Origin of the sequence: Bradyrhizobium sp. AZCC 2262 (assembly GCF_036924535.1) — a bacterium.
In the GTDB taxonomy this organism is placed as follows: Bacteria; Pseudomonadota; Alphaproteobacteria; order Rhizobiales; family Xanthobacteraceae; genus Bradyrhizobium.
This window is the reverse complement of record NZ_JAZHRT010000001.1, coordinates 511,555-626,897: the sequence shown is the minus strand read 5'-3', so window position 1 is coordinate 626,897 and position 115,343 is coordinate 511,555. Positions and strand designations below refer to the sequence as shown.

Below are 115,343 nucleotides of genomic sequence, written 5' to 3'. Positions count from 1 at the left end.
CAGCGGCGCGCTGCTGGCAGTCTGAACATGCTCGTTCATGGTGACCTCAACTGGTTGCGGGCTGTGGACAGTACAGCGGGTTTCCCCGGGCCGATCGATCGAAACTCGATACATTATTGTATTGAGTTGCATTCTCGCCTAAACTGGCCGGATGTCAAGAGTGCGAACGAGACCCACAAGGGACGATACCCGCGACAAGCTGTTCGAGGCGGCGGCGCGCGTGTTCGAGGAACAGGGTATAGGCGGCGCCAGCATCGAGGCGATCGCGGCGGCGGCCGGCTTTACGCGCGGGGCGTTCTATTCGAATTTCAAGAGCAAGGACGAGCTGATCATCGCCATGCTCGAGGATCACGTCGAGCAATCCATCGGGCGCATCCGCGATCTGCTCGAGCGGCACAAGAACCTTGCGGATTTCATCGATGCGCTGAAGACCATGAGCCGCAGCCAGCAGGATCCGCTCGGCCGCTCTCCCCTGCTGCATATGGAAATGATCTTGTTCGTGGCGCGCGCCGAAAAGCGCCGGCCCGAGCTCGCCAAGCGGCTGCGCGCCCGGCGAAAACTGGTTACCGACATCATCGAGACCACGGCCAGGAACAGCGGCAGGACGACCATTCTCAATCCGGTATGGGCCGGCGCGCTGGTGCTGGCGCTGGAGGACGGTTTTCGTCTGCACCGCCTGATCGATCCCGAGACCACGTCACCCGACAGCTTTTTTCGCGCCATCGGCGACCTGCAGAGGACGATGGGGATTTCATCGGCCTGAGCCGAAAATATCCGCCTCACGCAGGTCATTATAAATCGCCAGCATGAGCAAATGCCTGCGAATGCCGACACCGGAAATTCGACCTATTCCGCGCCCCGACGCCTGCGTCGTTTCAATGCACTCGGCAGTGCGCGCCTGAAATGCCTGGCCTTGATTTTGCTGTGCCTTGGCGCCCCGATCGACGCCAAGGCCGAGGAAGTCATTTCGCTCGCGCTGCCGATCAAGTGCCGACCCAGCCTGACCTGCTTCTTTCAGAACTATGTCGATCACGACGCCTCGGACAAGGTCCGCGACTATCGCTGCGGCGCGCGCAGCTATAACGGTCACGACGGCACCGATATCAGGATTCGCAATCAGGAAATCCAGAGACAGGGCGTGGAGGTTCTCGCCGCGGCGCCGGGACGCGTGATCGGCGGGCGAAACGACATGGAAGACGTTTCGATCAGGACCGCGGGAAAAGCCGCGATCGCCGGCAAGGAATGCGGCAACGGCGTGCTCATCGAACACGAGGGCGGCTGGCGCACCCAATATTGCCACATGGCCAAGGGCAGCGTCCGGGTCAAGCCTGGCGATCAACTGACGACGGGGCAGCCGATCGGAGTGGTCGGCTTGTCCGGCGATACCGAATTCTTTCATCTACACTTCACGGTGCGGCGCGGCGGAAAGATCGTAGACCCCTTTGCCTATGGTGCACCTGAGAATTCCTGCGGCGGCGGCCGCTCGCTCTGGGCCGCTTCCCTTGGCGAACAGATGCAATACCGTCCCCGGAAAATCATCGATTACGGCTTTGCCGGTATCGCGCCGACCATGGAGCTGATCGAGTCCGGGGAAATCGGCAAGCATCCCGTCACGCCGGGCTCGGATGCCCTCGTCGCCTATGTCCGGGCCATCGGCCTGCAGGCCGGCGATCAGCAATTCCTCACCGTGCAGAGCCCGGGCGGCGCTTCGCTCTCCGCCGCCAACCTTCCCGCGCTCGACCGCGACAAGGCGCAGTTCCTCGTCATCGCCGGGAAAAAGCGCACCGAGGCCGCGTGGCCTGCCGGCCGCTACACCGCGACCTACCGTGTAATCAGAGACGGGGCGGAAGTGGTGCGAAAGAGGTTCGACATTGAAGCGCGTTCCCGGTGAGCCGTGGTTGAGAGCGCTACGAGATTGGGCGTGTACTCATAAATCCGGAATGCCCATAGACTTGTCCCTATTGCCCTTGGAAGAGGACATCCGAGCGGGCCTTCAGTATGTCTGCTTTGTGCCAAAACCGGAAGTCCGGCCGCACCATTCGAACACCTCGTCGGCGCGCAGCAAGAGCGATGACGGCACCAGCAGGCCGAGCTTCTTCGTGGTGGCGAGATTGAGGACGGTCTGGAAGGGCGTGGCCTGCTCGACCGGTAGATCGGCAGGTTTGCGCCGAACAAGATAAGAACGCGCTGTACAGCAGCAGGACAACAGTCTACCGTCAACAAGAAGGTGGCAGTTGCTCACCTTGGAGCTGTCCATGAAGCGGCGACGTCCGAAGTCGCTGCTTGTCGTCGTAGCGGCAGCTGGAGCGCCATCGGAAGGCGCAATCTCACAGGCAGGATACTTCACAAGGCGCGGATGCGAGCGGCATCTGCGGCTGCGAACGCACTTCTGCGCGCAACAAAGGAGACCCTCATGAGAATACCCGCCATTTTGCAAGGTGAGTCGCGGACCCGCTTCCTCCAAGGTATCGCTTTCGGCGCTGTTGCGGCGATGACGATCGGATTTATCTGGGGCGGCTGGGTCACCGGCGGCACTGCACGAACCATGAGCGTAGTGGCAGAGAACAGCGGCCGGATGTCTGTCCTGGTCCCGATGTGCGTCGCGCAGTTCACTGCGGCTGACGGCGCCGTCGCCAAGTTCAAGGCGGCGGGCTCATATTCAAGGGACAACGTCATCGGCGAATTCGTGAAGACAGTTGCCGCCACGAGTATGGACTATTCATTTGCCAGGGCGTGCGCAGCCGGCGTAGAAGCCGAGCTCTCAAAGACGGCCAGCAAGAGCTGAGCGGTCGGTTCGCCGAGATAGGGATCCAGCGAAATGAGTGAATACAAGTTCGGACGGCCTTCCTATCTTGTCCTTTGCTTGTTGGCAGTCGTCCTGTTCGGCTCCTATGTGCTGCTAACTGGCTTTCAGGAGGACAACTCCGCAACCATGGCCCCGTATCTGACACTCGGTCGCTGACGTCTCGCGCGCTTTTTCTTGCGAACCACACCGGCCCGCCCGCGCGCCGGCAAGTAGATCCGCTGCCTCTTTTGTCAATTTTCCTTGGGCGGCCTGAAAGGATCAACATGACGACGAAGATCAAAGAGCATACGTGTGAAGCCTGCATGGGAACGGGCTACCCTGTGGTGCTGCAGCCGGTACAGCCGGGCCGCAAAATCTATCCCGTCAAATGCAATGCCTGCGAAGGCAAGGGAAAGATTGTGGACGCTTCCGCACCTCTGGGAGATTTCGAATGAAGAATGATCCATACCCGCTCCATATTACTTCGGCTTTGGTTTCTCTCTCGATCGTGCTGGTGGTTTGGATGCTCCTCGGCAATGGGTAGAAGCGTCTCGATGTAGGACCGCGCCCTCTCGCTAATTCGCGGGCTGGTCCGGACGTCACTTCAGGTCCGCTTCGGGTCAAAAGGAGAAATACCGGGATGACCAGCGCATGTCTGCTTTAGCCTCAAAAGCGGCCATCTCTCGCTTTATGAGTAAACACCCTAACCCGCGCTGCTGCTTCCTTGCGCCTTGTGCATCTGTCCCGCGACCGCCCTCACCTTGCGCGGCGACGCCCGCCAGATCGCAACCGCCGACAGGATGCTGATGGCGATGCCGATCGCAAAGGCCAGCGTGTAGCTGCCTGAAAGATCGTACAGCAGCCCGGTTGCCCACGGCCCCGCGGCGCCGCCGGCCAATGCGGCCAGCATGATGGTGCCGAAGATGCTGCCGTATTGCTTGCCCTGGAAAATTTCCAGCACCACCGCGCCCATGATCGAGGTCAGGCCATAGCCGAGCGCGCCTTGCGTGAAGATCATGAGATAGACCAGCGGCAACACCGGCGCGAATTTCAAGGCGATCAGCGCCGCGAAGCAGATCGCAAAGCCGGCGCAACTGATGGCCCAGATCCATTCACGCCCGATCCGGTCGGAGAGATGCCCGAGCCAGATCTGGCCGGGAATGCCGAGCAGGCTGACGACGCCGAGCGCCCACACCGCGACATTGGCGGAAAAGCCGACGTCGAGCAGGAATTTGGTCTGGTGCACCTGCACCGCGTACCAGATGTAGAGGCCGCAGAAATAGCCGAGCGAGATCCACCAGAATCGCGCGGTGCGCAGCGCGCGGCGCAGCGTCCAGTCGGTATTGGTCCACACGGGATCGACGACGTTCGAGACCGGTGCTGCCGATGTCGCCGACAGCGCGGCATCGCCATCCGGCCGCAGCCCGATATCCTCGGGGCGCTTGCGCAGCAAGAAATTGATCGGCGCGAGCACGGCGAGCACCAGAATGCCCATCGCGGTGCAGGCGGTGCGCCAGCCGGTCTGCTCGATCATGTGCTGCACCCACGGCAGCAACGTCACCGAACCGATGCCGACGCCGGCAAAGGCGAGCCCCATGGCCAGCCCGCGGCGGCGGATGAACCAGTTCGGCAGGAACAGCGATTGGCCGGAATAGCCGAGGCACACGCTCCCCGCGCCGACCATCACGCCGATGGTGAGATAGAGATGCCAGGGCTGCGTCGTCAGCGGCGCCAGCAACAGCCCGCCGCCCATCAGCGCGACGCCGAGCTCCATCACCCCACGCGGCCCGAAGCGATCCATCATGCGCCCGATCAGCGGACTGACGGCGCCCGAAACCACGAAGCCGAAGGAGAAGGCGCCGGCGGTGACGCCGCGCTCCCATCCGAACTCGGAAATGATCGGCGGAAAGAACAGCGAGAACGCCGTCCGCGCATTGACACCGATGGCCATGGTGACGAACGTCACCACGACGATCAGCCAGCCGTAGAAGAAGGGAAGACGCATCAGGTTTTTCTAGTTGGGAGACTGCGTTCGGAGTTCGTACGAGTTCGGAATGGCGGGCGCATCGAAGCGCGCTTCTATTTTCATTCTTCCGACCACCAGTAGACAACGCGGTCAAGCTTTTTGTCTAGCCGATCCAATTGAAGCAAAACCTTGTGGCGGTAACTCTCTCCAGGATCTTGCGGGAGACCTCGAGCCGATACCGAGCACTGCTCAGCCGGAAGGGCTGCCAGAAGCTGCTAAAATCCGGTGTCGCCGACCACCGACATATGGAGTAGACTGTCGGCTTGTCGCGACCAAGTAGAGCGCTGTCGCGCCACGCCAAGCACGGCCATGGAGGCTAAGCAAATGGCTATCGCAGACGAACCTGCAGGCAGGCATGTTGCCTGGAATCCAGCTCGGCATGGCGCTTGGAGTTCGCGACAAGCGACTGATGGCGGACCGACGGCGATCTCGTTGCGACACCCGATGTCGCCGTTCGTTAGGCCGGTGGACAGCGGATTGCGCTTCGAAAGCTCGCTGCAAAATCTGGCGCACGAATATCTCACCATGCTCAGGGATGTTGGCGAGGTGGATGACCTGCCACAACAATGGCTGGAGGCACTGAGTCCGGGAAAGAACGATCCGACCTTCGCGTGGATGCCCATCGGTTGGCCCCCCGAGAACGAGGCGGATGGCGATGCTGGGAATCCGTTTGTATCATTCCAGCTTAAGCGAAAGACGTCGGAAGGGACGGAGTTCGACCGAACCGTTGTTCTCCTGGCCTCCGAGCGGCTGAACGGCAGCTTCATCGGCTCGGGATTTGGGCTTAGCCTGGTGGTGAATTTGCGCCCGAGTGATGGAGGGCTCAATGCACAGTTCGTCGGAATATCCGCCTCGTTATATAGCCCCGGCACAAGGGGTCTCGGGAGCGTAGACTGGGACGAAGTCAGGACGAAACCGGCGGAACTACTGGCGCTGTTGCACTCCGAGGAGATCAAGCGCGACATTGCTTCGATGCTGGGCCTCGACTCAATATCTGTTCGAGGCGCCCGTCTGTTTTGGATTGACGGAGAGGACGAATGGCAGGTTGAACGCCGTGGTACTGGCCGCGGCTTCTCGTCTTCGGGCGAAGCAATCAATTACTTCTTCGTTGTTGTTGGAACGCCTGGAAAAGCTGGGAAGGTCCTTGACAGGGTGATGCTGCAGGCACATGCCGTGGGCTACGCGCGGCTGTTTCCAATCGATCCAGCCTCGCAAGACGTGAACGAGGACTATGACGGTCGCCGCCCTTCGCGCTCCGATGATGAGCTGGACGATTATCGTATCAAGGTTTCGGGACTACCCAATTATCCCACACCTCTCGTACTTTATAGCGGAGTCCGCGAGTGGGTGCGGGTCATCCAGTGTCCAAGGTTCGTCCTGGCAGACCACGGGGCTGGCACGAATAGTCCCAAATCTGTCAATCTTCCTGGCGGCAATGAGCCGCCCGTTCATTCCGACGACTTCGCCGCGCTGAGCGCGTTCTATAACGTGAGCCAGATTTTCAACCGCCTTGCCGCATATGGCATTGATCCTTTCGATTATTTCCGATTCGCCAGCCTACCCCTCAGGCTTTGCTATCGCTCGGGCATGCAAGCAGACCTGGGCAAGAACGGTCATACCGTCAATGCGTGCGTACAGGTTGATGGTTGGCCGGTCGATTTCACGGGGCCAACGGCGCCCGGGGATCGTCCGGGCATGGAAATGCATCTCGCGTCGGCGGACTTGCGTCGCCGCGGGCGCAAACCGTGGGACGGTACCGCTCCTTCGCCGGCTCAGCCAATCGGAATAGCCGCCGACGATCGCTGGATATGGCACGAGATCGGTCACGTTTTGCTGGTTGCTGCCGTGGGCGAACTGGAGCTTCGTTTCGCGCATAGCCCTGGCGACGCGCTTGCCGCGATTGCACTGGATCCGGTGTCCCAACTGTCGAAGAAGGGACCTTACTGGCGAGGGATGACCTTCCCGTGGGTATTCGTCCCGCGCCGGCATGATCGTTCCGTGACGGACGGCTGGAGCTGGGGCGGCACGATGCACAGCGCGCTTGCTCGCGTGCCCGACTCAACCGCGCCAAGGCGCAAGGCGTATTTGAGCGAACAGATCTTGTCGTCTTCGCTGTTCCGGCTCTACCGTGTTTTGGGCGGGGACACGATGGAGGAAACGCCGGAAGACGTTAATGCGCGTCACACTGCCTCGCACTACTGCGTGTTCCTCATCATGAAAGCACTTCAGTTGCTGGGTACGTCACCGGCAGTTATTCTGAAGAATGACCCCGATCAATTAGTATCTGGGTTGATCCTGGCTGACGTCGTCACCAGTCTTTTCAAAGTGCCCGCGGCCGATGGCACCACGTTCTACCAAAGGATCGGTGGCTGCGCCCAAAAGGTCATTCGCTGGGCTTTCGAAGCACAGGGGCTTTATGCGCCCGCCGGCACGATCACCAATGCGCTCGGCCTGCCGCCTCCCATCGACGTCTATATAGCAAACGGTCGACGGTCGGAATCGACAGAGAACGGCACCATAGAGTATGGCCCCGGAAGCTATGCCCCGGTCTCACTGCACTGGAATCCCAATCAGGCAGGAGGAGAAGATCCGCTTCCCCCTTGGCAAGCAGATCGCAACGCAATCACGGTCGAAGCGAGCAGCATTTCCGTCGTCGTCGGCAATCGCGGCTCCCAGAAGGCTACCGGCGTCACGGTCGCCGTATGGTGGCACGAATGGCCAATTAATTCCGCTCCACCTGCATGGAATGAAGCCGGCTGGAATCAATGTGATCCGCCGACAAGCGCAGCCTATGACATCGAGCCATACACGGACGCGGAGTTTGGCCCTTTCCAGTTCGCGCCCGCGTCGGGCCAACGATTCATTGTCCTGGCGAAGTCATCCTGCCTTGCCGATAAGGCCTACATCGACGAACCCACCCTCGCCTGCTCCTATATGAGTACGCGGCTGGTCGATCTCGTCTCAGGCGACAACAATCTCGGTTTGCGCGTCGTCACCCTTCCCTAAACCGGTTGCGGGCGTATCAGGGCCAATCCGTCGGCCACTCGGCCTTCGCGTATCCGATAACTCGTTCCAGAGCTGGACACACGATGCGCCGTGCCGGCGCCTCTTTCCGAAGTGCATACCAGATGTGGAAAGCAAGATGTCGGCTTGCAAATGAATCGGACGGGTAGTGAACGCCCAGTCGTTCGCGATTTTTCGCCAGACGTTGCGCGAGCCAGAACATCGGCGATGGAATTGGATCGCGTCCATCGAGTGTGTGCTCACCCACAGCTTGTCCCATATCTCCTACATTTCCGCCGTAAATACCGAAACGCTGATAAATCCCTGGGATTTCCAGCAGCAGCAGCGCAATGAAGTGGCCCAAGAACGAATGCCCGCTGGGGAAGGCCGGATGTGCAGGGGGACCGAATGCCGGGATAAGGCCAGGGCACAGAAACGAAGGACGGACGCGCCTGAATTTCTCTTTGTAGGACATGTAGGCGATGTTGCCGATCGCGAGCCCACAATTGACAAGTTCTATCGTCCAGGGGCGGCGGCCTTCGCTTGCCCCGATAAAATCAAAGAAGTAGTCAGCCAGTCCATCGGCTTGTACGTCGATTTCTGAGAGGTAGCATTCGCGGTCGTCCAGCATGAGTTGCTGAAGCTCTCGGATTTCACTGAGAACAATGTTCCATGCGCGAAGCTTTTCAGCTCCCCAACCTGGGTCGTTGCTGAGGTTGGGGTCGGGCTGCCAGGCAAGATCGCGGGCATCAAGCCAATTCCTGTTGATCAGCTCAGCGCGATCGTACAGCCAGAGATCTTTTTGTCCGCCGAACTCGCAAGCCGCAATGACCGACGGCTTGGTGGGGTCAACGGCCTTGAGCCATTGATTGAGCTGCAGATCGAAAGGCAGCGTCCAGAAGCGCAATGCCGGGTCCCAATCGTCGGCAGTCCACTCCAAGAACGGATCAGCTTGATAGGGGTTGATGATCTGATCATGAGGGAACGCGGGCGTTCCAGAGTCGTCAGGCGTAAAGTCCAAAGTCCAAGCCCGATACCGCAGCTCCCATGGTGTCGCATAATAGCTGCGCCCGGAGCCCGGATACACTCCAGCTCCTGCACCTGCTCCCGCGCCTGCACCCGCGCCCGCACCAGCGCCTGCGCCTGCGCCTGCGCCTGCGCCTGCTCCCGCACCCGCACCCGCGCCTGCTCCCGCACCTGCGCCCGCTCCTGCTCCTGCTCCCGCTCCTGCTCCCGCTCCTGCTCCCGCACCTGCGCCCGCTCCAAAGCCCATCTCTCGCTCCTCTCTAAAATCATTTCTCCTGCAATGCGCTTATTCCGGCACGCCAGCGGCGAGTAATCCGTTGGCGAGACGAGACAAGTCGTCTGGTCGACGTAGCGGATACCAAGAAACAAATGTCGACACTCGAAACGAAGGCTCGATTGCGAGCAACTCCTGGACGATCGTCCGAGCTCCTGCCTCATCGCCCGAAATCGCCAGTGAGGCCGCTAACATCCGCAGACAAGCGATGAATCGTGGATTGGCTCGCCTGCTCTTGCGAAGCCATCCGATGGCCTCGTCGTATCGTCCGGCCACGAACTCAGCGATGCCAGCCACAATCCAGAAATAGAAATTCAGCGGATCAAACGGGTTCAGTCGCCAGACATTTTGTAACCGCTCCAGTGCTTCGTCGGGCCGACCGAGATATGCTAGCGTGAGAGCGCTCAGCCCCCAAGCGAACGCGGAGTTCTGATTGCGCGCCAGCGCCTCTTCAAAAAGATCAAGTGCGTCCTCCGGGTTGCTCCCGAAGAAGGACAGAATATGCCCGGCTACGGCAAGCGCAAATGGATCCTCGCGGTCGAGTTCGATCGCTCGTCGCGAAATCAGGAGCGCCCGCGCCTTGTCGGCGTCTGGATCTTTCGACCAACCTTCACCGGTCCAGAAATTCAGCCACCATCCAAGATAAGCGTAGGCCCGAGCATAGGACGGATCGAGCGCGATTGCACGTTCAAGTAATCCGCCCGCCTCTCGGTAATTTTCCAACGTAAAGGTATAAAGCAAGGACATCGCACGCAGCACGCAGTGATAGGCGTCCAGGCTCTCGGTTGGCCGGTCACCGAGTCGCGCTGTCTCAACTGCGTGCACGCGTGGTTCGATCGAAGACAAGATGCTACCGGCTATGCGGTCCTGAAATTCGAACAGATCATCGATCGAGCCCTCATATCTCTGGGCCCAGATCGGAATGTTGCCAACGATATCGATCAATTCGGCATTGATGCGCAAACGCCTGCCTTGCCTTTGAACACTACCATCGAGCACGTAACGCACGTCGAGTTCACCGGCAATTTGACGCAGATCCTTGTCGCGGTCGCGATAGCGCCACGTAGAATTTCGCGCTATCACGTAGAGCGACTTGTTTCGCGATAGTCCCGTAATGATCTCGTCGGTGATCCCCTCGCCGTAGTAAGTCTCGTCATCAGTCCCGCTAATGGTCCGGAATGGTAATACGGCTATGGTTGGCCGCGCCGCCCAATGCAGGTAAGGCTGCGCGACCGGGTCTCCTCTGGCGCCTTCAGACCATTTGACCGTATAAACACGAACCATCCGATTGATGTTTTTCAGCGGAGGCGTGCCAAGATCATGAAATGTTAGCGGCAGGCGATTCATGACGTAGTCTCGGACCGCCGCCGTCACGACTATCTGGCCGGGCTCCGCAGCCTGATGGATGCGAGACGCGATGTTGACGCCGTCCCCCTGCAAGATGCCGTCTTCATCGATCACATCATCTACGTTCACGGCGATGCGCAGATGGAGCGGGGGCGAACCATCCGTCGTTCTCTGCGTCTGCGCCTGCGCTTGCTGTACGTCGGCTGCCCACCGGACAGCGTTCACCACACTGGGAAATTCCACCAGAACGGCATCGCCAGCGATCTCAGCGATTCGTCCGCCGTGCCGCACCATGTGCGGCTCAATAATCTCGGTCCGAAGCGTCCGCCAACGGAGCACCGTCTCGACATCTTTGAGAGCCATCAGACGAGAAAAGCCAGCAACATCCGCAAAAGCGACGGCAGCAAGTCGCCTCGTGATGATAGACGGCGCGATGGATGGCGCCTCTAACGCTTGCTCAACTTGGCTCATGCGGACATCGTCTTTTCAGAACTGAAATACCCAGCCGCCTTCCGTAGAGTGACGTGCCGGCCATTAAAACTCCAACAATTTTTTCCTGCAATGCCGTACAGTAACTGAGTATCTCGGATAGCTCGCTTTCCCGGCGCAGCCACCCCTGCAACTTGCCTTCGACCTCTATCGGTCCGGGCTCGTCGCTAACTGCAATTGCGCGAGCCGGAAAGCGCTCATCGGTCCGCAAATCACGGGACCTTGGTGGCGCTAGAATCGTGTGCTGCCGTCGGCTCGCGGCTGCTCGAGTTGGTTACCGGTGCAAGGCTTCGGGCACAGCCCCCGGGGTACTGCCAACTTAGGCCGTGGGCCGCATCAGCAATTCCTATCCCTGCACGTAGCAATCTTTATGTGAGTAAACTGACAATTGTGTCGTTTTTTATCAAACACGCATATGTGTCTATTTCGAGCACTAGAGCCTGCGATGTAACGCCGTAGCATCATCCAGCACCGTTTCCCTCACCGGGGTAGACGCGGTCGGCAGCCGCCAGCACCATTTCCCATAATTGTTCGACGAGCAACACCTGGGTGCGCGCAACTCCCCGTACGCTTAGGCTCATGGCCGAGGCTAACTCCCCAGTCAAATTTGATCCTGATGCGGCAGTCTTGTCCATCGCTTGTGAGGACATGGCGCTATGCGGCGCAGCCAGTGCTCAGGGACGCCACGTCCAGCGCTCCGCGTTGACGGCACCAACCGGTATCCTGCCAGCGATGCTCTGCCCGACCTGCCGCACCGTCTCCAGCGACTGTCGCTCGATGGCCGGCGGGTGTCAAACCGCCGATGTGCAGGGTCGCGATGACGTTCGGCAGTTTCGCTAGCTCAGGCGTTGGCATATGGATCGCTTTGCCACAGCCCGAGGAGCCGTTTTGGCTCATCGGCTCCGGTCGCAGATGGAAGGACGGCCCTCGCCGGCTCCGTCACCACGAATAGCGGGCGACGCCCTTGCCGGCATAACTGCGCGTGACGTCGGAGAATTCGCCCTCGAACGTCGCGGCGAGCGAGAAGCCGTTGCGCCATTTCACTTCGGCAGACCCGGTGACGAGCGCCGAGTTCGGCGCCTGCGCTGCGCCATTGACGACAAACGAAGCGCCCGGCAGGGCTTGGAAGGTCGCGGTGACCGCGCGGTTGTCGTTGTAGTCGTGCGCCCAGGCGGCGCGACCACGCAGCGTCAGGATCGAATCCTGCAACGCGAACGACTTGTCGCTGCGAAGCCCGAGTTCGGTTCGCGTCGCCGTCACGCTCTTTGCGGCGTAGGCCTGCGCGAACGCATTGGAGCCCGACACCACCTGCTCGGCATAGGCAGGCAGATCGAATGTCGTGAACTGTCCGGCCGCATAGGGAGTGAGGCCCATCCACGGGGTCACGAAACGATACCCACCTTCGACGCGTCCGGACCAGGCGTTCGCGTTGAACTCGGCGCGTAGCTGATCGATGCCGGCAATGGTGACCGTCCGGTTGGTGGTGACGTCCTGCCAGCCATAGGCCAGCGCCGCGGTGATGTAGGCGGGGCCCTGGGTGTGCCGCACGAATGCGCCGGCCTGGAACAGGTCGGAACGGCCGCTGCCGAGCGCGTTGGCGATGGAGAAGTTGGTGCCGCCGCCGGCAAGCGCAAAACCCGCGATCGTGTTCGGCGAAAACCTGTAGTCAGCGCCGACCGCCGTGCCAAAGACGCGGCTGGTCGTGGCGTTGGTTCCAGCTGTCGCGTCGCCGTCGGTGGATTGTGAGCCGCCGAAGCCTGCCACCCACACGCTCCAGCGTGGATCGTACACCTCGCGCGGCGGCGCCTTGCGATAGATCGAGGCATAGGCGTCACGCTCGTTCTTCGACCGCGGCTTGCCGTTGGCGGCATAGGCCAGCGCGTCTTCCTCGGCAAATTGCGACGCGCCACCCGGCGCCGGCTCGCCGCGGCCGTCGACCATCGGATCGGTCATGACGCCCATGAACTGCGTCATCGCGCTGAAAGTCGCTTGCTGCGAGCCCGTCGCGGTCTCACCGGAGGCCTGCGTCAGGTTCTGGGCGACGTTGCCGGCGAAGATGGCGCCGAGCGCCCCGGTGGTGGCGCCCGGAGTATTGAATGCGCTGTCGAGTGCGCCGGCGACGGCCTTCTGGTTGGCGTTCAGCCCCGATATCCGCCCGAGGCTCGAGCTCATGTTGAGCGTGACCGCGTTGCTGGAATAATTCAGCGATCCGGTGATGCCGGTCGGCGTCGTCAACGAACTGAATGTCGTGCCGCCCAGCCCGGCCGAAGTCAGGATCGTCACCGGCTGGTTGAACTTGAAGGTGCTGTTCGGCGAAGCGACCTGCACGCTTGCGCCCGTCAGCGTGGCGATCCCGGTTACATTGGCGGAAGCCGACGTCGAAGAAGTGACCTGGACCAGGTAGAGCGCGCCGGACTGGAATGCGAGGCTGCCATTGATCAGCAACGCCCCCTGCCCGCCGGCGCCCGGCTGCAAGATACCGCCGCTGGCGACGGTCGTCGCGGCCACCGTGCCGGTGCCCGCCAGCGTACCGCCATTGGCGACCGTGACATTGGTGGTCACGACGTCGCTCGACGCCAGTGTGATGGTGCCGATGATGCCCTGAAAGTAGGTCTCCGCGGAGAACAGATCGAGACGCGACCAGTAGCTGAGCGGCGTGCCGTAGAAAGCCGCAATCGCATTGGTCTCGGTATTCACCAGGATCTGGTTGATGGTGCTGGTCTTGAGGCTGCCGAACATGCCGCCGCCCGGCGCAATATTCTTCGCCGCCGTCGAGTCGCCGCCATACACGGTCGCTAGCAGGATGGATGCGTCGGGTCCGCCGGCGGGCGCGGCTTCGCGCGGCGCCTGGGCGAACGACAGGGTTGGCAAACCGTAGGTCAGCCGCGCGGTGTAATCGGCCCGGTCCTGCGCGAGATTGCTGAAGCGGTCCGGTGCCCCGCTTGCCGCGCAGGCTGCGATGGTGGTTCCGCAGGCGGTTTGCAGCAGGTTGCGCACGTCGGCCTGTGCCGCGGTGAATACCGTCTGGAAATTGCTGGTCGTGGTAACGTCGCCGATTCCGAACACGCCGTTCACGGTGGCGTTGGTGTATTGCGGATTGTTGTTGAGCATCTGCACCACATCGTACATGCCGATAACACGGCCTCCGATGAGGTCGAGCGGATAATGCGCACCGAGAACGATGCGGCTGTTGCCATATTCCGACGCGCGCGTCAGCATTTCGCCGTAACGTTCGGGTACCAGCATCCCGAGCAGAATTGATGTCGTGTAGCCGAATGTGGTGTGGCCGCTCGGGAACGATGCGTTTGCAAACAGGCCGGAACCGGAATTGCCGGTGACGCCGCCGATGATGGCGGTATTCGACGTCGCCGCGCCGAAGTAGTTCACGCCGCTGAACGCTGCAATACTGGACGGGCTCACCTGAACGGGCCGCGAGTTGCCGGTCAAATTCGGATTGGTGACCGGTGCATAGGCCTTGTCATAGACGTTGAACACGCCACCGGGAGGCAATGGAATGCCGACAATGGGCGTGTTGGACGTTGCCGTTTTTCCCAGCGCCAGGTTGGCGTTGCTCACGAACACCGAGCCGTTTGCCGATCCATCGGCGAAATAATTCTTCGCCTTGCCGGAGTCGTCCTGGGAGATCGCGTTGATCTGCCTGAACAGGGTCAGCAGATTGGGCGAAAACGTCGTCGTGGTGCCGTTCGCGGCCTGACTGTTGTTGGCCTTCCAGATCGCATTCAAATTGGTGCCGAGGCCGTCTGACAGCACGACGCCGTTGTCGGTGGTGATCGTATTGTCGATCAGGGCCTGTGCGCGCTGGGCGGCCGTCGAACTGTTGTTGATCGAAACCGCGTTCGAGAAATTCTGCGTGATGGCAGTTGTGCCGAGCAGCGTGCTGAACGGACTGAGCACGTTGATCACGTTGGCATTAAGCGGCGTCGCGATCGTCTGGGTTTGCGCGTGGGCCGACTGTGCGGACAGCGCTGCCGCGACGACGGCGAACATCGATGAAGTTTTCGTGACACGCATACCAACCCCCACGCACGCTACCAGCGACGAATTGCCGCTCTCGGAAATATGCGGAAACAATCATCTGGGGATGACAACGCAGTGACGATGATTCGCTTCGTCGCGGGTCGTGATTTTTCGGCAACAACAGCCGCGCGCGTTGGCGGACGCTGGCAGGCGCGGGTTCACAGCGTCGATGGAGGTCGCCGCGTCCAGCTGATGGTGTTGACGACGCCGACAGGAATTTCGCCGGCGATGACCTTCTCGACCTGCCGAACGGTTTCCAGCGACTGGCTCTCGTCAGTATTTTTCGTTGACGTCTTCAACCTGTGACCGACACATGGCTCTCGTGCCCGAAATAGGCGCGCTCGAGCCGCTGCGGCAAATTGTTCTCGCTGGTCGGCGCTTCCAGCACGATATTGCCCTGCACCAGCGCATAGACGCGATCAGCGGCGGCAAGCGCCTTCTCTAACAACTGTTCGACCAGTAGCACTGCGGTGCCTTGCTTGCGCAACTGAGCGATCACGTTGAGCACGCGATCGACCAGAACCGGCGACAGGCCGGCCGAGGGTTCGTCCAGCATCAACAGCCGAGGGCGCCGTACCAGGCCCTGCGCGACCGTGAGCATCTGCTGTTGCCCGCCGCTGAGCGCACCGCCGCGCTCGTGACGCTTCTCCGCGATCTCCGGGAAAAACGACAAGGCTTCCTCGGCCCTCCCGGCGCGTTCGCTGCGTGGCAGATCGTAACCGGCGATCAGCAGATTGTCGGTGACCGAAATCTGCGTGAACACGCGATGGCCCTCGATCACATGCACCAGGCCGGCGCGCCCCGCTTCGCGCGGCGTCGCGTTGGTCATGTCGCGGCCGTCAAAGCACACATGCCCGGAATTGACCGGCAGCAATCCCGACAGCGCACGCAGCAGGGTCGTCTTGCCCGCGCCGTTGGGGCCGAGCAAGGCAACCACTTCGCCGGCTGCGACCTCGATCCCGATGCCATGCAGCACGCGGATCTTGCCGTAGCCCGATTCCAGCCCTTTCACCGAGAGCAGGGGTTCAGCCGCCGAGGTAAGCACTGACCACCTCCTTGTGAACGCGAATCTCGGCAGGGGTTCCGGCGGCAAGCGTACGCCCGAGATTGAGCACGGTGACCTGATGGCAAATGTCGAAGATCAGGTCGGCATGGTGCTCGACCAGCAGCACGCCGGTGCCGCGGGCGCTGATCGCCTTGATCAGCCCGGCCAGTCGTTCGATCTCGTCGTTGGAAAGGCCGGCGGCGGGTTCGTCGAGCAGCAGGAAATCCGGATCGAGCATCAGCGCGCGGGCGATCTCGATGAAGCGTAGTTCGCTGTGCTGCAGGCGGTCGGCGCGCACCTCCGCCAGCGGTTCCAGCCCAACGACGCCGAGCAAGGCGCGCGCCTTGGCCGCAAGCATCCGCTCATCCTGCGCGTTCCGCGGCAACGCCAGCATCGACTCGACAAAACTCGCCCTGCCCTCGATTGAGCCGCCGATCATGACATTCTGCAGCACCGACGCCTCGCCGATCACGCGCGGGGTCTGAAACGTGCGCGCGATGCCGCGATAGGCGCGCAAGGTCGGCTCACCCGGCGGCAGCGCATCATCGCCGAGGGTCATGATTCCGGTCTGGGCGGCGTAGTAACCCGAGATCACATTGAGCGTCGTGGTCTTGCCGCTGCCGTTGGGGCCGATCAGGCCGTGGATCTGGCCCGGTGCGACGTCGAGGTCGAGACCATCGATCGCCCGCACATTGCCAAAACTCAAGGCGATGCCGCGCAGCGTCAGCATGCTGCCGCCCATGCGCTTGCGCACGATATCGGCCAGTGCCGCCGGTCGCGGCACGATGGCGCGGTTGCTGGCCAGCGGACGGCGGTTGCGAAAATCCAGCAGCGCGGCGATGCCGCCGGGCATGACAAGCACGATCACCAGCAGCAACACCGCATAGAGAAACGTCGACCACGCCGCCAACGGCGCTGCGATCTCCGGCAGGATCGTCAGGATGATGGTGCCGAGCATCGGCCCCAGGATCGAGCCGCGGCCGCCGATCAGGATCGCGATGAAGAACAGCACGGACAGGTCGAAGGTGAAGGCATCCGGCGTGATGTAGGTCTGCAGGGTCGCGAACAATCCGCCGGCGATGGCCGCAAGCGCGCCGGCAAACAGGAAGATGGCGATCAGCATTTTCGGCTTGGAGATGCCGGTGGCCTCGGCCGCCACTTCGGCGTCGCGCACTGCAATCAGCGCGCGACCGAACCGGCTGCGCGCGATATTCGCGCTCATCCAGGTGGTGATGGCTGCAAAGCCTATGCAAAGAAAGTAAAAGCCCCAGGCGGTATTGAAAGGCGCCGGAAACTCCGGTCCTGATATGCCGATGCCGCCGCCGGTGACACTCTGCCATGCCAGCGCGATCTGCGTGACGATGGTGGCGAAGCCCAGCGTCGACATCGCGAAATAGAAGGTACGCAACCGCAAGGCCGGCAGGCCGACGATCACGCCGAACACCGCGCCAACGCAGCCGGCAATCGGCAGTGCAGCAAACACCGGCACCGGCGGCATGACATTGCCCGCGACCAGCACGCTCGTGGTGTAGGCGCCGAGCGTCAGCAGCGCGACATAGCCGATCGCAAGATGCCCGGCGAAACCGACCACCAGGTTGAGACCGGAAACCAGCACCCAATAGATCGCCGCCCGCGTGCCGATCAGTGCCCAGTAATCGTTGCTGACGAAGGGCAGGATCATCGCCAGCGCAAGGATGCCGAGGAACGGCGCGACATGAGGCAACGCCGCGCGAATGGTGCCGGAGTCGTTGTGCGCCGGAACTGCGGTGACTGACGTCATCACACTCTCCGCGCCGTGGAAGCGCCGAACAGACCCTGGGGCGCCGCCAGCAGGACCACGATGAACAGCGTGAAGACGGCGACCGACGAGAAGATGCCGCCGACCAGGAAGTTCGCCGCCTGCTGGAACAGGCCAAGCGCCAATCCGCCGACGATCGCGCCTCTGTTATTGCCGAGCCCGCCGAGCGCCACCGGGACAAAGCCGTAGAAGTTCAGCAGCGCGCCATTGGCGAAGAACGCCAGCAGCAACTCGCCGCCGGAAAATCCGGCGACACCGCCGATCACGCCGGCCAGCGCATAGCTGGCGACGCGCAGATTGCGTTCGGGCAGGCCGAGCGCGCGCGCCGCGAAATTATCTTCCGCGATCGCGACGAAGGCGCGTCCAACCAAAGTGCGGCGATAAAGATATTCGAGGGCGACAATTGTAATCGCGCAGGCTGCGACCGGCAGCCAGAATTTTTCGTCCCAGATACCGCTGCCGATGCCGAATACGCGCGGGAACGGCTGCGGCTCGGTGCCCCATTTGATCGCCGCGACCTGCTGGATCATCAGCGCCACCGCGAGCGTCGAAAGCACGTAGAGGTGCTGGTCGAGGCTTTTCAGCACCGGCCGCACCGCGACGAATTCGGTGATGATCCCGATGATGGCGCAGCAGAGCAGCGTCAGCAGGAAGCCGGCGAGGATCGGCATGCCCATTTTCAGCGTGAACATCGAACCGAACACGCCGCCCAGCATCGCCAACTGACCGGCGGTGAAGCTCATCACCCGGGAGGTCGAGAACATGGTGTTATAGGTGACGCCGACGAGCGCGTAGATCGCGCCCGCCGCCAGTCCGGATGCGAGGATCGAGGCGAGCATATGCTACCGCCCTCTTCCGTCGGTCACGTATATCCCGGCGCCAACGCAAACGTGCCGTTCTTGGCGGTGGAGGCTTCCGACATCACGATCTCTTCGGTCAGGTAGCCATTATGCTGTGTCGGCGAGAAGCTGTAATTGCCGAAGTAGCCGGGGTATTTCGATAGCGTGTTCCAGTAGGCGATGATCCCGGCGCTGTCAGTCGATCCGCTTTCCGCGACGGCCTTTGCGATCAGCTCGATCGCATCGATGCCGCCGGCGATCCACCACAGCAGCGTATCGTTCATCACGACGTTGGCCTTGGCCAGACGCGCGACCAGGTCCTCGCTCTTCGGCGGCAATTTTCCGGCCGCGTCGTAGCTGCAGCTCTTGTAACCGATGGCGTAGACTTTCTTCCAGTTGGCGGGTTTTTCGACGAGGCCGGCGATCTCGCCCGAAGACATCGAGGGGTGGCCGACGAACGGGACATCCCAATTCATCACCGCGCGGACGTTGAACATGCGCGCTTCCATACCGGTGGAGACACTCCAGACCACGATCACTTCGGCGCCGGCGTTTTTGGCGCGCAGCATGTCCGGCGTCATGTCGGGCTGGGTCGCGTCGACGTTGGCCTGATAGACCACCTCGGCACCATCCTTCTTGAATGCCGTGACCGAAGCACCGACAGCGGTCACGCCATAGCCGGTGGTATCGCCGATCACGGCGACCTTTTTTGCCTTGAGGATATTGAGGCAGTAATTGCGGACCGCGTCATCCCATTGGCTGTTCGACGGCGCCATCCGGAAGGCGTTTGGAAACTTGGTGGTGTCGATCAGAGTCTCGACGACACAGGGGTGAATATCCGGGATCTTGGCACGCGCCATGATCGGCGTGGTCGCCAGCGCCTCGCCGGAATTGAGCGGGCCCCAGATGGCATGGACCTTGGCTTGACTGATCAGTTCCTGCGTGGCGTTCACCGCCTTGGTCGGATCGCCCTGGGTATCGCGCATGAAGAGTTCGATCTTGCGGCCCTTGACGCCGCCGCCGGCGTTGATCGCATCCACCGCAAAATTGACTCCGCGGTTGAAGCCGATGGTCGGCGCCGAACTCGGACCGGTCATCGCAGCGAGGCAGCCGACCTTGATCGGTTCCGACTGGGCAATGGCGGGGACTGGAAACGAAAATGCTGCGGCGCCCGCGGCGCCGGCGCCGCCCAACAATACGTCACGACGTGAAATGGCCATGTGATGCGCTTCCTGTTCCTCTGCGGCGCCCGTCATTGGCTGACGGCGTCGGTGTCATTCTCCCCGGCTCATGGGCGGGGTTTAATGATCAAATTTGAGCCTGACGCGGCAAACTTGTCCAGCGGTCATAAAAACATGGCAGGTCATTGTTCATGGCCGGCGCGTCCAACGGTCGGCATTGACGGCGCCAACCGGCGCCTCGCCCGCGATGATCTTCTCGACCTGCCGCACCGTTTCCAGCGATTGGCTCTCGATCGCCGGCGGCGTCAGCCCGCCGATATGCGGCGTGGCGATGACGTTCGGCAGTTTTGCCAGTTCCGGCGACGGCATCTGGTCCAGCGCGCGGCCGACATCCATCGCGGCGCCGGCGATGCGGTTCTCGCGCAACGTCGCCGACAACGCCGCCTCGTCGACGAGGTTGCCGCGCGACAGGTTGATGAAGAAGGCGTGTGGCTGCATGCGCGCCAGCGCCGCCGGCCCGATCAGATTTTCGGTTTGCTCGTTGGCAACCGCGAGACAGACGACGTAGTCGGAGCGCGCAAGCAAATCGTCGAGCGGCACGTGCTGGATGGCGGCATCGCTGACGGTCGCAAAGGGATCGGCAATCAGAATTTCCATGCCCAACACCTTGGCGATATCAGCCAGATAGCGGCCGATGCTGCCATAGCCGATGATGCCGAGGCGGCCGCCGGCCAGTTGCCGGCCCATGATGATCTCGGGCTTCCGTCCCGAATGATAGTCGGCCGTCGCACGTGGCACGCCGCGCGACAGATCGACCATGAAGCCGAGCGCGAGTTCGGCGACCGATTGAACGAAGCCCGGCCCTGCCCGCGTCACCAGGATGCCGGCCGCAGACGCAGCATCGACATCGATGTTACGGATATCGACCGCACAGCGAACGAAGGCGCGCAGTTTTGGCAACGCCGGAAATATCTCGCCCGGACCGGCGGTGAGGCGATCGGCGACGATGATGTCGACATCATCAGCGGCCTCGATCAGGCCGGCGGCGTCGAGCGCATCATTCGATTCATGCAGCTTGACCTGCGCGACGGCTTGCAACCCGCTCAGGCTGCGCTCGCCATAATATTGCACGCGGGACTGCGGCGTATGGGTCAACAGGACTTTCACGTCAGTAGCCGAAGGCGCGCGGCAATGCCGTGCTAAGCGAGGGTACGAACGCAATGACCAGCAGGCAAAGCAGCAGCAAACCGAGATATCCCATGATCGGCTTGATGGTCTGCTCGATCGGCACGTTGCCAATCAGGCAGGCGCCATAGAGGCCGAGCCCCAGCGGCGGCGCAAACAGGCCAATCCCCATCGCCACGACCAGCACGACGCCGAAATGCAGGGGATCGATGCCGAGCTTGACCGCCACCGGCATCAATAGCGGCCCGAAGATGATGAGCGCCGCCGCGCCTTCCAGCACCGAGCCCATCACGATCAGCACCGCGATCGACAACAGCATGAACAGCCAGACGCCCTGCGACCCCGACAACGACAGCATGATGTCACCGACGGCATGCGGCACCTGCTGCAGCGTGAGGACGAACGCCAGCGATTGCGCGGCGGCGACGATGAACAGCACCAGCCCCGAACGCGTCGCCGATTGCACAAAACTGTGCGCTGCCGTCTTGAAGGTGAGTTCGCGGAACACGATGCTGCCGACAATGATGGCGTAGACCACGGCGAAGGCCGAGATTTCGGTGGCGGTCGCAAAGCCGGTCTTGAATCCGAAGAAGATCATGAAGATCAGCCCGAACGAGGCGATGGCGCCGCTCCACAGGCCGGAGACCGCCGCCCGCGGCTCGGCTTCCGCGGCAGGCTCAGGCCGTTTTCCAAGAATGATCGACAGCACGATCAGCGCCAGCGCCATCAGCCCCGCGGGCAAGATACCCGCGACGAACAATCCGCCGATCGACAGATTGGCGACGAAGCCCAGGATGATGAGATTGATGCAAGGCGGAATGGCTTCCGCCATGACCGCGGAAGCCGCCAGCAACGCCACCGCGCCGCCGGGGTTTTGGCGCGACCGGCGCGCCGCCGGGATCAGCACCGAGCCTACCGCCGCGACGTCGGCCATCTTGGAGCCGGAGATACCCGAGAACAGCACCATCGACATCACCATGACCACGTTGAGGCCGCCACGCATCCGCCCGACCGCCCGCTGCAACAGCTCGATCAGGCGGACCGACATGCCGTTGGCCTCCATCAAATAGCCGACGAGGATAAAGAACGGGATCGCCAGCAGCACGAAATTATCGATGCCGCGCGCCATCTGCTGCGCGAAGATGACGCCGGGCAGCGTGCCCTCCACCCAGATGAAGATCAGCGCCGCCAACGCCAGCGCAAATCCGATCGGCAGTCCACCGAACAGCGTGATGAAGAAGCCGATCAGCATCAGCGTTCCCGACGACGGCACGGAGTCCGGCGCCAGAAAATCCCACGCCAGATAGAACGCTACGATCAGGCCGGTTGCGAGAATTCCGGCCACGATGTCACGAAGCGAGCGCGTGCAAAAAATCTCCAGCGCGAACACCGTCATGAACAACGCGCCCGCGCCCATCGGATAGAACGTCCATTCGAGCGGAAGCCCGGAACCGGAGGTTTGTCCCGTGGTCAGCCAGCCCATCTTCATCGCGTTGAAGGCAACATAGAAGGCGATGACCGTCACGAGCAGCGCGCCCATGGAACCAACGACGCGGCGGGCATCGCGCGGCAGCATGTCGATGAAGAAGGCGACGCCCAGATTCTCGGCGCGGGCCAGCGCGCTGGCGGCGCCGAAGAAGCTCGATCCCACCATCAGGCCGCGCGCCACGTCGTCGGCCCATTCGACCGGCGCATTGAACAGGAAGCGCAGCAACACCGAAACACAGACGACCAGGAGATCGGCGGCGAGCAGGATCGCCGCAACCACGTCGCTCACGGCAAGCAGCGAGGCCGTGATCCGGTGACCGCCGCTTTCAAGCGAGGGCGCGGCGACTGACATAACGTGTTACCTCAGGTCTGCGTCGCGCGGATCATGTCGACCACCGGCTTCGCCTCGGGGCGGGCTTTTATGAAATTGTCGGTCTGCGGAAGCACGCGCTTGCGGAACGCATCCTTGTCGCATTCGACGATGGTGACGCCCTTGTCCGCCAGATTCTTGAGCGCCTCTTTCTCCATCTCGAGGCCGTGCATGCGGGTGTCAGCGGCCGCCTTCCCCGCCGCGTCGAGGAATCCCTCGCGCAGCTTGGGGTCCATCCGCTTGTACGTCGCATCGCTGAAATAGGTCGCGAGCGGCGAGAAATTGTGCTGGGTCAGCGCATAGTGCTTCGACGTCTCATAGAACTTGCTGGCAAGGATGGTCGGCGGGTCGTGCTCAAGCCCATCAAGCACGCCGGCCTGCAGTGCCGTGTAGATTTCGCCGAACGCCAGCGGCGTCGCGGCGGCGCCCATCAGGCGCAGACATTCGGTAATGACGGGGTTCGGCAGCGTCCTGATCTTGAGCCCGGCCAGATCTTCGGGGCCTTTCACCGGCTTCTTTGCCAGCACGCTGCGCGAGCCGAAATTATACGCCCACGAGATGATGCGGATGTTCGCGCCCTTCAGCAGCGCCTCCTCGATCGGTTTTGCCGCGCCGGCCTCGAACGCCTTGGTCTGTTGCGGGAAGCTGGAGAAGAGGTAGCCAAGGTCGAAGGTTCCGACCAGAGGCACGAGATTGGCCGAGATCGACGAGCCCGACAGCATCAGGTCGATCACGCCGAGCTTGACCGAATTGATGACGTCGATTTCCTGGCCGAGCTGGTTGTCGGGAAAGAACGTGACCTCGATCTGCTCGCCGAGGCCGTTGCCCTTCAGGTGCTTCACCAGATTGTCATAATAGACGCGGCCGTTGGCATATTTGGGATCGTTGGGAAGCGACGAGGAGCACTTCATTTTCATCGTCGCGGCTTGCGCCCGCCCGATGATCGCCGGTGACAGCACCAGCCCCGCGGCGACCGCCGTGGACGATTTCAACAGCACGCGCCGGCTGACGGGCCCAGTCTTCATGGCGCTTTCTCCCCTTAGTTTGTTTTTCAAGGCTTGTTGCTCAAGCCTCGTTTCGGCGTGTCGTTGCACCGCGTCGGCGCGGATGCACAATTTAACCTTCTGGGTAAATTCTATGACCAAACGGAAGCGGCGCGCAAGGGTGCGTGTAAGGAGGCCGCCTACTTTTGCGGTGACATCAGCATCAAGCCCTCGTCTAGAGAATTTATACGGAGCGTTTGGCCCTGCTCGCGAACCGCCAAGCATAGCCTCCGGCGAAGGCCGTTTTGTGCTAACCCAACAATGACAACCGATGACACTGAACCATCGGCCTTCGTATGACAGAAGTAGCTTTGCCACTGTTCGAGCGGCGCTACCGGACAACATTATTCCTATCCGACTTCCGACAGGAAAAGACATCGTCGGCCAGCAGCTCTCCCGCATCGTTAAGAATGGTTGGTACGTCCATGTCACTCCTCACAAATTTTGAGGGGGCCAAGAGAGGCCGTACCAATTAGCGATAATTACCCTGTTGCTAGGTTGGCAAAGGATAGTTTGAGAACGGTCGCTCTCGGGCAGCTATTTCAAGTATGAGGATACAAACTTATTCACGCTCGCCTCCGACTCGTCGATCCACTCATTCATTTTCAGTGCAAATTGTTCTGGGTCAGCCATGAACGAATGAAGGGATTTGAAGCAGATAACTGCCGACCAGTCTCCAAGATCGACGTACGTCCACGGCTTTTCCGGAACATCTTTAGCAGCTCTCAATGACTGCATGCTCCTCTTGTTGTCCGCCCCCACGCATAGAAACACGGCATCGGGCGCTTGAATTGATGCGCTTCCAAAGGTCACCGCGGGCGCCAGCGCAATACCGTATCCAAAAAAAAGATCCGAGAATGTTTGGTGGGAGAGAAAATTCCACCCCCAAATTAAGCTGCGCTTGGTATCAAAATACAAGCTCGATTCATGAATTGATCTGCCGGTCGCAAAGCAGCCCTTCAAAGATTTTACATGATTGTAGATCGTTTCGAATGTGTGGTCCATCCGACTACCAGCTCGGAGATAGACGAACGCTGACGCAAATTCGTCACGCCCAGCAAACTCATGGCTCATGTTCATCTCCTCCAAAAACAGCACAAGTTCACATATCAACGTTGCAACATCGGCTTGCAGCGTTCCGATATTCTCATTGATATTGATGAGAGCCGCGGCAAGGGAGCCCCAGGTGACAACATGAGGTTTAGCGCCGCAGCTTCTTCTCGCCTCATCTAGAAAGCCTTCATTAGGCTGAGTGAGGTGAGTTAGCAGACAGATAACGCCCGGAAATGCATCTGGCTTGGACGCAGTTATCCATCTTCCATAAATTTCAAGTTGGTCGTTGCCGTCACTGTCCTCGCTTATAGGAGCACCGATCTTATGCTCGACTGCAACGATCGGATCGCTTCCCGCAAATACAACTAAGTCAATTCGCCCTTTCAAAATGACATGCTGCGTTTCCATTCGAATGACGTCGATGGCTGAGCTGAATTCGTCCCACTGCTGCTGCACCCCGGTCGGCATGAAAACGCGACGAACAAAATGCTTCTGCGTTTCTCCATCGAGACGATTGAACAGGTCAGTAAGGCATTCGGTCAGGTAGTCCTCAAGCGGAGATCGAGCGGCCCTTGACCGATATTTGAAAAGCTTGCCATAGAGGGATGTCATATGTGCAAAGCTCCAGGTCAATAGCCCTCCGATCTTACACATCTTTCTTACTTAGAACAGGGTCAACGACCGCTAAGCGCTCGCCGATCACCGTTTCTCTTAGCCATTCTCGCCAACCGCAAACATGTCCCGTCGCGCACCGCGACCGCAGAACGCCGCTCATGTGAAGGGGACGGTTGATCGCCCTTGGCGGCCATTCAGGAGCCCGCTGATGCGCTCTCCTTAAGGAGCCCGCGCAGCGGGCGTCTCGAATGATGTGAGGCCACAGACGGACCTCATGGTTCAAGACGCGCTACGCGCTCCTCACCATGAGGGGGCCCGTGACGCAGTGCATCTACTTCGTCCGCGCGACCGTCGTGCCATCCCAATCTTCGCCGACGGGATTTTCGAGCTGCTGCCGGCAGCGCTCGATCATCGCCGATGACGCCGCGTCGTTACGGATTTCAAGCACCTTCTCGAACGCAGCGATCGCGGCCTCGAAGTCACGCGCGCGCCATGCAGCCAAGCCGGCCTCATAGGAAGCCACCCAGTCGAGCGCCCCGCCGAACTCGCCGGCCATATCAAGCAATTCATAGATCTGCAGTCCGCCCGCGCGGCCATAGACCGCCAGCCGGTCGAGTTCGCGAACCACGATGCTGTTCCCCGCCAGCCGGCGGGTCTCGGGGCCGATGATGATCGTGGAGCCGTACGCCTTGTTGGTGCTCTCCAGCCGGCTTGCGATATTCACGGCGTCGCCGATCACCGTGTAGTTCAGCCGCACTTCCGATCCGATATTGCCGACCAGCATGTCGCCGGAATTGATGCCGATGCGAATCTTGACGCTCTCGCCGTGGTCGTCGACGAGGCCGGCCTCTTCCACCGCGCGCCGACATGCCAGCGCCGCGCGGCAGCAATCAACGGCATGATCGGGGTTGGGCGACGGCGCGCCCCAGAACGCCATCACGGCATCGCCGATGAATTTGTCGATGGTGCCGTTCTGGCCCTGGATCTGCACCGAGACGCTGTCGAAATAGCGCGACAGCAGCGGAATGATGCGGTCGCCGAGCCGCTCCGACATACCGGTAAAGCCGGCGAGGTCGATGAACATCACGCTCATCGGCCGCACCGTACCGCCGAGGCGCGCCCCGTTGCCGTCGCTGATCAGCCGCTTCACCAGGTCGGCCGGAATGTATTTCCGGAACGCGGCAAGTCCCTGCGCCATGTCGCCGATCGCGCCGGAAAGATTCCCGATCTCGGTCAGCCGCGACGGATGCCGCTGCACCTTGTCGAGGTCAAAACGCTCGACATGCCTGATCTCGTTGACCACCTTGATCAGCGGCGCGGCGATCAGGCGCTGGGCCAGCCATGCCGACAAAAGCCCGGCAAAGACGATCAACACTGCAAGGCCGATCACCAGATTCCGGATCGTCATCTGGACGGGTCCGAGAAACTCCGATTCCGGCACCACCGTTACCAGCGACCAACCGGGAAACGAAATCGGCGTGATGACGGCCTGATAGGCCTTGCCGTCCCGAGTTACTGTCGTATTGAACGGCTGCCCCTCGCCGGGTTCGTAGGCGCTGCCGGCATTGCGGATCGCGTCGACCGCGACCGGCAACAGCGGATGATCGGTCTTCAGCGCCACCAACTCGCTGGCATCGGGATCGGGTGAGGCCACCACCTTGCCGTCCCGCTCGAGAATAAAGGCGCCTGCGGATTTGCCGACCGTGAGCTGCGACAGGAAATTCGAGACACGGGTCAGTTCGATGATGATGGCAATGACGCCTGCCGATTTCCCATCGATGTCGACCGGGGCCGAAAAGGCCGCCGCCAGCGCTTCGCCGCGCGGATGCCTCGTCAGCGTCGACCAGTATTCGTCGTTGGTCTCTTTGGTGACTCGAAACCATTCCTGCTCCGTCACGGAATAATCGGTTTCTTCGAACCAGCTCGCCTTGAGCCGAAGATCGTTGCCGACGAACTCGTAGCGATTGATGCGCATGTTGCGGTCGGGCGTGATCTCGAGCATTTCGATGATGTTGTTGCCAAGCTTGTGTCCGGCAAAGAACGATCCATCCGGCCATCCGAACGCCACCCAGGAGATGGTCGGCTGCGACAGCAATTGCGACCGGAAAACAACTTCGCGTTTCCTGGCATCGCGCGGCTCGAACACTTTTTCGGCCAGCAGCGTTCGTACCGCCATCATTGACGAGCGCGCCTCCGTCGTGACCGATTGCAGTTCGTCGCCCACGGCCGAAACGATCTGGTCGTTGATGGTGTTGGCAAGCGTCTGGCTGACCTGCTGAGCAGTGCGCCACCACAACAGATGCACGCCGACGGCGCTGACGACGATGGACGTCAGTACGAGGGCCGAAATGGCGGTGCGGATGCCGAGGCGCATGCAAAGGTCCCGTTGCGCGGTCTGATCACCGCATTACGGGACCATACTAGCGTCTGTTTCAGCCGCGAGGCCATTTCGGCGCCCCGGACACGGCTCTGTGACCGAAGTTGGGACAGAACGCCACGAAACTTATCGTTTGCCTGTTCCGTACAAGCCAGTACGGCGCTATGCCTTGTGGCAATTCTCGAAGGTCATGCAATGCACGATGTTTCCATCCCGGCGGCCCTGATTGCCGGTCTCGTCAGCTTCCTCTCCCCCTGCGTGCTGCCGCTGGTGCCGCCCTATCTGATCTATCTTACCGGCGCGACCATCGAGCACGTCGCCAATGGCGAGGCGGGCCAAACCTCCAGGCGCGCGGTGATGACTTCGGCGCTGATGTTCGTGCTCGGCTTTTCCACCGTCTTCGTGGCGCTCGGCGCCAGCGCTTCCCTGATCGGCGGCCTGATCCGCGCCTGGTCGGCAGAGCTCTCGATCGTGGCCGGCATCGTGATCATCATCATGGGCCTGCATTTCCTTGGCCTGACCCGGATCGGGCTCTTGATGCGCGAGGGCCGGATGACGATGCCAAAACCGGTCGGGCTGTGGGGCGCCTATGCCATGGGGCTTGCTTTTGCGTTTGGCTGGACCCCATGCATCGGGCCGATTCTGGCGGCGATCCTGTCGATCGCGGCCGCCGAGGCCACCGTCACCAAGGGCGCCGGCTTGCTGGCGGTCTATTCCGCCGGGCTTGGAATCCCGTTCCTGCTGGCGGCGTTCATGGTCGAACAATTCTCCTCCTTGTTTGCGCGGATGAAGCGGCATCTCGGCAAGGTCGAGCATGCCATGGGCATCCTGATGGTGATCACCGGCATCGGCTTCTTGACCGGCTCCGTGACCAGCATCAGCATCTGGCTGCTGGAGACTTTCCCCGCACTGCAAAATTTCGGTTAGGCCCCGTAACAAGCGGGCCGGCCATTGCGAAATTGCTGTCGGAGCCGGATTGCCGCCATCGCAGCCGCGGCACTTTTCGAGCGCGCCGGGTCTAGGGGGACCGCAGATCGCGGCCTCGCATTACACCAAATACTTAGAGGGGGGTTCGCATGCATTTCATCATCAATCTTCTCATCCTGTTGCCAGCGCAGATCGCATCGCATTTTTCCTGGGCTGGCCCCCTGATCATGCGGCTCATCGTCGGTTACACCTTCATGCTGACCGGCTGGGGCAAGCTCAATAATCTGGCGCAGGTGACCGAGAACTTTATCGGTTGGGGCATTCCGTTTCCCAAGATACTGACCCCCTTTGTGTCGGGCGTCGAATTTTTCGGTGGCGCGATGCTGATCCTCGGCCTGTTCACGCGAATCCCGGCCGCGATGCTGGCAGTCGTCATGGTCGTCGCCATCCGGTCGGCGAAATGGGGCGACGTCGATTCACTGGAGACGCTGCTCGGCTTCGAGGAGGCGACCTATTTTGCTGCCTTCATGTGGCTGGCGATCTGCGGTCCCGGCGCGGCGTCACTGGACCGGCTGCTGGTGAACGCGACCGGCCTCAGCGAGAAATCGACCTGATCTCACAATCCTGTGACAGCGCCGAAAAGCTGAGCCCGGATTTCGCCCGCCGCGTAGCTGGCGAAACGCCACCGCTTCCGGGAGCCGCCATGAAACTCGTCCGCCTTGCCGCCTTCGCCCTCGCCGCGCTTGCAGCGTCCCCCACGTTTGCGTCGGACGGGCCCAAATGGAGTGAATGGAGCGAGGATCTGTTCACCCGCGCGCAGGCCGAACAGCGCTTCGTCATTCTCGATCTCGAGGCGGTGTGGTGCCACTGGTGCCACGTCATGGAGAAGACGACCTACGCCAATCCCGAGGTCAGGGAATTGCTGGCCGCGAAATATCTGCCGGTGCGGGTCGATCAGGATGCCAATCCCGATCTGTCGAGCCGCTATGGGGACTGGGGCTGGCCGGCGACCATCGTGTTCGGTCCCGACGGCACCGAGATCGCCAAGATCCGGGGATATATCGAGCCCGAACGGATGCAGGCGCTGCTGAAAGCCATCATCGATGATCCGTCGCCGGGACCGTCGGTCGGCGAAGCCTTTGAGGTGAAGCCCTCGACATCCGCCTTCCTAGACAAGGAACGGCGCGCGGCACTGACCAGGAATGTCGACGAATCCTACGAGGAAAAACTCGGCGGCTGGGGCGAGAACCAGAAATACATCGACGCCGACAGCATGGATCTTGCGATCACCCGCGCCGAGGCCGGCGACGCCATGGCGACCAGGCGCGCCCGGCAGACGCTCGATGCCGCCGTTGCGCTGATCGATCCGGTCTGGGGCGGCGTGTACCAGTATTCCGAAGCGGGCTCCTGGACCCATGCGCATTTCGAAAAGATCATGTCGTTCCAGGCGCAATATCTCCGGCAATACAGCCAGGCCTATGCGCTGTGGAAGGATCCGAAATATCTTGCCGCCGCGCGCAACATCGAACGCTATCTCGCGGAATTTCTGACGAGCCCTGACGGCGCGTTCTATGTCAGCCAGGATGCCGATCTCAACCACGACATCGACGGACACAAATATTACGCGCTGACGGACGGCGAGCGCCGCAAGCTGGGCATGCCACGCATCGACAAGAATTTATACGCGCGCGAAAATGGCTGGGCCATTTCAGGGCTTGCCGCGTACTACAACGTCACCAACGATCCGAAGGCGCTGGTGATCGCAGAACGTGCGGCGAAATGGGTGATCGACAATCGCGCGCTGCCGGATGGCGGTTTCCATCATGGCGAGAAGGATCGCGGCGGACCATTTCTGGGCGATACACTCGCGATGGGCCAGGCCTTCCTCGATCTATATGCCGCGACGGGAAATCGCGACTGGCTCAGTTCGGCTGCCAAGGCCGGCGATTTCGTCGCGACCTTCCGCGATAACGCTGGCGGCTTCGTGACCTCGAAGACCGCAGAAGGCAAGACCGGCGTGCTCGCAAGACCCGCCAAGCTGATCGACGACCAGGTGCAGGTGGCAAGGTTCATGAACCTGCTCAACCGTTACTTCGGCAACGAGGGCTATCGCGAGCAGGCCGCTCATGCGATGCGTTATCTCGCCAGTGCCTCGGCTGGGATGATGCGTCCCCTGCCCGGCGTGTTGCTCGCCGACGAAGAACTCGCAATCGAGCCGACCCATATGACGATCGTCGGACACAAGGACGACGTCCGCGCGAAAAACTTGCACGCGCTGGCCCGCGCGCTGCCGGCCCGCTACAAGCGCCTGGAGTGGCTGGATCTGCGCGAGGACAAGCTGCCTAACCCCGACGTTGAATATCCCGACCTCGGCGAACCCGCGGCGTTCGCCTGCAGCAACCGCATCTGTTCGTTTCCGTCCTTCAATGCCGAGGAGCTTCGAGCCACGGTCACGCAGATGGCGAAGCTGAAACCGGTGCGGGGCTAGCGCAATTCCATTGTGCAGCGCAAACAAAAGCGCGTCGGCATCCCGTCTAATCGGTTGAGGCCGCACATTTTCTTAGCCGCCGCGGGTGTCATGGCCGTTGCGCGCGCGCAACGAAATACTCCCACGCCGCCGGGGTTAGACATCGACGGGATGTCCAACCGCAAAAAAAGAAAATTTTCTTTTGAAACTCTGTAACCAAATCGCCTGATGCCCCGTAGCTGGTTTCGGATGCGCAATCAAATCACGGAGACCTGACGTTCTCCGGCAAGCCACCGCGATCGGGTTGCCATCCGCCCTTCCCCTGCGTCGGCGGGATCTGTGATCGAACGATCAACAGATCTCACGGCGTCACGTTTTGTCTTCAAACAATCATCGAGGAGATCGTCATGAAGTTGAATTCCAAGTCCGGTGCGACGCTCGCCGCCGCCGCCGCCACCCTGTTCCTCGCCAGTTCGGTGGTGTCGACGGTGTCAACGCCGGCGAACGCCGCCACAGGCAAGTGCATGGCCGGCAACGCCTGCAAGGGCCAGAGCGCCTGCAAGGGTGCGGGCAATGCCTGCAAGGGCCAGAACGCCTGCAAAGGCCAGGGTTTCTCGGCGACCTCTGAAAAGCAGTGCGCCGCCATGGGCGCCAAGTTCGTCAAGGGCTGATCGATCGGCGGGTGCAGTGAGGGCCCGGCGCTGCCGGGCCCTCATTGTTTCGAGCCGGTGGCCGAAATAAAGTTGGCCCGCCGTGTAACTAAATCCGGACCCGCCGCGTAGCTATCGCTGGGTGCAGTTTGTCGGCCGGAACTGTCGCGGCCCGCGGGCGATGCACCCCTACACTTCCCTGGAGGATACCCATGAAAATGACTTCGAAGTCCGGCACCGCCATTGCTGCCGCCGCAGCCACCCTGTTCCTGGCCGGCGCCACCATGTCGACCGTGACCTATGCCGCCGGCGAAGGTAAGTGCGTCGGCGCCAATGCCTGCAAGGGCCAGAGCGCCTGCAAGGGCGGGGCAAATTCCTGCAAGGGCCAGAACGCCTGCAAGGGCCAGGGCTTCTCGGCCATGACCAAGGAAAAGTGCGACGCCGCCAAGGGCAAGTATATGCCGTCCTAATGACGGTCCGATCGGGGCCCGGTGTAGGCCGGGCCTCGTATCCATGCTAGGTTGACGGCCCAGTCCGGGACACGCCTCGTTTGGCTGACCCGTTCGAGCGGAGACGAGATGAACGTCGCGAGCAGATTGCCAGACACTTCGGCGGCCGCGCTTGCAGACCGTCCGGCGACATCGGCCAAGCCGCCTTTCCTCGGCTTCGGTCTCGGCCTGCGCCACCAGCATTACGACGAAATCCTGAGCGGCAATCCGCCGATCGACTGGTTCGAGGTCATCAGCGAAAACTACATGCTGCCCGGTGGCCAGCCGCTGCGCACGCTCGATCGCATTTGCGAACGCTATCCCGTGGTGATGCACGGCGTGTCGATGTCGATCGCCTCCACAGCCCCGCCGAATTTCGAATATCTGCAGGCCTTGAAGGATCTCGCTGGGCGCGTCGAGCCGAAATGGGTGTCGGACCATCTGTGCTGGACCGGCGTCCATGGCAAGAACCTGCACGATCTCCTGCCGATTCCCTACACCAGGGAAGCGCTCGACCACGTCGTCAGCCGCGTGCAACTGGTGCAGGACTTCCTCGGCCGCGCGATCGTGCTGGAGAATGTCTCGACCTACGTCCAGTTCAACAATTCCGAAATGACGGAATGGGAATTCCTGTCCGAGTTGTCGCGACGTGCCGGATGCTGGCTCCTGTTCGACGTCAACAACGTCTATGTCAGCGCCTTCAACCACGGCTACGATCCCTTGACCTTCCTGAACGGAATTCCGGCGGATCGCGTGGTGCAGTTTCACATGGCCGGCCACAGCCACATGGGCACCCATATCATCGACACCCACGACCATCCCGTATGCGAGGATGTCTGGGATCTCTATGCCGCGGCGTTGAAGCGGTTCGGCCGGGTCTCGACCATGATCGAGCGCGACGACAACATCCCGCCGCTCGACGAACTGCTGCTCGAGGTTGCCAGGACCCGCGAGATGGCCGAGAAAATCCTGCCGGCGGGCAAGCAGGCCGGATGAGCGACTTCGCGCGACAGCAGGCCGAGTTTCAGCGCGGCATCCTCGATGGCGACGAAACGGTGCTGGCTGAAATCCTCGACAGCCCGCGCGAGAAGCGCGAGGTTCTGTTCGGGGTCTATCGCTATGCGTATGGGTCGCGGCTGGTCGAGGCCATGCGCAACGACCATGAGCTGCTGCATCTTTATCTCGGTGACGAGATGTTCGACGAGATGGGCCACGCTTACGTCAAGGCGTGCCCGTCCGGGAATCCGAACCTGCGCTGGTTCTCGCAAGGTCTGCCGGAATTCCTGAAATCGACCACACCCTACGCCGAGCATCCGGAGCTGTCCGATCTCGCGGCACTCGAAAAGGCGCTCAACGACGCCTTCGACGCCGCGGAAGGCAAGGTCGTCGAGCTGACCGACATGGCGGGCTTCGCGCCCGAAGCATGGTCGGGCCTCAGGCTCCGGCCGCATCCCAGTGCATCCAGGCTTGAGCTGGCGACCAATGCGGCTGCGATCTGGCTCGCGCTCAAGAACGACGAAGTGCCGCCGGACGCGACCGGACTGGAGCAGCCCGCGCATCTCCTGATCTGGCGCCAGGATGTCACGCCGATGTTCCGCGAACTTTCGGCGGAGGAAGCGATGATGTGGGACGAGGCCGCGAACGGCGTCCCGTTCGGCGTGCTCTGCGAAATGCTCGCCACCTATGACGATCCCGACAGCGCGGCAGGCCGCGGCGCGGGCTATCTGCATGGTTGGATCACGGCAGGACTCTTGACGGATGTTTCCGTCGGCTCATAATCATAAAGAGGGTCGCCCGCCGAATGAAAATAGACACCGATCGCCATTTCATCGAGCGCATGCACTGGGACGAAGTCGCGCGACGCATCGGTGATGGCGCGGTGGCAATATTGCCGATCGGCGCCGCGGCCAAGCAGCACGGCTTCCACCTCCCCCTCAACACCGACCGCATTCAGGCCGAATGGCTCGCAGGCCAGATGGCGGAAAAAATCGACGCGCTGGTCTGGCCGACGCTGACCTACGGCCATTACCCCGCCTTCGTCGAATATGCTGGCAGCAGCAGCCTGTCGATTTCGACCTTCGAGGCGCTGGTGCGCGAGGTGGCGGGGCAGATTCTCGGCAGCGGATGCCCAAAGCTGCTCGTGCTCAATACCGGGATCAGCACGCTGGCGCCGGTCGATCGCGCGCTGGCGCGGCTCGCGAGCGAGCGGGTCAAGCATTTGTGGATCCACGGAGGGCCGCGCTATCCGCGCGTGGCCAGGCAATTGGCCGAGCAGGGCCATGGCAGCCATGCCGACGAACTGGAAACGTCGCTGATGCTGGCGCTGGCGCCGCATCTGGTCGACATGACGCGCGCTGAAGCCAGCCCCACCCTGAAACAGGATACGCCGGGCGCATTGACGCCATCGGACCCGAATTCGCCGAACTACAGCCGCTCCGGCAGCTTTGGCGATCCGACCCGCGCGACATCGGCCAAGGGCGAAGCCCTGCTCGCCGCCATGCTTGATGATCTCCACGAACAGGCCGCCACGTTCATCGCACACGGGCCCGGCGAACACCGATCGGCCCCGGTCCAAAGCGTATTGCGATGAAAGCCGCCGGCGCCTTTCGCTGGACCGTTGCCGCCGCCGTCCTCGCCGCGATGCTGGCAAGCGCCCTATCGTTCCGCGCCGACGCGCAATCGGAATATATGCGCGGCGACCGCATGCCCTACGATGCATTCGACCGTCTGCCTAGGACCGATCTCGAAGTGCCCGGCGGCACCATCCATGTCGCGTTCGCGCCGGGTGACATCACGCTGCCAAAAGAACAACTGCTCGACTGGATCAGGATGTCGGCCCGGGCCGTCACGACCTATTACGGGCGGTTTCCGGTCGCCTCGCTGCGGCTGCTATTGGTGCCCGTCGACGGCGGGCGCATCCGCGGCGGCACGACGTGGGGCTATCGCGGCGCCGCCATTCGCATTCCGCTCGGCCGCGATTCCACCGAGGATGTCTTGCGGCGCGACTGGGTGATGGTGCACGAGATGGTGCATACCGCCCTGCCCGATATGCCCGATCGCTACGCCTGGCTGTCGGAGGGGCTGGCCGTCTATGTCGAGCCGATCGCGCGGGTACAGGCCGGAGACCTTAACGCGCGGGAAATCTGGCGGGCGATGATGCGCGACATGCCGAAAGGCTTGCCGCAGGCCGGCGACCAGGGTCTCGACAACACCGGCACCTGGGGCCGCAAATATTGGGGCGGCGCGATGTTCTGCCTGCTGGCCGATATCGAAATTCGAAAACGAACCAATAATCGCCTCGGCCTGCAGGACGCGATGCGCGGCGTGCTCGCCGCCGGCGGCAATCATGAGCAGGACTGGTCGATCGAGCGCATTTTCGCAACCGCCGACAAGGCCGTCGGCGTCGACGTGCTGACCCGGCTCCACAACGAAATGGGGCCGAAGCCGATGACCCCCGATCTCGCTGCGCTATGGCGCGACCTCGGATTGAAGCGGATTGGCGAGGACATCGAGTTCGACGACACCGCGCCGCTCGCGGCGATCCGCAAGGCGATTACCGCACCGCACGTGCAACAACGCGACTGAAGCAACCGACGACCCGGCAGCAATCGCTGCCGGATCGTTCCAGCGCAAAATATCAGAACCGATAGCTGGCGCCGACGCGCACGAGATGCATCTCGTTGCGGAATTCAGCCCGTGTGCGGTCCTTGCTGGTCAGCGTGACGCTGCCGTAGTCGGCGTAGAGATATTCGCCACGCCCGACCAAATGCCTGGTGAAAGCATACTCGAAGCCGCCGCCCACGATCAGTCCAGCCTTGACCTGTTCGTCCCAGATCGCCTGCTGCAGGGTGTCGCACCCCTTCTGGATCGTATAGCGGTAGCCATTGCTGATGCTGGCGAAGCCGACGCCGACGGCGCCATACGCCAGCAGGCGGTCAAACGCGTAGCCGGCGCGCAACCGAGCGGAGCCGAATGCGCCGAAGCTCGACAGTAGCGCGCCGTCGCCAAAGATGAGTTCGTCCTGTGACGACGAGGATTTGCCCCAATCGAGTTCACCGCCGATCACAAAGCGGTTGGCGAACTGAAAATTGTAGCCGCCATAGACGCCGACGGCGAAGCCGCTCGCCTGCCCCTTTGCATGACGGCAAGCACCATTTCGGCAGTAGTCAGAGGCCCACGCCGCATACGCGCCGCCGCCGTAAACGCCCGCATAGAATCCGGTCCAGTCGTACTGAGGCGGAGGCAGGTCCGGAATACGGATTTCGGCAGCCTTCGCCACCGGACCTGCCAGTAAAAAGCCGCAAGCGGCAACAAACCCCCAGGAAGCAAAACGCATCAACGCACCTCTTCACGCACGCAAACGCAACACATGTTGCGGGAGCAAGCAGAAGAGCGCAGTTCGGGCGCGACTATGTTTAAGTCTGGCGGCGCAGTGGTGAAACGAGGCTATGTTTGGAGCGAAACTGCGATGGTCGCCACAATGTACAACCTGTGAGCGAACAACGCCATCGCAAGACTTCGCCTGCCACCAGCGGTTTCAGCGCGAGCGCTGCTACTTTTTTGACGCAGCCGCTGGTGCGGGCAGCAAGACGAGCGCCGCGACCAGTCCCGCCGCTGATGCCATTGCCGCTGCCGAGAACAACCAGATGTAGCTGATCGCCGATCCCTGGGTATGAAGCAGCGCGCCGAGAGCCGCGATGCCGACCGCAAAGCCGGCTTGGCGCATGACGACTGTCACGGCAGATGCCAGGCCGGCAAGATCCGGCGGCACAAGCGACACGGCCGCGCCGGACAGTTGCGGGTGCGCCAAAGCGACGCCGACCCCAATAGCGGCGATCCCGCAGAAGGTCGGAATTAGCGCCGGCGCTGAACCATCCGAGATCAGCGCGATCACAATGGTGGCATTGCCGGCAGCCAAAATCGCGAGCGCCAAGGCGAAGTGAAGCCGCCATCCCAGACGATCGACAAGCCGGCCGCCCAATGGCGGCAGGAACAGCATCGGCAGCGTGGCCGTCAGCAGCGCAATACCGGCCACTTCCGAGGACCAGTCGAAAGCAGCAGCAAAGAAGAGGGGCAAGTAGACGAGGATCGCCCAGTAGCCGATCGACACGGCGCACAGGAGGATCGCAATTCCGATCATGGCCCGCTGAACGAATATGCCGGGATCGAGGATCGGGTTGTCGCGACTTCGCTGCTGTATGCCGAATACCGTTAGAAACACCGCACTCAGCGCGAGACCCGCCACCATATGCGACGTCGATGTGCGGACATGCAACAGTGCCTCGACAAGCGCGGTAAGCGCTGATGTGAACAATACGACGCCCAAAATGTCGAGCGGCCGGGGCACCGCCTCGCGCGCTTCCGCGACCAGCCGCGGTACGCCCCACGCGACCAAAGCGCAGGCTGGCAAGTTGACGAGGAAAATCCAGCGCCAGCCGATCCACGATGAGACAAGTCCGCCCATTGTCGGACCAAATGCCATGGCGACGCCAGACAAGACACCAACCAAGGCAAACGCGTTTGTACGCGCCCTTGCCTGCGCGTAGACACTAGCGATCAGCGCGAAACCGCCAGTCAGGATGAACGCGGCCCCGATCCCCTGCAGTACGCGAGCGATCAGGAGCGCCGGTCCGTCCCATGCCATCCCGCACGCCAAGGACGCGAGCGCAAAGATGCCGTTGCCAACGAGCATCGCCCGCCGCCGCCCATAGCGATCCGCCAACGCCCCCGCAAACAACAGGCAGGCCGTGAAGGCCAAACTGTAGGCATCCATCACCCAGGCATATCCGGCAATGCCGAAGCCGAGTTCACGCGCGACCGTCGGCAATGCAATGACCACTGCTGTCACGTCGAAGTTGGTGAGGAAAGCCGCCATGCCCAACAGCAGGGCCGGCATCACGGATGGTGCAGCCCGACCGGCGTCGCTGTCTGCGATATTTGGGGGCTTCTTCATCGTGCGGCTACTCGTGCCTTTGATTGCCGCTTTTTGCCAACGCCAATTGTTCACATCGCCATGAATATCCTTCATAGTGCTGGCATGCGTGCTCTTCCCCCTTTTGATGGCCTGATTGCGTTCGACGCGGCGCTGCGCCATCGCAGCATGACGCGCGCGGCCGGCGAGCTGGGGCTCACGCAGAGCGCGATCAGCCATCGGCTGAAGAAACTCGAGGGCTTTGTGGGCGTGCGGTTGCTTGATCGTACGGGAGGCGGTCTGTTGCCGACCGCAGCTGGCGTTACCTTGGCCGAGGGACTGGGGCGGATGCTTGACGAGATGGCAGAGCTACGCGCCCGCTCGCGTGCGTCGGTGCGGCCGGTGACACTCAAGATCGGACTCGGCTCCGCCCTTGCGAACTACTGGCTGGTACGGCGTCTGACGGCGTTTGCGTCAGCATATCCCGATATTGCGATCGAACTCTGCATCATCGAAAGCGATGTTCAAGCGCGCGCCCTCGATCTCGACGTGCAGATCCGATGGCTTCCCAAGGTTGGCGCGCGGGCCACGTCGACCCAACGCTTGCTGTTCGACGAGATGGTTTTCCCGGTTGCGATCCCGTCTCTGCTGCCGCGTGGACGGCCATTGCGCGAGCCGCATGTGCTCGGCACTTTACCAATACTGCACAAGGGCCTCGTTGGCCGGAACGACGGCGCGGAATGGTCGTGGCCGGTGTGGTTCGAGCGGCTGGGCGTCACGGCTCCCATTCAGGGCGGGCTTCGCTTCGATAATCTCGGTACGGCAATCGCTGCCGCCTTGCAGGGTAGCGGCGTCGTTCTAGCCCGGTCTTTGCTTGTTCATGATGCACTCGCGGAAAAGCGGCTTTGCCGCGTCGTGTCGCCAAACTGGGATATGACGTCCAGCAAGGCGCACGTCATCCGCTGGCCTGCCGCGCTGGCGAATGACAAGCGTGTCGCACTGTTTGTTGACTGGGTTGTCAAGGAAGCGGCAAGAACATCCCTTCAATGAAGGCGCGTCGCCGCCGACGTCCGCTCCGCGTTAGCGAGTCCATCCCCTACCCCACCGGCACGATCTTGCCGGGATTAAAAATGTTCTGCGGATCGAGCGCCTGCTTCAGCGCGCGCATGGCGTCGATCGCCTCGGGGCCGAGTTCGGCCTTGAGGTATTTCTGCTTGCCCTGCCCGATGCCGTGCTCGCCGGTGCAGGTGCCGCCCATCGACTGCGCCCGCTCGACCAGGCGATGCATGAAGTCCTCGCCGCGGGCCATTTCTTCGGCGTTGTCGACGTCGCAGACCAGCGAGCAGTGGAAATTGCCGTCGCCGACATGGCCGACGATCGGCGACAGCAGGCCGAGCCGTTTCAGGTCGTCCTCGGTCTCGGTAACGCAATCGGCCAGCCGCGAGATCGGCACACAGACGTCGGTCGCCACCACGCCCGCACCGGGGCGTAGCGCCTTGACCGACCAATAGGCGTCGTGCCGCGCCTGCCACAGCTTGGTGCGGTCCTCGGGCTTGGTGGTCCAGGTGAAATCGCCACCGCCGCATTCCTTGGCGATTTCGCTGAAATTCCTCGACTGCTCGGCCACCTCGACCTCGCTGCCATGAAATTCCAAGAGCAGCAGCGGCGTCTCCGGCAAGGTCAGCTTCGAATAGGCATTGCAGGCGCGGACCTGCTCGGCGTTGAGCAGTTCGATCCGCGCGAGCGGAATGCCGGTCTGGATCGCCAGGATCGTGGCCTGACAGGCGCCGCGCACCGTCTCGAACGAACAGGCGGCGGCGGCGATCGTCTCGGGAATTCCGCGCAGCTTGATGGTGAGTTCGGAGATGATGCCGAGCGTGCCTTCGGCGCCGACGAACAGATGCGTCAGGTCGTAGCCGGCCGATGATTTTTTCGCCCGCGTGCCGGTCGTGATGATCTCGCCGTCGCCGCGCACCACTTTGAGCGCCAGCACATTGTCGCGCATGGTGCCGTAGCGCACCGCGTTGGTCCCGGACGCCCGCGTCGAGGTCATGCCGCCGAGCGAAGCGTCGGCGCCGGGATCGATCGGGAAGAACAATCCCTGGTCGCGCAGATGCTCGTTCAGAGCCTTGCGGGTGACGCCGGGCTGGATCACGCAATCCAGATCCTCAGCATGAACTTCAAGAATCCGGTTCATGTCGCGCAAATCGATGCAGACGCCGCCGGCCGGCGCGTTGACCTGGCCCTCCAGCGAGGTGCCGGTGCCGAAGGCAATCACGGGAACAGAGTGTTTGGCGCAGATCCGGACCACGTCCTGGATATCGGAAGTTTCCTGCGCCATCACCACCGCGTCCGGCGGCTGCGTCGGCAGCCAGGTGGTGGTATGGGCGTGCTGCTCACGCACGGCTAAAGAGGTAATCAGCCGGTTGCCGAATCGCGCCGCCAACGCCTCGATCCCGCTTGCCAGCGCCTGCGGCTCCGGCCGCTTCACACTACCTGATATCGTCGTCGCCACGGCAAATTCCTCCCGGATTTGAGCGGACCGTGGCAAAGGATATAAGGGGGGTCAAGAGACCCGCAAAAACAAAGGGATGGACGATGACGAGCGATGCCGCCGCGGAGGACCGTTTGAAGGATATGCCGTTACCTCCGGCCCCGTTCCTGTCCTCGGTGATGCAGATCGAACCGCAATGGATCGACTATAACGGCCATCTCAACATGGCCTATTACAACGTCATGATGGACCGCGCGATCGACGAAATGTGGCTGCAGCTCGGGATCGGGCCGGCCTACATGAAGGAACGCCACTGCTCGACCTTCACTGCCGAATGCCATGTGCAGTACGTGCGCGAGATTCACCTCGGCGACCCCGTTCAGATTTCGGTTTATCTGTTGGATACCGATGAGAAGCGGCTGCATACGTTCGAACAACTGCGCCACGCCACCGAAGGCTGGCTCTCCGCCACCTCTGAAAACATGACGCTCCACGTGAACATGAACGAGCGGAAAGTTGCCCCCTTCCCGCCGGACATTCACGCCCGCATTCGAGCGGCCGTGAGCGCGCATGCAGCCATTCCGAGGCCCGAGGGCATCGGCCGCAAGGTCACGATGCCCCGGAAAATAGCGATGCGTTCGGGCGGTGACGCTCCGTAGCGGGCCGTCGCCGCCAGTTCTTGCGCGTCAGCCGCGCCGGCTAGACGTTGCTGCGTCCACGCACCAGTCCGACCACGGCCGAGATCAGAAACAGGATCACGGCGATAAAGAAAATCGCCTTGGCGATTTCGACGGACGCGCCAGCGATACCGCCGAAGCCCAGAACACCCGCAATCAACGCGACGACCAGAAACGTAAGGACCCAGCTCAGCATGACACGACCTCAATTGGCTGTTGCTCTCGCGATGCCGGCGACTGCAGCGTCGCGCACCGACTGACAGGACAATCCGGCCCGGAAACGAAGGTTCCTGGCGACGAAACCGCGAAATTTGACGATTCCAGCGGAACAAAATCGCCGCAAAGCTGAGAAATCAAGCCGGCAAACGGGTCGGGATAAACCTGTCAAAACGGGCGGACAGGCCCTATATGGCCTTCAATCCCTGCTATGAAGGCTCCCCTTTACCGCCTCACGGTGCCATCGTGGGGCCAACACGATTCGAGCATGACCGAGCCGAGCAAACTGCCCCATCACGGCGTCCCCGAGCACCAGCCAGCGGCTGGCGGCATCGCCGCGCGTGCGCGGGCCGCAGCCGGCCCGCAATATCTCAACGGCCTCAATCCCGAACAGCGCGACGCGGTCGTGACGCTGGACGGCCCGGTCCTGGTGCTCGCCGGCGCCGGCACCGGCAAGACGCGCGTGCTGACCACGCGGATCGCCCACATCCTGAGCCAGGGCCGGGCGCGGCCGCATGAAATCCTGTCGGTGACCTTCACCAACAAGGCGGCGCGAGAGATGAAGCTGCGCCTCGGCCAGATGCTCGGCCAGGCCGTGGAGGGCATGCCGTGGCTCGGCACCTTCCACTCGATCGGCGGACGCATCCTGCGCTTCCATGCGGAGCTGGTGCAGCTCAAATCCAATTTCACCGTGCTCGATGTCGACGATCAGGTGCGACTGCTCAAGCAGCTCCTGCAGGCCGAGAGCATCGACGACAAGCGCTGGCCCGCACGCATGCTGGCCGGGCTGATCGACGGCTGGAAGAATCGCGGGCTGACGCCTTCGCAGGTGCCGGCAGGCGAGGCCGCGATGTTTGGCAATGGCAAGGGCGGAAAACTCTACGCCAGCTACCAGGAGCGGCTGAAGATTCTCAACGCCGCCGATTTCGGTGACCTGCTGCTGGAGAACATCCGGCTGTTCCGCGAGCATCCCGACGTGCTGCGGCAGTACCAGAACCGGTTCAAGTTCATTCTGGTCGACGAATATCAGGATACCAACGTCGCGCAATATCTCTGGCTGCGGCTGTTGTCGCAGGCGCCGTCGCGGCCGGGCGCGCCGCTCTCGGCCATCATTCCGGGAGCTCCCGTCATTCCGGGGCACGCCGAAGGCGTGAACCCGGAATCTCGAGATGAAGAGGACTCAGCTCGAGATTCCGGGTCTGCGCTTTCAGCGCATCCCGGAATGACTGAGACTGCGGCCCCGCCGCCCTCCTCCCCCTCCAAAAACATCTGCTGCGTCGGCGACGACGACCAGTCGATCTATGGCTGGCGCGGCGCGGAGGTCGACAACATCCTGCGCTTCGAGCACGATTTTCCCGGCGCCAAGGTCATTCGCCTCGAACGCAATTACCGTTCGACCGGTCACATCCTCGCCGCCGCCTCGCATCTGATCGCGCACAATGAAGGCCGGCTCGGCAAGACGCTGCGCACCGAGGATGTCGACGGCGAGAAGGTCACCGTCACCGGCTCCTGGGATTCTGAAGAGGAAGCCCGCGCCATCGGCGAGGAGATCGAGGAGCTGCAGCGCGCTCGTGAAAACCTCAATGAGGTTGCGATCCTGGTGCGGGCCTCGTTCCAGATGCGCGAGTTCGAAGATCGTTTTGTGACACTCGGCCTGCCCTATCGCGTGATCGGCGGTCCGAGGTTTTATGAGCGCGCCGAAATCCGTGACGCGCTGGCCTATTTGCGCACGATCAATTCGCCCGCCGACGACCTTGCCTTCGAGCGCATCATCAATGTCCCGAAGCGCGGGCTTGGCGACGCCACCGTGCAGATGCTGCACGACCACGCCCGCAAGCGCCGCATTCCCTTGTTCGAGGCGGCGCGCGCCGTGGTCGAGACCGACGAACTGAAGCCGAAGGCGCGCGGGAGCCTGCGCGACCTCGTCGCGCATTTCGACCGCTGGCGCGCCCAGCGCGAGGTCACCGCGCATACGGATCTGGCCGAAATCGTGCTCGACGAGAGCGGCTACACCGAGATGTGGCAGAAGGACCGCTCCGCCGACGCCGCGGGCCGGCTGGATAACTTGAAGGAACTGGTGCGCTCGATGGAGGAGTTCGAGAATCTGCAGGGGTTTCTCGAACACATCTCGCTGGTGATGGATCGCGACGGCGGCGCCGAGGAAGAAGCCGTGTCGCTGATGACGCTGCATTCGGCCAAGGGACTCGAATTCGACAACGTGTTCCTGCCCGGCTGGGAAGAAGGCCTGTTCCCGAGTCAGCGCACGCTGGACGAACAGGGCCGCGCCGGCCTCGAAGAAGAGCGGCGCCTCGCTCATGTCGGCCTGACCCGCGCGCGCCGCCGCGCCAAGCTCTATTTCGCCACCAACCGCCGCATCCATGGCACGTGGTCGACCACGATCCCGTCGCGCTTCCTCGATGAACTGCCGTCAGCCAATGTCGAGATCACGGAATCGAAAGGCGGCGGCGGCTGGGGCGGCAGCGGCGGCTACGGCCCGTCGCGCTTCGACAATGTCGAATCCTTCGGCTCCAGCTACACCACGCCGGGCTGGCAGCGCGCGCAGGCCAACCGCAACCGCGGCCAGGGCGGTCGCGGACAGGCCCGCGGCGGTTTCGAAGAAAGCCAGTCGTCATTTTCAGGCTCGCGCGGCGATACCTTCTCGGGCGGCGGCTTCTCGCGCAACAAGCGCGGCCCGATGGTGATCGAAGGCGAACTGGTCGCGAAATCCACCGGCACGGTTTCCGAGTTCTCGCTCGACGACCGCGTGTTTCACCAGAAATTCGGCTACGGCAACGTGGTGAAGATCGACGGCAACAAGCTGACGATTGCGTTCGAAAAGGCCGGTGAGAAGAAGGTGGTCGATAGTTTTGTGGAGCGGGTGTAACGGCCGGGCGCAGGACCCTTGCGATCTAAGCCCCATTGGGGTATCATCGCAGGATGGCTAAGCGCCCCGTTTCGGTGATCGAATTTGCAGGATATCGCCGGCGCGCTAGCGAGCTGTTGACGGCCGGACAGCGCGACGCCGTCATTGACCTGGTTGCTTACGAGCCGACATGCGGCGACATTATTCCGGGTTCTGGCGGATTAAGAAAAGTCCGTATTGGACGTGACGGCATCGGCAAGCGAGGCGGCACACGAGTCGTCTACTATTTCTACAACGAGGATTTTCCAATTCTGCTGCTGGCACTTTATGCGAAAAATGAAAAGAGCGATCTGACGATTGCTGAAAAGCGAGAATTTGCGGCCTCTATGAGGGAGATCGTGAGGCAATGGAAAGAAAAATGACGCGCAAGAGCAGCCGGCTTGCCGACGACATTCGCGCGAGTCTACGCGAGGCGCACAATCATGCTTCGGGAAAGACGACAAAGGCAATTGTGCATCGTGTCACTCCAAAGGAAACCGAAGCCCGCGAAGCACGGCTAATGCTCGGTCTGTCACAGGACGAGTTCGCCGCCCTGATCGGAACGGGAGTCGGAACTGTACGGAAGTGGGAGCTTGGTACGCGCCGCCCTTCCGGCGCAGCCCGCACGCTTATTAGCGTCATCAAGAATGAGCCCAAAGCTGTTCGTCGCGCCCTCGCGAAGGCAAACGAGGTGGCGTAAACAACGTTAATGATTTGACCATTGCCTAGCGTTGCGCAGGTCCGATCGGCTTACCCGCGCGCGCTCACGCCGCGGAGTAGGCGCTTTTCTCGATCCTACGCATTGCGGAAGGCCTTCCGCGTTCCTATCTCCCGGTTCCCACCCTCTCCCGCGCCGATCCGGCTGAAAGCGCCGCTGTGTCGTTCGCCCCATTTCCATTTCAGACTGCCATGCTTGCGATGCCACCCATCATATCCGTCTCAAATCTCTCAAAAACCTACGGCTCCGGCTTCAAGGCGCTGAACAGCATCAATCTGGACATCAGGCCCGGCGAGATCTTCGCGCTGCTGGGCCCGAACGGCGCCGGCAAGACCACGCTGATCAGCATCATCTGCGGCATCGCCAATCTGAGCGAGGGCCGCGTCACTGTCGGTGGACACGACATCAACCGGGATTATCGCGCCGCGCGGTCGCTGATCGGGCTGGTGCCGCAGGAACTGCACACCGACGCCTTTGAAACCGTTTGGGCGACCGTCAGCTTCAGCCGCGGCCTGTTCGGCAAGCCGAAGAATTCGGCCCATATCGAAAAAGTGCTGAAAGACCTGTCGCTGTGGGACAAGAAGGATTCCAAGATCATCACGCTGTCCGGCGGCATGAAGCGCCGCGTGATGATTGCCAAGGCACTGTCGCACGAGCCGAAGATCCTGTTCCTCGACGAGCCGACCGCGGGCGTCGACGTCGAATTGCGCAAGGGCATGTGGGATGTGGTGCGCGCACTGCAGGCCTCCGGCGTCACCATCATCCTGACTACGCATTACATCCAGGAAGCCGAGGAGATGGCCGACCGCATCGGCGTCATCAACAAAGGTGAGATCATCCTGGTCGAGGACAAAGCCGGGTTGATGCAGAAGCTCGGCAAGAAGGAATTGAAGGTGCATCTGCAAGGCAGGATCGATGCGGTCCCCGCCTCGCTCGCGGCCTACAATCTCGAACTGTGCGACGACGGACACGCAGTTATCTACGACTACGACACCAAGGGCGATCGTACCGGCATCACCAGCCTGCTCGGCGACCTCCGCAATGCCGGCATCTACATCTCGGACCTCGACACGACTCAATCCTCCCTCGAAGACATCTTCGTCAGCCTGGTGAGGGCGCCATGAATTACCGTGCGATCCGCGCCATCTACCTGTTCGAAATGGCCCGCACCTGGCGCACGCTGCTGCAGAGCATCGTCTCGCCGGTGGTCTCCACCTCGCTCTATTTCGTAGTGTTCGGCGCCGCGATCGGCTCGCGCATCACCGAGGTCGAGGGCGTCAGCTACGGCACCTTCATCGTGCCGGGGCTGGTGATGCTGTCCGTCCTGACGCAGAGCATCGCCAATGCCTCGTTCGGCATCTATTTTCCGAAATTCGTCGGCACCATTTATGAAATATTGTCGGCGCCGATTTCCTATCTCGAAATCGTGATCGGTTATGTCGGGGCGGCGGCGACCAAATCCATCATCCTCGGCCTGATCATTCTCGCTACCGCCGCGCTGTTCGTGCCGCTGCACATCCTTCACCCCTGGTGGATGCTGACCTTCCTGGTGCTGACGGCCGTGACCTTCAGCCTGTTCGGCTTCATCATCGGCATCTGGGCCGACGGTTTCGAAAAGCTGCAGATGATCCCGATGCTCATCGTGACGCCGCTGACCTTCCTCGGCGGCAGCTTCTACTCGGTGAACATGCTGCCCTCGGGCTGGCGCACCATCACGATGCTCAATCCGGTGGTCTATCTGATCTCCGGCTTCCGCTGGAGTTTTTACGAGATCGCCGACGTCAGCGTGGCTCTGAGCCTCGGCATGACGCTCGGCTTCCTCGCCATCTGCATGACCCTGGTGTGGTGGATTTTCCGCACCGGTTACCGGCTGAAGAACTAACGCGAAGCGTCATTCCGGGGCGGCTCGCAGAGCCGAACCCGGAATCTCGAGATTCCGGGTTCGTGCTTTGCACGCCCCGGAATGACGACCTAAAGCCAGGCCCCGCCGCTCGCGAAAAAGTCAGCGCCACAGCCCGCCCGCGCCGTCCTACCGCCTTGTTTGCGCCGCCGGGGGCGTTAACGATTGCGGCGCAGGCCACTGGAACCAGTACCAGTTTCCGGGCATAGTAGATGCCGAGGGACGAAGAGCCGGCAACTTTAGTACAGGGGCTTGGAGGCCAAAGGTAAATGCGTTCCTTCCTCATTGCCGTCACCGCCCTGGCGCTGTTTGCCTCGGGTGCAGCCCAAGCCAAGGTCGCCATCACCGTCGACAAGGATAACCAGCGGATGACCGTCGCCGTCGACGGCGTCGAGCGTTACCGCTGGCCGGTGTCGTCAGGCATCCCCTCCTATGAGACGCCGAACGGCAGCTTCCGCGCCTTCCGGATGGAAGAGGACCACTATTCCAAGGAATTCGACGACGCGCCGATGCCCCACTCGATCTTTTTCACGAAGATCGGCCACGCCATTCATGGCACCGATTCCGTCAACCGTCTCGGCAGCCCGGCCTCGCATGGCTGCGTGCGTCTGTCGCGCGAGAATGCCTCCAGGCTCTACGCGCTGGTGCAGGAGCAAGGCGTGCTCAACACCACGGTGACGCTGACCGGCTCCTCCCAGGTGGCGCTGGCGCGCAATCCGCGGCGCGCCAATACGGCCGTGGCACGCCGCGCCCCGCAACCGCAATATGAGCAGCAATATGATTCCGCGGCCGGCGATCCCATCGTGATCACGCCGCAACAGCAGCGCGTGGCGCCGCAGGCGCGGGCCGACGATGGCTACATCTATCCGGCCGATGGTTCTTCGAACGAGGCGCGCTATCCGGCGCCGGGCCGCCGCGTCTACGACACCCAGGCCTATCAGCAGCAGCAGCCGCAGCAGCAATATTACGACGACCGCGGCTCCGCGCCGGCGCCGCAGGGCTACTATTATCAGCCGCGGCAGTCTTATCAGCCGCGCGGGCTGTTCACCAATCAGAATTAGCCGGATGAGTTTGCGGTCGCGGATTGATCTGCGGCCGCCATCTCAGCCATCCGTCGCGCTCGCAAGCTGCCGGTCGCGTTGCGCCGTCAGCCGCGGCTGTTGCCACGCGTCGTGCGCTACCATACCGGCGGCCATCGCGACGACAAAGACGATCACACCGGGCGACAGCGTCGCCAGGCTCTCCAAAGCCGGTCCCGGGCACAATCCAACCAGCCCCCAACCGATTCCGAATAGCGCTGCGCCCGTGACCAGCGGCAGATCGATCCCCGATTTCCCCGGCCGAAAATATTGCCCGGCAAACCACGGCTGCGCACCGCGATCAGCCAGCCTGAAGCCGGGCACCGACACTGCGAGCGCCGCGGCCATCACCGCGGCGAGGCTCGGGTCCCACACGCCGAAGATGTCCAGAAAGCCCAAAACCTTGGTCGGCTGCACCATGCCTGAAATCAGCAGGCCCGCACCGAAGATCAGGCCACATAACAAGGGGGCGATGATCCACATGGCTCAACCTCCCAACACATGGTGGGTGACCGCGACCGTAATGACCGCCGTCACCATGAAGACGATGGTGGCGGCGATGGATCGCGGGGACAGCCGCGCTATTCCGCAGATACCGTGACCGGAGGTGCAGCCGCCGCCAAGCCGTGTACCGAAGCCGACCAGCAGTCCCGCTGCGATAATGACGGCCCAGTTCGCCGACAGCCTGGGCTGCGCCATGCCGTACCCGACAAGGCCTGCGATGACAGGCGCGAGAATGAGCCCGGCGACGAAAGCAATACGCCAGCCCTTGTCCTCGCCCCGCAAATTCAACAGGCCGCTGAAGATGCCGCTGATGCCTGCAATCCGGCCGGTCGACAGCATCAGCAGCACCGCGGAAAGCCCGATCAGCGCGCCGCCGATCGCGGCCGATACCGGAGTGAAATTGGCCATGACGGATTTCCATTCAATTAGGGCGTTTTCGAGCGAAGTGGACACCGGTTCGCGTAAAGAAAACGCGTCAAAACAAAAAATCTAACGCGCCCGATCATAGGCGCGCCTTGCTCGATCGCAACTCGTCTATTCCTCGCCGTTCCTGAGCCGCCGCCACACCGCGCCCAGCACGTTGGAATAATCGTCGGTCCAGACCCGCTGGTGGTCCTCGGCTTCAGTCAGCGCCCATTGATCCGACGACGCCAGCTTGCCGACGTCGGCCTCTTCGCGCGCCGAGACCACGACCGAGGTGGAGAAGATGTATTCATTGTCGCGGCCGGAATCCTCGCTGTAGACCCAGCTCTTCATGTCGTTGGCGTCGGCGATGCCGACCACCACGCTCGACAGTTCCAGATGCCGGTTGGAGACGTGCATCACGACAGCGCCTTGCGGCGCCAGCTTGGCCTTGTAGATTTCCATCGCCTCTTCGGTCGCCAGATGAATCGGGATCGCGTCCGAGGAATAGGCGTCGACGATGATCAGATCGTAGACGCCGTCGGGCTCGCGCGCGAAAGTCAGCCGCGCGTCGCCGATCACGGGATTTATGTTCGGTTCGCAAACCTGGATGTAGGTGAAATGTTTCGGGTCGCGCGCGGTATCGACCATCGTCTGGTCGATCTCGAAGAACTTCCAGTCTTCGCCAGGCTCCGAGGCGCAGGCCAGCGTGCCGGAGCCGAGCCCGATCACAGCCACCCGCAGCGGCGCGCCCTTGCGCTCGCGGATCGCCGTGATCGCCTGACCGATGCCGCCGTCCTTGTGGTAATAGGTGATCGGCTCCGGTTGGCCGGTGACGGGCGTGCCGTCGTCGTTCTTGAATTTCTCGGCGCCGTGGATCGTGGTTCCGTGCATCAGCACGTGATACTGGCCGTTCGGTGTCACCACGATCTTGTGGACGCCGAAGAAGCTGCGCACGGTTTCCACCCGCCCCTCGTCCGCCGGATAAGCACGCAGCAGCACCAGCGCCACCGCGACGGTCGCAAATATCTTCCAGCGGTTGGCGTTGAGGCCGAGCGCCAGCAGCGCCGAGAGCACACCGACCGCGCCGATTACCCAGACCCTGTTGGTGTCGAGCCAGTTGAACATTTTTCCCGTCGACCAGGCCGGTGCGATCAGCGCCACCGCCAGCACGGCAAGGAACGGCCAGTACCACGCGCTCCAGCGCGGCAGGCGTTCGCCGCCGGGCGGCCGGCATAGCGCCGCCAGCGCCAGCAGGATCGGGTATTCCGCAACCCAGGAGAACGTGAACGGCGCGATCAGGCCGGCGAACAAGCCGCCGACCATGCCGCCGAACGACAGCGCGACATAGAAACCGGTGAGATATCTCGCCGCCGGCCTGGTGCGCGCCAGTTCGCCGTGACAGGCCATCGCGATGACGAAGAAGCAGAGCTGATGCCCGCCGAGCGTCAGCAGCAAATTCTGCTCGCCGCCGACCGCCAGCAGCACCACGACGCCTGCAATTGCCAGCGGCTGCGCCAGCAGCATCCATTTGTGCGGCAGCAGCGGGCGCGACTGGAACACCAGCACCCAGGTCAGGAGATAGAGCGACAGCGGCAGCACCCACAGCAGGGGCGCGGCGGCGACGTCGGTGGAAATATGCGCGGTCACCGCGATCAGCAGCCCCGACGGCACCGCAGCCAGAAAGATCCAGCGTGCACGCAAAATCCATGGCGGAGCCGGCGCGCCGCGATCGTCGGCCGGCATGTTCAGCTCCGCTGCCTTCGCCGGCGAGCGCAGCAGCAACACGCCGCAGCTTGCGATCAGCACAATTAGCAGGCCATAGCCGCCGGTCCAGATCAGGTTCTGCGTGCGCAGCGTGAACATCGGCTCCAGCAGCACCGGATAGGACAGCAGCGCCAGAAAACTGCCGATATTCGAGGACGCGTAGAGGAAATACGGGTCGGGGCCGTCGGGGTGGCCGGTACGAACGAACCAGGCCTGCAGCAGCGGATTGTTGGCCGCGAGCGCGAAGAACGGCAGCCCGATCGACACCGCAAACAGGCCAAGCAGCCAGAGTGCATAGCCTGACGTCGGTGGATCGCCCCACCCGCTCGAAATCGACAGCGGCAGCGTCAGCATCGCACAAGCGAGCAGCACCAGATGGATCGCTACGGGGAGCATGCGATTGCGGAGCTGCATCAGAAAATGCGCATAGGCGTAGCCGCCGAGCAGCAGCGACTGGAAGAACACCATCGCCACCGACCACACCGCCGGCGAGCCGCCGAGCCGCGGCAGCACCATCTTGGTGAACAGGGGCTGCACCGAAAACAGCAGCAGCGCACTGACGAAGATCGCGGCGGTGTAGACGACCAGGACCAGCCGGTTCCGATTTTCGGAAGGCAGGTCCGCTGAAACGGACGGATCGGGAGAAGTCATCAAAACTCCGGCTGGAATCCGGCGGGCGCCGGTGGCGGGATGCCCGGCAGGGCCGCCGGAGCGGCGCAATGGAGCATAGGGCGACACGGCGAGCAATGCGGGATAAGAAGTGTCGTTCCGGGGCGATGCGCAGCATCGAACCCGGAAGTTCGAGATTCCGGGTCTGGTCCTTCGGACCATCCCGGAATGACGAATCCACGCTCATCAAACCTTCTTGAAGCTGAAGCTGGCATGAACGAGACGGACGTTGTCATCATTGGGGCGGGCCATAACGGCCTCACCTGCGCCGCCTATCTCGCGATGGCCGGGCTGCACGTAAAAGTGGTCGAGCGCCGCAAGGTGGTCGGCGGCGCCGCCGTGACCGAGGAATTCCATCCCGGCTTCCGCAACTCGGTAGCCGCCTATACCGTCAGCCTGCTCAATCCGCAGATCATTGCCGACCTGAAGCTCGCCGAACACGGCCTGCGCATCGTCGAGCGCCGCGCGCAGAATTTTCTGCCCGCGCCCGACGGCAGCTATCTCCTGACCGGCGAGGGCCGCACGCAGGCCTCGGTGGAAAAACTCAGCCGGCACGATGCCGGCGCCATCGACGCCTTCTCGCGCGAGCTGGAGGCCATCGCCGACGTGCTGCGGCAGTTCGTGCTGCGCGCGCCGCCGAACATCGTCCAGGGTTTTGGGGTCGGCGCGATTCGCGAGGCTTTCAATGCGGTCGGCACGGCCGGCATCCTGCGCAAGCTTTCACTGGAGCAGCAGCGCAACCTGCTCGACCTGTTCACGCGCTCCGCCGGCGAGATGCTGGACGAGCGTTTTGAAAACGACCTGGTGAAAGCGCTGTTCGGCTTCGACGCCATCGTCGGCAATTACGCCAGCCCCTACGCCGCCGGCTCGGCCTACGTCATGCTGCACCACGCGTTCGGCGAGGTGAACGGCAAGAAGGGCGTATGGGGCCATGCGATCGGCGGCATGGGCGCAATCACGCTAGCAATGGCGCACGCGGCGCGCGCCCATGGCGCCGAGATCGAAACGGAAGCCGGCGTGCGCGAAGTGATCGTCGAGGGCGGGCGCGCTGCGGGCGTCATCCTCGACAACGGCAAAACCATCCGCGCGAAATACATCGTCTCCGGCGTCAATCCGAAATTGCTGTATACGCGGCTCGTGCCGTCGGGCGCGCTGGCGCCGGAATTCCTCGAACGCATCTCGCGCTGGCGCAACGGCTCCGGCACTTTTCGCATGAACGTCGCGCTGAACGCCCTGCCCTCTTTCACCGCACTACCCGGCGCCGGCGACCATCTCACCGCCGGCATCATTCTGGCGCCGAGTCTCGGCTACATGGATCGCGCCTGGCAGGACGCACGAAGCCATGGCTGGAGCCGCGAGCCGGTGGTGGAGGTGCTGATCCCCTCGACGCTCGACTCCTCGCTGGCGCCGGAGGGCCAACATGTCGCGAGCCTGTTCTGCCAGCATGTCGCGCCGGAATTGCCGGATGGAAAATCATGGGACGATCATCGTGAGGAGGTCGCCGACCTCATGATCGCGACGGTAGATAAATTCGCACCGGGCTTTGCGGGAAGCGTGATCGGCCGCCAGATGCTGTCGCCGCTAGACCTCGAGCGGCAGTTCGGCCTGCTCGGCGGCGACATTTTTCATGGCGCCTTGACGCTCAACCAGTTGTTCTCGGCGCGGCCGATGCTGGGCCATGCGGATTATCGCGGGCCGCTGAAAGGGCTCTACCATTGCGGCTCAGGGGCCCATCCCGGCGGCGGCGTCACCGGCGCCCCCGGTCACAACGCCGCGCGGACCATCCTGGGCGATCACCGCGCGCTGTTCGGATAAGCTAATGAAACGCACAAGGCGGCGACACCGGGACCGGCGTCGCGCCTTGCGAAACGATTAAATTATCAAATCAAACGGCGTCGTAGGATTCGATCGGAAGCGAACGGGATTCCTGCATCGACAGCGCCAGCGAAGGCGTCGCGTTGCCGGACACGGTGGCCGACGGATAGCTTACATACGCGCTCAGGGCGCACATCAAGGCACAAACTGCGGTAATCTTCTTCATGAATTCCCCCTGTGTTTTCGTTTTCGCTGCTTTCAGCGTGCCCCGTTCTTAGGCTTGGCAACTTAATGTGCGGTTCCATTAAGCCGGCGTGGGGAGCCAACTGGGGGCGCGGTGAATCGGAGGTGTACGAGGGCCGTGAACTGGATTTTAACCAGGTCCCGCGATTTGCCTTCGGCTTACAAGGCGGACCGTGCCGCAGACAGATGTGCAGAGCCGGTGGATAATGACGGGAAAAGCCTGTGGATTGATTGTCGAAAACTCGCCGCAGCGACTGTGGAAAGAGCCGGTATCCACCGCGCATAACGGGGTCGCCAATGCCGCTGCGGGCTGTGGATGGAAAGTGGATACTTCACCGCAGCAACCCTGACCCAAAACGAAAGGGACCGGGCGCTTGGCGCGCCCGGTCCCGAAATGCCCCCGAAATGGGCTGTTACTTCAGCGAGTTGCTGATGGTATCGAAGTTCGTGCTGAGCTTGGTGCCGAGACCGTTCACGGCGGTAATGATCGCGATCGCGATGCCTGCTGCGATCAGGCCATACTCAATGGCCGTGGCTCCTGACTCGTCCTTAAGAAATGAAGTAATGAGCGATTTCATGGCTGTTTCGACCTGGGTTATGTGTTCACGGAACCCGGGGCGCCCCCTGCAGTTCCTGTCCGGAAACCTACGGGGATTCATCTAAGGTTGTTCTAACGACGGGAACCCAACTTTTCGGGATATTGCGACATGAAATTTGTTCAAATTTGAACGAAATACCGCCTCCCACCCACCCTCCCGCTTTTCTCCAGGTTCTTCCATGACTTCCATTGCCTCTACGTATCGTGTCAGCTTTGCCATCGGTGGCGAGCATGCAGCCAAAGGCGTCGTCGATGCGCTGACCGAATTTTTTTTTGAGGGCCAGGCCGCGATCGCCGCGTTCGAACGGCCGGATGGCCGATGGGACGTCACGGTGCATTTTGCCGAGCCGCCGGATCAGCGGCTGGTTCGCGAACTCGTGGCCAATGCCGCAGGTCGGGACATCGCCGAGGGCATCGTCTTCGACACGGTCGAGGCCAAGGATTGGGTCAAGGCCAGTCTCGAAGACCTCGTCCCCGTGCCGGCCGGACGCTTCATCGTCCACGGCCAGCATGACCGCGACAGGATCTCGCCCAACAAGATCGGCATCGAAATCGAGGCGGCGCTGGCGTTCGGCACCGGCCACCACGGCACGACGCGCGGCTGCCTGCTGCTGCTCGATCATGTTCTGAAAGCCTGGCGCCCGCGCCGCGTGCTCGATCTCGGCACCGGCACCGGCGTGCTGGCAATCGCCGCTGCCAGGGCGCTGCATGAAAAAGTGCTGGCGAGCGATATCGATCCGCCCTCGGTGCAGGTCGCCCGCGAAAACGCGCGACTGAACGTAGCGGGGCATCTGGTGCAGGCGATCCGCGCCACCGGTTTTTCCGCGCCGCAATTCGTGGCTGCTGCGCCGTTCGATCTGGTGCTGGCGAATATTCTCGCCAATCCGTTGCGGCAACTGGCAGCGCCGATGGCGCGGCATCTGGCGCCATCGGCGCTGGTCATTCTGTCGGGCCTGCTGACGCCTCAGGCGCCCGGCGTCATCGCCGCCTATCGCGCCCGTGGGCTGGTGCCGTTGCGGCACCTGCGTATCGAAGGCTGGAGCAGCCTGTTGCTGCGCAAGGTAAGCTGAAACTCTAGTCGGCCGGTCTTCGGCCGTTGCGGGCGATCACGCCGTTTTCTTTCTTCAACGACCGTTTGACGCGTGCTTCCGCAAATCGGTCCAGGATCTGAACGATGACACCACGTTGCTTCTTGTTGACGACGGGGGGAACAGGGCCACGAGCCGTCGGCGGCGAAATCTTCTCAAACGTGAAAACAGGCATGGTGCATCCCCTCTTCGTTGAGTTGAAACACTCCTGGAGCCTCCCAGTATTTTCAGCCGAACGGCCTGCACGCAAAACCGTTCCATCCGACTAACGCGGACGGCTACATTGAAGCACGGATTATGCCAAATTGTGGCCGATGCCGCTGCATTGCGCACCGCTCCGCCCAACTCTAGAGTGACAAGGCGATGTTCGAAGCCCATTTCCAGACATTCGAAGAACCCGAAGGCGGCGTGGCGCTGTCCGCACGGCTGGCCCGCTTCCGCGAGGAGCTGGCACGCCGGAAGCTCACCGGATTCGTGATTCCGCGCGCAGATCAGCAGCAAAACGAGTATGTCCCGCCCTCCGAAGAGCGGCTGGCCTGGCTCACCGGCTTCACCGGTTCGGCCGGCATGGCGATCGTCCTGACGCGCGAGGCCGCCGTTTTCGTCGATGGCCGCTATACGCTGCAGGCCGCCAAGCAGGTCGACCGCAAGGCCTGGCATATCGAGCCGCTGGCCGATCCGCCGCCGGAACACTGGCTGGGCAAGCACCTTGCGGCCGGCGACCGCCTCGGTTTTGACCCGTGGCTGCACACTTCCGCGGCAGCCGAGCGTCTCGCGGCCGCCTGCGCCAAGGCGGGTGCGGAGCTGATCGCGGTCGACAGCAACCCGCTGGACCAGGTGTGGACCGAGCGCCCGGCCCCGCCGCTCGGCCCCGTTTCCGTTCATGGCGTACAGTTTTCCGGCGAGATCGAGGGCGAAAAGCTCAAGCGGATCCGACTCGAGATCAACAAGCTCGGGGTCGAGGCGCTGGTGCTATCGGACAGCCATGCGGTGGCCTGGACCTTCAACGTGCGCGGCGCTGACGTCTCGCATACGCCGCTGCCTTTGTCCTACGCGCTGGTGCCAAAGGACGGCCGCCCCACGATCTTCATCGACCACCGCAAGCTTTCCAACCTGACGCGCGACCATCTCGAACAATCAGCCGATGTCCGGGATCCCGACGCGCTGGTCCCTGATCTGACCGAGCTCGCGCGCAGCGGCGCCGCGATCGCCCTCGACAACGCCACCGCCGCGGACGCGCTCAGCCGCCTGATCGCAGGCGCCGGCGGCAAACCGGTGCGCGGCAGCGATCCGGTGAGCTTGTTGAAGGCGGTGAAGAACATCACCGAGATCGAGGGCACGCGGACCGCGCACCGGCGCGACGCGGTGGCGCTGACGCGCTTCCTCGCCTGGATCGACCGCGAGGCGCCCTCCGGCGCGTTGACGGAAATCGATACCGTCGAGGCGCTGGAAACCTTTCGGCGCCAGACCTGCGCGCTGAAGGATGTTTCGTTTCCGACCATCGCCGGCACCGGACCGAACGGCGCGATCGTGCATTACCGCGTCACCCGCAAGAGCAACCGGCGGATTTCGCCCGGCGATCTCCTGCTGATCGATTCCGGCGCGCAATATGAAGACGGCACCACCGACGTCACCCGCACGATTGCGATCGGCACGCCATCAGACGAAATGCGCGATCGCTTCACGCGCGTGCTGCGCGGACACATCGCGATCGCGCGCGCGATCTTTCCCGACGGCACCACCGGCGCGCAGCTCGATTCCTTTGCGCGGCAATTTTTGTGGCAGGCAGGCCTCGATTTCGAGCACGGCACCGGCCACGGCGTCGGCAGCTATCTGTCGGTGCACGAAGGCCCGGCGCGGATTTCCAAGCTCGGGACCACGCCGCTGAAGCGCGGCATGATCCTTTCCAACGAGCCCGGCTATTACAAGACCGACGCCTACGGCATCCGGATCGAGAACCTCGAACTCGTCATCGGCACCGATGTCGCGGGTGCCGACAAGCCGGTGAATGCCTTCGAGACGCTGACGCTGGCGCCGATCGATCGCCGCCTGATCGACGTGAATATGCTGAGCGCCACCGAACTGAAGTGGCTGAATGATTACCACGAGCGCGTCAACCGCGCGGTGCGCCCGCATCTCGATGACAACGCCACGAAACTATGGCTGGATGAGGCGACCGCGGCGCTGCTGCCGCTTTAATCGTTGCTGCCTGATACATGATCGTCGTTCCCCGCGAAAGCGGGGGACCCAGTACGCCGGGCTCTCTCGGCTCACTCGCTGACTGCTCTGGAATACTGGATCACCCGCTTTCTGCGCGGGTGATGACAGCGGAGTTTGTTGCGCGAGACGAAGCATCACGTCCCGCCTCCCGAATTCGGCATGGCTGCATGCCGAAACGTCCGTATTCCCGCTGAGCTATTCGGTTAAAAGTCCGATTCAACCAAAACAGGATCGGACTGAATGCACGGCGTCGTGGGCAAGCCGCCCGGCGCGGCGGCGGATGCCGTCGCGACCTCGAAAATCATGCTGCTGATGCTGGTCGCGATGACCGGCGTCGCGCCGATCTCGCTATATATGCTGGTGCCGGCGCTGCCCGTGCTGGCGACGACGTTCCATGGCGACATTTCGATCGCGCAGATGACGGTGTCGCTCTATATGGTCGGCATCGCCTGCTCGCAGCTCATCATGGGGCCGCTGTCGGACAGGTTCGGCCGCCGTCCGGTACTGCTCGCGGGCCTTGCCCTGATGGTGGCGGCCAGCATCGGCTGCTCGCTGGCGCAGACGCTGCCGCAACTGATCGCCGCGCGCTTCCTGCAGGCGCTCGGCGGCGCCACCGGCATGGTGGTGAGCCGCGCCATCATCCGCGACCTCTACAGCCGCGATCGCATCAGCTCCATGATCAGCCTCGTCATCGGGGTGATGATGGTGGCGCAGATGCTCAGCGCGCTCGCCGGCGGCCTGCTGGAGACCGCGTTCGGCTGGCGCGCGATCTTCTATTCCATCACCGCGGCGTCGCTCGGTGTCGCCGTGCTGATAACAGTTGCGCTGCCCGAGACGCGGCGCGACCGCGGCGAGAGCAGCAGCTTCCGTGGCGATGTCGGCAAGCTGATCCGCGACCGCGCCTTTATCGGCTATGTGCTGTGCCAGGTGCTGGCTTCCCAGATCATCTTCACCTTTGCCGGCGGCGGGCCTTACATCGTGGTGACGCAGATGGGCCGCACCACCGCCGAGTACGGCGCCTGGTTTGCGACCACCGGATTTGCGTATCTGGTCGGCAACCTGTTCTGCGTCCGCTTCGCGCCGCGACATTCGCTGGAGAAGCTGATCTGGTTCGGGCTGGCGCTGCAGTTCGGCGGCGCGCTGCTGAACCTGACCTTCAGCATCGTCGGGACCAACCAGGCGCCGCTCTGGCTGTTCGGCACCCAGATGATCGTCATGGTCGCCAACGCCTTCGTGATGAACAATGCCGCAGCTGGCGCCATCAGCGTCCGTCCCGAGGCCGCCGGCACCGCAGCAGGTGCCATGGGCTTCCTGCAGCAGGGCATCGGCGCGCTGGTCTCGCAATTCGGCGCCTATCTTGGCGGCCACTCCACCACCACGCTGCCCTTGACGGCCGCGATCTTCGCGCTGTCGATCGCCTGTGCGTCGGCGATGTTCTTCCTCGTGCCGCGGCCAACGGTCGTGGTCAGCGAGGAATTGATCAAGAAGGCGGAGGAGGAAGAGAGCGGGATGTTGTGAGGGTTGTGGGCAACGTCAGCGCCTCACGCTCAACTGTCGTCGCCCGCGAAAGCGGGCGATCCAGTACGCCGCGGCTTCTCGGGTAGAAAACAAATGCCTCTGGAGTACTGGGTCGCCCGCCTTCGCGGGTGACGACAACGGAGTGCGTGATGCGCCGCTCACTCCCCGATCAGTTTCAGCCATTCGTCTTCCGTCAGCACGGCTACGCCAAGCTCGCGCGCCTTGGTGAGCTTGGAGCCCGCATCCTCACCCGCCACGACATAGTCCGTCTTCTTCGATACCGAGCCTGCAACCTTGGCGCCGAGCCGCTCCGCCATCGCCTTGGCTTCGTCGCGGGTGAACTTGGTCAGCGAGCCCGTGAACACCACGGTCTTGTCCGAAACCGGCGAGCTCTTGCGCGGCTGTTCGGCGGGCTTCACCTCGATCTCGCGCAGCAGTTCGCCGAGCGCCTTCACGTTGCGCGGCTCGGCGAAGAACTCCACCACCGCGTCGGCGACGATCTCGCCGATGCCGCCGATATTGTTGAGGTCCTGATTGGCCTCGGTCGTATTCTCTTCGTCCTTTGTCCCCTTGGCCGCGGCCAGCATCGCCTCGCGAAAGTTCTCGATCGTGCCGTAATGCCGCGCCAGCAGCTTTGCGTTGCCCTCGCCGACATGGCGGATGCCGAGCGCGAAGATCAGCCGGTGCAGTTCGATCGAGCGGCGGGCGTCGATCGCATTGAACAGATTGCGCACCGAGGTCTCGCCATAGCCCTCGCGTTCCATCAGCTTGCTGGTCGATCGCGCATCGCGCTTCTGCAGCGTGAAGATGTCAACCGGCGACATCACGAGACCGTCTTCGTAAAATTCCTGGATCTGCTTGTCGCCGAGGCCGTCGATATCGAACGCCAGCCGCGAGACGAAATGCTTCAGCCGCTCCATCGCCTGCGCCGGGCAGATCAGCGCGCCGGTGCAGCGGCGCACCGCCTCGTCTTCCTCGCGCACCGCATGGCTGCCGCATACCGGACATGTCTCCGGAAACTTGTAAGGCTTCGCGGTCTTCGGCCGCTTGTCCATGACGACGCTGACGACCTGCGGAATCACGTCGCCGGCGCGCTGGACCACAACCGTGTCGCCGACGCGAAGATCGACGCCGTCGCGAATCGGATCGCCGTCGTTGCCGATGCCCTTGATGTAATCCTCATTATGCAGCGTCGCATTCGACACGACGACGCCGCCGACGGTAACCGGCTCGAGCCGCGCCACCGGCGTCAGCGCACCGGTGCGGCCAACCTGGATATCGATGCCATTGAGGATCGTCGTCGCCTGCTCAGCCGCGAATTTGTGCGCAATCGCCCAGCGCGGGCTGCGCGAAACAAAGCCGAGGCGGTCTTGCCAGTCGAGCCGGTCGACTTTGTAGACCACGCCGTCGATATCGTAGCCGAGCGAGGCGCGCTCCTCGCCGATCTTGCTGTAGAATTTCAGGACGGCGTCAACATCCTTGCAAAGCTTCGTCCGTGGATTGACGACAAAGCCGGCCTTGTCCATCCACTCCAGCATGCCGTGCTGGGTATCGGCCGGACGTTCGCTCATCTCGCCCCAGGTATAGGCGAAAAACTTCAGCGGCCGCGACGCCGTGATCGAAACGTCCTTCTGGCGCAGCGAGCCCGCCGCCGAATTGCGCGGATTGGCGAACACCGTGTCGTCGGCTTCCGCCTGCTTCTTGTTGAGCTCGAGAAAGTCCTTCTTGAGCATGTAGACTTCGCCGCGCATTTCGCAGGCCGCCGGAATATGGCGGCCCTTCAGCGTGTGCGGAATATCCTTGATGGTGCGAACGTTGGCGGTGACATCCTCGCCGGTAAAACCGTCGCCACGGGTTGCCGCGCGGACCAGCTCGCCGCTTTCGTAGCGCAACGACAGCGACAGGCCGTCGATCTTCGGTTCGGCGACGAGCGCCGGAATATGGTCGGCATCGAGCTTGAGAAACCGCCGGATACGATCAACGAACTCCGTGACGTCCTCATCGCTGAAGGCGTTGCCGAGCGACAGCATGGGAACGGCATGCTGCACTTTCGCGAAGCCGCGCGCGGGCGCGGCGCCAACCTTTTGCGTCGGCGAATCCGTCGTGACGAGATCGGGAAACCTTGTCTCAATGGCCTCCAGCCGCTGGCGCAGCGCGTCATAGGCGGCGTCCGACACGGTCGGCGCGTCCTTCTGGTAATAGCGCTCGTTGTGGGCCTCAAGCTCCAGCGAAAGCCGCTTGTGCTCGACCTTGGCCTGGGCCTTGGTGAGCTTCTCGACGTCGGTGGGTGTTTTTGTTTTGGATTTTGCTATCATGCTGAAAGCTAAGTCCCCGTCATTCCGGGGCGCGCGAAGCGCGAACCCGGAATCTCGAGATTCCGGGTTCGATGCTGCGCATCGCCCCGGAATGACTGGTTGTTAACAGGCAATTTGCAACAATCATGAGCTACTACGTTTATATCATCGCGAGTAGACGGGACGGTGCAATCTATATCGGCGTGGCCAACGATCTCGTGCGCCGGGTTTACGAGCACCGAATAAAGGCGGTGCCCGGCCTCACTTCCAAATACAATATTACACAGCTTGTTTGGTTCGAAGTCTACGACGATCCTGTTTCTGCGATTACGCGCGAGAAAGAACTCAAAAAGTGGAAAAGGAGCTGGAAGGTACAGTTGATCGAAGCGGAGAATCCCGAATGGAAGGATTTATACGAGTCGATATGTATCTGACTTTGTCATTCCGGGATGGTCCGAAGGACCAGACCCGGAATCTCGAGATTCCGGGTTCGATGCTTCGCATCGCCCCGGAATGACGATTGAGACCTAAGCCGTCGCCGCGCGCAACAGCCGTTCCGCCGCCGCGCGCGCTTCCGCGGTGATCTCCGCACCCGCCAGCATGCGGGCGATTTCCTCGCGGCGGTGGTCGGCGGCGAGCGCGTTGACGCGGGTAGCCACGCGCTTGCCCTTGTCGAGCGCGTCCTTGGAAATGAGCAAATGCTGGTTCGCCCTTGCCGCGACCTGCGGCGCATGCGTCACCGCCATGACCTGGACCTGGCCGGCCAGCCGCGAAAGCCGCGCGCCGATCGCGTCCGCCACCGCACCGCCGACGCCGGTATCGATTTCGTCGAACACCAGCGTAGGCGCTGAACCGCGGTCGGACAGCACCACCTTGAGCGCCAGCAGGAAGCGCGACAGCTCGCCGCCGGAAGCAACCTTCATCAGCGGGCCTGCCTTGGTGCCCGGATTGGTCTGCACCCAGAACTCGACGCGGTCGATGCCCTGCGGCCCCGGCGAGTTCGCGTCGGTTTCGACCTGCGTCATGAATTTTGCGCGCTCGAGTTTCAGCGGCGCAAGTTCAGCGTTCACCGCCTTGTTGAGCTTCTCGGCGGACTTGTTGCGGGCCTCAGACAGCTTCGTCGCCGCCGCGCCGTAGCGCTGGTCGGCCTCGTTGGCGGCCGCTTCCAGCTTCTTCAACTGATCGGCGCCGGCATCGATCAGCGCGACGTCGGAGACGAATTTGGCCGCGAGCGCCGCCAGCCCGTCGACCGGCGTCGAATATTTGCGCGAGGCGGCGCGCAGCGCAAACAGCCGCTCCTCGATGCGCTCCAGCTCGGCCGGGTCGAAATCGGCCGCGACCAGGGCTGCACTCAGATGCTGGTCGGCCTCTTCCAGCGCGTTGATCGCGATATCGATCGCCTTCACCGCCGGCTCAACCAGCGCAGGCGAATTGGCGGCGCGGCGTTCGAGGCGGCGTACCGCGGCAGCCAGCGCCGGCACCGGCGAATGCGGACCGCCGACGGCCTCCTGCGCTTCGCGGAGGTCGCTGGCGATCTTCTCGCCCTGCATCATGGTGGTGCGGCGTCCGGCGAGGGCCGTCTCCTCGCCGTCCTTCGGCTTCAGGGCTTTGAGTTCGTCGGCGGCGTGGCGCAGATAGTCCGCCTCGCGCGCGGCGCGTTCCATGCTGGCGCGGTGCGCGTCGAGCGCTTGATTGGCGGTGCGCCGCGCCTCCCAGAGCGTTTCCACTGCCGCGACCTCTTTCTCCAGCCCGGCAAAGGCGTCGAGCAACTGGCGGTGCGTCGAGGCGTCGACCAGCGCGCGCTCGTCGTGCTGGCCGTGAATCTCGACCAGCGCCGCGCCCACGGCTTTCAGGGTCTGCACGCTGATTGACTGGTCGTTGACGAAGGCGCGGGTGCGGCCGTCGGCGAGTTGGACGCGGCGCAGAATCATTTCCCCGGTATCGTCGAGGCCGTTCTCGGACAGGATCCTCGCGGCCGGATGGCCCTTGGGGACATCGAAGGTGGCCGTCACCTGGCCCTGCTCCGCGCCATGGCGAACCAGGCCCGAATCGCCGCGGCCGCCGAGCGCCAGCGCGAAGGCATCGAGCAGGATGGATTTGCCCGCGCCGGTCTCGCCGGTCAGCACCGCCAGCCCACGGGAGAATTCGATATCGAGCCGTTCGATCAGGACGATGTCACGGATCGACAGACGCGCCAGCATGCGAAGATTATTCCTAACCGCGATCCGTATTCATCAAGGAACCGAGACCCATCTTCTTGAAGGCCCTGGAAATATAGGAACCCTTGTTCTCGTTCGGCTCGAGACCACCCGACTTTACAAGATTATAGGCGTCCTTGTACCAGCGGCTGTCAGGAAAATTGTGCCCAAGCACGGCCGCCGCCGTCTGCGCCTCGCCGACGATGCCGATCGCCATATAGGCCTCGGTAAGACGGAACAGCGCTTCCTCGACATGGCGCGTGGTCTGATAGCGGGTGACCACGGTCTTGAAGCGATTGATGGCCGGGGTGAAGTCGCGCTTATCCAAATAATAGCGGCCGACATCCAATTCCTTGCCGGCGAGTTGGTCGCGGGCGCCTTCGAGCTTGGCCTTGGCGGAGGTCGCATATTCGGAAGTCGGGTACTTGCGAATCACCTCTTCCAGCGCCGCGATCGCCTTTTCGGTGCGGCCCTGGTCGCGGGAGATGTCCGGGATCTGGTCGTAATGCGAGGCCGCGATCAGATATTGCGCGTAAGCCGCGTCAGCGCTGCCGGGATGCAGGGTGACGTAACGGGTCGCAGCGCCGATGCAGCTGTCATAGTCGCCTTGGTTGTAGAAGGAATAGGCCGACATCAGCAGCGATTTGCGCGCCCAGTCCGAATAGGGATGCTGGCGATCGACTTCCTCGAATTTCTTCGACGCCGCCTTGTTATCCTTGCGCTGATTCATCAGATACAAGCCCTCATTGTAGAGCTTGTCCGCCGGTTCCTCGTTGAAGGTATCGTCCTTGGCGGTGAACTTGTCCCAGAGTGCGCCGGTGCCGCATCCGCTCAAGGGAATGGCGAGCGTAATCAGGCCCGCCGCCAGCCGCAGCGACCGTCCGGCGCCGGCGAGTCCGGAAAGCCCGGATAATTTGCGTGGTTCAAGCGTCATACGCTGTGCCGACATTGAATCTGTGACCTGACGCCTTTGATGCGGTGGATGACTGAGCCCGCCCGTCCATGAACCGCGGTCATGGATGCCATATTCCCCGTGCCCAATACGTTTGGTACCCAATTCTTCAAGGACTCATGGCGCTTGTCGTGTGACCGCGAGCCTCTGTAGCCGAAAAATGGCCCTCAACCAACCGAATACGCAGCCAATTCGCCCGGATTAAGGCGGCTGGATGGCAGCGTTACCAATTGTGGATACTACGGAAAGTGTTCCTGTACGGCACAAGAAGCCCCGGCCTTTCACAGCCAAAGTCAGGACAATTCACCAGCGAAAGTCAGGAAACGTCCGGACCATAGGCGGGGGCGATCAAGCCGCCCACCATGCCCGCGCCGGCCTCGACATAGCCGCGGGGACGGCGTGCCGGTTCGGCCTCGACCACCCGCCACGCGCTGCGATCGGCCAGCAGGGCCGTCAGCACGGCGTGGTTCAGCTTGTGGCCGCCACGCACCGAGCGGTAGGCGCCGAGCAGCGGCAAACCAGCCAGGGTAAGGTCACCAACCGCGTCCAGCGCCTTGTGGCGGGCGCATTCATCACTGAAGCGCAGCCCTTCGGTGTTGAGCAGCCGGGCGTCGTCAAGCACCACCGTATTCTCAAACGAGGCGCCGCGCGCAAAACCAGCGCTCCAGAGCCGCGCCACGTCATTCATGAAGCCAAACGTCCGGGCGCGGGAAACCTCGCGGCGGAAGCTTTCGGGGTTAAGATCGAGCGAGAAATTCTGGCGGCCGATCACCGGATTGGCGAAGTCAATCTCGACCTCGACACGGAACCCGCCTGCATGCGGGCGCAGCTCGCCGAAGCTATCGCCGATCGCGACCTGCACCGGCTTCAAGATCTGAATGAACCGGCGGGAGGCCGACTGGGAGACAATGCCGGCCTGATCGATGGCGGCAACGAAGGCTGCCGCGCTGCCGTCCATGATCGGAACTTCGGGACCGTCGACTTCGATGATGGCGTTATCGACGCCCATGCCGCGCAGGGCAGCGAGCACATGCTCGGCCGTGGAAACCAGCGGGCCTTCGCGGTCGCCGAGAACGGTAGCAAGATCGGTGGCGGTGACGGATTCAGCGAGGGCGGGAACTTCGCGGTCGGCCTCATCAAGACCGGTGCGGACAAAAATAAAACCCGCATCTACAGGAGCAGGTCCAAGCGTCAGGCTGACAGGTAAACCGGAATGAACGCCAACGCCCGTTACGGTGGCTTGCGACCGAAGCGTGGTTTGGCGGCTGAATTTCATCGATAACTGCCCACTACCCTGACTTAACCTAAAGACAGGAACCGCGCGGAAGTAGCGATTCGCGTTCTAGGCATCCCCAAGTCACGGCAGACCATAGTCATTTCCCAAAGCTCGCCAACTCACGCTTCTTTACGGATTGTTACCCTATCTCTGCCGCAATCGCGCCAAGGGTTAACCCAATTCCGGCATGGCGGGAGGCCATTTCAGCTGTGATATCCGACCACGGAATGAATAATTAATCATTTAAAATCAGTTGGTTGACCAACCCGCTGAAGCCCGGCACCGAGCATAAGCAAAGGGCCCCGGCTGGAACAGCCGGGGCCCTTTGGATCACCTGGATTGTAACAAAAGCTCAGTTGGCCTGGCGTCGGAGGAAGGCCGGGATATCAAGATGGTCGTCGCCCTGTGGCGCCGGGGCAACAGGTGCCGGCCGGCCATGGACGTCCAAACCTTGCGGGGCCGGGCGTTTTGCGTACTCTGATACCGGATCCTGATTCGCGGTACGCTGCGGCTTGCGATCGGGCACCGGCGGCAGCGGCGCCATCGCAGGCCCGGAGGCGCGGGCCGCGATCGGCGGCTCGGACTCTTCGTCGCGGCGGCCGAGGCCGACATTGGCGAGCCGCTGCAACAGTGAGAGCTTGGACTTCTGCGGGTGCTCTTCCTCAGGCTCCCCGCGGGCCTGCCGAATTTCGGCCTGAGCCGGCATCGGGAGATCCTCGAACTTCGGCATCCGCGGCGAGCGGGCCGGCGCCCGTTCGGCCGCCTGCGGGATGAAGGTTTCGGGTGTCGCAGGCTCGGGCTCGACGCGGGCGGCCCCGTTATGGTCCGGGAACAGGGTCGGCTTCTGCGCGATCGGGCGGACCGTGACGTCACCATAGGAGGCCGGCTGGATCGGAGCCTGTTGCGGCGTCTCAACGGCCGCTGCGATCGCAGCGAGCGCTGCACGCTCGACATTGCTGGACGAACGTTGCGCCGGGGGGTGCGCGGGGGCCGGAGCAACGGCCTGCGCCGCGGCCGCCGGCTCGAGCTTCTGGGCGCGTTCGGCCAGGCGCGCATTGTCGGCGCGAAGACGGGCGGTCAGTTCGGCCAGACGGTTGTCGGGCGAAGACGTGCCGGTGGCGGTGGCAGTGGTCGTGACCGCCGGGGCGGTGGCGGCATTGCGCGCGATCTGCGCCTGCTCGATGCCCGTGGCGACGACGGAAACGCGGATGATGCCGTCGAGCGTTTCGTCGAAGGTGGCGCCGACGATGATGTTGGCGTCCTGGTCCACTTCCTCGCGAATCCGGGTGGCGGCCTCGTCGACTTCGAACAGGGTGAGGTCCTTGCCGCCGGTGATCGAGATCAACAGGCCGCGGGCGCCCTTCATCGAAGAGTCGTCGATCAGCGGATTGGCGATCGCAGCTTCGGCGGCGGTCAGCGCCCGCTTGTCGCCGGTCGCCTCGCCGGTGCCCATCATCGCCTTGCCCATCTCCCTCATCACCGCCCTCACGTCGGCGAAGTCGAGGTTGATCAGGCCTTCCTTGACCATCAGGTCGGTGATGCATGCGACGCCCGAATAGAGCACCTGGTCGGCCATCGCGAAGGCGTCGGCGAAGGTGGTCTTTTCGTTGGCGACCCGGAACAGGTTCTGGTTCGGGATGATCAAGAGCGTATCGACCACCTTGTGCAGTTCGGCGATGCCGGACTCGGCGGTGCGCATGCGGCGCATGCCCTCGAAGTGGAACGGCTTGGTCACGACGCCGACGGTGAGGATGCCCATTTCGCGCGCGGTCTTGGCGATGACGGGCGCTGCGCCAGTGCCGGTGCCACCGCCCATGCCGGCGGTGACGAACACCATGTTGGCGCCAGTCAGATGGTCGCGAAGCTCGTCGATGACTTCCTGCGCCGCCGCCGCGCCGACATCAGGCTGGGACCCCGCGCCGAGGCCCTGCGTCACCTGCGTGCCCATCTGCACGATGCGCTGCGCCTTCGACATGGTCAGCGCCTGCGCATCGGTGTTGGCGACGACGAAATCGACGCCCTGCAGCCCGGCAGTGATCATGTTGTTGACGGCATTGCCGCCTGCTCCACCGACGCCGAAGACGGTAATCCGCGGTTTCAGCTCGCTGATGTCAGGGGGGGTCAGATTGAGTGCCATGGTTGCCTCTCGATTACGACGCGCGCGTTGGTTCGCCCCGGCCGGCGGCCGCGGGATTTGGTGAAAATCGTTTGGTTACTGGATCGGTCATCAGAAGCCCTCGCGAAGCCATCGTCCGACCTTTCCGAAATAGCCGTCAGTCCCTGTCCTGAGCTGCCGCGTATGCCGCGGTTCGACGTGTTCCAGATGAGCGTATTGCGGATAGACCAGGAGGCCGGTCGGCACCGCGAACGAGGCGCTCTTGGCCTCGCTTGGCAGCCGGCCGAAGCCGAGCGGACGGCCGATCCTGACCGGCCGGTTAAGAATCCGGGTGGCGAGTTCGACCGTCCCGGTCAACTGGGAGGCACCGCCGCTCAAGACAACCCGCGCCCGCGGCTCTGCCGCAAAGGGGGAATCCGCGAGCCGGTCCCGGACCATTTCAAAAATCTCCTCGGCGCGATGCCGGACGATGTTCGCGATCGTGGCGCGCGAGACGATCTGCGGCGCGTCGTGTTCCTCCCCTGCGGTCGGAACAGACATCAACTCGCGCGCGTCGGACCCGCCGGTCAGCACGGTCCCATATAAAGTCTTGATTCGCTCGGCATCCGCAATGCATGCGCCGACGCCGCGTGCAAGATCCATGGTCACGTGCTGCCCGCCGAGCGCAAATCCGCTGGAATGAACGAAGCGGCCGGCGGAATAGGTCGCAATCGTGGTCGATCCGGCGCCCATTTCGACCACGGCGGCGCCGAGATCGGCCTCGTCGTCGGTCAGCACGGACAGGCCCGCGACATAAGGACTCGCCGCCATGGCCTCGACATTGAGATGGCAGCGCTCGACCACCAGCATCAGGTTGCGGGCCACCGTCGCATCCGCCGTCACCACGTTCATGTCGACGCCGAACTGCCGGGCCACCATGCCGCGGGGGTCGCGGATGCCCTTGACGCCATCCAGCGCGTAGCCGACCGGCAGCGCATGCAGCACCGTACGGCCCTCGCCGGTGGCGTGGCGCATGCCGGTGGAGGTCACCCGGGTAACATCATCGGCGGTAACCGCGCCGCCCCTGATATCTGCGGCAGCCTCGACCAGGGCGCCTTGCAGCCGGCCGCCGGAAACCGACAGCAATACTGACTCAACGCGGACCCTGGCCATGCGCTCAGCCAGCGCCACGGCCTGGCGCACCGCCTGCTCGCATTCGGCGAGATCGACCACCCCGCCGGCCTTGACGCCGCGCGACTGGATCTGGCTGTAGCCGATCAATTCCACCGCATGGGTGCGGCCGCGCAGCGCGTCGCTCGCCGGCGACGGCTTCAGCCGCGCGATCATGCATGCGATCTTGCTGGTGCCGACATCGAGCGACGCCACCAGGGCCGTGCGCTTGTGGTCGACAGGACGCGTCTTCGGGGTCTGGTTGCCATTGAGGCCGGTCATGCGTCACCGGCCTTTTTCTTGGGTTTCTTGTCCTTGAACAGTTCTTCGCGGGCCTTGGCCGCGTCCTCCGACAATTGCACCGTGAACCGGTCCGGCAGGCGCATGTCGATGGCGACGATGTCGCGCGAGAACAGCCGGTCCTCCTTGTCGAGCTTGCTCAACATGGCAAGCGCATTGCCGACGTCGTTTTCCGGCAGGCGGATGTCAAGGCCGTCCTTCAGCCGCAAATTCCAGCGCCGTTCGCCGACGAAGATCGCAGCCTTGGTCGCTGAGCGAACCTGCGGATAGCGGTCCAGAAGGGCAAGGAAGTCGCGGGCCTTGACGTCGGCGCCCTTGCCCACCACCAGCGGCAACGCCGTGAAACGGCGCGACACATAGGGCTCCAGCACCACACCGTCATCCGATATCACGGACAGCCGGCCGTCCTGCTGCCACAGCGCGAACGCCGTACGCTCGACAATGTCGATCTGCAGTTGACCGGGATAAAGTTTCAGGATGGTCGCATCTGCGATCCACGGATTGGCCTTCAGCCTGTCGCGCACGGTGGCGGCGTCGAGAAACAACAGCGAGGAGCGGCCATTGACGCCGCCGACCGCGAGCACCTCGTCCTGGCTCAAATGCTTGCGGCCGTTGATGGCGACGGTGGTGATGCGGAAGCCGGCCGAATTGGCCAGCGCGTTGCGGGTATCGCTGACCGCGGCCATAAATGCGTCGAAGTGACCGCCCTTGACGATGCCAAAGCCGGCACTGCCGAGCAGCATCAGCACGGTCAAGGCGACGCCTGCGCGGTTCGGAAGGTAACGTTCGACCAGCAGGACCAGGCGATTCGTCGGCTCGCGATCGATCACGGGTCTGGCCGGCACGCGGGCGCGACGGCCCAGCCGCTCGCGCAGCAGCACGACCGCTCCAATAGCGGCCGCCTTCAGGTCAGCTTGGGGCCCCAGCGATCTCACCGACCGAGCGAGGCGTCCTGCACCATCCATTGCACGAGCCTGTCCAAGTGTTGTTCCCGCAAGCTTTTTTGCGAGTCCTGGCTCAGATGACGTCTCGGCCGTGCCGGAAGTGCTGATCTGAAGTCGGAACAGCGCACGCCCCGGCAGCCAAGCGCCACATGCGCCGCCAGCGTTAACCTTCGTTCTTCCTGGTAAACAAAGTGTAAATTCGGGGGGCTGCGGACGCGCTTTGGTGCGTCTTTTGAGTGGTTTGCCGGACAATTCTTAGGATTTTAGCAATAATTCTCGTGGCGAGGTTAGTTCCGGGTTAACGGCCTGTTAACGGCCCGACCGGCCGGTCAAACCCGTTCCCGGCTGCGCCGTTCGGCGAGCGCGATCTGGTCGCGCAGAAAATCCGGGAATTCGATCCCCTGCGCCTTGAGCGCCTTCGGGTAGAGCGATGCCGCGGTCAGGCCCGGCAGCGTGTTGGTTTCCAGATAAACCAGCCCCTTCGCCGAGACGATGAAGTCGGTCCGGGAATAGCCGCTGCAGGACAACGCTTTGTGCGCCCGCAGCGCCTGATCCTTCAGTTGCGCAGCAATTTCCGGAGAAAAGCGCCCCGGGCAGATTTCCTGAGTCGATTTGAGCAGATATTTGGCCGCGTAGTCGAAGGCGCCCTCGCCCGGGACAATCTCGATCGGCGGAAGCGACATCAACGCGCCATCCGATTGCTCCAGCACGCCGCAGGTTGCTTCCACGCCCGCGACGAACGGCTCGATCAGATATTCTTCGGTCCTGGCGGCGTTGCGGACCGCGACGAGGTCCTGCTTCGCATTGACAAAGATCAGGCCATAGCTCGATCCGTCTCGCGCCGGCTTTGCGATCAGCCTGCCGTATTCGGCAAACGCCGCATCAAGGTTCTCCAGAGCTACGTCGGCTGGGGCCGCGACACCTGCAATCGCCGCAAACCGTTTCGCCGCGGCCTTGTCGAAGGCGAGGTTCGACGACGCCGAGCCGGAGCCGGTGAAGGGAATGCCGCGCAGTTCGCACATCGCCTGCAGTTCGCCGTTCTCGGCCCGGCCGCCGTGCAGGCCGAGCACCAGCACGCGGTCCTCGGACTTCGCCTTGTCGAGCGCGGCTTCGAACGGCAGGCCGCGGTTGCCGGGTTTGAATTCATCCTCGAAGGGACGCGAATGCCCGAGCAGTTTCTGCGACGCGACCTCATGCACGGTATCGGCAACGTCCCAGAACCAGAGGTCGGCGTCGGGCAAGGCGCGATGCAGCGCCTGCGCGCTCGCGACCGAGACCAGCCGCTCCTTGTTGGTGCCGCCGAAGAGAATGGTCGTCCGCATCAGCCTTGCTGCCTCGCAATTTTGTCATTCCGGGGCGATGCGAAGCATCGAACCCGGAATCTCGAGATTCCCCGATGCGCAATTGCGCATCTGAGGTCTGCTCCTACGGAGCATCCCGGAATGACGATTAGACCGGAATCCCGATCCGCTTGATTTCCCAGTGTAGCTCGATTCCAGAATTCGCTTTAACCCGCTCCCGCACGGTTTCACCCAGCGTTTCAATATCATGGCCGGTAGCGTTACCGGTGTTGATGAGGAAATTGCAGTGCATTTCCGAGACCTGCGCGCCACCGACACGCAAGCCGCGGCAGCCGGCGGCGTCGATCAGTTTCCAGGCGCTGTTGCCGGGCGGATTCTTGAAGGTCGATCCTCCGGTCTTTTCGCGAATCGGCTGAGCGGTTTCGCGGTGGGTCTGCACCTCATTCATCCGCGCGCGAATGGTTTCAGGATCCGCGATCGCGCCGCGAAAGCGCGCCGAGGTGAAAATGACCGAAGCGTCGACGCCGCTGTTGCGATAGACGAACTTCATGTCGGCATTGCCAAAGACATGTTTGGTGCCGTCGCGGCCGATGCCGGTTGCTTCGACCAGCACGTCCTTGGTCTCGCTGCCATTGGCGCCGGCATTCATCCGCAGCGCGCCGCCGATGGTGCCGGGGATGCCGAAGAAGAATTCCATGCCGCCGATATTGGCGGCTGACGCGGTCTCCGCCACGCGCTTGTCGAGCGCGGCCGTGCCCGCGCTGACGATATCGCCGGAAGCCAAGGTCTCACCAAACGCCCGCGGCGACAGGCGGATCACCACGCCTTCCATGCCGCCGTCGCGCACGATCAGGTTGGAGCCGACACCAACGACATAGACCGGTAGTTCCTTCGGAAGCAACTTTAAGAAGTACGCAAGATCGTCCTCATCCGCCGGCGTGAACAGCACCTGCGCCGGCCCGCCGACGCGAAACCACGTCAACTCCGCCAGCGACTGATTCGCCAGCAGCCGCCCGCGCAACTGCGGCATGGCGGCTTTGAGGTCGGGCGTGATGTCGGGGAAGGTCACGGCTAACCCAACGCCTTCAGTTCGCCGGGCAAGGCGTAGGCCCATTGCGTGATATTGCCGGCCCCCAGGCAGACGACGAGATCGCCGGGACCGGCGAGGCCGTGAACCACCTTGGCGAGTTCGCCCGCGTTCGGTAGTGGGATCACCTCGCGATGGCCGTGGGCGCGCAGGCCCGTGACAAAATGATCGCGGTCGATGCCTTCGATCGGCGCCTCGCCGGCCGGATAGACCTCGGCGACCACGACCGCATCGGCATCATTGAAGCAGGTGCAGAATTCCTCGAACAGCGATTGCAGGCGGGTGAAGCGGTGCGGCTGCACCACGGCAACGACCTTGCCGTTGGTGGATTCACGCGCCGCTTTAAGGACGGCGGCTATCTCGACCGGGTGATGGCCGTAATCGTCGATCACGGTAACGCCGTTCCACTCGCCGGTCCGGGTGAAGCGCCGCTTGACGCCACCAAAACCTGCGATCGCCTTTCGGATCGCCTCGTCGGACATGCCGAGCTCATGCGCCACCGCGATCGCCGCCGTCGCATTCGACGCGTTATGCCGGCCCGGCATCGGCAGCATGATGTCTGATATCTCGTGCGTGGCGTCGGTCTTGCGGTTGCGGAACACGACCTTGAATGTCGAGCCACCGCCGGTCGGCGTCAGGTCGACCAGACGTACGTCGGCCTGCGGGTTCTCGCCATAGGTGATGATGCGGCGGTCCTCGATCTTGCCGACGAGGGTCTGCACCACGGGATGATCGGTGCACATCACGGCAAAGCCGTAGAACGGCACGTTCTCGACGAAATTGCGGAATGCTTCCTGGATCGCCTCGAACGTCTTGAAGTGATCGAGATGTTCGGGATCGATGTTGGTGACGATCACGACATCGGACGGCAGCTTCAGGAACGTGCCGTCGCTCTCGTCCGCCTCGACCACCATCCAGTCGCCCGCGCCCAGCCGCGCGTTGGAACCATAGGCATTGATGATACCGCCATTGATCACGGTCGGATCGAGACCGCCGGCATCGAGCAGCGTCGCCACCATCGTCGTCGTGGTGGTCTTGCCATGGGTGCCGGCAATCGCGACGCAGCTTTTCAGCCGCATCAGTTCGGCCAGCATTTCGGCCCGGCGCACCACCGGAATACGCTGCGCGCGCGCCGCCACCAATTCGGGATTGTCGCGCTTGATCGCGGTCGAGACCACGACCACGTCGGCGCCGTCGACATTCTCGGCCTTGTGGCCGACCGAGACCTTGACGCCCTTGTCGCGCAGCCGCGCGACATTGCCGCTCTCGGAGGCGTCAGAGCCCTGCACGGTGTAACCGAGATTGACCAGCACCTCGGCGATGCCGCTCATGCCGATACCACCGATCCCGACGAAGTGAATGGGTCCAATCTCGCGCGGCAGTCTCATGAAGCATCCTTAAATCGTCATCATCCGCGAAAAGCGGATGATCCAGTACTCCGCGAAGCCGAGGCACAAATCAGGCGCCGCAGCGTACTGGATGCCCCGCTTTCGCGTGGCATGACAAGGGGCTTTTTCGTCATTCCGGGGCGATGCGCCAGCATCGAACCCGGAATCTCGAGATTCCGGATCAGTCCGCTTCGCGTCCTGTCCGGAATGACGCAGGCGTCAGATTCCGGCGGTTTTCATCACCAGATCGGCCAGCCGTTCGGCGGCGTCGAGCCGGCCCACCCTGCGGGCGGCTGATGCCATCGCGGTCAGCCGCGTGGGTTCGGCGGCAAGAGCGGAGATTTCCGCTGCCAGCCGGTCGGACGTGAATTCGGCCTGCGGAATTCGTAAAGCCCCGTCCACTTGGGCCAGCACGCCGGCATTGGCGAACTGGTCCTGGTCGATCGCGCCGGGCAACGGCACCAGGATCGAGGGTCGGCCGATCGCGGCGAGTTCCGCCACCGTGCCGGCGCCGGAGCGCGAGATCACGAGATGGCTGGATGCCAGCCGCGCCGGCAGGTCGCTGAAGAACGGCGCAAGTTCGGCATTGATCCTGCGCCGCTCATAGATCGAGCGCACCCGCCCCATGTCTTCCTTGCGCACCTGCTGAGTCAGAATCAGGCGACTCCACAGCATCGGCTCCAGCTTTTCGATTGCGCCCGGCACGATATCGCTCATGACCCGCGCGCCCTGGCTGCCGCCGACCACCAGCAGGCGCAGCGGCCCGTTCGGCTCGGGAGATGCGAACGGCACGGCGGCGGCAGTGAGGATCGCGGGCCGCATCGGCGTGCCGACGGTCACCGTCTTGCCCGCGAGATCGGGATCGCGATCGAGCACGCCCGGCAGCGAGGTGGCAATTGCGTTGACGCGGCGAGAGAGAAAGCGGTTGGCGCGACCGAGCACGGCATTGGCGTCGTGAATGATGCCGGGCACGCCGAGCAGCCTTGCCGCCATCAGCGGCGGCAGCGTCGGATAGCCGCCAAAGCCGACCACGGCAGCAGGTTTTAGCCGCCGCACCAGCCTGGCGGCAACCAGCGTGCCGTAACCGAGCATGTAAGCGGTGCGCAAAAGCGACATCAGCGAACGGCCGCGCACGGTCTCGCTCGGCACCACGTCGATATTGTCCCTGGTGAACAGACCACTGTAGCGCAGTGCGCGGGCGTCGGTGGCGAGACGCACACGCAGGCCGCGTTTGATGAGCTCGACGCCGAGTGCTTCGGCGGGAAACAGATGACCGCCGGTGCCGCCCGCGGCGAGTAGAATGAGAGGCGCGTTGTCCATGATTTCAAATAGCCGACGCGGCGGCGCTAGTCACGCCCCATGGCGTTTCGAGCGAAGCGGATACCGGTTCGCGTCAAGAAACGCGTCAAAAAAGCGACAGAGCCTGGTTCTGATTCCGTCAGAATCGATGTCTACGCATACCCGCGCGACACGCCGGCCGCGTTCATCGATTCCACTTCGGTACGGGGACGCTGCCGCGTCAGCGCCAGCATCATGCCGACGCCATAGGCCAGCGAGATGATCGACGAGCCGCCATAGGAGATGAAGGGCAGCGTCATGCCCTTGGCGGGAATCAGTTGCAGATTGACCGCCATGTTGATCGCGGCCTGTACGCCGAACAGGATCGCAAGCCCCGACGCCGCAAAGCGCGCGAACATATCCTCGTTCGAATAGGCGCGCGTCAGCGTCCGGATCACGACGAAGGCGAACAGCGAAAGCAGCGCCAGGCACAGGATGATGCCGAACTCTTCGGCCGCCACCGCGAACACGAAGTCGGTATGGCTGTCCGGCAGGCTGCGTTTTGCAATCCCCTCGCCGGGTCCGAGGCCAAACCAGCCGCCGTTCCAGAATGCCTCCATCGCCATGTCGACCTGAAAGGTGTCGCCGGAGGCCGGGTTCATGAAGCGCTTGATACGGCCCGCGACGTGCGGGACCAGAAGATACGCGCCGAACAAACCGAGGCCCGCGACGCCAGCAAGGCCGGCCACCCAGACCATCCGCATGCCTGCGATGAAGAACAGCGCGCCCCACACCATCAGGATCAGCATGGTCTGGCCGAAATCCGGCTCCATCACCAGGAGCGCCACCAGCGTCAGCAGCAGCACGATCGCCATCGACGTCGCCGGCATTTCCGGCCGCTTGGTTGATTCCGCAAACAGCCACGCCGCCATCACGACAAAGGCGGGCTTTGCGGATTCGGAGGCCTGGATGTTGACGCCAAGCAACGTGATCCAGCGCCGCGAGCCCTTCACTTCGGCGCCGAAGACAAGCGTCGCCACGATCAAAAGAATGCTCACCACGAAGACCAGCAGCGCGAGGCGGCGGATCTGCTTCGGCGACAGGAACGATACCGCGATCAGCACCATGAAGGACGGCAGCAGGAACAGCACGTGCCGGCCGAAGAAATGGAAGGGATCGAGCCCGATCCGCGTCGCTACCGGCGGGCTCGCCGCCAGCGACAGGATCACGCCGCCCAGCATCAGCGCCATGATCGCGCCGAGCAGCAGCTTATCCACGGTCCACCACCAGTCCGAAAACGGCGTGCGTTGGTCACGGTGGAGCATGGGCGTCCCCAAAATGGCAGAGGTAGCGCCCATTGGTGGCGCAGGATGGTTTATGGGGGGTTAATGAGAAGGTAACAAATTAGATTGGGACGTCATCCCGCCGGAGACGAAGGGACATTCACAGGCCCGCCCCGCGCGATCAGCCTGGGATACATCTCAACGCCGCTGGGCATCTTGCTGATCACCTCGCCGCCGTTCTGCTGTGTCAGGGTGAAGATCGCATAGGCGAAGATATGTACCCGCACATCGAGATTGGCGATGGAGACAATCACGTGATCCGGCTTCGGGCGATAACGATGGAATAGGACCCCTACTCGGAACGGATTCTGCCAGTTCGTCACGGGGCCTGAAAGCTGTAGGTCAACACTGAGCGCTCGGCTAAGCATTCTGGCACAACGCACTGCCGACCAGGGCACCGAAAGGCCGGAGCGATGGTCGCGCAAGCCTTCGGCGGTGATCTCAAGGACGGGACCGTTACGTATCGCATCCCACCAGCAGGTAAGCGCCGCCCCCGTAAAGCTTACACCCGTGAACAGCGAAAGGGGCAGGACCACGAGGAAGATAACGCCATCCAACAGGGAGAGGCTTACGCCCGATGTACCAAGCAAGATCGCCACAGACAAAATGCCAGACAACGCGCCGATCAGAAAGCTAAGCAGGCCGAGCCAGAAATTCTTGGGCCCGTGCGGCCAAGCGACGATCGGCAAAGGCACCGTGATGGGCGGAGGGACCGGGTTGCTCAACTTGAGTTCACCGGGAATCACGACCGTCTCGGTTGTGGTCGCACTCTCGCTCAAGGACGTCATCGTCTTCAGCACCTTTCCTGATCGAAGGTGGTCCGGCCGAAAATCAACCGTACCGAACTACATCTTAAGGTTTTATGATATCTGTCACGACGATTGCCTACATCGGCGCGCGAGGCGCGCGCAGGAAAATGCCGCTGGTGATCCTGCCGATCCCGGCCATTGGCCCAAAAGCAAAAGCGGAAACCCCGCCAAATCCGAAAGACGCCCCCAATCCGACGATCGCGTGCCCATCGACAACGAGCGCAAGATAGCCGCAGCCGCTTTGGGGCGCCGGGGAATCAGAAACGGCAATCTATTTTATCTTTGTCTCGGCCGCGATCAGCTCTTTACCTTCCGCGGTCGTGATCGTCAGCCGCACCTGATCATCATTGCCGCCGGCAGGAGCCCCTACGGAAATGCGATTTCCGTTTTTCGGGTCGGCTGTCACGGCGTCGTTGAACAATATCGCGTCGCCGCGTGTCAACGTGACGCGCAACGGCGTGGCCGGTTCGACACTGAAGAACTGAAGGTTCACGCCCGATGCCGCGGCTGAAAAATTGATCAGGATATTCTCGTTCGCATCCGTTACGTTGCTCATGCCGACGGTCGGGCTGTAGGTCTCCGGAATAGACACGTCACCCCGCGCGGGAAGTTTTGCGCGGTGGAAAAACTGATCCGACACGCCGGCCCACAATTCGACGTAAGGCCGCGCTTCGTTCGGGTCCTTGCGTGCGTCGGTTTCGTTCGTGAACGACGGATATCCCCACGTCCACATCTTCAAACCCCGCGTGACTGTATTGTCGGCGATGCGGATGATCCCCTCTTCGTTATCGTGGTTGATCACACCCCAGAAGTTTCCGCCCTGCATATCGGGCGCCGCGTACGCGATGCCCATCGTCGCCCAGTTCCTGAAGTGGCGCAGTTTTTCGAAACGGCTCTTGCCCGGGCTTAAGCTCTCATCGCCGCCGGACAGACTCGCCGACCAGGCGGGCGTGCTGTAGGCCTGGATCGGCGCGATGATTTCGGCGCCGCCGGTCGTCTTGGGATTGTTCGGGTCCGATCCCGGCGCCAGCGTCGTGCACGTCCAGTACTCGTAATCGATCGTCTGGGCTTGCGGATTTTTCAGCACCACGCGCGCATCGAGCGCGGCGCGATCGGCTTTCAGCGTGACATGGTAAGTCGCTTCGATGCCCGTCGAACCCTTGAGGAACTGCTTTGGCGCGGCGGAATACGCGAAATCGTCCTTGAGCGACATCGACACCGTCACCTCGTCGGCACTCTGCTTCACGACCTTGAAATCCCACGGCTTCAGCCACGTCCTGCCATGCTCGGGATCCGGGAAGGTGGGGAAGATGCCGCCATACACCATCAGCCAGTCGTAATAAAAATTACCGGCCGTCATCCCGTAAGGCACGCCTACTTCGGTGCGGTAAAGTTGTTCGTGGCCGGTCGGTTTGTAAATGATGGAAAGAATGCGCCCGCCGAATTCGGGCACGAGCGTTACCTTCAGATAACGATTCTCGAGCACGTGGGTCTTGAACGTGCGATCGACGATGGTCTTCTTGTCGAGCGACCCGCTGACGAATCCGTTCTCCGCAGAGGTCGCGTACTTGACGGTGCTCCACGAAATCGTCGACTCGCTGAGAGACACCCTGTCGGGCACCGGCGACGCCGCATCTGCGACGGCATCAAGCGCAAAGGTCGCCGAAAGGACTGCAACCGCGAAACAGACACGGACGCGTGAGGGAGCATGAACTGTCATTTACGACACCCTCGAATGAGCCGTATGCAGGATGGGTAGAGCCCATCCTAGCCGATCCGCATCTTCACACCACCGGCTTCACACCCGGCAGCGCCGTCACCAGATCGCGGAACTTGGCGCCGCGGATTTCGAAATTGCGGTACTGGTCGAACGAGGCGCAGGCGGGCGACAGCAGCACGACCGGATCGGCGATCCCCGAGGCTTCCGCGTCGCGCGCGGCGTTGGCGACGGCGACATCGATCGTTTCGGAAATCTCGTGCGGCACGCGCTCACCCAGCGTGCCTGCAAACTCCTGCGCCGCTTCGCCGATCAAATAGGCTTTTCGGATGCGCGGAAAGTATTCGGCGAGGCCGGCAATGCCGCCCTGCTTCGGCTTGCCGCCGGCGATCCAGAAGATATCGGCGAACGACGACAGCGCGTGCGCGGCGGCGTCGGCGTTGGTGCCCTTGGAGTCGTTGACGAACAGCACGTTGCCGCGGCGGCCGACCTGCTCCATGCGATGCGCGAGGCCCGGGAAGCTGCGCAGGCCGTTTTGCAACGTATCGATCGAGATGCCCATCGCCAGCGCGCAGGCCGACGCGCAGGCCGCGTTCTGTGCATTGTGCAGCCCGCGCAGCGAACCGATACCGCCCAATCTCGCAATCTCGCGGCGCGCGCCGCCGGAGGCCTGCACGATGGTCTCGCGCTCGACATAGATCCCGTCTGGCAGCGGGTTCTTCACGGAGATCCGCACCACGCGCCTGCCGGCCTGGTCGAGCCGGTCGGCGATGCTGCGGCACCAGCCGTCATCGACGCCGACAATGGACGTGCCCTGCGGCTGCACGCCGGCGACCAGCCGCGCCTTGACGGCGGCGTAATGCTCCAGCGTGCCGTGGCGGTCGATATGGTCTTCGCTGACATTCAGGAGAATTCCCACCGACGGGTCGAGCGAGGGCGCCAGATCGATCTGGTAGGACGACATCTCGATCACATGCACCCGCCCCATCCGTGGCGGCTCCAGCGAGAGGATCGCGGTGCCGATATTGCCGCCCATCTGGGTGTCGTAGCCTGCCACCTTCATCAGATGCGCGATCAGCGCGGTCGTGGTCGACTTGCCGTTGGTGCCGGTGATGGCGACGAACGGCGCGTCGGGCGCATGACGGCGGCGCTCGCGGCAGAACAGCTCGATGTCGCCGATCACCTCACAGCCGGCCTGCCGCGCCATCAGCACCGACCAATGCGGCGCCGGATGCGTCAGCGGCGCGCCGGGCGTCAAAATCAGCGCCGAAAAATTCGACCACGACACCGTGCGCAGATCGGCGGTGGTGAAACCGGCCTGCGCTGCCTTGGCGACATTGTCGGCACTGTCGTCACCGGCGATCACTTCCGCGCCGCCGGCCTTCAGCGCGTGGCAGCTCGCAAGACCCGAGCCGCCGAGGCCGAACACGGCGACCGTCTTGCCCGCAAAGGAAGTGACGGGGATCATGATGCCTCCACGGTCATTCCGGGGCGATGCGCCAGCATCGAACCCGGAATCTCGAGGTTCCGGATTGCCGCTTTGCGGCCTCCGGAACGACAGTGGCGGGGTCGCACGATCGTCACCGCAGTTTCAGCGTGGAGAGGCCGGCGAGCGCCAGCATCACCGAGATGATCCAGAACCGGATCACGATCTGCGGTTCGGTCCAGCCCTTTTGCTCGAAATGATGATGCAGCGGCGCCATCCGGAACACGCGTTTGCCCGTCATCTTGAACGAGGCGACCTGCACGATCACGGAGACGGCTTCCAGCACGAACAATCCGCCGATCACGGCCAGCACGATCTCGTGCTTCACGGCCACCGCGGTCGCGCCGAGCATGCCGCCGAGCGCGAGCGAGCCGGTGTCGCCCATGAAGATCGATGCCGGCGGTGCGTTGAACCAGAGGAACCCGAGTCCGGCGCCGAGCACCGCGCCGCACAGCACCGCGAGTTCGCCAGTGCCGGCCACATATCTGATCTGCAGGTAGTCCGAGAAGACCGCGTTACCCGTCAAATACGAGATCATGCCGAAGCTGGCGGCGGCGATCATGACCGGCACGATCGCAAGCCCGTCGAGGCCGTCGGTCAGGTTCACCGCGTTGCCGGCGCCGACGATGACGAACGCGCCGAAGATCACGAAGAACCAGCCGAAATTGATCACCACGTCTTTCAGGAAGGGTATCGCAAGCGACGTCGATGTCGCATCGCGGCCGAGCCGCACCAGCGCGTAGCAGGCCACGAGCGCAATCACCGCTTCGATCAACAGCCGCAGCTTGCCGGCGAACCCGCTGTGGCTCTGCTTGGTCACCTTCAGATAGTCGTCGTAAAATCCGACGAAGCCGAAGCCGAGCGTCACCGCAAGCACGATCCAGACGTAGGGGTTGAGTGGATTGGCCCACAGCAGCGTCGACACCACGAGGCCTGACAGGATCATCAGCCCGCCCATCGTCGGCGTGCCCTTCTTGGAGATCAGATGCGATTGCGGGCCGTCGGTGCGGATCGGCTGGCCCTTGCCTTGCCGCAGCCGCAGATGATCGATGATCCAGGGCCCGAACAGGAATACGAAAAGCGCGCCGGTCACCATCGCCCCGCCGGTGCGGAAGGTGATGTAGCGAAACACGTTGAACAAGCCACGGAAGATGCCAAAACCGGGAACGGTGTTGGAAAGCTCGATCAGCCAGTAAAACATTCAAAAGGCCCTATCACGCGGCTTGGTTGCGCCGTCTTTGGCGGGAAGCGCTCTCCGGGAACGCGTTCGTTCCGGCCAACGCCTTGATAATCGTTTTCATCCTCAAACCAAGCAAATCTTGGTCACGCATGGGGTATTGACGAATCGTCTCTCGCGGACGCAACGGGCCGTCAGGTGCGGCCAGTTTACGCCTTTGCCTGCAGGGCGGCCAGCAGCCTCGGCACAAACTTGTTCACCCAGAACATCTTTTTGCTGCCCTTGACGACCACCACATCCCCGTCCCGCAGCAATGCGGCGATTTCCTGGGGATCGAGCGTGGCCGGGTCTGCATGCCAGCCAAGCGCCCGCTCCGCCGGGACGAGATCGTATAAGTGCCGCATCAGCGGGCCGACGCAGTAAATGCCGTCGATTCCGGCCAAGTCCTTCGCGAGCTTCGTGTGATAGGCGGGCGCATCAGCGCCCAGTTCCAGCATGTCGCCGAGAATGGCGATGCGCCGGCCGGCCTTCACCGGCCGCGCCTTCAGGCTGCCGAGCGCGGCCACCATGCTGGCCGGATTGCCGTTGAAACTGTCGTCGATCAGGGTGACGCCATGGGCCGCCTGCTCGACACCGCGGCCGGTCATGATGCCGACATGGTCGAGTTCTTTCGCCAGCGCCGCGGGTTCGAGCCCGGCGGCTTGGATGGACGCCAGCGCGGCAAGCCCGTTCTGCAGGCGATGCGGTGCACCGGGTGTCAGGCTGAATTCGATCGGCTTGCCGTTCACCTGCACGGCGACATCCCAACTCTCACCCCGAGCAGTGTGTTTCAACGCCCGCACCTCTGATTCCTCGCCGAAGCGCACCACCTTGCCGTTCCATTCCGGCGCATCGACATCGTGAGGCAACACCAGCACGCCGTCCTTTGGCAGCCCTTGCGCGATGCTCACCTTCTCGCGCCGGATCGCTTCCAGGCTGCCGAGCTTTTCCAGATGCACCGGCTGCACGTTTACGACAAGCGCGACCGTAGGCCTCGTCAATTCGCTGAGCCGCGCGATTTCGCCTGATTGGTTCATGCCCATTTCGACGACCCACACGCTCGCCTTGGGGCTGGCGTTGCACAGCGTCAGCGGCACGCCCCAGAAATTATTGAAACTGCTCGGGCTGGCATAGGCGGCAGGGTACGCAGCGAGGAATTCCTTGGTGCTGGTCTTGCCGGCGCTGCCGGTCAAGCCGATCACGGGGCCCTTGAACCGTGCCCGCGCCGCACGCGCAAGCCGCCACAGGCCATCGATCAGCGTGTCCTTGACGACCAGTTGCGGAACGCCGATGCCGGCGATCCGATGCGGGAACGATCATCGCGACCGCACCGGCGGCTTGCGCCTTGTCGGCGAATTCCCAGCCGTCGCGCGCGCTGGCGAAGCTGGAGATGAAGCCGCCGCTCGGCGTGCCGCTCAACGCCACGAACAGGCATCCCGGTTTTACAAGGCGGCTGTCCTGCGTGACGAAATCGATCGGCGTGCCGGCAAATTCCCCCGATAGCCCGAGCGCCTGCGCGACTTCGGCAATGGTCCACAATGGCGTCGTGCTCATGCCACCCTCGCTGCGAGCGCGGCGGCCACCGCCTCATGATCGCTGAACGATAAAACCTTGTCGCCGACGATCTGGCCGGTCTCGTGCCCCTTGCCGGCAATCAAGAGCGCATCGCCGGGCTGCAGCGCCTCGATGCCGGCCCTGATCGCTTCAGCGCGATCGCCGATGTCGCGGGCGCCCTTCGCTGCCGCCAGAATGGCGGCGCGGATTGTTTCCGGATTCTCGCTGCGCGGATTGTCGTCGGTGACGATGACATCATCGGCATTCTCGGCCGCGATCGCACCCATGATCGGGCGCTTGCCGGCATCGCGATCACCGCCGGCGCCGAAGATCACAACCAGCTTGCGCTTGGCGTAGGGCCGCAGCGCCTGCAGCGCCTTCGCCAGCGCATCCGGCTTGTGCGCGTAATCGACGAAGATCGGCGCGCCATTGTGTTCGCCGACCCGCTCCAGCCGCCCTTTGGCGCCTTCGAGGTGTTCGAGCACAGCAAGCACGGCGGCCGGCTCGCTGCCGGTGCCGATCGCAAGCCCCGCGGCGACAAGTGCGTTCTCGATCTGAAATTCACCGACCAGCGGCAGCTTGATCGTTTGCTTGCGTCCGCGATGTTCGAGCGTGAGCTTTTGCGCAAAACCTTCGATCTCAGCTTCGACAAGACGAATGCCCTCGCCTGCTCCGTCACCGTTGCGGCCGACGGCAATGATCCGCAGGGATCGTGACCGTGCCGCGTCGATCACTTCCTGCGAGCACTCATGATCGGCCGAGATCACTGCCGCGCCGCCCGGCGCGACGAGATCGCGGAACAGCCGCAGCTTGGCGGCGAGGTAGTGCGCGACGTCAGGGTGATAGTCCATGTGATCGCGCGTGAGGTTGGTGAAGCCGCCGGCGGCGATGCGCACGCCATCGAGGCGGAACTGGTCGAGCCCGTGCGAGGACGCCTCGAAGGCGAGATGCGTCACGCCCTCGCCCGCGATTTCGTCGAGCTGCCGGTGCAGCGCGATCGGGTCCGGCGTCGTCAGCGAGCCGTACACCGTGCGCTTCGGCGAAACGAGACCGATGGTGCCGATGCTGGCCGCGGCATGGCCGAGCCGTTCCCAGATCTGGCGCGTAAATGCGCCGACCGACGTCTTGCCGCTGGTCCCGGTCACCGCCGCTGTTGTCGCGGGTTGCCGCGGGTAGAATCTCGCCGCCGCCAGCGCCAGCGCGCGGCGCGGATTTGGCGTGACGACAAAGGGCACACGGCCCTCGACCTGCGGCGCGTGGTCTCCGGCTATCGCAACGGCCCCTGACGCAATCGCGGAATCGATGAAGCGCGAACCGTCGGTCTTGCTGCCTGCCAGCGCGAAGAACAGGTCGCCCGGCGTGACGGCGCGGCTGTCGACCGCAAGGCCTTTCACATCAACAGCTTCCGCTTGCGGTCCGATCGCAGCGTCATTGCTGAAGAGGTCGCGTAGTTTCATCTTCTTCCAGTCCGGCCGGGGCAGTGAGGGCGCGTGATATTACGCCTTACTGGGTTGTCCTCGATGCCGCAAGAATAAGGCGGTCGGACGGCGGCAGATCGAAGCGCGGCTCGACGCCCAGAAGCGGCCCGATGCGGGCAATCACCTTGCCGCCGGTCGGCACCGCGTTCCAGCCCGAGGTGATGAAGCCATGGGTTTCCGGCAGCGCCTTCGGCTCGTCCAGCATGACCAGAAGCTGATACTGCGGATTGTCGGCCGGGATGATGGCGGTGAACGAGTTGAGCACCTGCTTCTTGGAATAGCGGCCGTTGACGACCTTTTCCGAGGTGCCGGTCTTGCCGCCGATATAATAGCCCTTCACGTCGGCCTGCTTGGCGGTTCCAATCTCGGCGTTCAACCGCATCAGATAGCGCATCTTCTCGGAAGTTTCCGTCTTGACCACTCTCTTGGCGATCGCCCTGGCTTCCTCTTCCGATCGCTTGAGGAAGGTCGGGGGAATCAGCAGGCCGCCATTGACGACCGCGTTGATGCCCATCACCGCCTGCAACGGCGCCACCGCGATGCCGTGACCGAAGGAGATCGTGATGGTGTTGAGTTCGCTCCAGCGCTTCGGCACGATCGGCGACGCGCTCTCGGGCAGTTCGGTGCGCAGCCGGTCCATCTGGCCGAGCTTCTTCAGGAATGCCTTGTGCGCCTCGACGCCCTGCGCAAGCGCAATCCTGGCCGCGCCGACATTCGAGGAGAAGGTGAACACTTCCGACAACGTGATCGAGCGGCCGAGCGGATGAGTATCGTGAATGGCGAACTTGCCGAAATGCAGCGCGCCACGCGCGTCATACAGCGTGTTGAGGTTGGCCTTGCCGGAATCCAGCGCCATCGCCAGCGTCAGCGCCTTGAAGGTCGAGCCCATTTCGAACACGCCCGTGGTCAGGCGGTTGATGCGCTCGGGGTCGTGCGCTTCTTTCGGATTGTTGGGATCGAAATCCGGCAGCGACACCAGGGCCACGATCTCGCCGGTCCGGACGTTGGAGACGAGGCCGGAAGCCGCCTTGGCCTTGTATTTTTCCTTCGCCTTCAACAATTCGTCGCGCAGCGCATGTTCGACGCGCAGGTCGATCGACAGTTCCACCGGCTTCTGCAGGCGATCGGTGGCAAAGCCGGCGCGGTGCAGATCGGCCAGACCGTTATTGTCCAGCCACTTCTCCATCCCGGCGATGCCCTGGTTGTCGATATTGACGAGCCCGATCAGATGCGCGACCGCGGCGCCGGTCGGATAGACGCGCTTGTTCTCGCGCAGGAAGCCGATGCCGGGAACGCCGAGCTTGTGGATGTCCTGCTGCTGCTTTGGCGTGATCTCGCGCTTCAGCCAGACAAAGCCCTTGCGCGACGACAGGCGCGTGCGCGCCTCCGCCGTATCGAGGTCCGGCAGCGCCGCGGTCAGGAGTTCGATCGCCTCGTCCTTGTCGATGATGCGCCTCGGCTCACCGAACAGGCTCGGCGCCTTGACGTCGGTGGCGAGCACCTCGCCATTGCGGTCGACGATGTCGGGCCGCGCGGTCGCAATCGCGTCCTGCGAGCCGGCGCGGCGCGCGCCGTGACTGTCGGCGCCGACCGCGAACATCACCAGACGTCCGGCCAGCACCGCATAGATCGCCGCGAATAGCAGGATGGCCAATCCTACCCTGGCCCGGGCTTTTGCGGCGCGATCGACGTTGCGCCCGTAGAGCAGGCTGCGGATCAGCCGCTGCCGCCACGGCTCCGCGGGCCGCTTGATTTTGGTGAGCGCGCGGCCGGTCATTGCCGATCTCCGGTCGCTGGCACCGACCCGGTTGTGGGCGGCGCATCGGCGGCAGCCTCGATGGTGTTGATCATCGCGCCGATCGGATCGGGTGCACCGGGCCTTGCAAAGGCCGGCGGCCGTTCCGGCAGGTTCTTCAACTGATCGTATTGCGTGGCGTTGAGCGGCTTCAGGCCGAGATGGCGTTCGGCGAGCCCTTGCAGCCGCAGCGGCGCATCGAGCTTGGCCCATTCCGCGCGCAGCGCCGCAATGGCGTCGCGCTGCTCGCGGATCTCGGCGTTGAGGCGCAGCACGCGTTCGACGCGCGAGGTCGATTCCATCTTGATCCGGTACACGTAGGCCGCCGCGAATATCAACATGCCGATGACGAGGAAGTGGACGATCCGCACGGTCAGCCTCCCCTCATCACATCTGCAAGGACGGGCCAGGCCGGCAGGCGGTCTGCCGCATGCGCGGGCGCTGTGGTGCGCTCGGCAGCGCGCAGCTTTGCGGAACGCGCGCGCGGATTGGCGGCGACTTCGGCTTCGCCGGGGATAACGGGACGCTTGGTCAAAATCTGAAAACTCGGCGCGGCCTGCGCCACTTCGGGCAAGTGCCGCGATCCGCCGCCGGTCTTGCCGCGCGCGTTGAAGAAATCCTTGACGATGCGGTCTTCCAGCGAATGAAACGACACCACCACCAGCCGCCCGCCGGGCTTCAGCACGCGCTCGGCGGCCACAAGCGCCAGATGCAGTTCGTCGAGTTCCGCGTTGACGAAGATTCTCAAGCCCTGGAACGTGCGCGTCGCCGGATGAATCTCGTTCGGTTTGCTTCGCACCACCTTGCCGACGATATCGGCCAGCGCTTGCGTCGTCGTGATCGGCGCTTCTTTCCGCGCCGCCACGATGGCGCGCGCCACGGCGCGGGAATGGCGCTCTTCGCCGAAAATATAGATGATGTTGGCGAGATCGGCCTCGGAAGCCTTCGCAACCACATCCGCCGCCGTCGGCCCGTCATGGCCCATCCGCATGTCGAGCGGGCCGCCGAGCCGGAACGAGAAGCCGCGCTCGGCCTGGTCGAGCTGCATCGAGGAAACGCCGACGTCCATCACGACGCCGTCCACCGCGGGCGCACCTTGCCCCGCGCAGATGTCCGCAAGGTTGGAGAATCGGTCCTCGACCAGGGTCAGCCGACCATCGGACTGATCGACCAGATCGAAACCGCCGGTAACCGCCGACCGGTCGCGGTCGATGCCGATAACCTGGGTTCCCGCGACGGCGAGGATCGCGCGGCTGTAGCCGCCGGCACCGAAGGTCGCGTCGATATAAATGCCGCCATCGCGGGGGGCGAGCATTTCGACCGCCTCGCGGCCGAGAACGGAGATATGGCGTGGCGCAGCCGGGCTCATGCGCCGTCCCCCGGCGTATCCCAGCCTGCAAAATGGAAGATGGACGCGAACAGGCCCATTGCGCCTCAAATCTCTGCGCTTCGCCGGGCTTTTCTGGCCAAAAAACCGCAAACAGGCACGATTGCCGCCTCTGGTCCGGCCTCGCGCCCCCTCATTTCCGGACGGAATTTGCTGGGTTGCCATGGCATTTCGAGCGCGAAAGAGGGTCTCGGCCGTCCCCAACCCGGTTCGGCTCTTCACCACTTAGTAACGGCACTTAGCGTTAAGAAAGCGTTGATGAACGATTACGGGTTTTGCGCGCTTTCCAGAGCGTTTTCCAGCGAGGCGAGGACCGGTTCGCGTCAAGAAAACGCGTCAGAACAAAAAATCCAGACACTGAAAATGGTGATGCGCGCCGCACACACTCAGGTCGAAATGCAAGCTGGAACCTGACCGCCGCATTGCGCGGCCGCGGGGTAAATGAGTAGTAAACGGTATTATCGCCTGAACACGATATTGTCGTTCTCTCGCCCGCTTTGGGTCTAAAATGACTTCTGGTTCGTTCGCATCTGCTGGTATTGATTCGAAGCGTCAACGCGCCCTTCCCGTGCCCAGGGCCAACGCCGACATGAAGACCTTTACCCCAGATTCCTCGATCGCATCCGACGTCATTCCGTCCCCGAACCATGGCGACCGCAACAACGGCCGCCTCGCCGACATGATCGTGCTGCACTACACCGGCATGCCGGATGTGGAGGGCGCGATCGCCCAGCTCTGCACGCCCGGCACCGACGTATCGGCGCATTACATCGTGCTGGAAGACGGCCGCATCGTGCAATCCGTGCCGGAAGCCAAGCGCGCCTGGCACGCCGGGGTATCCTTTTGGGCCGGCGAGGAAGACATCAATTCCTGCTCGATCGGGATCGAGATCATCAATCGCGGTCACGACTGGGGCTATCCGGATTTCCCGCTGCGTCAGATCGCCGCCGTGATCGCGCTGTGCCGCGGCATCATGCTCCGCCGCAAGATACCTTCGCATCGGGTGCTCGCGCATTCCGACGTCGCGCCGGCGCGCAAAAGGGATCCCGGCGAAAAGTTTCCGTGGCATTCGCTGGCCAATTCCGGCGTCGGCCATTGGGTGCAGCCGGCGCCGATCGTGCGCGGCGAAACGCTCAAGCTCGGCAGCATCGGCGACGCCGTTGCCGGGCTACAGGCGGCGCTTGCCAAATACGGCTACAACGTACCGACCCACGGCAAATTCGACGGCCCGACCATGGAAGTGGTCACCGCGTTTCAGCGCCACTTCCGTCCCGCGCGCGTCGACGGCATCGCCGATCACTCGACCTTGAGCACGCTGCACGCGCTGCTGGCGAGCCTGCCGCCGGAAGCGATGACGACGGTGGTTGCGGCGAAGTAGCCCTGTCGCGGTGTGACAGCGCCTCAATCAAGCATTGTCACCAGTGCGACGACCTCACAATCGCCCCAAGGCTGCTGCGCTGCTGCCTCCCTTCGGTCAATCCCGGATGGACTCATCCGTCAATGACTACGAAGAATCGACGGTAGAGGTACGAATGCTTTACTCACAAAGCCCACCGCTCGCAGAGCAGGAGTGGCGGACAGCTGACGAAACTTCGTCGGGCAGGCCTTTGCGCGATCGGGACGCCCGTTCCGAACCGCGCTTTGGCAGGCGGCCCGTAAACGCGTCGATTCAGTCTCGTCCAGCGAGCGGCCGGCCGACGATTGGCGGGCGAATATTCCGCACCCTGACCCGGTTCTCAATTGCGGTTCTCATCGGTGTCGGCGCCACGCTTGGCTGGCAGTTCTATGGTGATGCGGCAAGGGAGGTGCTCGTGGCGCGGGCGCCAACGCTGGCCTGGCTGTTATCCGTTTCCACGACGAAGCCGCCGGTCGCCGCAGCTTCCCCTAACCTGGCGCCACTGCTTGAGCCCTTGGCGTCCAATCTCGATGCCGTGCGGCGCAGCGTCGAACAACTCACCGCCAAGCAAGAACAGATGGCCCAGAATATTGCGACACTGCAGGCTGGTCAGGAGGACATCAGACAGAAGATGTCGTTCACGTCTCCGTCCCCCGCCGCGGCCGAGCCTGCGGCTGCCGTCGCGCAGCATAAACCCCCGCAAGCAAGGGCACAGTCACCGGCTGTGCAGTCATCGTCGGCGCCTCGTCCGTCGCCTGCTATTGGACCAGTCCCGCTCTCGCGCTGATTGTCCAGATGGCCGGGACAAGCCCGGCGATGACGCCTAGAAATCCAACTCCGCGATCCTTCGCGCATAGAGCCGCCGCAACGGCTCCAGTTGCGTCGCCGCCGTCGCGGCCTGATAGGCCTCACGCGCCGCATCGCGCCGGCCGAGACGCCGCAACAGGTCCGCGCGCACCGCCGGCAGCAGCTCATAACCCTTCAGCCGGGCCTCCAGCGCATCGATCAGGTCGAGCGCCCGCGCCGGCCCATCGACCATCGACACCGCAGCGGCGTGGTTGAGTTCGATCACCGGCGACGGGCTGATCCGCAGCAGCACTTCATAGAGGCCGGCGATCTGCCGCCAATCGGTATCCTTGTAGCTGGACGCCCGCGCATGCAGCGCGGCGATGGCCGCCTGCACCGCATAGGATTGCGGCCGGCCCGGCATCCGCAGCGCCTCTTCCACGAGAAGCAGGCCCTCCGATATCTGCCCGCGATCCCACAGCGTCCGGTCCTGCTCTTCCAGGAGCACGATATCGCCGCCCGCGGTCTCGCGGCCGGCGCGGCGTGAATCGTGCAGCAGCATCAGGGCCAGCAACCCCTTGATCTCGCCGCGTCCCGGCATCAGCGCATCGAGCAGCCGCCCCAGCCGGATGGCTTCCCGCGCCAGATCAGGCCGCATCAGATCTTCGCCTGATGTCGCCGCATAGCCTTCGGTGAACACGAGATAGATCACCGCGAGCACGCCGCGCAGCCGCGGCTCCAGCGCGTCGCGCTCCGGCACCTCATAGGGAATGCCGGCGAGACGGATTTTCTGCTTGGCGCGCAACAGGCGTTGCGCCATCGCGTCCTCGCTTGCGAGGAACGCGCGCGCGACCTGCGCCGTCGTCAGCCCGCATACCGTGCGCAGCGTGAGCGCGACCTGCACCTCGGCGGCAAAGGACGGATGGCAGCAGGTGAAGATCAGCCGCAGCATGTCGTCGTCGAGCGCGTTGTCAGCGTCCTCGCCTGGCGCGGACGCGTTGAGCAGGATCTCGCGCGTCAATTCCTGCTGCTTGCCGCGAAACGTGACGTTGCGTCTGACGCGATCGATCGCCTTGTTGCGCCCGACATTGACCAGCCATGCCCGCGGATTGGACGGCAGGCCAGCATTGGACCAGCGCTCCAGCGCCACCGCGAATGCGTCCTGCAGTGCATCCTCGGCGAGATCAAAATCGCCGACGAGGCGGATCAGCGTGGCCAACGCCCTGCCCGCCTCGTCGCGAAATATTTTTTCGACCTCAACCGGGGTCATGCGGGCACGTTGCCGTCAATCATAAATCATGACCGGCCGCACCTCGATCGAACCGGTCCTGGCGCCGGGAATGCGCGCGGCGATGCCGAGGGCGGTGTCGAGATCCTTGGCCTCGACCAGATAATAGCCGCCGAGCTGCTCTCGCGTCTCCGCGAACGGACCGTCGGTCGTCAGGATCTTGCCGTCGCGGACGCGCACGGTGGTCGCCGTCGTCGTCGGCTGCAAGCCGTCGCCGGCTTTGAAATGGCCGCTCTGGATGATGGACTGGGTGAACACGCCGTATTCCGCCGACATTTCCTTGCGCGCCGCCGCGTCCATTTTGCCAAGCTCGGCCTCGCTCCGATAGATCATCAAAAGATACTGCATTTCGAAAACTCCTTCTGATCGGCTGGATCGCCGACACCCAGTCGAACGGGAACCCCGCGAGACGACATCGTCGGAGAAATTATTTTCCGACGGAGCGGCAATCATGAAGCCAGCTATCAGGACTGCCGGCCGGCACCGGCCAGCCGCCGCTTCAATTCCCTCACCTCTTCGAAGCGCTTGGTCACGTCGCGCATGACGGCCACGGTGCCCGTGGTCTCCTGCGCTCCATTTCGCAGCAGCACGATGGTGAACTCAACCGATATCCGCGCGCCCTCCTTGGTCAGGCCGGGTACCGACAGCAGGTCGCCGTGGCCGTAGCGGCTCGTTCCCGTCGCCATGGTATGGCGAAATCCTTCCCAGTGCCGGGCGCGCAGGTTTTCGGGAATGATCAGGTCGAGCGACTGGCCGACAACCTGCCCGGCCGTGAAGCCGAATATCCGCTCCGCGCCGGGATTCCAGAATGTGATGCGTCCGTCGCGATCAGTCGCGATGATCGCGTCGGAGGCGCTGTGCAGCAGGGCTTCAGCAAGACCGGCGGGAATGTTCATCGTGCGCATCTGCTCGTTGTCCTCAGTCATCGGCATCAAATGCCCGTGTTCCGCAGATGTCAAAATAAGTCGGACGGAACCCGATTAACCATCGCGATCCCTTGACGCGGCGCGCGTGAGCCCTCATGCGTATGGCGTCAGTCGGCCGGACGGCCGCTCCCGCTATGGTCGAAAGGCTGCGGGGGAGGAAAGTCCGGGCTCCATCGACATACGGTGCCGGATAACGTCCGGCGGGGGCAACCCCAGGGAAAGTGCCACAGAGAACGAACCGCTCCGTCTGCGGACGGAGTAAGGGTGAAAAGGTGCGGTAAGAGCGCACCGCGTATCCGGCAACGGAAACGGCATGGCAAACCACACCGGGAGCAAAACCGAATAGGGACGGCGACGCGGTACGTTCGCGAAAGCGATAACACCGCAGGGCGATGTCAGGCTCGCTGTCCGGGTAGGTTGCTCGAGGCCATGTGCAAACATGGTCCCAGAGGAATGGCCGTCACGTACCATTCGAAAGAATGGTGCCCTACAGAACCCGGCTTACAGGCTGGCTGATGTTCTAAAAATGAGGGGTTCGGCGTAACGCGCCGGACCCCTCGCCATTTGTGGACAGCGCTGGTGCGCGCATCGACCTCAGTCGCGCGCCGCCTCTCCGATCGCCTGCGCCAGCCGTGCCGGATTGCTGAAGAACATCTCGTGGCTGCCGTCGCATTCGACCAGCCGGAAAAGCCCCAGCCGTTCCGACAACCGCGGATGCCATGGCATGCTGTGCGGCAGGGCGATGTCCTGCCGGCAATTGACGTAGGATTTGCCGACCGGCAGTTCCGCCAACGCATGCTTCAGCGTGATCCTGTCGGTGAATGTCTTGTACGGATGCAGGTTGAGTTTGGCGTAAGCGGACTTCGCCAGTTCGAGGTCGGCGTCGTTGATGAAGGCATCGCGCCAGATTTCGAACGGCAGCATCACGGCGCCCTTGTTGGCGGCGGCCACCGCGTCGAACAGGCCGACATAGTGCGGCGGCACCATGTCGTTGAGGCACTGCCCGTCCAGCGGAACGAAGGCATTGACATAGACGAGCCGCTTGATCCGGTCGGTCAGGCGGTCGGCGACGCCGGAAATCACCATGCCGCCATAGGAGTGGCCGACCAGCCTAATGTCGCGCAGATTGTTCGCTTCAATGTAACTGACGACAGACGAAATCGCCTGCTCGAGTCCGAACGTCTCGCGATCGTCATCCCTGTTGTTGCCGGCCACCGTCGGGCAATGCACGACATGGCCGCTCTTTCGCAGATGTCCGGCCACCGCTTCCATTTCGGCGCCGGTGTGCCACGCGCCGTGAACCAGTACGTAAGTGTCCGCCATTCCCGTCTCCCCTCGATTTTGGAAATCGAGCCTTGATAGGGACGGCGTTTCGCTTCCGATGGCCGGATTCGGTCACCGTCGTCGCCTGATTGCGCCAAGGGACGCTACAATAACGCCTTTAGCGCTGCCGCCGGAACGCGCCCGGCGTCATGCCGAGAAACTTGCGGCATTGACGGATGAAGTGGGAGGGATCGGACAGGCCGACCCGCAGTCCGATGCCGCCGACGCTGATGCGATCGAACCGCGGCTCGCGCAGCATCCGCTGCGCCGCCGCCATCCGGCAATCGTTGAGCAGCCCGCTGAACGTCACGCCCGCTTTGTTGAGGCAGCGGTGCAAGGTCCGCTCCGAGACGCGCAAATCCTCCGCGACCGCCACAGCTGTCAGCCCCGGCTCGGCGTAGCGCAGCCGGATCGCACGACCGATCTGGTCCAGAAGTCCTGCGGCATCGCGCTGCTCGGCGGGCGTCGCCGGAATCTCGCTGTCGAAGCCAAGCGCCAGCAGCGCGCCGAGCTGGTCGGTCAGCACCCGCGCCGGCAGCGGCCGGTCGGTGGCGAGCTGGGGAGTCAATTGGCAGGCAAATGCGCTGAGCGCCGCGCCCCAGCCAGCGCGCCCGTCGACGCGCTGTCCGATGCGCCGCTCGGGATCTGATATCCACGATTCGACCCAGTGGATCGGCAGCTCCAGCGACAGCGTGTCCGCGTTCACCGGAAAGTTGAATTCATAGCAGCGCCGGGAATCCAGCAGCACGAGATCCATCGGCCGCATCCGCGACGCGTGACCGTTCTGCATCACCGTCCAGTCGTTGTCGGTCTTGCACAGCAGGTAATAATAGTTGGCCGCGCTGCGCGCGACGCTGGCTTTGCGGCGGTAGACATGCTGCGCCGATCCCTGCACGCGGTTGATTCCGATCGTGTCGAGTTGCCCGCGCTGAACCGAGCAGTCGAAACCCGATCGAACCGGTGTCGTGATGTCCATTTCGAGAAAGCATTCGCAGACGGCGCCGATCCAATAATCCAGCCGCCGTTCCGGCTCGACCGAGCCAGTCGACCACGTCTCGATGCCTGTCGTCGTTCTGGCCGCCATGGCCCTGCCCTCCGCGATCGACCTCGATCACCGGTTCGCCAGCTTGTTGGGCTGACGGCGGAGAGTCAATCCGTATGCGGGGTTGGGTGCTGCCGGGTGGTAGCAACCTCAGGCAGCGATCTCTTGCAACAGCGCCATCAGCGCTTCCGGCGCGGTGACATTCGGCGAATGGCTGGCGTCGATCTCGTAGTAGCGCCAGGCGGAATCGCTCTTCGTCATTTTGGCGAACGGCCCAAACGTGTCAGCCGGCGTGATGCGCGTAGCGTAGATATAGCTGCGCGGCAGCGTCAGCGCGCCACCCTGCAGCTTGAACTTCGCCTCGAAACATTTGATCGGCATGTCCACGCGGCGCGTGCTGAGCCATTCGACGTCTGTCGGCGAGGTATCTGATGGCGTCGGATTCGGCGGCACCCGCCAGCCGCCAGCCTTTGCCAGTTCCTGCATCCGCAGCACAGCCGCCTGGTTCAGATCCAGCAACGACTGCCCGTCGCTAGGCACGAAGGCGTCGATATAAATCAACTGCCTGACCTTGTCGCGCGCTCGGTCGGCCACACCGGTGGCAACCATGCCGCCATAGCTGTGGCCGATCAGCACGATGTCGCGCAGGTCTTCATACTTGATGACGTTGAGCACATCCTCGATATGCGCGTCGAGATCGATTGCCGGGTGGGCCAGATGCGCGCGCTCGCCGAGGCCCGTATAGGTCGGCGTCACCAGACGGTGCCCGGCCGCCTGCATCAGCGGATGCATCTTCTTCCAGGCCCAGCCCGCGGACCACGCTCCGTGACAGACGAGGAAGGTTTTTGGAGAGGTTGCGGTCATCGGGCCGTTTCCATCAGGTTATTGTTGAAGGCGTCGATTGCGATAGTACCCGTCCGCCGCGTCGTGTAAACGTCGCCGCAAATTTCAGCATCGTCATTCCGGGGCGCGAAGCGAACCCGGAATGACGAGATTCCGGGTCTGGTCCTTCGGACCATCTACGATGCGCAATTGCGCATCGGAGAATGACGGGGGAAAAAGAGTGGACGTCGCTACCTACGCGATTTTGCTTGCCGGCGCGCTTGCCGGCGGTTTCGTGTCCGGCCTCGCTGGTTTCGGCACGGCGCTGATGGCGCTCGGGATCTGGCTTTATATCCTGCCGCCCGCAATTGCCGTGCCGCTGGTGCTGATCTGCTCGGTCAGCTCGCAGATCTCGACATTGCCGTCGATGTGGAAGCTGCTCGATTTCAAGCTGGCCTTGCCGTTCGTGGCCGGCGGAATCCTCGGCATGCCGATCGGGGCGCTGCTGGTCGCGCGCGCCGACCCGCAGACCTTCAAGCTCAGCGTCGGCGTGATGCTGCTGGTGTTTCCGACCGCGCTCTATTTCATCCGCAGGCCGATGGCCTTTCGGTTCGGCGGCCGCATCGCCGACGCCTGCGTCGGATTTGCCGGCGGCATCCTCGGCGGCCTCGCCGGACTGTCGGGCCCGCTTCCGACCCTGTGGGCCAGCATCCGCGGCTGGACCAAGGATCAGCGCCGCGGCGTTTTCCAGATCTTCAACGGCACCGTGCTCGGCGCCGCGCTCATCCTGCAGGCCGCCACCGGTTTCGTGAAGCTGAACGTCTTCCTGCTCGCGCTCTTGGCGATGCCCGGCACGCTGATCGGCGCCCGCCTCGGCATGCGCACCTACCACGCCCTGAACGACCGGAATTTCTACGACGTCGTGCTGGCGCTGTTGTTTCTGTCAGGCGCCGGATTGGTGTGGAGCAGCATTGCTCCGAGATAGCGGCGCATAGCCGCCATGTGCACCGAGTAGATTGCTGTACGCTGACCTGCAAAGCAGCTACCCAATCGCGTCATGTCCTCTCCTTCGTCGCGCGAACGTCTCGGTCTGCTGCCGGGTTTTGTCGGCATGGTGATCTTCGGCGGCACGCTGCCGGCGACGCGGATCGCGGTTGCGGAAATTGATCCGATTGCACTGACCTCGCTGCGCACTGCGATCGCCGGGCTCTGTTCTCTGGTGCTCCTCCTTATGTTGCGCCGCCCGCTGCCGCCCCGTGCGCTGTGGCCGCAACTCGTGATCGCCATGCTCTGCGTCGCCGTCCTGTTTCCGCTGTTGATGTCGCTCGGGATGCAGCGGGTCGACGCCTCGCATGGCGGCGTGGTGCTGGGCGTGCTGCCGATCGCCACCGCGCTCGTCGCGGTCGCCATCACCCATGAGCGGCCGAGGCCGCTGTTCTGGATCGCTTCCGTCGCCGGCGCCGCGCTGGTGATCGCGTTTTCGTTGCGGCAAGGCGGCGGCGCGTTCTCGACCGGGGATTTGCTGTTGTTCGCAGCGGTAGCCGTCTCCGCGATCGGCTACGCATTCTCCGGCCGGCTGACCTCGCAGATGCCGGGCTGGGAGGTGATAAGCTGGGTGCTGGTGATCGCACTGCCGCTATCGATCCCCGCGGCCGCGCTGACCATGCCTGCGGATATCGCCCACATCGCGCTGAAGCCGTGGCTCGGGCTGCTCTATGTCGCGCTGTTTTCGCAATGGATCGGCTTCTTCGCGTGGAACGCCGGCCTCGCAATGGGCGGCATCGCGCGGGTATCGCAGATACAATTGCTGCAGCCTTTCGTCACCTTCGCGCTGGCGGCGTTCTTCAACGACGAGACCATCACGCTGCAGATCCTGCTGTTCGCCGCCGCCGTCGTGGTGACGGTCGCGATCTCGGCACGCACGCGGTCCAAGGCCGCGCCTGCGCCGCCGCAACGCGATCGCGAGCCGCCTCAGTTGGCCGCATCCTGATCGATCAGGGCCGGACACGCCTCAATCAGTTCGGTCCTGGTCTTTTCCGAACGAAGTGCGCGAAGCAGCACCCTGGCCGTTTTCAGATGATCCACCTTCACACACAGCCTGATGATCTGGCTCACTGAAATGTCGCGCATCGAATCGTCGGAAATCTGCATCGCAATTTCGAGCGCGCGCTTGATGCCGGCCCGGTATCGCTCGGTATCGGCGGCTCGCTTCTGCTCGGCCTTGCGCCCGCCTGCCGCCGCCATTGCTTCGGCGATTGCCGCGGCGGAAGCGCAAATATCGCGGATCTTGTGGGCCGCGCCGATATCGCCCAACGGCTGATCATCGGCGACTTCCCAGACTTCCGGTTGCCGATCCTTGCGAAACCAGCTCATCGCGCAAGACCTCTCGATGCCGGAAACATATTCCGACACCGAGCAGGACTGCAAGAACGCACCTCACTCCGCCGCCGAGATGCGGCCGAACTCGGTCGCCTGCAGTTCGAACAGGCTGCGATAGACGCCACCCGGACGCGTCGTCAGCGCCGCGTGGGTGCCTTGCTCGACGATCTCGCCGCGGTCGAACACCAGAATGCGATCGAGGCTGCGCACCGTCGACAGCCGGTGCGCGATCACGATCGAGGTACGCCCTTTCATCAAGCGCTCCATCGCCTGCTGGATCAGGCCTTCCGATTCCGAATCGAGGCTCGAGGTCGCCTCGTCCAGGATCAGCACCGGCGCGTCCGCCAGGAACGCGCGCGCCAGCGCGACGCGCTGCCGCTCGCCGCCCGACAGCTTGACGCCGCGTTCGCCGACCAGCGTGCCATAGCCTTTCGGCAGCCGCAGGATGAAGTCGTGCGCGTTGGCGAGCCGCGCCGCCTGCTCGATCGCCGACATGCTGGCGCCCGGCCGCCCATAGGCGATGTTCTCGGCCAGCGTGCGGTGAAACAGGATCGGGTCCTGCTGCACGATCGCGATCTGGCTGCGCAGCGAATGCTGCGTCGCCTTCGCGATGTCCTGACCGTCGATCAGGATCTTGCCGCCGCTGACGTCGTACAGCCGCTGCACCAGCTTGACGAAGGTGGTCTTGCCGGAACCAGAACGGCCGACCAGGCCGACCCGCGCGCCGGCGCGGATCTCCACCGACAGGCCGTCATACAGCGGCGCACGATGGCCGCCATAATGGAACGTCACGTCGTCGAACACGATGCGGCCGCCCTGGATATCGATCGGCCCGGCATCGGGCGCGTCCGCAATGCCGATCGGCTCGGCATGGATCGCGACAAGCTCCTCCATGTCGTTGACCGAACGCTGCAGATTGTTGATGTGCATGCCGACGTCGCGCAGGTAAGCGTGGATGATGTAATAGCTGGTCAGCACATAGGTGACGTCGCCGGGCGTGGCGCGACCGGCGATCCACAGCAGGATCGCGCCGCCGATCACCGAGCCGCGGAAGCACAACAACACCGCGAGCTGTGCCGTCGAGGTGTAGTTGTAACGGTACCACGTCCGCCGCACGCGCGTGCGCCACCGGCCGATGACGCCGGCCAGCCGCGCGTCCTCGCGCGCTTCCGCGCCGAAGGATTTCACCACCGCGTTGCAGGTCAAGGCATCCGCCAGCGTGCCGCCGACCTTGGTGTCCCAGGCGTTGGAAACGCGTGCGGCCGGTGCGATGTAGTTCATCGAGAACGCCAGCGTCATCGAGACATAGATCACGGTGCCGACCGCGATCACCGCGCCCAGCACCGGCCAGTGCAGCCCGAGCAGGATCATCGAGCCCAGCAGCACCAGCAATGACGGCATCAGCGCCATCAGGATCGTGTCGTTGAGCAGGTCGAGCGCCCACATGCCGCGCGTGATCTTGCGCACGGTCGAACCGGCAAAGCTGTTGGCGTGCCAGTCCGTCGAGAAGCGCTGCACGCACGCGAAAGCATCGCGTGACACGTCGGACATCGTCTTCAGCGTGAACGGCACGATCGCCTGCAGGCCGGTCAGCCGCAGGACCATCGACATCAGGCCGAGCGCCACGATCCCGCCGAAGGCAACGAACGCGGCATGGCGCGCTGCCGCGTCCGCAGCGCCCAGGGTCAGCGCATCGACCAGGCGGCCGGAGAAGATCGGCATGAACAGGTCGGCCGCGGTGGCGCCGAGCAGGCCGCCGGCGACGATCGCGGCACGGGCAGGCTGTTGCAGCCAATGGCGGAACACGAACGGGATCACCACGCGTATCGCCGTGGGACGTTTATCTGTTTGAACGGTCATGGCGTCATCCGGCTGCGCTTAACGCACATGCCGGCTCCATCTGAATTGACGCGCGTGCAGCCTCGGGCCGAACGCAAGCGTCGTTGAAAGAAATCGAATAAGTCGTTGGGAAGCTTTGGAGATCGGGCGTCAGACCCGATCAGGGCCGGTGGAGATCGCGCTCAGTGACGCGACCGAAATACCAGCACGAGCATCGGACGCGAGGGTGCGATCTGCGAATACATCGAAATCATGCAAATCTCCCCGGTTCGAGCGACAATGCGCTGCTTATAAATGCATCGTAGATGATTTGCAACATGACAAGGGCGTGATGAGTGTTCAGCACTCCGACCCGTAGCCCCGATGAGCGAAGCGATATCCGGGACATCTCCATCCGCTCACTCGCGCTCTCCAAAACCTTTCCCACCCTCACTGGCGGCGTCCCCCGCCCAATCCTCAGGCAAAATCCCGTCCTTCACATAGCGATGAAACGACGAATGGGGCCAGTCGCGCACGCGCGACACAAGGGCATGCTTGACCGGATTAAAATGGATGTAATCAACATGCCGTGCGAAGTCTCCTTCGTCGCGGATGGTATGTTCCCAGAACCGCCTCTGCAAAGCGCCAAATTACCATTCGGCCTGCGCTTTAGCTGTGTTGGAGCGTCAATCAACGCGCTGCTGAAATGCCCTTTAATGCGCCGCCAGCGTCCGGAAAAATCCGAATCGCCAGATGGCAATGTAAAGATCGCGTGCAGATGGTCAGGGAGTATCACAACCGCGTCGATGACGAATGGACGTTCTTGACGAGCCACGCGTAGCGCGTTGCGCAAGAGACCGACGTGATCTACAAGGACTTTGGAGCTACGGTTTGCGAGGGTGACCGTGAAGAAGAACGTTCCACCAGGAACGAAGTTGCGTCGATAGTTGACCATTCGAGTTTCGCCGTATCTCTCCCATCGCCTCCCGCATATCGCTTCGCTCATGCGGGCTATGACAGCACCTCCGCCTCAGTGCGCGTCGCCGCCTGCCGCCGTCGCGGATGGCCTTTTCAGCGTCATGACCAGCAGGCTGAGGCCGAAATAGAACACGGTCAGCATGAAGAAGGCGTCGCCATAGCCCATCACCACGGCCTGGCGGTGCACGATCTGCGACAATTGCTTCATCGCCATCAGCGCGGCATCGCCCATGCCCTGCATTTTCTGGGTGAACATGTTGAGCGTCTCGACCGCGGTGGCGTTGCCCCAGTTGATGCGGTCGTGCAGGCGCGAGATGTGCAGGTCGGTGCGCTCGTTCAGCACCTGGTTGATGACGGCCAGCCCCACCGCGCCGCCGAGATTGCGCGTCAGGTTGAACAGGCCCGAGGCGTTCTTCACCCGCTCCGGCGCCAGCGTGCCGAGCGCGATGGTGTTGGTCGGCACCATCGCCAGCATCATGCCCATGCCGCGCAGGACCTGCGGCAGCAGCAATTCGTAGAAATCATATTCTTTCGTGATCCAGGTCATCTGATAGGAGCCGAGCGCGAACAGCACCAGACCGATCGCGATCAGGTAGCGCATGTCGTATTTCGCCATCAGCCGGCCCACGAGCGGCGCGGTGAAGAACATGGCGACGCCGGAGACAAACATGGTCTCGCCGATCATCAGCGGGCTGTAGCCGCGCACCTCGGCGAGGTAGCGCGGATACATGTAGGTGAGGCCGTAAAGGCCGATGCCGACACAGAATGAGATCAGGCAACCGACACCGAAATTGCGGTCGGTAAAGGTCCTGAGGTCGACGATCGGCTCCCGAGCGCTGAGCACGCGCCAGAAGAAAGCGATCGCCGAAACCACGCAGATCGCCGCGCAGACCGCGACCGAGGTGTCTTCCAGCCATTGCGACTGCGGGCCCTCTTCCAGCACATATTCGAGCGTGCCGAGAAAGCCGGCCATGAACAGCAGGCCCCACCAGTCGAAATGCTCGAGCAGCGCAAAGTTCGGCTTGTCGAAATCGCACAGCGCCCACACGCCGATGGTGATGCCGATGCCTGGAACGATATTGATGAAGAACAGCCAGTGCCACGACATCATGTCGGTAATGAAACCGCCGACTGTCGGCCCGATCGTCGGCGCCAGCGTCGCGACCAGGCCGATGATGGGACCGACGATATGGAATTTCGAACGGGGGAACACCGTATAGGCGGATGCGAACACGGTCGGGATCATGCCCGCGCCCAGAAACCCCTGGATCGCGCGCCACAGGATCATCTGCTCGATGGTCGAGGCGAAGCCGCAGAAGAAGCTCGCGACCGTGAAGCCGGAGGCGGAAATCGTAAACAGCAAACGCGTGCCGAACGCACGCGACAGGAATCCGGAAAGCGGGATCGCGATCACCTCGGCGATCAGGTAGGACGTCTGCACCCACGACACTTCGGTGGAGCTGGCGGAAAGCCCGGCCTGAATCTGCTGCAGCGACGCCGAGACGACCTGGATGTCCAGGATCGACATGAACATCCCGAATACCATGATGAGGAACGTGAACAGCCGGCGCGGCGGGATGTGGTCGGCCGCGGCGTTCATCATGGAAGGCGATGCGGCGGTGGCGTCGGCCATGATCAGCTCGGAACAGGCGCCGGGCTTTGGCCCGGGGCTTTAAGGAAAATCACTTCGGCTGAACCGTCCCGGGCGCATCGAGGTCGGCCTCGCTGTCGGCGTCGGCCGCGCCCTGACGGGTATCGACGGTCACATAGACCGACATGCCGGCGCGCAGCAGGTTCTGCTCGGCGACGTCCTTCGGCACGCGAATGCGAACCGGCAGCCGCTGCACGATCTTGGTGAAATTGCCGGTCGCGTTGTCCGGCGGCAGCAGCGTGAACACCGATCCCGCCGCCGGCGAAATGCTGTCGACGATTCCGGCGAACTTGCGATGGCCATAGGCATCGACCGAGATGTTCACGGGCTGGCCGGGACGGATCCGCTTGAGCTGGGTTTCCTTGTAGTTGGCGTCGATGAAGACGTCGTTGAGCGGCACCACATTGGCGAGCCGCTGCCCGGCCTGGATGAAGTCGCCGGTATTGACGAGGCGGTTGGAGAAGGTGCCGTCGACCGGCGCGCGCACCGAGGTGAAGGCGAGATCGCGCTCGGCCTTGGCAAGCTGGGTCTGCAATTCCGCAAGCTGCGCGCGGGCCTCGGCCTGCTGCGCCTTCGTCACCTCGACATTGTCGCGCGCGGCGTCGTAAGCAGCCTGCGCCGACTTCACGGCGGCAGCGCCCTGATCGCGTCCGGCTTCGGAACTTTCGAAGGTGGCGCGTGAGGCAAAGCCCTTGGTGCTCAGTGCCTGCTGGCGATCGTAATCGAGACCGGCGCGCTTGAGCGCCGCTTCCGAGGAGGCAAGTTGCGCCTTCGCCTGCTCGACCGCGCTTTCGAGCGCCGTGACCTGACGGCCGATGCGATCGATGGTGGCCTGCTGGGTCGCGATCTTGCTCCGCGCGGCATCCACTGCGATCCGATAGTCGCCGTCATCGATCCTGAAAATCACGTCGCCGGCGCGAACGATCGTATTGTCGCGAGGCAGGATTGCCGCGACATGGCCCGCAACGCGAGCGCCGAGCGTGGTGTTGTTGGCGCGAACGTAGGCATCGTCGGTCGAGACATAGAAGCGCCCGACCAAGACGAAGTAGACGCCGTAGCCGATCGCGGCCAGCGCGAGCAGTCCGAGCGCACCGATCATGATGAATTTGCGCTTGCCCGGCTTCGCCGCGGCTGCGTCGGCGGAAGTCGCGGGCGGCTCCACGGGGCGGCGCCTGGTTTCATCCGCGACGTGACGCAACTGATCCGCAAGCTGAGAACTGGCCTCGCGCGTGGCCTCATCCTCCGTCCCTTCGGGATCGGCACGAACGATTCGTGCGGCCTGGTCTCTCGTTGCGGCCATTACGGCCCTCCCATCCTAGATGTCGCGATGCAAGTGAGGCCGAAAACCGGCCGCATCGGCACCTCGGTTCAAAAGTATCTTGACCGAACGGTTCGGTCAAGATACATTCGTGCAATACGGACCATAACGCGAGAACGGCTTCCTGCTGGAATCCCCGGTTGAATTCTTGCGCGAGAAGATAAACCAATGGTTGCATCAACGCCAAGCGCGATTCATCTATTTGGCGACGAGGATAGTTCGAAGCGCCGCCAGATTCTGGACGGCGCGCGCAAGGTGTTCATGGATCTTGGCTTCGATGGAGCCAGCATGAACGAGATCGCGCGGTCGGCCGGCGTCTCCAAAGGCACGCTCTACGTCTATTTCGCCGACAAGAGCCGGCTGTTCGAAGCCATCGTCGAGGACGAAGCGCTCGAAAAGGGCAAGATCGCCTACAATCTAGACCCCAGGCGCGATGTCGAAACCACGCTGCGGGAGTTCGGCCGGACCTACATCGGAACGATGTGCCGGCCAGGCGGCGGATCGTCGATCCGCACGGTGATGGCGATCGCCGAACGGATGCCGGAGGTCGGACGCCGGTTCTACGAGAATGTGCTGGCGAAGACGATCAACCGTCTCGCCGATTATCTGCAGGCCCGTGTCGGGCCGGACGATCTTGCGATCGACGACTGCCAGCTCGCCGCAGCGCAGTTCATGCAGATGTGCCAGGCGACGCTGTTTCTGCCGTTCGTGTTTCAGGCAGAACCGGCGCCATCGGCGGAGCGCATCGCGCGTGTGGTCGACAGCGCGATGCGGTTGTTTCTGCAGACGTACCGGGCGAAGCCGAAGTGAGACCGGCCTCCCCTTTCAGCGTCACGCCCTAAAACCGGTAGGTTGCGCTCCCCAGCACGGTGCGGCCGATGCCGAAGAAGCAGTCGCCGCGCGCGAGGCACGTGGTGACGTGACGCTTGTCGGCAATGTTGCTGGCATTGACCTGAAACCGCCACGGCCCGGTCTCGTAGCGGATCATGGCGTCGAACAATGTGTAATCAGGCGTACGGATGGTGTCGGTGCCGTCCCAGGACTCGCCGATGTAGCGCACCCCGCTCCCGATCGTCACACCCGGCAGGCCGAGCGCGGTGAGACGGTACTTCGCCCATAGCGAGGCCTGATGTTCGGGAACGGTTTCGACGCGCTTGCCGGCATTATCGCCGCTTTCCACCATGGCGTTGACGTAGGCGTAGGCGCCGATCAGATCGAGGTCCGGCGTCACGCGGGTGATCACCTCGAGTTCGGCGCCGCGAATCCGCACCTTGCCGGTCTGGACGTAGAACTGGGAGCTGGCGGGATCGGTCGCGAGCCGGTTCTTCTCGGTGGTGTCGAAGATCGCGCCGTTGATCGCGGTGCCGGCAAACGGATTGTACTTGAAGCCCAGCTCCACCATTTCACCCTGCTGCGCCTTGCAGATGCCATCGAGGCAGACGCCGGAGCCGAACACCGGCGTGAATGACGTTGCGTAGGAGACGTAAGGCGTCAGGCCAAACGGTAGTTCATACATCAGGCCGGCGCGTCCGGTGGTCGCCTTGGTGTTTTCCACCGGCGATCCCACGACATCACTGGTGACGTAGTCCTGGCGGATGCCGAGGACCGCGAGCCACGGTCCGAGCCGCATCTGGTCCTGCGCATAAAGCCCGAGCTGGGTTTGGCGCAGATCCGGTTCGGGCGACAGCACCGGCGGGGTCACGCCGGTGTAAACCGGTGCGTAGAGATCGAATGGCGTGGGGTCGGTAGCGAAGCCGGATCGCGCGCGTTCCCGGAGCTCGCGGTAGTCGACGCCGAACAACAACTTGTGCGCCACCGGCCCGGTGAGCAATTTCAACTCGGCATTGCTGTCCGAGGTCAGGCTGTCCTTGACCGTCTCGCGACTCCATATGCTGCGCGCCACGGTGCGTCTGCCGGGATCGAGAAACGGAAAATTCGGATCGGCCGGATCGACAAAATGCAAATCCGGATACATCGACCGGTAGATGCCCTCGACATGGGTGTAACGCATGTTCTGGCGAACTTTCAGCGCATCGTTGAAGCTGTGCTCGAACAGGCTCGAGATCGCGCCGGTTTCGGTCTGGTATTTGTCGAAGCCCGGCTCGCCGGCGAAGCGCCGCACCGGAATCAGGCCGTTCGGGCCGGGATACAGCGTGCCCTCATGCGGCAGAAACGCGGTGGAGGAGCCGGTGTTGTCCTTCTGATAGGTGCCGAGCACGGTCCAGTTGGTGTTGTTGGTCGGCCGCCAGGTCAGCGACGGCGCCAGCACGATGCGGTCGTCCGGAACGTAATCGGTCTGCGTGCCGCTGTCGCGGAACACGCCGATGAAGCGATACAGCCACTCGCCGTCCTTGGTCAGCTTGCCGGTGCTGTCCATCTGCACCTGCTTGCGGTTGAAGCTGCCGAATTGCACGCCGATCTCGTTGAAGGCCTCCGCCTGCGGACGCTTCGAGACCAGATTCAGGAGACCTGCCGTCGATGTGTCGCCATACAGCACCGATGCAGGACCGCGCAGCACCTCGATGCGCTCCAGCGTGTAGGGCTCGGGCCGCCATTCGTTGAAGTTGAAGGTGTTCACCATGCGGGTGCCGTCGAGATAGATGTTCGGATCCTGGCCGCGGATGCGCGGATAGTCGCCGCGCGAATCAGGACCATAGGCGTCGGCGAACACGCCGGGCACGTAGCGCAGCGATTCCTGCACGGTAAGCGCGCCCTGATCGGTGACGCGGTCGGCGGTGACCACCGTGATCGATTGCGGGGTTTCGCGCAGCGGCGTGTCGGTCTTGGTGCCGGTCCCGCTCTGGTTGGCGAGATAGCCGCGCACCGGGCCAGTGGCGGTTTCAGCTCGTGCGCTTGTCGCGGCCGCGGCATCGGGCGTCGTCTGTGCCCGCTGGGCTGCGCGACGGCTTGCCGTCGACGCGGTTTGGCGCTTCGGTGCGAGGCGCGATCGCGCGGCCGGTGGCCGTGAGGGCTGGTCGACGACGACGGCCGGCAATTCCCGCGTGGAGGATTGCGCTTCCGCCGGCGTCACGTCGATCATCGCGGCTAACATCGGCAGCGCGGCGCCGAACCATCCCGCGGTCTTCAAGCATGCATTCATTTCCAGTCCTCATCGCTTCGCGCGGGACCAGTAACAAGTGCGACAACTGCGATGAAGTGCGTAAGGGATACAACGGCGCGCCAATCACGCGTTTAGAATTAGTATTGCTCCAGGCAGCTTGAGCAGCCGTCATCAAATCGGGATTTAGAATTAGTCTTGATCCAAGCGAACGTCGCGACAGTTGTGATGGTGCGCAACGCATGATCTCGCGCGAGTACGACAGATGCCGTTGTTGTCACCCGGCCACCCGATGAAGCTGCAACCGAACGACGCCCCTCGTGCCGCATGGCATCTGCGCCGCAAGGAAACGGGAGCGGCCGGAACACGCCACGCTGTCCGGGAACCAAACCTGCAATGGATGGTTGCTCTCCAACGAGAGGCCCGGATGAGATTTGTAAGAAGCACTCTACTCTGGCTAGTCGGCTTTCCACTGCCGATCATCCTTCTGATCGCGCTTTACCTGCATCCCGCTTGACCGCCTATTCGTCAGGCAAGCGTGGCGGCCGCGCGCTTGACGAAAGCGGCAGAGCTTTCGAACCGCCGACCTGCAATTCGTCAGGCCGCAGTTTCAACTGAAGTTAGACCGGACGTCGCCCGGCAGGGCGTGCAAGGTCGCCTGGAAAAAGGGTGACGTGATCGGGATCAGGTTCGTGTAATCTGTCGGGGCGCAGGCGCTTGTTTGCCTCCTCGCTGAAGGCGCAGCATCCCCGCGCCCTTGCCGGTGCAGGAACGCCATGACCCGTCTTGCCTTCATGCTCGCTTTGATCTTCACCGCACCCTGGCAAGAAGCCGAGGTCGTTGACGTGAAGGATCGGGGCGCGGTCGATCTCAAGCCGTTCAACTGTCAGGACATCACCCGGAGCAGCGTCATCAGCCGGGTCTGCTACGACAGCGAAAGCCGTCGCATGCTGGTCCAGCGCCACGCGGCCTACCAGCAATATTGCGATCTCCCAAAGGACACGCTCGATGCGTTTCTGAACGCGCCCTCGATGGGACAATATTTCAGGGCGAACATCGAAGGCGCCGACGGCAGCGGGCCTTACGCCTGCCGGACACATAAAGTGCCGTCCTATCAGTAGCATTGGACTTGCCGTAGTTGCACGGCGCGATTTTTCATTGCTTCTCGCGATTCCGTTATTTGACACTTCTTCGAATTTTGTCAAAATCGTCAAATGAACGCCCGTATCCGCATTCTCGACGCCGCGATGCTGGTGTTTCGCCGGCACGGCTTCCGGCGCTCCTCGATCGAGCAGGCGGCAGAGGCCGCGGGCCTGACGCGGCAGGCGCTCTACCATCATTTCGAGTCCAAGGAAGCGCTGTTCCGAGCCGTCATCGAACGGCTGCATGAGGAGGCCCTCGCCGCCGAGATTGCCGCGGCCTGCGCCGCCGAGAACGAAGGCGGCAGCCTCGCCGACATCCTGGTCGCTTCGGTCAGCGCCAAGCTCGGGCAACTGGCCGCCTCGCTCGATGGCTCGCCCCATGTCGAGGAACTGTTTTCCGAACATTTGCTGCAGGCCCGCGACCTCTACCAGAAATACACCACCGCCTATGCCCAGCAGCTCGCGGAAACGATCACGCGCGTCTGCCGCAAACAGGACCTCACGCTCAATGCCACGACGCCGCGCGATTTCGCGCGGCATATCGAGATGGCGATCAACGGCACCAAATCCGCTTATCCGGCGCTGCAGCCGGCCGGCGCTTTCCTGAGGGATCTGGAGATCATGCTGCGGACGCTGGTGGCTGGCGCGGTGAGCCCGGCGCCGCGGAAGCCTGCGGCGAAGCCGAAGCCGGCAAGGAAATCCATCCCTCGCAAACCTGGAGATCGCAGATGAGCACCATGACGATCAACGGCAAGCTCGCTCCCCTCCCCGACGATCCCGACGCACTGCTGGTCGACGTCGTGCGCGACGCGCTCGACCTCACCGGCACCAAGCTCGTCTGCGGGGCCGGCGTCTGCGGCGCCTGCACGGTGCTGGTCGATGGCGAGCCCGCCGTGAGCTGCCTGATGCCCGCTCGATCAGCCGCGAACACGAACGTGACGACGGTCGAGGGCATCGGCGCGACAAAACTGCACCCCGTGCAGAAGGCCTTCATGGCGCACGACGCCCTGCAATGCGGCTTCTGCACGCCGGGCTTCATTGTCGAGGCCGCGGCCTTTCACGATTCCTGGCGCGCGGCAAAGGGAACGGCGGTGCCGTCGCGCGAGGAAATCGGCGCCGCGCTGTCGGGACATCTCTGCCGCTGCGGCGCCTATGACGGCATCTTCCGCGCCGTGGCCGATGCCTGCGCCGGCCGCTTCGACGGCAGCGATATCCTGCCGCCGCGCATGGAAGCCCGCGACAAGGTGACGGGATCGGCGAAGTATACCGTCGACATCCATCATGACGGCCAGCTCGAAGGCGTGATCCTGCGCTCGCCGTTCGCGCATGCGCGCATCGGTGAACTCGATCTGGCGCCGGCGCGCGCGATGCCGGGCGTGAGTGCAGTGATCTCGCTGCTCGGCGAGGACCGCATCGTCCGCTTTGTCGGCCAACCCATCGCCGCGGTCGCGGCGAGGGATCGCAAGTCGGCGCTGGCCGCGATCGCCGCCATCAGGCTCGGCAGCGAGCGCCTGCCGTCGGCGATCGGGCTGGATGAAGCGCGCAGGGCCGATGCGCCCGTCGTGTTCGAAAAATCCGCGCGAAAAAAGGCCGGCAACGTCTCCGAGGGCGGCGGTTCGCCGGCGCCCTGGAAAGGCAATGTCCGCGGGCCGTCGGCGGCGTTCTCCAAGAAGCCGAAAAAAGTGCGGAGCTGGGTCGAGGGCGCGCGCGCGGCGAACAATCCGCTGCTGGTCGAGGGCACCTTCCGCACCGGCACGCAACAGCACGCCTGCCTCGAACCGCATGCCGCGGTGGCGCGTTTCGACGGCGACCGGCTGACCGTGCATGTTTCGACGCAGTCGGTGTTTCATGTGATGGAGCTGATCGCCAAGCGCTACAAGCTCGGCCACGACAAGGTGCGCGTGATTGCCGACCACGTCGGCGGCGGTTTTGGTTCGAAGGCAGCACTCGGCGTGGAGACGACCACCGCGATCGAACTGGCGCGCGAAGCCGGGGCGCCGGTCAGAGTTGCCTACGACCGGCACGAGGAGCTTTCGGTGACCGGCTATCGGCCGGCGACGGAAGTGAAAATTGCGCTGCTGCCATCCGAGCAAGGCGAACTGAAAGCCCTTTCGCTGACCGCCTATGCCGACACTGGAGCCGCGACCAATTCGACCATCGCCGCACTTGCCCGCCTGATCTATCCGGCGGAAGCAAAAGAGCTCGCCGATTTCGACGTCATCAGCAATTTGCCGGCCGGCGCTCCGTTCCGCGGACCCGGCGGGCCGCCGATGGCCTTTGCGCTGGAACAGGCGATCGACGAGGCGGCACTGCGCATGAATGTCGATCCGATTACGCTGCGCAAGCGCTGGGATCCCGATCCCAACCGGCAGCGGCTGTACGATTGGGCCCTGGGCCTGGAGGTGTGGCGCAACCGCAAACCGATCGCCGCGCAGAGCGGCCGTTATCGCCGCGGCGTCGGCGTCGCCACCGGCTACTGGCTTTATCTGTGGCAGCCCGGCTCGAAGGTCGAAGTGGCGGTCAAGGGCGGACGCCTGATCGCCAGCACCGCGACGCAGGATATCGGCACCGGCACCCGCACCGTGATCGCCAATACGGTCGCGCGCGAATTCGGGCTGGAGCCGCACGAGATCGAGGTCAGGATCGGCGATTCACAACTGCCGGAAGGACCGGGCTCGGGCGGCAGCCGCGTCACGGCTTCGGTAATCCCGCCGACGCTGCTGGCGATCGAGCAACTGAAAGCGTCGATCCAGCAAAACGCTAAACGGCAGCCGGTCCCCGGCTCCAACGCGCCATGGCGCGAAATGCTCGCGGCATCGCCCGACCTCAGCGTTTCCAGCGTGCGGCCGGAAGACAGCAAGCCGACATCGCCGGGCGTCCAGTCGCCGCTCAAGCAGGCCGGCTTCATGGGCATGATCTTCGGCTGGATGATGCGGCGCTTCTCCAACCTTGCGATCGGCGCCGGCGTGCCGAGTTCGGTGCAGGTGGTCGAGGTCGAAGTCGATACCTGGCTCGGCCATGTGCGCGTCGTCAACGTTCACACCGGCATTGCGATCGGCAAGGTGGCGGCGCCGGCGCTGGCGCGAAGCCAGGCGGCCGGCGCCGTCATCCAGGGCATCGGCTACGCGCTGTACGAAGCCCGCGAAGTCGATTCCCGCACCGGCGATGTGCTCAGCGGCGGCATGGAGGACTATCGCATTCCCGGCATCGCGGACACGCCTGTCATCGACGTGCATTTCGACCAGGGCGGCTTCGATCACGTGCTCGGCGGCAGCGTCGGCATTGGCGAGGTCGCAACCGTGCCGACTTCGCCGGCGGTCGCCAACGCCATCCACAATGCGACCGGCGTTCGGCTGACCGAACTGCCGATCCGTCCCGACCGTCTCGTCGCCGCGCTCAAAGGGAGGGCCGCCGCATGACACTATCAGCCATGACCGCCACGCAAGCAGGCGAATTCCGCGCCGCCGGCACCGACCTCTCCGAACGGCGGCGCAGCGGCATCTCGACGGGACCGTTGATCGATATATCAGCCGCGCCCGACATGATCGGGACGCATTGGAGCACTGAGGGGGCTCTGCGCATCGGCGCCTTCAGCACCATTGCCGCCATCGCTGCGGACGCGCGCATCGCCGCGGCGTATCCGGGCATTGCGGCGTCCGCGCAAGGCCTGGCGACGCCGCAGATCCGCCATCTCGCCACCCTCGGCGGCAATCTCGCGCAACGTTCGCGCTGCTGGTATTTTCGAAATCCGCATATCGCCTGCCTTAAGAAAGGCGGGTCCGACTGTCCGGCGCGATCGGGCAATCATCTCTATCACGCCGTCTTCGACCTCGGCCCCTGCGTGGCGCCGCATCCCTCGACGATGGCGGCGGCGCTGCTGGCCTATGAGGCGAAAGTAACGACCGACCGCAGGAGTTCGCTTGGCATCGGCGACCTCCTCGGCGACGGCTCCAACGGCAGCGCCGACAACGCGCTTCAGCCGGGCGAGATGATCAAGAGCATCGAGCTTCCCGTTCCGCTGCAAGGCGAGCGCGCGCTGTACAAGCGCGCGATCAGCCGCACCCATGCCGAATGGCCGCTGGTCGAGATCTGCGCCCGTGCCGTGATCAAGGACGGCACGTTCCAGTTCATCCGCCTCGCCGCCGGCGGCATTGCCCCGGTGCCGCTGCGGCTCGCGGCTGCGGAAGCGGCGTTGCAGGGAAAGGCGGCCAATATAGCAACGATTGCCGTTGCCGCAGAACGAGCGACATCAGGTGCAAAGCCGCTACCGATGACGGGATACAAACTCGATCTGCTGAAAGGCGTCGTGCAGGATGTGCTGGAGCGATTGACGGGGTAGGCTGTAGGATGGGTGGAGCGAAGCGATACCCATCATTTCACGAACGGGACGGGATTGATGGGTATCGCTTCGCTCCACCCATCCTACGAATGCGACGCAACTCTAATGATCCTCGAACTCGTCCTCCTCGTTGACCTTGCTGCTGCCCTTGAACCAGCGCGAGGTGGTCTTTCTGCCACCGAGCGATCCCGTCGAATATGGATCGCGTGACGCGTAGGGGTTACGCTGGCCGGCGCGCGCGGCGACCTGTTCGCCCGACACGGCGTCCGGCTGACAGATGGTGCGGCGGGAGGCGCGGCGCATCAGGTCGACGTGGATGTGATCCTCATGATGGGCGTTGGAGCCCGGCGCCAGCACGGTGTTGAACTGCTGGCAGGCGGTGGCCTGCACGTCGCGCAAAAAGCCCTGCTCTTCCGGCATGCCGCGCCAGCCGCCCTTGACCGTGATGCGGCGACCGTCGGCCAACGTAAAGGCCGCGATGTCGAGCGCGTTGCCGAAGGCATGCTCGGAAATATGGGCGTGCGGATTACCGTTCATGCCGCGGCACGAATAGGCCGAGATCTGCTTGATCTCGACGACGCGCGCGCCGAACCAGCGCATCGCTGCCGGCTGCACGGAATCGCTGAGCCAGCGGTCGAGCGCGGAAACGATCGGGCACGCCAGCGTCGCCGCGGGCTTCATCGAGACCTGCCCGAAGGCGCTGACGGAGTTTCCTTGCGCCGGCCCGAGCCGCGGCGCAGCGGGCGGCGCCGGCGGTGGCGAATAGGATGGCTGCGGATACGGCGCAGAAGAAGGCGCGGTGTAACGGTCGCGCGGCGGATAGGACGGTGCCGGCGCATAGCCGCCGTCGCGCGATGCCGGCGCGCCCTCGGGCGGCAGATCGACGTCATCCTCCTGCGGGCCGATGCCCGGCGCGGACAGCGAGATCGGGCCGTTCGACGGCGCGGCATAGTTCGGCTGCCGTGGCGCCGGATTCGGATAGCTTCCTTGATAGTTATATTGGGGCGGAGCCGCCGCCGGCGCGCGCGTGATCGGCCAGCGCGGCTGATTGCCGATATTTCCGGGCGGTCGCAAACTTTCGTCGGCAAAGCCGAAGCTGGTGATGTTGTCGCCGAGCGCCGCCACTTTCAGCGGATATTCCGCGCCGCACACGCCAGGCCCGGAGATCGGGTCGATCCGGACCAGTTCCGGGCTCTCCTTGACCGCGCCGGACTTCAGGCAAGCGACTTCGGCCTCGGCGCGCCACGGTTCGCGCTCGGCGGACTGAAAAAATCCGCGGCCACAACCCGCTAGCGAGACGAGGACGAGGGAGCCGACGAGATACAAACGAACTCCGTGCGTCATCGTCCGCACGTTCAACCAATTTATTTAAAGACTCTTCAACGCATTGATTTTACGAATTTTTTACCATGTTTCGGGGGCTGCCGCCTGTGGAGAGTTCCCTGGATGGACAGCAACGCTGACTTTTTGGGCCGGGAACGCTTTGCTAGCCTAAAGTGTTATGTGCGGGCACGACGTAACCCAGGGAGCTTTCCCCAATGGATTTCGCGAGTCCTCTCGTGAGCAGACTTTGCGTTGTCACCGCGTATCTTGCACTCGCCTTCGTCGGCGCCATTGTGCTTGGCGTGTTCTAGACTTTCCGTCCAGCGATGGACCTGAACGCCCGGTGGCCGTGTCACCGGGCGTTTTCGTGCGGCACATAGCGTTTTCGAAGCATGCCCTCGGACTTGATCCGTAGGTCGAGCCCGTTCTGATCAAATCAGAACCAACGAAGGCTCTACGAGCGCGACCCCGATAACGTCTGCCACGACGTTACCAGGCTGTCGGCGCGGCGCGTGATGCGGCTCCAATTGTTGCCGGAGCAATAGAAGCGGCCGAGTGCGCAGGCTTCGACGCGCAGCGTGTTGATCCCCTTCATCGACATCGTGCCGTAATACGTCTCGCCAGAGTCCTGGCTGTAGACGCCGCCGGTCCATTGCCGTTCCGTCTCCGGCTTCATGTTGATCAGGATCGCTTCGCCCTTCTCGTTCGATGAACCGAGCACGAAGCCGCACAGCGCATTGCCGCATTTGGCGATCCGCACCGTTCCCTTGCCTTCGGTCTGCCAATCGCCGATTGGAGAATCCGAGGGCTCTTCCTCGGCCTGATGCGTGACGCGCTCGACCTGCGGCGCAGGCTGCACGGTCTCGACTGGCTTCGCATCCGGCGGAGGCGGCGGCACGGGAATCGAAACCTGTTCAACCGGCGGCGGGGGCGGCGGAGGCGCAGCGACAATCTGGCTTCTCGATGCGGCCTGTGCGTAAACGGCCGGCGGCGGCGCGGCAACGATGGTCTTGGCCGGCGCCGTGGTCGCCGGTGGTGCGGGCGGCGAGATCGTCTGTGGCGCAGACGGCGCAGGCTTCACCGGCACGGCCACGTCGCGGTCGTCGTTATAGCGGTCACGCTTGCGGCACCAACCGAGTTTTCGGGAGATCGCCATCGAGGTGCACGAGACCGAACGGCAATGCCTGGAGGATTCGATATGCACCCGATGGCTGCCGACGCTGAATGAAATCGAACGACCGGCATGGGCCGCGGAAGTGAGCGCGATCAGCACGGCGAGAAAACAAAATCGTTTCATTGGAAGCCTCCCCGCTGGTGAGGCGGAAAACTAGTCGCAGCGAAGCCCGGCTGGATGTGATTTGAATCACCGAGCCGCCTGACTGCGTCGCTTTCGGGTCCGACGTTTCCGGGCACCTCGTGACGTACATCACAGAACGCCTCCTTCGCGCCGC

96 protein-coding genes, 1 other RNA gene and 4 pseudogenes (1 of these 101 running past the window's edge) are annotated in these 115,343 nt (G+C 63.1%); 39 read left to right on the top strand and 62 right to left on the bottom strand.

Annotation, left to right across the window (positions count from 1 at the left end; translation table 11 throughout):
- Window positions 1-39: the 5' portion of a cytochrome P450 gene (locus tag V1283_RS02910; protein WP_334384940.1), read on the bottom strand. The gene continues 1,194 nt to the left of window position 1, outside the view; only the first 39 of its 1,233 coding nucleotides appear in the window; its start codon is at window positions 37-39; its stop codon lies off the left edge, out of view.
- 112 nt (window positions 40-151) lie between these two features.
- On the opposite strand from V1283_RS02910, the gene V1283_RS02905 reads away from it, so the two are divergent.
- Both V1283_RS02905 and V1283_RS02900 read left to right on the top strand, forming a co-directional pair.
- Window positions 152-763, top strand: a complete 612-nt coding sequence (locus tag V1283_RS02905; protein ID WP_334384939.1) for a TetR/AcrR family transcriptional regulator — start codon at window positions 152-154, stop codon at window positions 761-763.
- Window positions 764-814: 51 nt separating this feature from the next.
- A complete protein-coding gene (locus V1283_RS02900; protein ID WP_334384938.1) occupies window positions 815-1,891 on the top strand; it encodes a M23 family metallopeptidase in 1,077 nt (358 codons plus the stop codon).
- A gap of 102 nt (window positions 1,892-1,993) precedes the next feature.
- On the opposite strand, the gene V1283_RS02895 is transcribed toward V1283_RS02900, so the two are convergent.
- The gene (locus V1283_RS02895) at window positions 1,994-2,257 is read right to left on the bottom strand and encodes a hypothetical protein (RefSeq protein WP_334384937.1); all 264 of its coding nucleotides are present in this window, start codon (window positions 2,255-2,257) and stop codon (window positions 1,994-1,996) included.
- Between the two features lie 156 nt (window positions 2,258-2,413).
- Here V1283_RS02895 and V1283_RS02890 point away from each other — a divergent pair, with 156 nt between their 5' ends.
- Together V1283_RS02890 and V1283_RS02885 are read left to right on the top strand one after the other, a co-directional pair.
- Window positions 2,414-2,785, top strand: a complete 372-nt coding sequence (locus tag V1283_RS02890; RefSeq protein ID WP_334384936.1) for a hypothetical protein — start codon at window positions 2,414-2,416, stop codon at window positions 2,783-2,785.
- A gap of 284 nt (window positions 2,786-3,069) precedes the next feature.
- On the top strand, window positions 3,070-3,240 hold the full coding sequence (locus tag V1283_RS02885) for a zinc finger domain-containing protein (protein WP_334384935.1): 171 nt from the start codon (window positions 3,070-3,072) through the stop codon (window positions 3,238-3,240).
- Window positions 3,241-3,488: 248 nt separating this feature from the next.
- Here the strand turns inward: V1283_RS02885 and V1283_RS02880 are convergent, their stop codons facing one another.
- Window positions 3,489-4,790: an MFS transporter gene (locus V1283_RS02880; protein ID WP_334384934.1), complete on the bottom strand. Its 1,302-nt coding sequence runs from the start codon at window positions 4,788-4,790 to the stop codon at window positions 3,489-3,491.
- A 345-nt stretch (window positions 4,791-5,135) separates the two neighbouring features.
- Between V1283_RS02880 and V1283_RS02875 the strand changes: the two genes are divergently transcribed.
- Window positions 5,136-7,817 carry a hypothetical protein gene (locus V1283_RS02875; protein ID WP_334384933.1) on the top strand — a complete coding sequence of 894 codons (2,682 nt, stop codon included), beginning with the start codon at window positions 5,136-5,138 and terminating at the stop codon, window positions 7,815-7,817.
- A 16-nt stretch (window positions 7,818-7,833) separates the two neighbouring features.
- Here the strand turns inward: V1283_RS02875 and V1283_RS02870 are convergent, their stop codons facing one another.
- From V1283_RS02870 to V1283_RS02855, 4 genes and pseudogenes are all read right to left on the bottom strand, one after another.
- On the bottom strand, window positions 7,834-8,901 hold the full coding sequence (locus V1283_RS02870) for a hypothetical protein (RefSeq protein WP_334384932.1): 1,068 nt from the start codon (window positions 8,899-8,901) through the stop codon (window positions 7,834-7,836).
- Between the two features lie 225 nt (window positions 8,902-9,126).
- Window positions 9,127-10,932 (bottom strand): adenylate/guanylate cyclase domain-containing protein, encoded by a 1,806-nt coding sequence (locus V1283_RS02865; RefSeq protein WP_334384931.1) that lies wholly within the window; start codon window positions 10,930-10,932, stop codon window positions 9,127-9,129.
- A gap of 692 nt (window positions 10,933-11,624) precedes the next feature.
- Window positions 11,625-11,805, bottom strand: a pseudogene (locus V1283_RS02860) (hydroxyacid dehydrogenase); the annotation flags it as partial.
- A gap of 84 nt (window positions 11,806-11,889) precedes the next feature.
- Window positions 11,890-14,982: an autotransporter domain-containing protein gene (locus V1283_RS02855; RefSeq protein WP_334384930.1), complete on the bottom strand. Its 3,093-nt coding sequence runs from the start codon at window positions 14,980-14,982 to the stop codon at window positions 11,890-11,892.
- A gap of 81 nt (window positions 14,983-15,063) precedes the next feature.
- On the opposite strand from V1283_RS02855, the gene V1283_RS02850 reads away from it, so the two are divergent.
- The gene (locus tag V1283_RS02850) at window positions 15,064-15,294 is read left to right on the top strand and encodes a hypothetical protein (RefSeq protein WP_334384929.1); all 231 of its coding nucleotides are present in this window, start codon (window positions 15,064-15,066) and stop codon (window positions 15,292-15,294) included.
- On the opposite strand, the gene V1283_RS02845 is transcribed toward V1283_RS02850, so the two are convergent.
- The 9 genes from V1283_RS02845 to V1283_RS02805 all read right to left on the bottom strand — a co-directional run bounded on the left by V1283_RS02845 (window position 15,284) and on the right by V1283_RS02805 (window position 27,979).
- Window positions 15,284-16,033 carry an ABC transporter ATP-binding protein gene (locus V1283_RS02845; protein ID WP_334384928.1) on the bottom strand — a complete coding sequence of 250 codons (750 nt, stop codon included), beginning with the start codon at window positions 16,031-16,033 and terminating at the stop codon, window positions 15,284-15,286. The genes V1283_RS02850 and V1283_RS02845 overlap by 11 nt on opposite strands.
- Window positions 16,014-17,813, bottom strand: a complete 1,800-nt coding sequence (locus V1283_RS02840; RefSeq protein WP_334384927.1) for a branched-chain amino acid ABC transporter ATP-binding protein/permease — start codon at window positions 17,811-17,813, stop codon at window positions 16,014-16,016. Before V1283_RS02840 ends, V1283_RS02845 begins: the two co-directional genes overlap by 20 nt.
- Window positions 17,813-18,670: a branched-chain amino acid ABC transporter permease gene (locus V1283_RS02835; RefSeq protein ID WP_334384926.1), complete on the bottom strand. Its 858-nt coding sequence runs from the start codon at window positions 18,668-18,670 to the stop codon at window positions 17,813-17,815. The genes V1283_RS02840 and V1283_RS02835 overlap by 1 nt, the downstream gene beginning before the upstream one ends.
- A gap of 23 nt (window positions 18,671-18,693) precedes the next feature.
- On the bottom strand, window positions 18,694-19,890 hold the full coding sequence (locus tag V1283_RS02830) for an ABC transporter substrate-binding protein (protein WP_334384925.1): 1,197 nt from the start codon (window positions 19,888-19,890) through the stop codon (window positions 18,694-18,696).
- Window positions 19,891-20,040: 150 nt separating this feature from the next.
- Window positions 20,041-21,018: a hydroxyacid dehydrogenase gene (locus tag V1283_RS02825; protein ID WP_334384924.1), complete on the bottom strand. Its 978-nt coding sequence runs from the start codon at window positions 21,016-21,018 to the stop codon at window positions 20,041-20,043.
- A 1-nt stretch (window position 21,019) separates the two neighbouring features.
- Window positions 21,020-22,876, bottom strand: a complete 1,857-nt coding sequence (locus V1283_RS02820; RefSeq protein WP_334384923.1) for a TRAP transporter large permease — start codon at window positions 22,874-22,876, stop codon at window positions 21,020-21,022.
- Window positions 22,877-22,887: 11 nt separating this feature from the next.
- Window positions 22,888-23,919, bottom strand: coding sequence for a TRAP transporter substrate-binding protein (locus V1283_RS02815; protein ID WP_334384922.1), 1,032 nt, complete (start codon window positions 23,917-23,919; stop codon window positions 22,888-22,890).
- Between the two features lie 555 nt (window positions 23,920-24,474).
- Window positions 24,475-25,602, bottom strand: a complete 1,128-nt coding sequence (locus tag V1283_RS02810; RefSeq protein ID WP_334384921.1) for a hypothetical protein — start codon at window positions 25,600-25,602, stop codon at window positions 24,475-24,477.
- Between the two features lie 334 nt (window positions 25,603-25,936).
- Entirely contained in the window at window positions 25,937-27,979 is a 2,043-nt protein-coding gene (locus V1283_RS02805) for an adenylate/guanylate cyclase domain-containing protein (RefSeq protein WP_334384920.1), read from the bottom strand.
- 198 nt (window positions 27,980-28,177) lie between these two features.
- Here V1283_RS02805 and V1283_RS02800 point away from each other — a divergent pair, with 198 nt between their 5' ends.
- The 9 genes from V1283_RS02800 (at window position 28,178) to V1283_RS02760 (ending at window position 36,099) form a co-directional block, all read left to right on the top strand.
- Window positions 28,178-28,909, top strand: a complete 732-nt coding sequence (locus V1283_RS02800; protein WP_334384919.1) for a cytochrome c biogenesis CcdA family protein — start codon at window positions 28,178-28,180, stop codon at window positions 28,907-28,909.
- Window positions 28,910-29,058: 149 nt separating this feature from the next.
- On the top strand, window positions 29,059-29,523 hold the full coding sequence (locus V1283_RS02795) for a DoxX family protein (protein ID WP_334384918.1): 465 nt from the start codon (window positions 29,059-29,061) through the stop codon (window positions 29,521-29,523).
- 89 nt (window positions 29,524-29,612) lie between these two features.
- Window positions 29,613-31,397: a thioredoxin domain-containing protein gene (locus tag V1283_RS02790; protein ID WP_334384917.1), complete on the top strand. Its 1,785-nt coding sequence runs from the start codon at window positions 29,613-29,615 to the stop codon at window positions 31,395-31,397.
- Between the two features lie 386 nt (window positions 31,398-31,783).
- Window positions 31,784-32,047 carry a BufA2 family periplasmic bufferin-type metallophore gene (gene bufA2 / locus V1283_RS02785; RefSeq protein ID WP_334384916.1) on the top strand — a complete coding sequence of 88 codons (264 nt, stop codon included), beginning with the start codon at window positions 31,784-31,786 and terminating at the stop codon, window positions 32,045-32,047.
- A gap of 191 nt (window positions 32,048-32,238) precedes the next feature.
- Window positions 32,239-32,496 (top strand): BufA2 family periplasmic bufferin-type metallophore, encoded by a 258-nt coding sequence (gene bufA2, locus V1283_RS02780; protein ID WP_334384915.1) that lies wholly within the window; start codon window positions 32,239-32,241, stop codon window positions 32,494-32,496.
- Between the two features lie 108 nt (window positions 32,497-32,604).
- The gene (gene bufB, locus V1283_RS02775) at window positions 32,605-33,510 is read left to right on the top strand and encodes an MNIO family bufferin maturase (RefSeq protein WP_334384914.1); all 906 of its coding nucleotides are present in this window, start codon (window positions 32,605-32,607) and stop codon (window positions 33,508-33,510) included.
- A complete protein-coding gene (locus V1283_RS02770) occupies window positions 33,507-34,292 on the top strand; it encodes a DNA-binding domain-containing protein (protein ID WP_334384913.1) in 786 nt (261 codons plus the stop codon). The genes bufB and V1283_RS02770 overlap by 4 nt, the downstream gene beginning before the upstream one ends.
- A 23-nt stretch (window positions 34,293-34,315) precedes the next feature.
- Window positions 34,316-35,104, top strand: coding sequence for a creatininase family protein (locus V1283_RS02765; RefSeq protein WP_334384912.1), 789 nt, complete (start codon window positions 34,316-34,318; stop codon window positions 35,102-35,104).
- Window positions 35,101-36,099, top strand: a complete 999-nt coding sequence (locus V1283_RS02760; protein ID WP_334384911.1) for a hypothetical protein — start codon at window positions 35,101-35,103, stop codon at window positions 36,097-36,099. The genes V1283_RS02765 and V1283_RS02760 overlap by 4 nt, the downstream gene beginning before the upstream one ends.
- A gap of 52 nt (window positions 36,100-36,151) precedes the next feature.
- Here V1283_RS02760 and V1283_RS02755 read toward each other — a convergent pair whose 3' ends face one another.
- Entirely contained in the window at window positions 36,152-36,850 is a 699-nt protein-coding gene (locus V1283_RS02755) for an outer membrane protein (RefSeq protein WP_334384910.1), read from the bottom strand.
- A 216-nt stretch (window positions 36,851-37,066) separates the two neighbouring features.
- Complete coding sequence (locus V1283_RS02750; RefSeq protein WP_334384909.1) at window positions 37,067-38,467, bottom strand: MFS transporter; 1,401 nt, start codon at window positions 38,465-38,467, stop codon at window positions 37,067-37,069.
- An 84-nt stretch (window positions 38,468-38,551) separates the two neighbouring features.
- On the opposite strand from V1283_RS02750, the gene V1283_RS02745 reads away from it, so the two are divergent.
- A complete protein-coding gene (locus V1283_RS02745) occupies window positions 38,552-39,475 on the top strand; it encodes a LysR substrate-binding domain-containing protein (RefSeq protein WP_334384908.1) in 924 nt (307 codons plus the stop codon).
- Between the two features lie 46 nt (window positions 39,476-39,521).
- Here the strand turns inward: V1283_RS02745 and V1283_RS02740 are convergent, their stop codons facing one another.
- Window positions 39,522-40,940: an FAD-binding oxidoreductase gene (locus V1283_RS02740; protein WP_334384907.1), complete on the bottom strand. Its 1,419-nt coding sequence runs from the start codon at window positions 40,938-40,940 to the stop codon at window positions 39,522-39,524.
- Between the two features lie 83 nt (window positions 40,941-41,023).
- Here V1283_RS02740 and V1283_RS02735 point away from each other — a divergent pair, with 83 nt between their 5' ends.
- Window positions 41,024-41,578: a thioesterase family protein gene (locus V1283_RS02735; RefSeq protein WP_442895694.1), complete on the top strand. Its 555-nt coding sequence runs from the start codon at window positions 41,024-41,026 to the stop codon at window positions 41,576-41,578.
- A 40-nt stretch (window positions 41,579-41,618) separates the two neighbouring features.
- Here the strand turns inward: V1283_RS02735 and V1283_RS02730 are convergent, their stop codons facing one another.
- Window positions 41,619-41,792: a DUF1328 domain-containing protein gene (locus tag V1283_RS02730; protein ID WP_334384906.1), complete on the bottom strand. Its 174-nt coding sequence runs from the start codon at window positions 41,790-41,792 to the stop codon at window positions 41,619-41,621.
- A gap of 288 nt (window positions 41,793-42,080) precedes the next feature.
- Between V1283_RS02730 and V1283_RS02725 the strand changes: the two genes are divergently transcribed.
- From V1283_RS02725 to V1283_RS02700, 6 genes are all read left to right on the top strand, one after another.
- Complete coding sequence (locus V1283_RS02725) at window positions 42,081-44,696, top strand: ATP-dependent helicase (protein ID WP_334384905.1); 2,616 nt, start codon at window positions 42,081-42,083, stop codon at window positions 44,694-44,696.
- A gap of 53 nt (window positions 44,697-44,749) precedes the next feature.
- Window positions 44,750-45,097, top strand: coding sequence for a type II toxin-antitoxin system RelE/ParE family toxin (locus V1283_RS02720; protein ID WP_334384904.1), 348 nt, complete (start codon window positions 44,750-44,752; stop codon window positions 45,095-45,097).
- Window positions 45,094-45,414, top strand: coding sequence for a helix-turn-helix domain-containing protein (locus V1283_RS02715; RefSeq protein ID WP_334384903.1), 321 nt, complete (start codon window positions 45,094-45,096; stop codon window positions 45,412-45,414). The genes V1283_RS02720 and V1283_RS02715 overlap by 4 nt, the downstream gene beginning before the upstream one ends.
- Window positions 45,415-45,632: 218 nt before the next feature.
- Window positions 45,633-46,556: an ABC transporter ATP-binding protein gene (locus V1283_RS02710; protein ID WP_334384902.1), complete on the top strand. Its 924-nt coding sequence runs from the start codon at window positions 45,633-45,635 to the stop codon at window positions 46,554-46,556.
- Window positions 46,553-47,314 carry an ABC transporter permease gene (locus V1283_RS02705; protein ID WP_334384901.1) on the top strand — a complete coding sequence of 254 codons (762 nt, stop codon included), beginning with the start codon at window positions 46,553-46,555 and terminating at the stop codon, window positions 47,312-47,314. The genes V1283_RS02710 and V1283_RS02705 overlap by 4 nt, the downstream gene beginning before the upstream one ends.
- Before the next feature lie 287 nt (window positions 47,315-47,601).
- Entirely contained in the window at window positions 47,602-48,393 is a 792-nt protein-coding gene (locus tag V1283_RS02700; RefSeq protein WP_334384900.1) for a L,D-transpeptidase, read from the top strand.
- 42 nt (window positions 48,394-48,435) lie between these two features.
- Here the strand turns inward: V1283_RS02700 and V1283_RS02695 are convergent, their stop codons facing one another.
- From V1283_RS02695 to V1283_RS02685, 3 genes are all read right to left on the bottom strand, one after another.
- Window positions 48,436-48,894 carry a DUF6691 family protein gene (locus tag V1283_RS02695; RefSeq protein WP_334384899.1) on the bottom strand — a complete coding sequence of 153 codons (459 nt, stop codon included), beginning with the start codon at window positions 48,892-48,894 and terminating at the stop codon, window positions 48,436-48,438.
- 3 nt (window positions 48,895-48,897) lie between these two features.
- Entirely contained in the window at window positions 48,898-49,323 is a 426-nt protein-coding gene (locus V1283_RS02690; RefSeq protein WP_334384898.1) for a YeeE/YedE family protein, read from the bottom strand.
- Window positions 49,324-49,449: 126 nt separating this feature from the next.
- Complete coding sequence (locus tag V1283_RS02685) at window positions 49,450-51,915, bottom strand: spermidine synthase (RefSeq protein ID WP_442895693.1); 2,466 nt, start codon at window positions 51,913-51,915, stop codon at window positions 49,450-49,452.
- Window positions 51,916-51,966: 51 nt separating this feature from the next.
- Between V1283_RS02685 and V1283_RS02680 the strand changes: the two genes are divergently transcribed.
- Window positions 51,967-53,568, top strand: coding sequence for a phytoene desaturase family protein (locus V1283_RS02680; RefSeq protein ID WP_334384896.1), 1,602 nt, complete (start codon window positions 51,967-51,969; stop codon window positions 53,566-53,568).
- 70 nt (window positions 53,569-53,638) lie between these two features.
- Here V1283_RS02680 and V1283_RS02675 read toward each other — a convergent pair whose 3' ends face one another.
- Together V1283_RS02675 and V1283_RS02670 are read right to left on the bottom strand one after the other, a co-directional pair.
- The gene (locus V1283_RS02675) at window positions 53,639-53,794 is read right to left on the bottom strand and encodes a hypothetical protein (protein WP_334384895.1); all 156 of its coding nucleotides are present in this window, start codon (window positions 53,792-53,794) and stop codon (window positions 53,639-53,641) included.
- A 430-nt stretch (window positions 53,795-54,224) separates the two neighbouring features.
- Window positions 54,225-54,389 (bottom strand): Flp family type IVb pilin, encoded by a 165-nt coding sequence (locus V1283_RS02670; RefSeq protein ID WP_334384894.1) that lies wholly within the window; start codon window positions 54,387-54,389, stop codon window positions 54,225-54,227.
- A gap of 199 nt (window positions 54,390-54,588) precedes the next feature.
- Here V1283_RS02670 and V1283_RS02665 point away from each other — a divergent pair, with 199 nt between their 5' ends.
- On the top strand, window positions 54,589-55,479 hold the full coding sequence (locus V1283_RS02665; RefSeq protein ID WP_334384893.1) for a 50S ribosomal protein L11 methyltransferase: 891 nt from the start codon (window positions 54,589-54,591) through the stop codon (window positions 55,477-55,479).
- Between the two features lie 4 nt (window positions 55,480-55,483).
- Here the strand turns inward: V1283_RS02665 and V1283_RS02660 are convergent, their stop codons facing one another.
- Window positions 55,484-55,672 (bottom strand): hypothetical protein, encoded by a 189-nt coding sequence (locus tag V1283_RS02660; protein WP_334384892.1) that lies wholly within the window; start codon window positions 55,670-55,672, stop codon window positions 55,484-55,486.
- Window positions 55,673-55,860: 188 nt separating this feature from the next.
- Here V1283_RS02660 and V1283_RS02655 point away from each other — a divergent pair, with 188 nt between their 5' ends.
- The gene (locus V1283_RS02655; RefSeq protein ID WP_334384891.1) at window positions 55,861-57,696 is read left to right on the top strand and encodes an aminopeptidase P family protein; all 1,836 of its coding nucleotides are present in this window, start codon (window positions 55,861-55,863) and stop codon (window positions 57,694-57,696) included.
- Window positions 57,697-57,957: 261 nt separating this feature from the next.
- Window positions 57,958-59,235, top strand: a complete 1,278-nt coding sequence (locus V1283_RS02650) for a multidrug effflux MFS transporter (RefSeq protein ID WP_334384890.1) — start codon at window positions 57,958-57,960, stop codon at window positions 59,233-59,235.
- Between the two features lie 158 nt (window positions 59,236-59,393).
- Here V1283_RS02650 and ligA read toward each other — a convergent pair whose 3' ends face one another.
- The gene (gene ligA / locus V1283_RS02645; RefSeq protein WP_334384889.1) at window positions 59,394-61,550 is read right to left on the bottom strand and encodes an NAD-dependent DNA ligase LigA; all 2,157 of its coding nucleotides are present in this window, start codon (window positions 61,548-61,550) and stop codon (window positions 59,394-59,396) included.
- 125 nt (window positions 61,551-61,675) lie between these two features.
- Between ligA and V1283_RS02640 the strand changes: the two genes are divergently transcribed.
- Entirely contained in the window at window positions 61,676-61,963 is a 288-nt protein-coding gene (locus V1283_RS02640) for a GIY-YIG nuclease family protein (RefSeq protein ID WP_334384888.1), read from the top strand.
- A gap of 93 nt (window positions 61,964-62,056) precedes the next feature.
- Here V1283_RS02640 and recN read toward each other — a convergent pair whose 3' ends face one another.
- The 21 genes and pseudogenes from recN to rsmH form a co-directional block, all read right to left on the bottom strand.
- Window positions 62,057-63,730 (bottom strand): DNA repair protein RecN, encoded by a 1,674-nt coding sequence (recN, locus tag V1283_RS02635; protein WP_334384887.1) that lies wholly within the window; start codon window positions 63,728-63,730, stop codon window positions 62,057-62,059.
- A 13-nt stretch (window positions 63,731-63,743) separates the two neighbouring features.
- On the bottom strand, window positions 63,744-64,676 hold the full coding sequence (locus V1283_RS02630; protein WP_334384886.1) for an outer membrane protein assembly factor BamD: 933 nt from the start codon (window positions 64,674-64,676) through the stop codon (window positions 63,744-63,746).
- Between the two features lie 319 nt (window positions 64,677-64,995).
- Window positions 64,996-65,955, bottom strand: a complete 960-nt coding sequence (lpxC, locus tag V1283_RS02625) for a UDP-3-O-acyl-N-acetylglucosamine deacetylase (protein ID WP_334384885.1) — start codon at window positions 65,953-65,955, stop codon at window positions 64,996-64,998.
- A 352-nt stretch (window positions 65,956-66,307) separates the two neighbouring features.
- Window positions 66,308-68,092: a cell division protein FtsZ gene (ftsZ, locus tag V1283_RS02620; protein WP_334384884.1), complete on the bottom strand. Its 1,785-nt coding sequence runs from the start codon at window positions 68,090-68,092 to the stop codon at window positions 66,308-66,310.
- Between the two features lie 90 nt (window positions 68,093-68,182).
- Window positions 68,183-69,502 carry a cell division protein FtsA gene (gene ftsA, locus V1283_RS02615; RefSeq protein ID WP_334384883.1) on the bottom strand — a complete coding sequence of 440 codons (1,320 nt, stop codon included), beginning with the start codon at window positions 69,500-69,502 and terminating at the stop codon, window positions 68,183-68,185.
- Window positions 69,499-70,485 carry a cell division protein FtsQ/DivIB gene (locus tag V1283_RS02610; protein ID WP_334384882.1) on the bottom strand — a complete coding sequence of 329 codons (987 nt, stop codon included), beginning with the start codon at window positions 70,483-70,485 and terminating at the stop codon, window positions 69,499-69,501. The genes ftsA and V1283_RS02610 overlap by 4 nt, the downstream gene beginning before the upstream one ends.
- An 89-nt stretch (window positions 70,486-70,574) precedes the next feature.
- Window positions 70,575-70,709: pseudogene (locus V1283_RS44550) on the bottom strand (D-alanine--D-alanine ligase); the annotation flags it as partial.
- An 84-nt stretch (window positions 70,710-70,793) separates the two neighbouring features.
- Complete coding sequence (locus tag V1283_RS02605) at window positions 70,794-71,786, bottom strand: D-alanine--D-alanine ligase family protein (RefSeq protein WP_334384881.1); 993 nt, start codon at window positions 71,784-71,786, stop codon at window positions 70,794-70,796.
- 127 nt (window positions 71,787-71,913) lie between these two features.
- Window positions 71,914-72,834, bottom strand: a complete 921-nt coding sequence (murB, locus tag V1283_RS02600) for a UDP-N-acetylmuramate dehydrogenase (RefSeq protein WP_334384880.1) — start codon at window positions 72,832-72,834, stop codon at window positions 71,914-71,916.
- Window positions 72,835-72,836: 2 nt separating this feature from the next.
- Window positions 72,837-74,240 (bottom strand): UDP-N-acetylmuramate--L-alanine ligase, encoded by a 1,404-nt coding sequence (murC, locus tag V1283_RS02595; protein WP_334384879.1) that lies wholly within the window; start codon window positions 74,238-74,240, stop codon window positions 72,837-72,839.
- Between the two features lie 219 nt (window positions 74,241-74,459).
- Window positions 74,460-75,563 carry an undecaprenyldiphospho-muramoylpentapeptide beta-N-acetylglucosaminyltransferase gene (gene murG, locus V1283_RS02590; protein ID WP_334392937.1) on the bottom strand — a complete coding sequence of 368 codons (1,104 nt, stop codon included), beginning with the start codon at window positions 75,561-75,563 and terminating at the stop codon, window positions 74,460-74,462.
- A 128-nt stretch (window positions 75,564-75,691) separates the two neighbouring features.
- Entirely contained in the window at window positions 75,692-76,843 is a 1,152-nt protein-coding gene (gene ftsW / locus V1283_RS02585; RefSeq protein ID WP_334384878.1) for a putative lipid II flippase FtsW, read from the bottom strand.
- 92 nt (window positions 76,844-76,935) lie between these two features.
- Entirely contained in the window at window positions 76,936-77,661 is a 726-nt protein-coding gene (locus V1283_RS02580; protein ID WP_334384877.1) for a hypothetical protein, read from the bottom strand.
- A 280-nt stretch (window positions 77,662-77,941) separates the two neighbouring features.
- Window positions 77,942-79,390, bottom strand: coding sequence for a DUF5107 domain-containing protein (locus tag V1283_RS02575; protein WP_334384876.1), 1,449 nt, complete (start codon window positions 79,388-79,390; stop codon window positions 77,942-77,944).
- Between the two features lie 64 nt (window positions 79,391-79,454).
- On the bottom strand, window positions 79,455-80,855 hold the full coding sequence (gene murD, locus V1283_RS02570) for a UDP-N-acetylmuramoyl-L-alanine--D-glutamate ligase (protein WP_334384875.1): 1,401 nt from the start codon (window positions 80,853-80,855) through the stop codon (window positions 79,455-79,457).
- Between the two features lie 112 nt (window positions 80,856-80,967).
- Window positions 80,968-82,074, bottom strand: coding sequence for a phospho-N-acetylmuramoyl-pentapeptide-transferase (gene mraY / locus V1283_RS02565; RefSeq protein WP_334384874.1), 1,107 nt, complete (start codon window positions 82,072-82,074; stop codon window positions 80,968-80,970).
- A 185-nt stretch (window positions 82,075-82,259) separates the two neighbouring features.
- Window positions 82,260-83,643 (bottom strand): annotated as a pseudogene (locus V1283_RS02560) (UDP-N-acetylmuramoyl-tripeptide--D-alanyl-D-alanine ligase).
- Entirely contained in the window at window positions 83,640-85,100 is a 1,461-nt protein-coding gene (locus V1283_RS02555) for a UDP-N-acetylmuramoyl-L-alanyl-D-glutamate--2,6-diaminopimelate ligase (protein WP_334384873.1), read from the bottom strand. The pseudogene V1283_RS02560 and the gene V1283_RS02555 overlap by 4 nt, the downstream one beginning before the upstream one ends.
- 46 nt (window positions 85,101-85,146) lie before the next feature.
- Window positions 85,147-86,898: a peptidoglycan D,D-transpeptidase FtsI family protein gene (locus tag V1283_RS02550; protein ID WP_334384872.1), complete on the bottom strand. Its 1,752-nt coding sequence runs from the start codon at window positions 86,896-86,898 to the stop codon at window positions 85,147-85,149.
- Window positions 86,895-87,287 carry a cell division protein FtsL gene (ftsL, locus tag V1283_RS02545; RefSeq protein ID WP_334384871.1) on the bottom strand — a complete coding sequence of 131 codons (393 nt, stop codon included), beginning with the start codon at window positions 87,285-87,287 and terminating at the stop codon, window positions 86,895-86,897. The genes V1283_RS02550 and ftsL overlap by 4 nt, the downstream gene beginning before the upstream one ends.
- A 2-nt stretch (window positions 87,288-87,289) precedes the next feature.
- Complete coding sequence (gene rsmH, locus V1283_RS02540; protein WP_334384870.1) at window positions 87,290-88,285, bottom strand: 16S rRNA (cytosine(1402)-N(4))-methyltransferase RsmH; 996 nt, start codon at window positions 88,283-88,285, stop codon at window positions 87,290-87,292.
- Between the two features lie 39 nt (window positions 88,286-88,324).
- On the opposite strand from rsmH, the gene V1283_RS02535 reads away from it, so the two are divergent.
- From V1283_RS02535 to V1283_RS02525, 3 genes are all read left to right on the top strand, one after another.
- Complete coding sequence (locus V1283_RS02535; RefSeq protein WP_334384869.1) at window positions 88,325-88,717, top strand: hypothetical protein; 393 nt, start codon at window positions 88,325-88,327, stop codon at window positions 88,715-88,717.
- Window positions 88,718-88,811: 94 nt separating this feature from the next.
- On the top strand, window positions 88,812-89,681 hold the full coding sequence (locus V1283_RS02530) for a peptidoglycan recognition protein family protein (RefSeq protein WP_334384868.1): 870 nt from the start codon (window positions 88,812-88,814) through the stop codon (window positions 89,679-89,681).
- 106 nt (window positions 89,682-89,787) lie between these two features.
- On the top strand, window positions 89,788-90,486 hold the full coding sequence (locus tag V1283_RS02525) for a hypothetical protein (RefSeq protein WP_334384867.1): 699 nt from the start codon (window positions 89,788-89,790) through the stop codon (window positions 90,484-90,486).
- A 36-nt stretch (window positions 90,487-90,522) separates the two neighbouring features.
- Here the strand turns inward: V1283_RS02525 and V1283_RS02520 are convergent, their stop codons facing one another.
- The 3 genes from V1283_RS02520 to V1283_RS02510 form a co-directional block, all read right to left on the bottom strand.
- Complete coding sequence (locus V1283_RS02520) at window positions 90,523-91,755, bottom strand: RNA polymerase sigma factor (protein WP_334384866.1); 1,233 nt, start codon at window positions 91,753-91,755, stop codon at window positions 90,523-90,525.
- A 15-nt stretch (window positions 91,756-91,770) separates the two neighbouring features.
- The gene (locus V1283_RS02515) at window positions 91,771-92,121 is read right to left on the bottom strand and encodes a YciI family protein (protein ID WP_334384865.1); all 351 of its coding nucleotides are present in this window, start codon (window positions 92,119-92,121) and stop codon (window positions 91,771-91,773) included.
- A 116-nt stretch (window positions 92,122-92,237) separates the two neighbouring features.
- Complete coding sequence (locus tag V1283_RS02510; RefSeq protein WP_334392936.1) at window positions 92,238-92,669, bottom strand: PAS domain S-box protein; 432 nt, start codon at window positions 92,667-92,669, stop codon at window positions 92,238-92,240.
- Window positions 92,670-92,806: 137 nt separating this feature from the next.
- Here V1283_RS02510 and rnpB point away from each other — a divergent pair.
- An RNA gene (gene rnpB, locus V1283_RS02505) (RNase P RNA component class A) lies at window positions 92,807-93,219 on the top strand.
- 74 nt (window positions 93,220-93,293) lie between these two features.
- Here the strand turns inward: rnpB and V1283_RS02500 are convergent.
- From V1283_RS02500 to V1283_RS02490, 3 genes are all read right to left on the bottom strand, one after another.
- Complete coding sequence (locus tag V1283_RS02500; RefSeq protein ID WP_334384864.1) at window positions 93,294-94,022, bottom strand: alpha/beta hydrolase; 729 nt, start codon at window positions 94,020-94,022, stop codon at window positions 93,294-93,296.
- A gap of 118 nt (window positions 94,023-94,140) precedes the next feature.
- Window positions 94,141-95,106 carry a helix-turn-helix domain-containing protein gene (locus tag V1283_RS02495; protein ID WP_334384863.1) on the bottom strand — a complete coding sequence of 322 codons (966 nt, stop codon included), beginning with the start codon at window positions 95,104-95,106 and terminating at the stop codon, window positions 94,141-94,143.
- A gap of 108 nt (window positions 95,107-95,214) precedes the next feature.
- Window positions 95,215-95,928, bottom strand: a complete 714-nt coding sequence (locus V1283_RS02490) for an alpha/beta fold hydrolase (RefSeq protein ID WP_334384862.1) — start codon at window positions 95,926-95,928, stop codon at window positions 95,215-95,217.
- A gap of 199 nt (window positions 95,929-96,127) precedes the next feature.
- Here V1283_RS02490 and V1283_RS02485 point away from each other — a divergent pair, with 199 nt between their 5' ends.
- Both V1283_RS02485 and V1283_RS02480 read left to right on the top strand, forming a co-directional pair.
- Window positions 96,128-96,871, top strand: coding sequence for a sulfite exporter TauE/SafE family protein (locus V1283_RS02485; RefSeq protein ID WP_334384861.1), 744 nt, complete (start codon window positions 96,128-96,130; stop codon window positions 96,869-96,871).
- Window positions 96,872-96,943: 72 nt separating this feature from the next.
- Window positions 96,944-97,876: a DMT family transporter gene (locus V1283_RS02480; RefSeq protein ID WP_334384860.1), complete on the top strand. Its 933-nt coding sequence runs from the start codon at window positions 96,944-96,946 to the stop codon at window positions 97,874-97,876.
- On the opposite strand, the gene V1283_RS02475 is transcribed toward V1283_RS02480, so the two are convergent.
- The 5 genes and pseudogenes from V1283_RS02475 to V1283_RS02455 all read right to left on the bottom strand — a co-directional run bounded on the left by V1283_RS02475 (window position 97,858) and on the right by V1283_RS02455 (window position 104,012).
- The gene (locus V1283_RS02475; protein WP_334384858.1) at window positions 97,858-98,259 is read right to left on the bottom strand and encodes a hypothetical protein; all 402 of its coding nucleotides are present in this window, start codon (window positions 98,257-98,259) and stop codon (window positions 97,858-97,860) included. The genes V1283_RS02480 and V1283_RS02475 overlap by 19 nt on opposite strands.
- A gap of 63 nt (window positions 98,260-98,322) precedes the next feature.
- A complete protein-coding gene (locus V1283_RS02470) occupies window positions 98,323-100,125 on the bottom strand; it encodes an ABC transporter ATP-binding protein (RefSeq protein WP_334384857.1) in 1,803 nt (600 codons plus the stop codon).
- Between the two features lie 377 nt (window positions 100,126-100,502).
- Window positions 100,503-101,038, bottom strand: a pseudogene (locus tag V1283_RS02465) (REP-associated tyrosine transposase).
- Window positions 101,039-101,113: 75 nt separating this feature from the next.
- Window positions 101,114-102,694 carry a DHA2 family efflux MFS transporter permease subunit gene (locus V1283_RS02460; RefSeq protein ID WP_334384856.1) on the bottom strand — a complete coding sequence of 527 codons (1,581 nt, stop codon included), beginning with the start codon at window positions 102,692-102,694 and terminating at the stop codon, window positions 101,114-101,116.
- Window positions 102,695-102,743: 49 nt separating this feature from the next.
- A complete protein-coding gene (locus tag V1283_RS02455) occupies window positions 102,744-104,012 on the bottom strand; it encodes an HlyD family secretion protein (RefSeq protein ID WP_334384855.1) in 1,269 nt (422 codons plus the stop codon).
- A 186-nt stretch (window positions 104,013-104,198) separates the two neighbouring features.
- Here V1283_RS02455 and V1283_RS02450 point away from each other — a divergent pair, with 186 nt between their 5' ends.
- Complete coding sequence (locus tag V1283_RS02450; RefSeq protein ID WP_334384854.1) at window positions 104,199-104,840, top strand: TetR/AcrR family transcriptional regulator; 642 nt, start codon at window positions 104,199-104,201, stop codon at window positions 104,838-104,840.
- 28 nt (window positions 104,841-104,868) lie between these two features.
- Here V1283_RS02450 and V1283_RS02445 read toward each other — a convergent pair whose 3' ends face one another.
- The gene (locus tag V1283_RS02445) at window positions 104,869-107,130 is read right to left on the bottom strand and encodes a TonB-dependent siderophore receptor (protein ID WP_334384853.1); all 2,262 of its coding nucleotides are present in this window, start codon (window positions 107,128-107,130) and stop codon (window positions 104,869-104,871) included.
- A 734-nt stretch (window positions 107,131-107,864) separates the two neighbouring features.
- Here V1283_RS02445 and V1283_RS02440 point away from each other — a divergent pair.
- From V1283_RS02440 to V1283_RS02425, 4 genes are all read left to right on the top strand, one after another.
- Window positions 107,865-108,209 carry a KTSC domain-containing protein gene (locus V1283_RS02440; protein WP_334384852.1) on the top strand — a complete coding sequence of 115 codons (345 nt, stop codon included), beginning with the start codon at window positions 107,865-107,867 and terminating at the stop codon, window positions 108,207-108,209.
- 93 nt (window positions 108,210-108,302) lie between these two features.
- A complete protein-coding gene (locus tag V1283_RS02435; protein ID WP_334384851.1) occupies window positions 108,303-108,962 on the top strand; it encodes a helix-turn-helix domain-containing protein in 660 nt (219 codons plus the stop codon).
- Window positions 108,959-111,649: a molybdopterin-dependent oxidoreductase gene (locus V1283_RS02430; protein ID WP_334384850.1), complete on the top strand. Its 2,691-nt coding sequence runs from the start codon at window positions 108,959-108,961 to the stop codon at window positions 111,647-111,649. Before V1283_RS02435 ends, V1283_RS02430 begins: the two co-directional genes overlap by 4 nt.
- Entirely contained in the window at window positions 111,646-112,569 is a 924-nt protein-coding gene (locus V1283_RS02425; protein ID WP_334384849.1) for an FAD binding domain-containing protein, read from the top strand. Before V1283_RS02430 ends, V1283_RS02425 begins: the two co-directional genes overlap by 4 nt.
- A gap of 102 nt (window positions 112,570-112,671) precedes the next feature.
- Here V1283_RS02425 and V1283_RS02420 read toward each other — a convergent pair whose 3' ends face one another.
- Window positions 112,672-113,913, bottom strand: coding sequence for an extensin-like domain-containing protein (locus V1283_RS02420; RefSeq protein WP_334384848.1), 1,242 nt, complete (start codon window positions 113,911-113,913; stop codon window positions 112,672-112,674).
- 433 nt (window positions 113,914-114,346) lie between these two features.
- Window positions 114,347-115,189 carry a DUF2147 domain-containing protein gene (locus tag V1283_RS02415; protein WP_334384847.1) on the bottom strand — a complete coding sequence of 281 codons (843 nt, stop codon included), beginning with the start codon at window positions 115,187-115,189 and terminating at the stop codon, window positions 114,347-114,349.
- Between the last annotated feature and the right edge of the window lie 154 nt (window positions 115,190-115,343).

What these genes read in the sequence shown, in the direction of transcription:
- V1283_RS02905 (WP_334384939.1), top strand. Translation starts at nt 152, where the DNA reads ATGTCAAGAGTGCGAACGAGACCCACAAGGGACGATACCCGCGACAAG.
- ligA (WP_334384889.1), bottom strand. Translation starts at nt 61,550, where the DNA reads ATGATAGCAAAATCCAAAACAAAAACACCCACCGACGTCGAGAAGCTC.
- V1283_RS02765 (WP_334384912.1), top strand. Translation starts at nt 34,316, where the DNA reads ATGAAAATAGACACCGATCGCCATTTCATCGAGCGCATGCACTGGGAC.
- V1283_RS02415 (WP_334384847.1), bottom strand. Translation starts at nt 115,189, where the DNA reads ATGAAACGATTTTGTTTTCTCGCCGTGCTGATCGCGCTCACTTCCGCG.
- V1283_RS02805 (WP_334384920.1), bottom strand. Translation starts at nt 27,979, where the DNA reads ATGCGCCTCGGCATCCGCACCGCCATTTCGGCCCTCGTACTGACGTCC.
- V1283_RS02475 (WP_334384858.1), bottom strand. Translation starts at nt 98,259, where the DNA reads ATGAGCTGGTTTCGCAAGGATCGGCAACCGGAAGTCTGGGAAGTCGCC.
- V1283_RS02725 (WP_334384905.1), top strand. Translation starts at nt 42,081, where the DNA reads ATGACCGAGCCGAGCAAACTGCCCCATCACGGCGTCCCCGAGCACCAG.
- V1283_RS02835 (WP_334384926.1), bottom strand. Translation starts at nt 18,670, where the DNA reads ATGCTCGCCTCGATCCTCGCATCCGGACTGGCGGCGGGCGCGATCTAC.
- V1283_RS02680 (WP_334384896.1), top strand. Translation starts at nt 51,967, where the DNA reads ATGAACGAGACGGACGTTGTCATCATTGGGGCGGGCCATAACGGCCTC.
- V1283_RS02875 (WP_334384933.1), top strand. Translation starts at nt 5,136, where the DNA reads ATGGCTATCGCAGACGAACCTGCAGGCAGGCATGTTGCCTGGAATCCA.
- V1283_RS02820 (WP_334384923.1), bottom strand. Translation starts at nt 22,876, where the DNA reads ATGTCAGTCGCCGCGCCCTCGCTTGAAAGCGGCGGTCACCGGATCACG.
- V1283_RS02730 (WP_334384906.1), bottom strand. Translation starts at nt 41,792, where the DNA reads ATGCTGAGCTGGGTCCTTACGTTTCTGGTCGTCGCGTTGATTGCGGGT.
- V1283_RS02555 (WP_334384873.1), bottom strand. Translation starts at nt 85,100, where the DNA reads ATGAAACTACGCGACCTCTTCAGCAATGACGCTGCGATCGGACCGCAA.
- V1283_RS02470 (WP_334384857.1), bottom strand. Translation starts at nt 100,125, where the DNA reads ATGACCGTTCAAACAGATAAACGTCCCACGGCGATACGCGTGGTGATC.
- V1283_RS02700 (WP_334384900.1), top strand. Translation starts at nt 47,602, where the DNA reads ATGCGTTCCTTCCTCATTGCCGTCACCGCCCTGGCGCTGTTTGCCTCG.
- rsmH (WP_334384870.1), bottom strand. Translation starts at nt 88,285, where the DNA reads ATGAGCCCGGCTGCGCCACGCCATATCTCCGTTCTCGGCCGCGAGGCG.
- V1283_RS02650 (WP_334384890.1), top strand. Translation starts at nt 57,958, where the DNA reads ATGCACGGCGTCGTGGGCAAGCCGCCCGGCGCGGCGGCGGATGCCGTC.
- V1283_RS02445 (WP_334384853.1), bottom strand. Translation starts at nt 107,130, where the DNA reads ATGAATGCATGCTTGAAGACCGCGGGATGGTTCGGCGCCGCGCTGCCG.
- mraY (WP_334384874.1), bottom strand. Translation starts at nt 82,074, where the DNA reads ATGTTTTACTGGCTGATCGAGCTTTCCAACACCGTTCCCGGTTTTGGC.
- V1283_RS02575 (WP_334384876.1), bottom strand. Translation starts at nt 79,390, where the DNA reads ATGACAGTTCATGCTCCCTCACGCGTCCGTGTCTGTTTCGCGGTTGCA.
- V1283_RS02710 (WP_334384902.1), top strand. Translation starts at nt 45,633, where the DNA reads ATGCCACCCATCATATCCGTCTCAAATCTCTCAAAAACCTACGGCTCC.
- V1283_RS02525 (WP_334384867.1), top strand. Translation starts at nt 89,788, where the DNA reads ATGGACTCATCCGTCAATGACTACGAAGAATCGACGGTAGAGGTACGA.
- V1283_RS02535 (WP_334384869.1), top strand. Translation starts at nt 88,325, where the DNA reads ATGGACGCGAACAGGCCCATTGCGCCTCAAATCTCTGCGCTTCGCCGG.
- V1283_RS02425 (WP_334384849.1), top strand. Translation starts at nt 111,646, where the DNA reads ATGACACTATCAGCCATGACCGCCACGCAAGCAGGCGAATTCCGCGCC.
- V1283_RS02530 (WP_334384868.1), top strand. Translation starts at nt 88,812, where the DNA reads ATGACTTCTGGTTCGTTCGCATCTGCTGGTATTGATTCGAAGCGTCAA.
- V1283_RS02735 (WP_442895694.1), top strand. Translation starts at nt 41,024, where the DNA reads ATGACGAGCGATGCCGCCGCGGAGGACCGTTTGAAGGATATGCCGTTA.
- V1283_RS02815 (WP_334384922.1), bottom strand. Translation starts at nt 23,919, where the DNA reads ATGAAGACTGGGCCCGTCAGCCGGCGCGTGCTGTTGAAATCGTCCACG.
- ftsZ (WP_334384884.1), bottom strand. Translation starts at nt 68,092, where the DNA reads ATGGCACTCAATCTGACCCCCCCTGACATCAGCGAGCTGAAACCGCGG.
- V1283_RS02705 (WP_334384901.1), top strand. Translation starts at nt 46,553, where the DNA reads ATGAATTACCGTGCGATCCGCGCCATCTACCTGTTCGAAATGGCCCGC.
- V1283_RS02830 (WP_334384925.1), bottom strand. Translation starts at nt 19,890, where the DNA reads ATGGCCATTTCACGTCGTGACGTATTGTTGGGCGGCGCCGGCGCCGCG.
- V1283_RS02430 (WP_334384850.1), top strand. Translation starts at nt 108,959, where the DNA reads ATGAGCACCATGACGATCAACGGCAAGCTCGCTCCCCTCCCCGACGAT.
- V1283_RS02690 (WP_334384898.1), bottom strand. Translation starts at nt 49,323, where the DNA reads ATGGCCAATTTCACTCCGGTATCGGCCGCGATCGGCGGCGCGCTGATC.
- V1283_RS02420 (WP_334384848.1), bottom strand. Translation starts at nt 113,913, where the DNA reads ATGACGCACGGAGTTCGTTTGTATCTCGTCGGCTCCCTCGTCCTCGTC.
- V1283_RS02840 (WP_334384927.1), bottom strand. Translation starts at nt 17,813, where the DNA reads ATGACGTCAGTCACCGCAGTTCCGGCGCACAACGACTCCGGCACCATT.
- V1283_RS02480 (WP_334384860.1), top strand. Translation starts at nt 96,944, where the DNA reads ATGTCCTCTCCTTCGTCGCGCGAACGTCTCGGTCTGCTGCCGGGTTTT.
- V1283_RS02515 (WP_334384865.1), bottom strand. Translation starts at nt 92,121, where the DNA reads ATGCAGTATCTTTTGATGATCTATCGGAGCGAGGCCGAGCTTGGCAAA.
- V1283_RS02495 (WP_334384863.1), bottom strand. Translation starts at nt 95,106, where the DNA reads ATGGCGGCCAGAACGACGACAGGCATCGAGACGTGGTCGACTGGCTCG.
- V1283_RS02670 (WP_334384894.1), bottom strand. Translation starts at nt 54,389, where the DNA reads ATGAAATCGCTCATTACTTCATTTCTTAAGGACGAGTCAGGAGCCACG.
- recN (WP_334384887.1), bottom strand. Translation starts at nt 63,730, where the DNA reads ATGCTGGCGCGTCTGTCGATCCGTGACATCGTCCTGATCGAACGGCTC.
- V1283_RS02810 (WP_334384921.1), bottom strand. Translation starts at nt 25,602, where the DNA reads ATGACATCCCTCTATGGCAAGCTTTTCAAATATCGGTCAAGGGCCGCT.
- V1283_RS02675 (WP_334384895.1), bottom strand. Translation starts at nt 53,794, where the DNA reads ATGAAGAAGATTACCGCAGTTTGTGCCTTGATGTGCGCCCTGAGCGCG.
- V1283_RS02750 (WP_334384909.1), bottom strand. Translation starts at nt 38,467, where the DNA reads ATGAAGAAGCCCCCAAATATCGCAGACAGCGACGCCGGTCGGGCTGCA.
- V1283_RS02795 (WP_334384918.1), top strand. Translation starts at nt 29,059, where the DNA reads ATGCATTTCATCATCAATCTTCTCATCCTGTTGCCAGCGCAGATCGCA.
- V1283_RS02490 (WP_334384862.1), bottom strand. Translation starts at nt 95,928, where the DNA reads ATGACCGCAACCTCTCCAAAAACCTTCCTCGTCTGTCACGGAGCGTGG.
- V1283_RS02630 (WP_334384886.1), bottom strand. Translation starts at nt 64,676, where the DNA reads ATGTCGGCACAGCGTATGACGCTTGAACCACGCAAATTATCCGGGCTT.
- V1283_RS02660 (WP_334384892.1), bottom strand. Translation starts at nt 55,672, where the DNA reads ATGCCTGTTTTCACGTTTGAGAAGATTTCGCCGCCGACGGCTCGTGGC.
- V1283_RS02460 (WP_334384856.1), bottom strand. Translation starts at nt 102,694, where the DNA reads ATGGCCGACGCCACCGCCGCATCGCCTTCCATGATGAACGCCGCGGCC.
- ftsA (WP_334384883.1), bottom strand. Translation starts at nt 69,502, where the DNA reads ATGACCGGCCTCAATGGCAACCAGACCCCGAAGACGCGTCCTGTCGAC.
- V1283_RS02895 (WP_334384937.1), bottom strand. Translation starts at nt 2,257, where the DNA reads ATGGACAGCTCCAAGGTGAGCAACTGCCACCTTCTTGTTGACGGTAGA.
- V1283_RS02890 (WP_334384936.1), top strand. Translation starts at nt 2,414, where the DNA reads ATGAGAATACCCGCCATTTTGCAAGGTGAGTCGCGGACCCGCTTCCTC.
- bufA2 (WP_334384915.1), top strand. Translation starts at nt 32,239, where the DNA reads ATGAAAATGACTTCGAAGTCCGGCACCGCCATTGCTGCCGCCGCAGCC.
- bufB (WP_334384914.1), top strand. Translation starts at nt 32,605, where the DNA reads ATGAACGTCGCGAGCAGATTGCCAGACACTTCGGCGGCCGCGCTTGCA.
- V1283_RS02655 (WP_334384891.1), top strand. Translation starts at nt 55,861, where the DNA reads ATGTTCGAAGCCCATTTCCAGACATTCGAAGAACCCGAAGGCGGCGTG.
- lpxC (WP_334384885.1), bottom strand. Translation starts at nt 65,955, where the DNA reads ATGAAATTCAGCCGCCAAACCACGCTTCGGTCGCAAGCCACCGTAACG.
- V1283_RS02885 (WP_334384935.1), top strand. Translation starts at nt 3,070, where the DNA reads ATGACGACGAAGATCAAAGAGCATACGTGTGAAGCCTGCATGGGAACG.
- murC (WP_334384879.1), bottom strand. Translation starts at nt 74,240, where the DNA reads ATGAGACTGCCGCGCGAGATTGGACCCATTCACTTCGTCGGGATCGGT.
- murD (WP_334384875.1), bottom strand. Translation starts at nt 80,855, where the DNA reads ATGATCCCCGTCACTTCCTTTGCGGGCAAGACGGTCGCCGTGTTCGGC.
- V1283_RS02695 (WP_334384899.1), bottom strand. Translation starts at nt 48,894, where the DNA reads ATGTGGATCATCGCCCCCTTGTTATGTGGCCTGATCTTCGGTGCGGGC.
- V1283_RS02855 (WP_334384930.1), bottom strand. Translation starts at nt 14,982, where the DNA reads ATGCGTGTCACGAAAACTTCATCGATGTTCGCCGTCGTCGCGGCAGCG.
- V1283_RS02720 (WP_334384904.1), top strand. Translation starts at nt 44,750, where the DNA reads ATGGCTAAGCGCCCCGTTTCGGTGATCGAATTTGCAGGATATCGCCGG.
- V1283_RS02610 (WP_334384882.1), bottom strand. Translation starts at nt 70,485, where the DNA reads ATGGATGGTGCAGGACGCCTCGCTCGGTCGGTGAGATCGCTGGGGCCC.
- V1283_RS02755 (WP_334384910.1), bottom strand. Translation starts at nt 36,850, where the DNA reads ATGCGTTTTGCTTCCTGGGGGTTTGTTGCCGCTTGCGGCTTTTTACTG.
- V1283_RS02865 (WP_334384931.1), bottom strand. Translation starts at nt 10,932, where the DNA reads ATGAGCCAAGTTGAGCAAGCGTTAGAGGCGCCATCCATCGCGCCGTCT.
- V1283_RS02900 (WP_334384938.1), top strand. Translation starts at nt 815, where the DNA reads ATGCCTGCGAATGCCGACACCGGAAATTCGACCTATTCCGCGCCCCGA.
- V1283_RS02510 (WP_334392936.1), bottom strand. Translation starts at nt 92,669, where the DNA reads ATGAACATTCCCGCCGGTCTTGCTGAAGCCCTGCTGCACAGCGCCTCC.
- V1283_RS02760 (WP_334384911.1), top strand. Translation starts at nt 35,101, where the DNA reads ATGAAAGCCGCCGGCGCCTTTCGCTGGACCGTTGCCGCCGCCGTCCTC.
- V1283_RS02665 (WP_334384893.1), top strand. Translation starts at nt 54,589, where the DNA reads ATGACTTCCATTGCCTCTACGTATCGTGTCAGCTTTGCCATCGGTGGC.
- V1283_RS02605 (WP_334384881.1), bottom strand. Translation starts at nt 71,786, where the DNA reads ATGCGGACGACCATTCTCTTCGGCGGCACCAACAAGGAGCGGCTGGTC.
- V1283_RS02685 (WP_442895693.1), bottom strand. Translation starts at nt 51,915, where the DNA reads ATGGTCCGAAGGACCAGACCCGGAATCTCGAACTTCCGGGTTCGATGC.
- V1283_RS02435 (WP_334384851.1), top strand. Translation starts at nt 108,303, where the DNA reads ATGAACGCCCGTATCCGCATTCTCGACGCCGCGATGCTGGTGTTTCGC.
- V1283_RS02880 (WP_334384934.1), bottom strand. Translation starts at nt 4,790, where the DNA reads ATGCGTCTTCCCTTCTTCTACGGCTGGCTGATCGTCGTGGTGACGTTC.
- V1283_RS02640 (WP_334384888.1), top strand. Translation starts at nt 61,676, where the DNA reads ATGAGCTACTACGTTTATATCATCGCGAGTAGACGGGACGGTGCAATC.
- V1283_RS02450 (WP_334384854.1), top strand. Translation starts at nt 104,199, where the DNA reads ATGGTTGCATCAACGCCAAGCGCGATTCATCTATTTGGCGACGAGGAT.
- ftsW (WP_334384878.1), bottom strand. Translation starts at nt 76,843, where the DNA reads ATGCTCCACCGTGACCAACGCACGCCGTTTTCGGACTGGTGGTGGACC.
- V1283_RS02800 (WP_334384919.1), top strand. Translation starts at nt 28,178, where the DNA reads ATGCACGATGTTTCCATCCCGGCGGCCCTGATTGCCGGTCTCGTCAGC.
- V1283_RS02440 (WP_334384852.1), top strand. Translation starts at nt 107,865, where the DNA reads ATGACCCGTCTTGCCTTCATGCTCGCTTTGATCTTCACCGCACCCTGG.
- V1283_RS02520 (WP_334384866.1), bottom strand. Translation starts at nt 91,755, where the DNA reads ATGACCCCGGTTGAGGTCGAAAAAATATTTCGCGACGAGGCGGGCAGG.
- V1283_RS02550 (WP_334384872.1), bottom strand. Translation starts at nt 86,898, where the DNA reads ATGACCGGCCGCGCGCTCACCAAAATCAAGCGGCCCGCGGAGCCGTGG.
- V1283_RS02455 (WP_334384855.1), bottom strand. Translation starts at nt 104,012, where the DNA reads ATGGCCGCAACGAGAGACCAGGCCGCACGAATCGTTCGTGCCGATCCC.
- V1283_RS02745 (WP_334384908.1), top strand. Translation starts at nt 38,552, where the DNA reads ATGCGTGCTCTTCCCCCTTTTGATGGCCTGATTGCGTTCGACGCGGCG.
- V1283_RS02790 (WP_334384917.1), top strand. Translation starts at nt 29,613, where the DNA reads ATGAAACTCGTCCGCCTTGCCGCCTTCGCCCTCGCCGCGCTTGCAGCG.
- bufA2 (WP_334384916.1), top strand. Translation starts at nt 31,784, where the DNA reads ATGAAGTTGAATTCCAAGTCCGGTGCGACGCTCGCCGCCGCCGCCGCC.
- V1283_RS02770 (WP_334384913.1), top strand. Translation starts at nt 33,507, where the DNA reads ATGAGCGACTTCGCGCGACAGCAGGCCGAGTTTCAGCGCGGCATCCTC.
- V1283_RS02715 (WP_334384903.1), top strand. Translation starts at nt 45,094, where the DNA reads ATGACGCGCAAGAGCAGCCGGCTTGCCGACGACATTCGCGCGAGTCTA.
- V1283_RS02500 (WP_334384864.1), bottom strand. Translation starts at nt 94,022, where the DNA reads ATGGCGGACACTTACGTACTGGTTCACGGCGCGTGGCACACCGGCGCC.